The 110,876-nt window shown below is 69.2% G+C and carries 105 protein-coding genes (1 of these 105 running past the window's edge); 42 read left to right on the top strand and 63 right to left on the bottom strand.

Annotated elements, in window-relative coordinates; translation table 11 throughout:
* On the bottom strand, positions 1 to 185 hold the beginning of the coding sequence (locus C2U31_RS29880; RefSeq protein WP_103276107.1) for a CerR family C-terminal domain-containing protein. It extends 463 nt beyond the left edge of the window; the window shows 185 of its 648 coding nt (coding positions 1–185); it begins with the start codon at positions 183 to 185; the stop codon falls past the left edge of the window.
* A 61-nt stretch (positions 186 to 246) separates the two neighbouring features.
* Positions 247 to 1,503 (bottom strand): M24 family metallopeptidase, encoded by a 1,257-nt coding sequence (locus tag C2U31_RS29875; protein ID WP_103276106.1) that lies wholly within the window; start codon positions 1,501 to 1,503, stop codon positions 247 to 249.
* A gap of 435 nt (positions 1,504 to 1,938) precedes the next feature.
* Between C2U31_RS29875 and C2U31_RS30730 the strand changes: the two genes are divergently transcribed.
* Genes C2U31_RS30730 through C2U31_RS29865 form a run of 3 tightly spaced genes read left to right on the top strand, consistent with a single transcriptional unit; the run spans position 1,939 to position 3,461 of the window.
* Entirely contained in the window at positions 1,939 to 2,400 is a 462-nt protein-coding gene (locus tag C2U31_RS30730; protein WP_158658499.1) for a hypothetical protein, read from the top strand.
* The gene (locus C2U31_RS29870) at positions 2,397 to 3,068 is read left to right on the top strand and encodes a response regulator (protein ID WP_103276105.1); all 672 of its coding nucleotides are present in this window, start codon (positions 2,397 to 2,399) and stop codon (positions 3,066 to 3,068) included. The genes C2U31_RS30730 and C2U31_RS29870 overlap by 4 nt, the downstream gene beginning before the upstream one ends.
* Positions 3,069 to 3,104: 36 nt before the next feature.
* Entirely contained in the window at positions 3,105 to 3,461 is a 357-nt protein-coding gene (locus C2U31_RS29865; protein ID WP_103276104.1) for an Hpt domain-containing protein, read from the top strand.
* A 179-nt stretch (positions 3,462 to 3,640) separates the two neighbouring features.
* On the opposite strand, the gene C2U31_RS29860 is transcribed toward C2U31_RS29865, so the two are convergent.
* The 3 genes from C2U31_RS29860 to C2U31_RS29850 all read right to left on the bottom strand — a co-directional run bounded on the left by C2U31_RS29860 (position 3,641) and on the right by C2U31_RS29850 (position 7,083).
* Positions 3,641 to 5,152, bottom strand: a complete 1,512-nt coding sequence (locus tag C2U31_RS29860; RefSeq protein WP_103276653.1) for a tripartite tricarboxylate transporter permease — start codon at positions 5,150 to 5,152, stop codon at positions 3,641 to 3,643.
* Positions 5,152 to 5,574, bottom strand: a complete 423-nt coding sequence (locus C2U31_RS29855) for a tripartite tricarboxylate transporter TctB family protein (RefSeq protein WP_103276652.1) — start codon at positions 5,572 to 5,574, stop codon at positions 5,152 to 5,154. The genes C2U31_RS29860 and C2U31_RS29855 overlap by 1 nt, the downstream gene beginning before the upstream one ends.
* Positions 5,575 to 6,156: 582 nt before the next feature.
* A complete protein-coding gene (locus C2U31_RS29850) occupies positions 6,157 to 7,083 on the bottom strand; it encodes a LysR family transcriptional regulator (protein ID WP_103276103.1) in 927 nt (308 codons plus the stop codon).
* Between the two features lie 126 nt (positions 7,084 to 7,209).
* Between C2U31_RS29850 and C2U31_RS29845 the strand changes: the two genes are divergently transcribed.
* Positions 7,210 to 8,439, top strand: coding sequence for an MFS transporter (locus tag C2U31_RS29845; RefSeq protein WP_103276102.1), 1,230 nt, complete (start codon positions 7,210 to 7,212; stop codon positions 8,437 to 8,439).
* A gap of 70 nt (positions 8,440 to 8,509) precedes the next feature.
* Positions 8,510 to 9,292: an alpha/beta fold hydrolase gene (locus C2U31_RS29840; RefSeq protein ID WP_103276101.1), complete on the top strand. Its 783-nt coding sequence runs from the start codon at positions 8,510 to 8,512 to the stop codon at positions 9,290 to 9,292.
* A 68-nt stretch (positions 9,293 to 9,360) separates the two neighbouring features.
* On the opposite strand, the gene C2U31_RS29835 is transcribed toward C2U31_RS29840, so the two are convergent.
* Entirely contained in the window at positions 9,361 to 10,527 is a 1,167-nt protein-coding gene (locus tag C2U31_RS29835) for an NAD(P)/FAD-dependent oxidoreductase (protein ID WP_158658498.1), read from the bottom strand.
* Between the two features lie 223 nt (positions 10,528 to 10,750).
* Here C2U31_RS29835 and C2U31_RS29830 point away from each other — a divergent pair, with 223 nt between their 5' ends.
* Positions 10,751 to 11,623, top strand: coding sequence for a helix-turn-helix domain-containing protein (locus C2U31_RS29830; RefSeq protein WP_103276099.1), 873 nt, complete (start codon positions 10,751 to 10,753; stop codon positions 11,621 to 11,623).
* On the opposite strand, the gene C2U31_RS29825 is transcribed toward C2U31_RS29830, so the two are convergent.
* The 7 genes from C2U31_RS29825 to C2U31_RS29795 are packed head-to-tail and all read right to left on the bottom strand — an operon-like array spanning position 11,610 to position 19,764.
* The gene (locus tag C2U31_RS29825; protein ID WP_158658497.1) at positions 11,610 to 13,100 is read right to left on the bottom strand and encodes an FAD/NAD(P)-binding protein; all 1,491 of its coding nucleotides are present in this window, start codon (positions 13,098 to 13,100) and stop codon (positions 11,610 to 11,612) included. The genes C2U31_RS29830 and C2U31_RS29825 overlap by 14 nt on opposite strands.
* Before the next feature lie 49 nt (positions 13,101 to 13,149).
* Positions 13,150 to 14,511 (bottom strand): LLM class flavin-dependent oxidoreductase, encoded by a 1,362-nt coding sequence (locus tag C2U31_RS29820; protein ID WP_103276097.1) that lies wholly within the window; start codon positions 14,509 to 14,511, stop codon positions 13,150 to 13,152.
* A 49-nt stretch (positions 14,512 to 14,560) separates the two neighbouring features.
* A complete protein-coding gene (locus C2U31_RS29815) occupies positions 14,561 to 15,421 on the bottom strand; it encodes an ABC transporter ATP-binding protein (RefSeq protein WP_103276096.1) in 861 nt (286 codons plus the stop codon).
* Positions 15,422 to 15,438: 17 nt separating this feature from the next.
* Positions 15,439 to 16,263, bottom strand: coding sequence for an ABC transporter permease (locus C2U31_RS29810; RefSeq protein ID WP_103276095.1), 825 nt, complete (start codon positions 16,261 to 16,263; stop codon positions 15,439 to 15,441).
* Entirely contained in the window at positions 16,260 to 17,090 is an 831-nt protein-coding gene (locus C2U31_RS29805) for an ABC transporter permease (protein WP_103276094.1), read from the bottom strand. Before C2U31_RS29805 ends, C2U31_RS29810 begins: the two co-directional genes overlap by 4 nt.
* A 12-nt stretch (positions 17,091 to 17,102) precedes the next feature.
* Entirely contained in the window at positions 17,103 to 18,200 is a 1,098-nt protein-coding gene (locus C2U31_RS29800; protein ID WP_103276093.1) for an ABC transporter substrate-binding protein, read from the bottom strand.
* A 25-nt stretch (positions 18,201 to 18,225) separates the two neighbouring features.
* Positions 18,226 to 19,764, bottom strand: a complete 1,539-nt coding sequence (locus C2U31_RS29795) for an amidohydrolase family protein (protein ID WP_103276092.1) — start codon at positions 19,762 to 19,764, stop codon at positions 18,226 to 18,228.
* A gap of 284 nt (positions 19,765 to 20,048) precedes the next feature.
* Here C2U31_RS29795 and C2U31_RS29790 point away from each other — a divergent pair, with 284 nt between their 5' ends.
* Complete coding sequence (locus C2U31_RS29790; protein ID WP_103276091.1) at positions 20,049 to 21,248, top strand: serine hydrolase; 1,200 nt, start codon at positions 20,049 to 20,051, stop codon at positions 21,246 to 21,248.
* Positions 21,249 to 21,277: 29 nt separating this feature from the next.
* Here C2U31_RS29790 and C2U31_RS29785 read toward each other — a convergent pair whose 3' ends face one another.
* A complete protein-coding gene (locus C2U31_RS29785; RefSeq protein WP_103276090.1) occupies positions 21,278 to 22,087 on the bottom strand; it encodes a DUF6348 family protein in 810 nt (269 codons plus the stop codon).
* 241 nt (positions 22,088 to 22,328) lie between these two features.
* Between C2U31_RS29785 and C2U31_RS29780 the strand changes: the two genes are divergently transcribed.
* Positions 22,329 to 22,880, top strand: a complete 552-nt coding sequence (locus C2U31_RS29780) for a GNAT family N-acetyltransferase (RefSeq protein ID WP_103276089.1) — start codon at positions 22,329 to 22,331, stop codon at positions 22,878 to 22,880.
* A gap of 15 nt (positions 22,881 to 22,895) precedes the next feature.
* Here the strand turns inward: C2U31_RS29780 and C2U31_RS29775 are convergent, their stop codons facing one another.
* From C2U31_RS29775 to C2U31_RS29760, 4 genes are all read right to left on the bottom strand, one after another.
* Positions 22,896 to 23,717: an alpha/beta fold hydrolase gene (locus tag C2U31_RS29775; RefSeq protein WP_103276088.1), complete on the bottom strand. Its 822-nt coding sequence runs from the start codon at positions 23,715 to 23,717 to the stop codon at positions 22,896 to 22,898.
* A gap of 88 nt (positions 23,718 to 23,805) precedes the next feature.
* A complete protein-coding gene (locus C2U31_RS29770; protein WP_103276087.1) occupies positions 23,806 to 24,735 on the bottom strand; it encodes a hypothetical protein in 930 nt (309 codons plus the stop codon).
* Positions 24,736 to 24,741: 6 nt separating this feature from the next.
* The gene (locus C2U31_RS29765; RefSeq protein WP_103276086.1) at positions 24,742 to 25,548 is read right to left on the bottom strand and encodes a MerR family transcriptional regulator; all 807 of its coding nucleotides are present in this window, start codon (positions 25,546 to 25,548) and stop codon (positions 24,742 to 24,744) included.
* Between the two features lie 78 nt (positions 25,549 to 25,626).
* Positions 25,627 to 26,661, bottom strand: coding sequence for a MerR family transcriptional regulator (locus C2U31_RS29760; protein ID WP_103276085.1), 1,035 nt, complete (start codon positions 26,659 to 26,661; stop codon positions 25,627 to 25,629).
* 152 nt (positions 26,662 to 26,813) lie between these two features.
* Between C2U31_RS29760 and C2U31_RS29755 the strand changes: the two genes are divergently transcribed.
* Positions 26,814 to 27,497, top strand: a complete 684-nt coding sequence (locus C2U31_RS29755) for a MarC family NAAT transporter (protein WP_103276651.1) — start codon at positions 26,814 to 26,816, stop codon at positions 27,495 to 27,497.
* A gap of 54 nt (positions 27,498 to 27,551) precedes the next feature.
* On the opposite strand, the gene C2U31_RS29750 is transcribed toward C2U31_RS29755, so the two are convergent.
* Entirely contained in the window at positions 27,552 to 28,448 is an 897-nt protein-coding gene (locus tag C2U31_RS29750; protein ID WP_103276084.1) for a DMT family transporter, read from the bottom strand.
* A 164-nt stretch (positions 28,449 to 28,612) separates the two neighbouring features.
* Here C2U31_RS29750 and C2U31_RS29745 point away from each other — a divergent pair, with 164 nt between their 5' ends.
* The gene (locus tag C2U31_RS29745; RefSeq protein WP_103276083.1) at positions 28,613 to 29,941 is read left to right on the top strand and encodes a PLP-dependent aminotransferase family protein; all 1,329 of its coding nucleotides are present in this window, start codon (positions 28,613 to 28,615) and stop codon (positions 29,939 to 29,941) included.
* Here C2U31_RS29745 and C2U31_RS29740 read toward each other — a convergent pair.
* From C2U31_RS29740 to C2U31_RS29725, 4 genes are all read right to left on the bottom strand, one after another.
* Positions 29,916 to 30,974: a serine hydrolase gene (locus tag C2U31_RS29740; protein ID WP_233772557.1), complete on the bottom strand. Its 1,059-nt coding sequence runs from the start codon at positions 30,972 to 30,974 to the stop codon at positions 29,916 to 29,918. The two genes, C2U31_RS29745 and C2U31_RS29740, sit on opposite strands and share 26 nt — an antisense overlap.
* A gap of 95 nt (positions 30,975 to 31,069) precedes the next feature.
* Complete coding sequence (locus tag C2U31_RS29735) at positions 31,070 to 31,582, bottom strand: GNAT family N-acetyltransferase (RefSeq protein ID WP_199770919.1); 513 nt, start codon at positions 31,580 to 31,582, stop codon at positions 31,070 to 31,072.
* 110 nt (positions 31,583 to 31,692) lie between these two features.
* Entirely contained in the window at positions 31,693 to 33,156 is a 1,464-nt protein-coding gene (locus tag C2U31_RS29730; protein ID WP_103276082.1) for a transporter substrate-binding domain-containing protein, read from the bottom strand.
* A 263-nt stretch (positions 33,157 to 33,419) separates the two neighbouring features.
* On the bottom strand, positions 33,420 to 34,469 hold the full coding sequence (locus C2U31_RS29725; protein ID WP_233772555.1) for an endonuclease: 1,050 nt from the start codon (positions 34,467 to 34,469) through the stop codon (positions 33,420 to 33,422).
* A gap of 251 nt (positions 34,470 to 34,720) precedes the next feature.
* On the opposite strand from C2U31_RS29725, the gene C2U31_RS29720 reads away from it, so the two are divergent.
* Together C2U31_RS29720 and C2U31_RS29715 are read left to right on the top strand one after the other, a co-directional pair.
* Positions 34,721 to 35,620: an amidohydrolase gene (locus C2U31_RS29720; RefSeq protein ID WP_103276081.1), complete on the top strand. Its 900-nt coding sequence runs from the start codon at positions 34,721 to 34,723 to the stop codon at positions 35,618 to 35,620.
* 107 nt (positions 35,621 to 35,727) lie between these two features.
* Positions 35,728 to 36,957, top strand: coding sequence for an MFS transporter (locus C2U31_RS29715; RefSeq protein ID WP_103276080.1), 1,230 nt, complete (start codon positions 35,728 to 35,730; stop codon positions 36,955 to 36,957).
* Positions 36,958 to 37,002: 45 nt separating this feature from the next.
* Here C2U31_RS29715 and C2U31_RS29710 read toward each other — a convergent pair whose 3' ends face one another.
* Positions 37,003 to 37,308: an NIPSNAP family protein gene (locus C2U31_RS29710; RefSeq protein WP_103276647.1), complete on the bottom strand. Its 306-nt coding sequence runs from the start codon at positions 37,306 to 37,308 to the stop codon at positions 37,003 to 37,005.
* Between the two features lie 97 nt (positions 37,309 to 37,405).
* A complete protein-coding gene (locus tag C2U31_RS29705) occupies positions 37,406 to 38,287 on the bottom strand; it encodes a LysR substrate-binding domain-containing protein (protein WP_103276079.1) in 882 nt (293 codons plus the stop codon).
* 76 nt (positions 38,288 to 38,363) lie between these two features.
* On the opposite strand from C2U31_RS29705, the gene C2U31_RS29700 reads away from it, so the two are divergent.
* From C2U31_RS29700 to C2U31_RS29680, 5 genes are all read left to right on the top strand, one after another.
* Positions 38,364 to 39,512: a four-carbon acid sugar kinase family protein gene (locus tag C2U31_RS29700; RefSeq protein WP_103276078.1), complete on the top strand. Its 1,149-nt coding sequence runs from the start codon at positions 38,364 to 38,366 to the stop codon at positions 39,510 to 39,512.
* Positions 39,513 to 39,538: 26 nt separating this feature from the next.
* The gene (gene pdxA / locus C2U31_RS29695; protein ID WP_103276077.1) at positions 39,539 to 40,555 is read left to right on the top strand and encodes a 4-hydroxythreonine-4-phosphate dehydrogenase PdxA; all 1,017 of its coding nucleotides are present in this window, start codon (positions 39,539 to 39,541) and stop codon (positions 40,553 to 40,555) included.
* On the top strand, positions 40,552 to 41,226 hold the full coding sequence (locus tag C2U31_RS29690) for a 4-hydroxythreonine-4-phosphate dehydrogenase (protein WP_103276076.1): 675 nt from the start codon (positions 40,552 to 40,554) through the stop codon (positions 41,224 to 41,226). The genes pdxA and C2U31_RS29690 overlap by 4 nt, the downstream gene beginning before the upstream one ends.
* Positions 41,227 to 41,382: 156 nt before the next feature.
* Positions 41,383 to 42,381: a tripartite tricarboxylate transporter substrate binding protein gene (locus tag C2U31_RS29685; protein ID WP_103276075.1), complete on the top strand. Its 999-nt coding sequence runs from the start codon at positions 41,383 to 41,385 to the stop codon at positions 42,379 to 42,381.
* A 74-nt stretch (positions 42,382 to 42,455) separates the two neighbouring features.
* A complete protein-coding gene (locus C2U31_RS29680; RefSeq protein ID WP_158658496.1) occupies positions 42,456 to 43,280 on the top strand; it encodes a creatininase family protein in 825 nt (274 codons plus the stop codon).
* On the opposite strand, the gene C2U31_RS29675 is transcribed toward C2U31_RS29680, so the two are convergent.
* From C2U31_RS29675 to acnA, 3 genes are read right to left on the bottom strand one after another with little or no spacing between them, the layout of a single operon-like run.
* Positions 43,255 to 44,007, bottom strand: a complete 753-nt coding sequence (locus tag C2U31_RS29675; RefSeq protein ID WP_103276073.1) for an ABC transporter substrate-binding protein — start codon at positions 44,005 to 44,007, stop codon at positions 43,255 to 43,257. The genes C2U31_RS29680 and C2U31_RS29675 overlap by 26 nt on opposite strands.
* 28 nt (positions 44,008 to 44,035) lie before the next feature.
* Complete coding sequence (locus C2U31_RS29670; protein WP_103276072.1) at positions 44,036 to 44,950, bottom strand: GntR family transcriptional regulator; 915 nt, start codon at positions 44,948 to 44,950, stop codon at positions 44,036 to 44,038.
* A 21-nt stretch (positions 44,951 to 44,971) separates the two neighbouring features.
* Positions 44,972 to 47,608, bottom strand: coding sequence for an aconitate hydratase AcnA (acnA, locus tag C2U31_RS29665; RefSeq protein ID WP_103276071.1), 2,637 nt, complete (start codon positions 47,606 to 47,608; stop codon positions 44,972 to 44,974).
* A gap of 119 nt (positions 47,609 to 47,727) precedes the next feature.
* Here acnA and C2U31_RS29660 point away from each other — a divergent pair, with 119 nt between their 5' ends.
* The 5 genes from C2U31_RS29660 (at position 47,728) to C2U31_RS29640 (ending at position 54,553) form a co-directional block, all read left to right on the top strand.
* Positions 47,728 to 48,720 carry a tripartite tricarboxylate transporter substrate binding protein gene (locus C2U31_RS29660; RefSeq protein WP_103276070.1) on the top strand — a complete coding sequence of 331 codons (993 nt, stop codon included), beginning with the start codon at positions 47,728 to 47,730 and terminating at the stop codon, positions 48,718 to 48,720.
* Positions 48,721 to 48,777: 57 nt separating this feature from the next.
* Positions 48,778 to 49,839, top strand: coding sequence for a lactonase family protein (locus C2U31_RS29655; RefSeq protein WP_103276069.1), 1,062 nt, complete (start codon positions 48,778 to 48,780; stop codon positions 49,837 to 49,839).
* Between the two features lie 188 nt (positions 49,840 to 50,027).
* On the top strand, positions 50,028 to 52,007 hold the full coding sequence (locus C2U31_RS29650; protein WP_103276068.1) for a methyl-accepting chemotaxis protein: 1,980 nt from the start codon (positions 50,028 to 50,030) through the stop codon (positions 52,005 to 52,007).
* A gap of 106 nt (positions 52,008 to 52,113) precedes the next feature.
* On the top strand, positions 52,114 to 53,958 hold the full coding sequence (locus tag C2U31_RS29645) for a methyl-accepting chemotaxis protein (protein WP_103276067.1): 1,845 nt from the start codon (positions 52,114 to 52,116) through the stop codon (positions 53,956 to 53,958).
* Between the two features lie 94 nt (positions 53,959 to 54,052).
* Positions 54,053 to 54,553, top strand: a complete 501-nt coding sequence (locus C2U31_RS29640; protein WP_103276066.1) for a DUF2199 domain-containing protein — start codon at positions 54,053 to 54,055, stop codon at positions 54,551 to 54,553.
* Between the two features lie 24 nt (positions 54,554 to 54,577).
* Here the strand turns inward: C2U31_RS29640 and C2U31_RS29635 are convergent, their stop codons facing one another.
* Both C2U31_RS29635 and C2U31_RS29630 read right to left on the bottom strand, forming a co-directional pair.
* Complete coding sequence (locus C2U31_RS29635; RefSeq protein WP_103276065.1) at positions 54,578 to 54,943, bottom strand: DOPA 4,5-dioxygenase family protein; 366 nt, start codon at positions 54,941 to 54,943, stop codon at positions 54,578 to 54,580.
* A 53-nt stretch (positions 54,944 to 54,996) separates the two neighbouring features.
* Entirely contained in the window at positions 54,997 to 55,356 is a 360-nt protein-coding gene (locus C2U31_RS29630) for a translation initiation factor Sui1 (protein ID WP_103276064.1), read from the bottom strand.
* A gap of 210 nt (positions 55,357 to 55,566) precedes the next feature.
* Between C2U31_RS29630 and C2U31_RS29625 the strand changes: the two genes are divergently transcribed.
* Positions 55,567 to 56,616: an NADP(H)-dependent aldo-keto reductase gene (locus C2U31_RS29625; RefSeq protein WP_103276063.1), complete on the top strand. Its 1,050-nt coding sequence runs from the start codon at positions 55,567 to 55,569 to the stop codon at positions 56,614 to 56,616.
* A 16-nt stretch (positions 56,617 to 56,632) separates the two neighbouring features.
* Here the strand turns inward: C2U31_RS29625 and C2U31_RS29620 are convergent, their stop codons facing one another.
* Both C2U31_RS29620 and C2U31_RS29615 read right to left on the bottom strand, forming a co-directional pair.
* Positions 56,633 to 57,085 (bottom strand): GNAT family N-acetyltransferase, encoded by a 453-nt coding sequence (locus C2U31_RS29620; protein WP_158658495.1) that lies wholly within the window; start codon positions 57,083 to 57,085, stop codon positions 56,633 to 56,635.
* A gap of 31 nt (positions 57,086 to 57,116) precedes the next feature.
* Entirely contained in the window at positions 57,117 to 58,061 is a 945-nt protein-coding gene (locus tag C2U31_RS29615; protein WP_103276062.1) for a LysR family transcriptional regulator, read from the bottom strand.
* A 116-nt stretch (positions 58,062 to 58,177) separates the two neighbouring features.
* Here C2U31_RS29615 and C2U31_RS29610 point away from each other — a divergent pair, with 116 nt between their 5' ends.
* The 3 genes from C2U31_RS29610 to C2U31_RS29600 are packed head-to-tail and all read left to right on the top strand — an operon-like array spanning position 58,178 to position 60,853.
* On the top strand, positions 58,178 to 59,368 hold the full coding sequence (locus C2U31_RS29610; protein WP_103276061.1) for a Xaa-Pro peptidase family protein: 1,191 nt from the start codon (positions 58,178 to 58,180) through the stop codon (positions 59,366 to 59,368).
* Positions 59,352 to 59,888 (top strand): GAF domain-containing protein, encoded by a 537-nt coding sequence (locus C2U31_RS29605; RefSeq protein ID WP_103276060.1) that lies wholly within the window; start codon positions 59,352 to 59,354, stop codon positions 59,886 to 59,888. Before C2U31_RS29610 ends, C2U31_RS29605 begins: the two co-directional genes overlap by 17 nt.
* A complete protein-coding gene (locus C2U31_RS29600; RefSeq protein ID WP_103276059.1) occupies positions 59,885 to 60,853 on the top strand; it encodes a tripartite tricarboxylate transporter substrate binding protein in 969 nt (322 codons plus the stop codon). Before C2U31_RS29605 ends, C2U31_RS29600 begins: the two co-directional genes overlap by 4 nt.
* 32 nt (positions 60,854 to 60,885) lie before the next feature.
* Here the strand turns inward: C2U31_RS29600 and C2U31_RS29595 are convergent, their stop codons facing one another.
* Positions 60,886 to 61,845, bottom strand: a complete 960-nt coding sequence (locus C2U31_RS29595; protein WP_103276058.1) for a hypothetical protein — start codon at positions 61,843 to 61,845, stop codon at positions 60,886 to 60,888.
* A 261-nt stretch (positions 61,846 to 62,106) separates the two neighbouring features.
* Here C2U31_RS29595 and C2U31_RS29590 point away from each other — a divergent pair, with 261 nt between their 5' ends.
* The 3 genes from C2U31_RS29590 to C2U31_RS29580 all read left to right on the top strand — a co-directional run bounded on the left by C2U31_RS29590 (position 62,107) and on the right by C2U31_RS29580 (position 65,132).
* A complete protein-coding gene (locus C2U31_RS29590; RefSeq protein WP_103276057.1) occupies positions 62,107 to 63,681 on the top strand; it encodes a phage tail protein in 1,575 nt (524 codons plus the stop codon).
* Between the two features lie 69 nt (positions 63,682 to 63,750).
* Positions 63,751 to 64,938: a hypothetical protein gene (locus tag C2U31_RS29585; RefSeq protein WP_103276056.1), complete on the top strand. Its 1,188-nt coding sequence runs from the start codon at positions 63,751 to 63,753 to the stop codon at positions 64,936 to 64,938.
* Positions 64,938 to 65,132: a hypothetical protein gene (locus tag C2U31_RS29580; RefSeq protein ID WP_103276055.1), complete on the top strand. Its 195-nt coding sequence runs from the start codon at positions 64,938 to 64,940 to the stop codon at positions 65,130 to 65,132. Before C2U31_RS29585 ends, C2U31_RS29580 begins: the two co-directional genes overlap by 1 nt.
* Before the next feature lie 16 nt (positions 65,133 to 65,148).
* Here the strand turns inward: C2U31_RS29580 and C2U31_RS29575 are convergent, their stop codons facing one another.
* The 3 genes from C2U31_RS29575 to C2U31_RS29565 are packed head-to-tail and all read right to left on the bottom strand — an operon-like array spanning position 65,149 to position 67,895.
* A complete protein-coding gene (locus C2U31_RS29575; RefSeq protein ID WP_103276054.1) occupies positions 65,149 to 65,976 on the bottom strand; it encodes a metallophosphoesterase in 828 nt (275 codons plus the stop codon).
* Between the two features lie 30 nt (positions 65,977 to 66,006).
* Positions 66,007 to 66,945 carry a S9 family peptidase gene (locus tag C2U31_RS29570; protein ID WP_103276053.1) on the bottom strand — a complete coding sequence of 313 codons (939 nt, stop codon included), beginning with the start codon at positions 66,943 to 66,945 and terminating at the stop codon, positions 66,007 to 66,009.
* The gene (locus C2U31_RS29565) at positions 66,942 to 67,895 is read right to left on the bottom strand and encodes a LysR family transcriptional regulator (RefSeq protein ID WP_103276052.1); all 954 of its coding nucleotides are present in this window, start codon (positions 67,893 to 67,895) and stop codon (positions 66,942 to 66,944) included. Before C2U31_RS29565 ends, C2U31_RS29570 begins: the two co-directional genes overlap by 4 nt.
* A gap of 162 nt (positions 67,896 to 68,057) precedes the next feature.
* On the opposite strand from C2U31_RS29565, the gene C2U31_RS29560 reads away from it, so the two are divergent.
* Positions 68,058 to 68,645: a chorismate lyase gene (locus C2U31_RS29560; RefSeq protein ID WP_103276051.1), complete on the top strand. Its 588-nt coding sequence runs from the start codon at positions 68,058 to 68,060 to the stop codon at positions 68,643 to 68,645.
* Here C2U31_RS29560 and C2U31_RS29555 read toward each other — a convergent pair.
* From C2U31_RS29555 to C2U31_RS29540, 4 genes are all read right to left on the bottom strand, one after another.
* Positions 68,639 to 69,241 carry a response regulator gene (locus tag C2U31_RS29555; protein ID WP_233772948.1) on the bottom strand — a complete coding sequence of 201 codons (603 nt, stop codon included), beginning with the start codon at positions 69,239 to 69,241 and terminating at the stop codon, positions 68,639 to 68,641. The two genes, C2U31_RS29560 and C2U31_RS29555, sit on opposite strands and share 7 nt — an antisense overlap.
* A 109-nt stretch (positions 69,242 to 69,350) precedes the next feature.
* Entirely contained in the window at positions 69,351 to 72,680 is a 3,330-nt protein-coding gene (locus tag C2U31_RS29550) for a hybrid sensor histidine kinase/response regulator (RefSeq protein ID WP_103276049.1), read from the bottom strand.
* Positions 72,681 to 72,696: 16 nt separating this feature from the next.
* Positions 72,697 to 73,911, bottom strand: a complete 1,215-nt coding sequence (locus tag C2U31_RS29545) for an EAL domain-containing response regulator (protein ID WP_103276048.1) — start codon at positions 73,909 to 73,911, stop codon at positions 72,697 to 72,699.
* A gap of 1 nt (position 73,912) precedes the next feature.
* The gene (locus tag C2U31_RS29540) at positions 73,913 to 76,654 is read right to left on the bottom strand and encodes an ATP-binding protein (RefSeq protein ID WP_369869719.1); all 2,742 of its coding nucleotides are present in this window, start codon (positions 76,652 to 76,654) and stop codon (positions 73,913 to 73,915) included.
* A 535-nt stretch (positions 76,655 to 77,189) separates the two neighbouring features.
* Here C2U31_RS29540 and C2U31_RS29535 point away from each other — a divergent pair.
* Positions 77,190 to 78,005: a hypothetical protein gene (locus C2U31_RS29535; RefSeq protein ID WP_103276047.1), complete on the top strand. Its 816-nt coding sequence runs from the start codon at positions 77,190 to 77,192 to the stop codon at positions 78,003 to 78,005.
* Positions 78,006 to 78,060: 55 nt separating this feature from the next.
* Here the strand turns inward: C2U31_RS29535 and gvpU are convergent, their stop codons facing one another.
* Positions 78,061 to 78,513, bottom strand: a complete 453-nt coding sequence (gvpU, locus tag C2U31_RS30890) for a gas vesicle accessory protein GvpU (RefSeq protein ID WP_199770918.1) — start codon at positions 78,511 to 78,513, stop codon at positions 78,061 to 78,063.
* 253 nt (positions 78,514 to 78,766) lie between these two features.
* Between gvpU and C2U31_RS29525 the strand changes: the two genes are divergently transcribed.
* A complete protein-coding gene (locus C2U31_RS29525) occupies positions 78,767 to 79,138 on the top strand; it encodes a hypothetical protein (RefSeq protein ID WP_158658494.1) in 372 nt (123 codons plus the stop codon).
* Between the two features lie 5 nt (positions 79,139 to 79,143).
* Here the strand turns inward: C2U31_RS29525 and C2U31_RS29520 are convergent, their stop codons facing one another.
* Positions 79,144 to 80,109 carry a YafY family protein gene (locus C2U31_RS29520; RefSeq protein WP_103276045.1) on the bottom strand — a complete coding sequence of 322 codons (966 nt, stop codon included), beginning with the start codon at positions 80,107 to 80,109 and terminating at the stop codon, positions 79,144 to 79,146.
* Between the two features lie 150 nt (positions 80,110 to 80,259).
* Between C2U31_RS29520 and C2U31_RS29515 the strand changes: the two genes are divergently transcribed.
* The gene (locus tag C2U31_RS29515; RefSeq protein WP_103276044.1) at positions 80,260 to 80,874 is read left to right on the top strand and encodes a glutathione S-transferase family protein; all 615 of its coding nucleotides are present in this window, start codon (positions 80,260 to 80,262) and stop codon (positions 80,872 to 80,874) included.
* An 87-nt stretch (positions 80,875 to 80,961) separates the two neighbouring features.
* Here the strand turns inward: C2U31_RS29515 and C2U31_RS29510 are convergent, their stop codons facing one another.
* The 3 genes from C2U31_RS29510 to C2U31_RS29500 form a co-directional block, all read right to left on the bottom strand.
* A complete protein-coding gene (locus C2U31_RS29510; protein WP_103276643.1) occupies positions 80,962 to 81,975 on the bottom strand; it encodes a cyclase family protein in 1,014 nt (337 codons plus the stop codon).
* An 87-nt stretch (positions 81,976 to 82,062) separates the two neighbouring features.
* Positions 82,063 to 82,716: a DsbA family protein gene (locus C2U31_RS29505; RefSeq protein WP_103276043.1), complete on the bottom strand. Its 654-nt coding sequence runs from the start codon at positions 82,714 to 82,716 to the stop codon at positions 82,063 to 82,065.
* A gap of 92 nt (positions 82,717 to 82,808) precedes the next feature.
* Positions 82,809 to 83,711, bottom strand: a complete 903-nt coding sequence (locus C2U31_RS29500) for a LysR family transcriptional regulator (RefSeq protein WP_103276042.1) — start codon at positions 83,709 to 83,711, stop codon at positions 82,809 to 82,811.
* A gap of 145 nt (positions 83,712 to 83,856) precedes the next feature.
* Between C2U31_RS29500 and C2U31_RS29495 the strand changes: the two genes are divergently transcribed.
* Positions 83,857 to 84,531 (top strand): ankyrin repeat domain-containing protein, encoded by a 675-nt coding sequence (locus C2U31_RS29495; protein ID WP_103276642.1) that lies wholly within the window; start codon positions 83,857 to 83,859, stop codon positions 84,529 to 84,531.
* A gap of 71 nt (positions 84,532 to 84,602) precedes the next feature.
* Here the strand turns inward: C2U31_RS29495 and C2U31_RS29490 are convergent, their stop codons facing one another.
* A complete protein-coding gene (locus C2U31_RS29490) occupies positions 84,603 to 85,778 on the bottom strand; it encodes an MFS transporter (RefSeq protein ID WP_103276041.1) in 1,176 nt (391 codons plus the stop codon).
* An 87-nt stretch (positions 85,779 to 85,865) separates the two neighbouring features.
* On the opposite strand from C2U31_RS29490, the gene C2U31_RS29485 reads away from it, so the two are divergent.
* The gene (locus tag C2U31_RS29485; RefSeq protein WP_103276040.1) at positions 85,866 to 86,711 is read left to right on the top strand and encodes a helix-turn-helix domain-containing protein; all 846 of its coding nucleotides are present in this window, start codon (positions 85,866 to 85,868) and stop codon (positions 86,709 to 86,711) included.
* A gap of 24 nt (positions 86,712 to 86,735) precedes the next feature.
* On the opposite strand, the gene C2U31_RS29480 is transcribed toward C2U31_RS29485, so the two are convergent.
* From C2U31_RS29480 to cyoA, 5 genes are all read right to left on the bottom strand, one after another.
* Positions 86,736 to 87,512 carry an SURF1 family protein gene (locus C2U31_RS29480; protein WP_103276039.1) on the bottom strand — a complete coding sequence of 259 codons (777 nt, stop codon included), beginning with the start codon at positions 87,510 to 87,512 and terminating at the stop codon, positions 86,736 to 86,738.
* A 16-nt stretch (positions 87,513 to 87,528) separates the two neighbouring features.
* Positions 87,529 to 87,924 carry a cytochrome o ubiquinol oxidase subunit IV gene (gene cyoD, locus C2U31_RS29475; RefSeq protein WP_103276038.1) on the bottom strand — a complete coding sequence of 132 codons (396 nt, stop codon included), beginning with the start codon at positions 87,922 to 87,924 and terminating at the stop codon, positions 87,529 to 87,531.
* Positions 87,921 to 88,571: a cytochrome o ubiquinol oxidase subunit III gene (gene cyoC / locus C2U31_RS29470; RefSeq protein ID WP_103276037.1), complete on the bottom strand. Its 651-nt coding sequence runs from the start codon at positions 88,569 to 88,571 to the stop codon at positions 87,921 to 87,923. Before cyoC ends, cyoD begins: the two co-directional genes overlap by 4 nt.
* On the bottom strand, positions 88,564 to 90,567 hold the full coding sequence (gene cyoB, locus C2U31_RS29465; RefSeq protein ID WP_103276036.1) for a cytochrome o ubiquinol oxidase subunit I: 2,004 nt from the start codon (positions 90,565 to 90,567) through the stop codon (positions 88,564 to 88,566). Before cyoB ends, cyoC begins: the two co-directional genes overlap by 8 nt.
* 67 nt (positions 90,568 to 90,634) lie before the next feature.
* Entirely contained in the window at positions 90,635 to 91,645 is a 1,011-nt protein-coding gene (gene cyoA, locus C2U31_RS29460; RefSeq protein ID WP_369869718.1) for a ubiquinol oxidase subunit II, read from the bottom strand.
* Positions 91,646 to 91,898: 253 nt separating this feature from the next.
* Between cyoA and C2U31_RS29455 the strand changes: the two genes are divergently transcribed.
* On the top strand, positions 91,899 to 93,233 hold the full coding sequence (locus C2U31_RS29455; RefSeq protein WP_103276035.1) for an MFS transporter: 1,335 nt from the start codon (positions 91,899 to 91,901) through the stop codon (positions 93,231 to 93,233).
* A 41-nt stretch (positions 93,234 to 93,274) separates the two neighbouring features.
* Here the strand turns inward: C2U31_RS29455 and C2U31_RS29450 are convergent, their stop codons facing one another.
* Genes C2U31_RS29450 through C2U31_RS29440 form a run of 3 tightly spaced genes read right to left on the bottom strand, consistent with a single transcriptional unit; the run spans position 93,275 to position 95,802 of the window.
* Positions 93,275 to 94,318, bottom strand: a complete 1,044-nt coding sequence (locus C2U31_RS29450; RefSeq protein WP_103276034.1) for a histone deacetylase family protein — start codon at positions 94,316 to 94,318, stop codon at positions 93,275 to 93,277.
* A 31-nt stretch (positions 94,319 to 94,349) separates the two neighbouring features.
* On the bottom strand, positions 94,350 to 94,925 hold the full coding sequence (locus C2U31_RS29445; RefSeq protein WP_233772551.1) for a YdcF family protein: 576 nt from the start codon (positions 94,923 to 94,925) through the stop codon (positions 94,350 to 94,352).
* Position 94,926: 1 nt separating this feature from the next.
* Positions 94,927 to 95,802, bottom strand: coding sequence for a hypothetical protein (locus C2U31_RS29440; protein WP_103276032.1), 876 nt, complete (start codon positions 95,800 to 95,802; stop codon positions 94,927 to 94,929).
* Between the two features lie 145 nt (positions 95,803 to 95,947).
* Between C2U31_RS29440 and C2U31_RS29435 the strand changes: the two genes are divergently transcribed.
* Entirely contained in the window at positions 95,948 to 96,349 is a 402-nt protein-coding gene (locus C2U31_RS29435) for a hypothetical protein (RefSeq protein ID WP_103276031.1), read from the top strand.
* Positions 96,350 to 96,359: 10 nt separating this feature from the next.
* Here the strand turns inward: C2U31_RS29435 and C2U31_RS29430 are convergent, their stop codons facing one another.
* The 3 genes from C2U31_RS29430 to C2U31_RS29420 all read right to left on the bottom strand — a co-directional run bounded on the left by C2U31_RS29430 (position 96,360) and on the right by C2U31_RS29420 (position 98,530).
* The gene (locus tag C2U31_RS29430) at positions 96,360 to 96,965 is read right to left on the bottom strand and encodes a hypothetical protein (RefSeq protein WP_369869717.1); all 606 of its coding nucleotides are present in this window, start codon (positions 96,963 to 96,965) and stop codon (positions 96,360 to 96,362) included.
* Positions 96,966 to 97,148: 183 nt separating this feature from the next.
* On the bottom strand, positions 97,149 to 97,553 hold the full coding sequence (locus C2U31_RS29425) for a hypothetical protein (protein ID WP_103276030.1): 405 nt from the start codon (positions 97,551 to 97,553) through the stop codon (positions 97,149 to 97,151).
* A gap of 83 nt (positions 97,554 to 97,636) precedes the next feature.
* Complete coding sequence (locus C2U31_RS29420) at positions 97,637 to 98,530, bottom strand: LysR substrate-binding domain-containing protein (RefSeq protein ID WP_103276029.1); 894 nt, start codon at positions 98,528 to 98,530, stop codon at positions 97,637 to 97,639.
* A gap of 135 nt (positions 98,531 to 98,665) precedes the next feature.
* On the opposite strand from C2U31_RS29420, the gene C2U31_RS29415 reads away from it, so the two are divergent.
* A complete protein-coding gene (locus C2U31_RS29415; RefSeq protein WP_103276028.1) occupies positions 98,666 to 99,652 on the top strand; it encodes a TerC family protein in 987 nt (328 codons plus the stop codon).
* A 22-nt stretch (positions 99,653 to 99,674) separates the two neighbouring features.
* Here C2U31_RS29415 and C2U31_RS29410 read toward each other — a convergent pair whose 3' ends face one another.
* Entirely contained in the window at positions 99,675 to 100,367 is a 693-nt protein-coding gene (locus C2U31_RS29410) for an alpha/beta fold hydrolase (RefSeq protein WP_103276027.1), read from the bottom strand.
* 149 nt (positions 100,368 to 100,516) lie between these two features.
* Between C2U31_RS29410 and tam the strand changes: the two genes are divergently transcribed.
* Positions 100,517 to 101,281 (top strand): trans-aconitate 2-methyltransferase, encoded by a 765-nt coding sequence (gene tam / locus C2U31_RS29405; protein ID WP_103276026.1) that lies wholly within the window; start codon positions 100,517 to 100,519, stop codon positions 101,279 to 101,281.
* Here tam and C2U31_RS29400 read toward each other — a convergent pair.
* A complete protein-coding gene (locus tag C2U31_RS29400; RefSeq protein WP_103276025.1) occupies positions 101,209 to 102,045 on the bottom strand; it encodes a helix-turn-helix domain-containing protein in 837 nt (278 codons plus the stop codon). The two genes, tam and C2U31_RS29400, sit on opposite strands and share 73 nt — an antisense overlap.
* 161 nt (positions 102,046 to 102,206) lie before the next feature.
* Here C2U31_RS29400 and C2U31_RS29395 point away from each other — a divergent pair, with 161 nt between their 5' ends.
* Positions 102,207 to 103,448, top strand: coding sequence for an MFS transporter (locus C2U31_RS29395; protein WP_158658493.1), 1,242 nt, complete (start codon positions 102,207 to 102,209; stop codon positions 103,446 to 103,448).
* A gap of 2 nt (positions 103,449 to 103,450) precedes the next feature.
* On the opposite strand, the gene C2U31_RS29390 is transcribed toward C2U31_RS29395, so the two are convergent.
* Genes C2U31_RS29390 through C2U31_RS29380 form a run of 3 tightly spaced genes read right to left on the bottom strand, consistent with a single transcriptional unit; the run spans position 103,451 to position 107,486 of the window.
* Entirely contained in the window at positions 103,451 to 104,878 is a 1,428-nt protein-coding gene (locus C2U31_RS29390; protein WP_103276024.1) for an efflux transporter outer membrane subunit, read from the bottom strand.
* Positions 104,875 to 105,930: an HlyD family secretion protein gene (locus tag C2U31_RS29385; RefSeq protein WP_103276023.1), complete on the bottom strand. Its 1,056-nt coding sequence runs from the start codon at positions 105,928 to 105,930 to the stop codon at positions 104,875 to 104,877. The genes C2U31_RS29390 and C2U31_RS29385 overlap by 4 nt, the downstream gene beginning before the upstream one ends.
* Positions 105,931 to 105,944: 14 nt before the next feature.
* Complete coding sequence (locus tag C2U31_RS29380) at positions 105,945 to 107,486, bottom strand: MFS transporter (protein WP_103276022.1); 1,542 nt, start codon at positions 107,484 to 107,486, stop codon at positions 105,945 to 105,947.
* Positions 107,487 to 107,750: 264 nt separating this feature from the next.
* Here C2U31_RS29380 and C2U31_RS29375 point away from each other — a divergent pair, with 264 nt between their 5' ends.
* Positions 107,751 to 108,128, top strand: coding sequence for a DUF4148 domain-containing protein (locus C2U31_RS29375; protein ID WP_103276021.1), 378 nt, complete (start codon positions 107,751 to 107,753; stop codon positions 108,126 to 108,128).
* 39 nt (positions 108,129 to 108,167) lie between these two features.
* A complete protein-coding gene (locus C2U31_RS29370) occupies positions 108,168 to 109,298 on the top strand; it encodes a porin (RefSeq protein WP_103276020.1) in 1,131 nt (376 codons plus the stop codon).
* On the opposite strand, the gene C2U31_RS29365 is transcribed toward C2U31_RS29370, so the two are convergent.
* On the bottom strand, positions 109,295 to 110,767 hold the full coding sequence (locus C2U31_RS29365; RefSeq protein ID WP_103276019.1) for a PLP-dependent aminotransferase family protein: 1,473 nt from the start codon (positions 110,765 to 110,767) through the stop codon (positions 109,295 to 109,297). The genes C2U31_RS29370 and C2U31_RS29365 overlap by 4 nt on opposite strands.
* Between the last annotated feature and the right edge of the window lie 109 nt (positions 110,768 to 110,876).

The raw sequence follows: 110,876 nt of genomic DNA, 5'->3' as shown, positions 1-110,876 counted from the left end.
CCTTCCTTGCCGCCGAAATGATAGGGAATGGCGGATTGATTCACGCCCGCCGCCTCCGACAGCTGGCGCGTGCGCACGCCTTCCAGCCCCAGTTGGCTGAACAGCGTCAGTCCGGCCAGCAGCAGCCGCTCGCGCGTGTCGGCGGCGCGGTCGGGGCTGGCGGGTTCTGTCGTCGATGTCTTCATGGTCGGTCTCGTTTCCTGCTACGTCATGGGCCGGGCGCCGTGGGGCGGCCCGGCCGTGTCCTCAGCCGTCGGCGCGCATCAGCCGGGTCGAGTTCTCGTTCAGCGCGATGCCGGCCTGTTCGCCCACGATCACCGTGCCGCCGATATTGGCCAGATGGCGCCCGAAGCCGCAATTGGGTTCGAACGCAAAGCACATGCCGGGCTGCAGGGGCAGTTCCCGTCCGACGGTCGGCAGCGGCCTGAGCTGCGGATAGCGGGCGGCCTCAGGCAGCGATTCTATGCCGGGCGCGGTGCCGAAGCCTACCGGACCGTAGGGGTTGATGCTGTGGACCAGCGGATGCACATGCCAGCCGCCGGATGCCAGCAGGGGCGCTTCCATGGCGTCGACCAGGTCGCCGAAGGTATTGCCGGCGCGCAACGCGGCCACGCCGGCCTCATAGCTCGCGCGGGCGACGTCGGCGGCGCGCAGGATGTCAGGATGTACGTCGCCGACCGCGACGGCCGCCTGGTGCTGGGTTTCCATCAGGCCGTAGAGGGCGAAGATTTCCGACAGCACGATGTCGCCTTCGCGCAGGATCCTGGGCGCTTGCGAGCGGTACTGCCAGGCCGGAGGCCCCCAGCCCACATATTCCGGGCCCGTGCCCAGCAGGACCTCGGCGGTGTAGCCGCCCATGGCGAAGCAGGTGGCGGTGACGGCGGCCACCAGCTCGGCCTCGCTCACGCCCGGCCTGGCCGTGGCTCGCAGGGTTTCGCTCATGGCTTCGCCGATGGCGGCCGCGTAACGGACCAGGCCCAGCTCTTCCTCGCTCTTGACCGAGGCGCGGCGGAAGAAGGCCTTGTACACCGGCACGAATTCCGCCTTGGGCAGGGCCTGCGTCATGCCCTGCAGCGTGCGAGCGGGCACGGCGCCGTCGAAGTAGAAGGGCGGATAGGGTTCCAGCCCGATGATGCCGATGCGGCTGCCATCCAGCCCCCGCTCGGCCAGCCAGGCGCCGACGTCGCGGCCGGTCTTGCCCACGTACAGCTGTTCCGGCGCGATCCATTGCTGGTCGCCGCGCAACGCGGCCTGGATGTGGTCCGCGATCATCAGCGAGGCGAAGGTATAGACCCTGGGCGCTTCGTCGCCGATGAAGACCACGATGGATCCGGGGCGGTCGTTGCTGAAGTAGCAATCGGGGGAAAAACCAGCCGGCGCGGCCGCTTCGCGGTCGCCGTAGACAACCAGGGCCCGCAGGCCCTCGGCCTGCATGATGTCGCGGGCCAGGTCCCAGCGCCGGCTTCTTTCCGCCATCGACAGGGGGGCGGGAGGGGTGGGCATGGGGTGCTCCTTCTTAGTGATTGGAGCATTCAGAATAGTTCATTCAAATGAATGAATCAAATCTCTAGTTCAAATGAATGAAAAAGAATGCGCCTAGGCACTTGCGGTCGGCGCAGGACGGTCGGATCGAGCGCGGGGCGGCGGCGCATGGTGGTCATCCCACGTGGGAGGAGCGAATCCGGGCGGGTGGGAGGAATGCGACAGGATGCAACATTGCAAGCCAGGATTGGATGACTCAAGGCATAGGCCTAAGTCCCAAAAATAGGAAAAATCCTGAGCCAGATGGTGGGAATCTTATGTCCCTAGTTGCCATTTCCACGCAATTTAATAAGACTAGTCTTATTAAACCTAAGCTTGAATCGGTCTTCGTCTGATGTGAGCAAAGTCGGATAGTTCCTACACTTGCTCACAGTTAATCCGACAGAGGCTTGGTGCATGGCGTTGGAAATACATGGCCCCGCATCGGGCCTTTTTTTCGGGCTTGGGCTGTCAATCGATACTCCTGGCGGCGCGGATGAGCCGCGCGCCGGTCATGCCTCTTTGCGATTTCGAAGTTTTCTGGCGCATGGCTTCGAGCCGCATGGCGCGCGTCACGAGCCCGCCGCGATGCAGGTTCTGGCCGGCGACAATGGCGCGCGCGAGAAGGCATCGCGCCACGCCCGTGATCGCGCCGCGCCGGCATTACGCCGCGCGCCGGAATGCCGGATAATCCGGCGAACAGCGCTCGCGGGCGGATGCGGCGCAATGAAGGCGAGGCCCTTCGCGGACGCGCATCTTCCGGACGGCGCCGGCTCGATGCGGAAGGCAAGAGGTTTCGAAGCGCAGTGGATGGTCGCGCATGACGCGCGGACAGGTATCGAGGGAAACGCCTGCTCGTTGGCGTGGGGGGATCAATGAACGAATTCGGAGTAAGCGTCATCATCGCGGACGACCATCCCGTCACCGGGCATGGCATCGCGCAGACCCTTGCGGCGGTGCCGACCATCCAGGTCGGCGCGGTGGTCTCCAATACCACCGAGCTGATCGTGAAGCTGGACGCCGGCAGCTACGACGTGGTGGTGCTGGACTACGTGATGCCGGGACAGCAGTACGGCGACGGCCTGACGCTGCTTGCCTATCTGGCCCGCCGCTACCCGCAACTGCGCATCGTGACCATGACCATGCTGGATTCGCCTCCCGTGTTCCGCGCCATGCAGAAGATCGGCGTGCAGTGCGTGGTCAGCAAGTCGGACGCGATGTCGCATCTGGTGGCCGCGGTGCATGCCGCCGTGACCCAGGGGCAGTACCTGTCTCCGACCGTCGTGGAGCTGCTGCGCAGGCCCGGATCCGGCGCCGCGTCGAACCTGTCCAAACGCGAGTCCGAGATCGTCCGCCTGTTCCGAGAGGGCTATAAGGTCACCGAAATCGCCGAAAAGCTCCACCGCAGCAAGAAGACCATCAGCGCGCAGAAGCTGGCCGCCATGCGCAAGCTGGGCATCACCCGCGATGCCGACCTGATCCGTTACCGCGAGACGGTCGAGGGTCTGGACGTGGAAGGCCTGACCGACGCCCGGGCCGACGGCTGAGGCCGCGACCGGGCGCGCCGACGCATGGAGACAGGCATGGACGCCGACGAGGACAGCAGTGCCGGTTCACGAGACAGGCGCACGCGCGCCAACGTTTTTCCCAAGGCCATCCTGGTGGCGATGCGCCAGGCCACCGACGCGTCCTGCGGGGTGATCAGCCGCGCCCTGATCACGCATGATCCGGAAGCCATATGGCGCGAGCTGCACGCGCTTTGCGGCGGGCTGCTGTCGCTGGGCAGCGTCGAACTGGCCGAGCTGTGCAAGGGCCTGCAGCACGTGCTGCGCGAGGAAGGCATCGAGGTGTTCGCCGGGCTCTGGCCGGCCCTGCGCGCCGAACTCATGGAGACGCTGGATGCCTTGCCGGCCGCTCAGGACGACGATGTGTCGTCCTGAGCGCCGTCGCCCTGTGCGCAGGCGGCGGGTGCTCCATGATCGCCGCTGTCAGGATACGCATGAGCCTGGAAGCGAGCCCGCACGAAGCGACTCGCTCTGAACCTGTCGTATCCGCTTCCGGCCCGCATGCCCGAGCCGCCGGGTCAGGACGCCGGACGCCAAGGCGTCCGGCGAGACCCTTACTCTTCCTGTGTATGCAGGGCCGGCGCGTCCTTCTTGCGGCTGTTGCGCATGAAGGACACCAACTGCCAGACCACAATCAGGCCGATCACGCCGAACAGCGTGCCGCTGATCGGGCGCGTGACGAAGGTGCTGAAGTCGCCACGGCTGAGCAGCATGGCGCGGCGGAAGTTCTCTTCCAGCATCGGTCCCAGGATGAAGCCCAGCATCAGCGGCGCCGGTTCCATGCCCAGGCGCATGAACAGGTAGCCGATGGCGCCGAAGACGGCTGTGATGTAGATGTCGTCCAGGCTGTTGTTGATGCTGAAGGTGCCGATGCAGCAGAAGAACAGGATGGACGGGAACAGCACCGTGTACGGGATCTTGAACACCGACAGCCAGTAGCGCACCAGCGGCACGTTCAGGATCAGCAGGAAGCAGTTGCCGATCCACATGCTGGCGACCAGGCCCCAGAACAGGTCCGGGTGGGTGCCGATCATGTTGGGGCCGGGCTGGATGCCCTTGACGATGAAGGCCGCCAGCATCAGCGCCATCACGGCGTTCTCGGGAATGCCGATGGCCATGAGCGGGATGAAGCTGGTGCGCGCGGCGGCCTCGTCGGCCGCGGCCTGGCCGGCCACGCCCTCGATCGCGCCGCTGCCGATCTCTTCGCGGTGCTTGCTGAAGCGCTTGTCGGCGGCATAGGCGGCGAACTGCGCGATGGTCGGGCCGCCGCCGGGCAGGATGCCCAGCACCGAGCCGATGACGCTGCCGCGCAGCGCGCTGGGAATGATGCGCTTGAATTCCGGCCAGGTGGGCAGCAGCTTGATCTTGCCGTTGAAGGGCGTCAGCGTGTTGCGCGCGTCCAGGTTCTTGACGATCTCGGCGATGCCGAAGCAGCCCAGCGCGATGCTGATCAGGCCCACGCCGTCCTGCAGGAAGGCCATGTCCATGGTGTAGCGGGCCAGGCCGCTGTTGACGTCGGTGCCGATCGAACCCAGCAGGATGCCGATCAGCGCCATGGCCAGGCCGTTGAGCAGGCTGCCCGCGCTGACGAAGCTGACGCAGAAGAAGCCCAGCAGCATCAGCGCGCAGTAGTCGGCCGGACCGAACAGCAGGCCGACTTCGCCCAGCGCCGGCGCCATGGTCGACAGCACCACGATGGCCACGGTGCCGCCGATGAAGCTGGACAGGCCGGCCGTGAACAGCGCCAGCCCGGTCTTGCCCTTCAGATTCATCTGGTAGCCGTCGATACACGCCACGATGCTGCTGGCGTGCGGGATCTTCATGGTGATGGCGCTGACGCTGTCGCCATACTGCGCGCCGTAATAGATACCCGCCAGCATGATGAGCGCGCCGCCGGTGGGAATGGTGTAGGTGATGGGCAGCAGCAGGCTGATGGTGGACAGCGGTCCCAGGCCGGGCAGCAGGCCGATGAGCGTGCCGACCGTGCAGCCGAGCGCGCAGTACATCAGGTTTTCCAGCGTCAGCGCGTGCTCGAAGCCGAACGCGAGGTTGTTCAGAATTTCCATCATAGTATCGGCAGCCCCAGGCCCAGGAGATGTTTGAAGGCGAAGGCGACCGCGATCAGGCCGACCGAAATCTTGACGTTGCGCACCACCGAGTACGAGGTGCCGGCCAGCGTCGAGCAGAACACCAGGAAGACGATGCCCAGCAGCATGTTCAGGAAGTGCGAGATCAGCACGAAACCGCACAGGCTGGCCAGGATGATGGCGATGTTCTTGACGCTGTAGCTCAGCGGCACCGGCTCCACGTAGCGCGAGCGGATGACGGTGATCAGGCCGATCAGGGCGAGGCAGCCGCTGACCAGCAGCGGGAACATGCCGGCGCCGGAGCGGCTGAGCGTGCCCAGGGGATAGGTGGTTGCCACGCCGCCAAAGATCAGCGCGAAGACGATCAGGAACAGGCCCCTGACGAAATTGCGATTGTTCATGTTCATGACGGACGGTCCCCGGTCCGTGCCGCCGGTGACGGGCGGCGTCTTGCGCATAGCTTCATGTCCTCTTTCCTTCCGACTATCCCTGGTTGGTTTTCTTGCCGCCGCAACGCGCATGGGGCCGGTCTTTTGCGGCTTGCTCATGCACGTAACGTCTGTGCTGCGCGGCGGCTCGCGCGTGTCCAGCAAGCATGCGGTCGCGCATGCGCGTTGGATTGCGCTGAGCGCGATACTAGGGGGCGGCGCTTTCAGTCGGCTGTCGAGAACGTGGCGAAATACACGGCTACGCGTATACACCTAGAGCATCAAAGCAACAGACTGCTGAACGCCAGCCGACGCGCGGCTGAACCATCGATGTCCGAGAGTTGAATGCAAGCTTTCTGGATGCTGAATAGTTGCTGTCTGAATACTGAATTGGTGCGTGGAAAATCAGTAATAGCGGGATCCACGTTCGTGATTTGATCCGTTGCGCGAGTCGATGACGCAAATCGCCGGCGCGCACCGTGGCGGTGATGCGAGCGGCGGCGCGCGCGTCGGACAGAACGCGCGCGCCGCGTTTCATTTTGCTGTCCGGCGCGTTCAGGCCGGCCAGGGCAGCGACTGCCGCCAGCGCGCGGCGATGGCGTCGATCAGGTGGCGCACCTTGGGCGGCAGATGGCGCCGGTGCGGATAGATGGCGCAGACCGGCGCGCCGGGCGGCGCGACGGTCTCCAACACCGGCGTCAGCCGGCCGGCGCGCAGGTCTTCGCCGACCAGGAACGCGCCCAGCTGCGCGATGCCCGCGCCGGCCAGCGCGGCGTCGCGCAAGGCCTCGGTATTGCCCAGCCGCAGGCGTCCCGCCACATGCAGCTGGCGTTCTTCGCCACCGGCCGAGTAGCGCCACGGCACGACGGCGCCGGCATGGACGAAAGCCAAGACCTGGTGGCGTGGCAGTTCGTCCAGCGTCGCCGGCATGCCGTGACGCGCCAGGTAGGCCGGCGACGCGCAGGTGATCAGGCGGTGCGGCGCCAGCACGCGCCGCACCAGCCGGCTGTCGCCGTCGCCGCCGATGCGGATGGCCAGGTCGATGCCGTCGCGCACCAGGTCGGAATAGTCGTCGGAAAAGCTCAGCTCGGCCTCGACGTCGGGCCAGCGGTCCAGGTACTCGCGCACCAGGGGCAGGACGTGCAGCCGGCCCAGCGACACCGGCACGTCGATGCGCAGGCGCCCGCGCGGCGTCTGTTTGCGGCGCGCCATCGCGCCGGCCGCGTTGTCCACTTCCGACAGGATGCGCGCGGCATGTTCATAGAACAGCCGGCCCTCGTCGCTCAGGCTGACGCTGCGCGTGCTCCGGTGCAACAGGCGCACCCCCAGTCCCGCCTCCAGCCGGGCGACGCACTTGCCCACGGCCGAGCGCGTCAGGCCCAGGCGTTCGGCGGCCAGCGTGAAGTTGCAGGCGTCGGCCACGCGCACGAAGGCCCGCAGATCGCCGATGTGGTCGATGCCGGCCAGGGTCTTATTGTCCACGGATTGTCCCCAGTGTTTGGCAATTCAGATACTTTATCAGCGCACTGGAATCAGTAGACTGGGACAGCACATCAGGGGCCGACAGGTTCCGCTTTCCCGCGCCGCTGTTTTTTCCATCGATCCGACATGCATTCCGCCACGACCGCCACGACCGCCGCGCCGGCATCCGCCGCCGCCATTCCCGCTGTTCCCGAACGCGCCGACTGGCCCGCCGTGGCCGCCGCCGGCCTGAGCACCTTCTGCGTCGTCACGTCCGAGATGCTGCCGGTGGGCCTGCTGGCGCCCATCGCCGATGAACTGCGCATGTCCACGGGCATGGGCGGCCTGCTGCTGTTCGTGCCTTCGCTGGTGGCCGCGCTGTGCGCGCCGCTGGCGGTGCTATGGGCGGGCGGGGCTGATCGCCGCCGCGTGCTGTGCGCCTTGCTGGCGGCGCTGGCGCTGGCCAATGCGGCCAGCGCGCTGGCGCCGAACCTGCCTGCCTTGCTGGCGGCGCGCGCGCTGGTGGGCTTTTGCATCGGCGGCATCTGGTCCATTGCGGGCGGGCTGGCGGGCCGCCTGGCGCCGCCGGCCGCCGTGGCATTGGCCACGTCCGTGATCTTCGGCGGCGTGGCGGTGGCCTCGGTGCTGGGCGTGCCGTTGGGCGCGGCCATCGGCGCGCTGGCCGGCTGGCGCGCGGCTTTCGGCGCGATGAGCGCTTTGTGCCTGCTGGCCCTGGCGCTGAACGCGCGGCTGCTGCCGGCCCTGCCGACGACCCGCTCGCTGCGCGCCCCGGCCTTGATGGCCGCGTTGCATAGCCCCGGATTGCGCCGTGGCGTCGTCATCACGCTGTCGCTGGTGGCCGCCCACTTCATGGCCTACACCTTCGTGCGGCCGCTGCTGGAAACGCGCGCCGGTTTCGCCGGGGACTGGATCGGACCGCTGCTGTTCGCTTATGGCGTCGCGGGCGTGGCGGGCAACTTCGTCGCCGGCCTGGGCGCGGCGCGGCGGGAGCGGCCGGTGCTGCTGGCCATCGTCGCCGCGCTGGCCCTGGTGCTGACGCTGCACGCCTGGCTGGGCGACAGGCAGCTGGCCGCCGGCGTCCTGCTGCTGGCCTGGGGCCTGGCTTATGGCGGCGTGTCGGTATCGCTGCAATTGTGGATGCTGCGCGCGGCGCCGGATGCGGTCGAGCCGGCGACGGCCTGGTTCGTATCGGCCTTCAACCTGGGCATCGCCGCCGGCTCGCTGCTGGGCGTGCCCACGGTGGACGCGCTGGGCCTGCGAGCCAATCTGCTGCTGGCGGCGAGCTGCCTGGTTCCGGCCATCGCGGCGCTGTTGTGGCCGCGTGGCGGCCGGCATGCCCAGGGGCGCGCCGCCTAGGCGATCCACCGTTTCCTATAATCCGGCCATGGCGCGCGGGAGGTCCGCGCGTAGGCACAGGAATCGCTACATGTCTGTCATCGCCAGCCAGGATGTTCACGTGGATACCGCCAAGGGCCGCCTTTACGCGCGGCGCTGGGATCCGGCCGGCGCGGCCGGCGCGCCCATCGTGCTGTTCCATGACTCGCTCGGTTGCGTGGCGCTGTGGCGCGATTTTCCCGAACAGCTGGCCAGTGAAACCGGCCGCGCGGTCATCGCCTACGACCGGCTGGGCTTCGGCTTGTCGGACCCCAATCCCGCCACGCTGGTCCGGGGGTTCATCGAAGAGGAAGCGGACGGTGATTTCGCCCGCCTGCGCGACGCGTTGGACATCGGTCCCTTTGTCGCGTTCGGCCACAGCGTGGGCGGCGGCATGGCCGTCAATGTCGCCGCGCGCCATGCCTCGGATTGCCGCGCGCTGATCACCGAATCGGCGCAGGCCTTCGCCGAGGACCGCACGGTCGCCGGCGTGGCCGACGCCAAGCGCGGCTTCGCCGAGCCCGGCCAGCTCGACCGGCTGAAGAAATACCACGGCGAAAAAGCCGCCTGGGTGCTGAGCGCCTGGGTCGACAACTGGCTCTCGCCAGCATTCACCGACTGGACCCTGGACGAGGCATTGCGTCAGGTGCGTTGCCCGGTGCTGGCGCTGCATGGTGAAGTGGACGAGTATGGCTCGCTCGCGCACCCCGAGCGCATCGCCGCGCTGACGGGCGGCCGTCATCTGCTGCTGGAGAACTGCGGCCACGTACCGCACCGCGAGCAAAGCCGCGTGGTGCTGGACGTGGTGGGGCAGTGGCTCAGGGCGCGCGATTGAGCGCGGGTGCGCCGGGGTGCGGTGTCGATGTCCGGTTTTGTGATCCGGACATCCCGGGCTTGCGGTGATCAAGGCTGGTGCGTTTCGTCTATGCCGAACTGTTGCCGTGTCCGCCGCGCGTGCACCCAATCGGGCACGCTGCGCAGCGCCAGGTCGCGCAGGCGGCTCGATGTGGGACCGCCGGCCTGGGCGAAACGTCCCAGCCTGACCGAATCGCGTCCCAGCATGGCCGTGCGGCGCGCCCGCGCGGACTGATAGCGGGTCAGCAAGGGCTGATCCTCCAGCCCTTGCGCCAGCATGATGCCCAGCACATGCGCGTCCTCGATGGCCTGGCAGGCGCCTTGCCCCAGGTTGGGCAGGTAGGGATGGATGGCGTCGCCCAGCAGCAGCGCGCGGTCCCGGCCCCAGGGGCCGCGGCGGGCCGGCCGGTGAAAGAATGACAGGTATTGCAGGCTGCGGGCGCGCGTCGACGTGGCCAGCTGGCGCGCATAGTCCGGCCAGTCCGCCAGCCGGGGCAGCAGGCTGCCGGCGGTGCAATGGACCACGCCATCGACCGGCTGCGCGCGGTTCTCGATGAAATACCAGTAGTACAGGCCGTCGCCCGAGTCGATCACGCCCAGGCGTTCGCCGGCGCCATAGATCTCGACGGCGCTTTCGCGCGACAGGCGGGGATGGTCGGTGTCGCTCAGGCCCAGCCAGGCGCCATAGCCCGCGTAGCGCGGCGGGCCGTCGTCGAACAGCAGGCGTCTCACTGTGGAGCGCAGGCCGTCGGCGCCGATCAGCAGATCGGCCCGCGCCTCGGCGCCGTCGCGAAAGCGCAATGCCACGCCGCCTGCGTCCTGGCTCAGCGATTCCAGCCGGCGGCTCAAGGTCACGTGTTCCGCGCCCAGCGCGTCGAGCAGCACGCGCTGTACGTCGGCGCGCGTGACGCAGATGCCCGGCTCGCCGGCTTCGTCGTAGAAGCGTTGCATGGGCACGCAGGCCAGCATGTCGCCACGCAGCGAGCGCGCCTCGGTGGACAGAATCCGCGCGCCCGCGCGCAGCAGGGGTTCGGCCACGCCCAGCGCGCGCAGGCAGCGCATGGCGTTGGGCCAGAGGGTGAGGCTGGCGCCCAGCGGCTCCAGTCGGGAGGCCTGGTCATAGACTGAAACGCTCAGGCCGGCCTGGCGGATGGCGAGCGCGGCGGCCAGGCCGCCGATGCCGGCGCCGACGATGGCGACGTGCTTGATGGGCATGTGAACTCCGTGATGCGTGTCTTGCGGTTGCGGGATTCTGGCGGGAACGCCGGCGCCGCAGTACAGTGCCGTGGCGCAGCCGCGCATGACGCCGATTCTGTTCCTGGCCCGGGTCCGGGTATAGAACGGAAACGACGCGCGCGGCGGCGTCCGGCACGCGCCGTCCGGGCGCTTGCGTCAGGCGTATGCCCAGCCCTTTTCTTCACTCGTTCCGACACGCGCCATGTCCTGCTCATCCTCATCCCGCCTGCTGTTGCCGCGTCGCGCGCCGGCCTCCGGCGTGTTCGCCGCCGTGGAGCGCGACACGCGCGCGCTGGCGCTCTCCGATGCCGAGCGTTTCAACTACTACCCGGCGACGCCGCTGGCGGTGGTGTCCTGGATCTTCGAGGGCGCGCTGCACCCGGTCCAGATGGTTGGGACGGTGACGGGCGAGCCGGCGCTGTCCGCGCCCTTGCCGCGCCTGACCTTGGCGGGACCGCAGCGCCGGCCGCGCGCGAGCTGGTCGCCCGGGCCCGTGCATGCCTTGTCGGTGGCGTTTCGTCCGGAAGACCTGGCGCGGCTGGCCGGCGTGCGCGGCACGGCGCTGATGGACGGCATCGCACCTCTGGCCGAGGTTGCGTCGCGCGCATTCCTGGACGCCTGCCTGTCCGTTTTCGAAGGTTCCGATGCCGGGCCGTTCGCGCGCGTGGAAAACGCGCTGGCGCCGCTATGGCGCGATGCGCGCCCGGCCGCGCCCGCGCCCTTCCTCGGTGAGTGGCTGCGCGGACTGGCGGGCACGGCGGTGCTGTCAGGCGCTGGCCAGGGCCTGCGGCAGGTCCAGCGGCGCATCAAGGCCTGGACCGGCCAGAGTCATCGCGATCTGCAACGGTACTCGCGGGTCGAGGATGCGATGGCGCGCATGTCCGCGCATCGCCGGGACGGCGGAATCGACTGGGCCGGGCTGGCCGGCGGCGCGGGCTTCGCCGACCAGTCGCACCTGGGCCGCGAAGTGCGCCGCGTGACGGGGCTGTCGCCCGCGCGCCTGGAGGCGCGCATCGCGCAGGACGAAGCGTTCTGGTTCTACCGCCTGCTGGGCGAGCACGTCAGGCGGCCCTGACGGCCTGCCGGCCCAGGCCCGTTCCGGCCGACGGGAAGAAGCCGGTTTCCGCCGCGCTCCGCAACTGTTCCGCCAAGGCCGTCACGGTCGCGGTGGCGCCGGCGATCTGCTCGCCGATGGCGTTGGATTCCCAGGACACGCCGCGCAAGGGATGACCCACGGCATACAGTCCCGGACGCTGGCCATGGCGTTGCGCGACCTCGCCGGTGGCGGGGTCCGCGGCGATGCCGAAACCGGTTTCGTGCGGCACGGCCAGGCCCTTGCCCAGCAGATTGCGCAGCAGCGCGTCGTCGATGCGGGTCCAGTCGAACTCGAAACCGCGCGTGTTGAATACGCGGTCCACCAGCAGGGTCTGCGGACGCGATTCGCCGCGCGCGCGCCAGCTGACCGCGACGCGGCCACCGGCGGCGGACGACAGGCGCAGCACGCGGCCTGCGTGATGGCGGAAGCGGCCGGCGCGGCGCGCATCCTGCAGCCAGGCGTTGGACTCGGGGGCGGCGCGGTGCAGTCCCAGTTCCCAGTACGGGCGCAGATGGCGGATGAAGCGCAGCCGTTCGTCGGCGCTGGCCGCCGTCCATAACGCGGGCAGGTGTGGCCGCACCGCGCCGGCCAGCCGCTGCCAGTCCTCGCCGGCGCTGGCGATGTCGCGGCGCGCGGCCTGCACGGCGCGCAGCAGGTCGCGCAGGGTCGCGGGCAGGGCCTGTGGATCCAGGAAGGAGGGCCAGGGCTGCACATCGCGCCGTGGCGCCACCAGCAGCCCGCGCCGCGAGACGCTGTGGAACTCGCCGCGAAAGCCATGGCTGTCGGCATGGATCATGGCGTCCAGCGCCGACAGGTTGCTGCCGATGACGAGCACGTCGCGGTCCCGCGCCAGCGCCTTGGGCGGCGGCTCGGACCACAGGTCGTCGATCACCGCGCCGCGCCGGACCAGTTCGGGGTCCAGCTCCAGGCCCGTTTCATGAAGCGTGCGCGGAAACAGGCCCGTGGCCAGCACCACGTAGTCGGCGCGCAGCTGGCGTCCGTCCTCCAGCCGCACGGCCCAGCGCGCCGCGCCGTCGCCGTCCAGGTCCCGCGCGCGTCCGGCCAGATGCTTGAACGCGATCGGATGCGGCGCCTGCGCCAGCGCGTTCTCCAGTTCCGCCTGCACGTAGTCGCCATACAGATGTCGCGGTGCGAAGCTGTCGGCGTAGGCCACGCCGGCGGGCGGGCGCCAGCCGTCGCGCTCGGCCTGGTTGCGCAGCCAGTAGGCCAGGTGTTCGGGCTGGTCCGGATAGAGCGTGAAGTTCTTTGCCGGCCCGTTCATCAGGTGCGCCGGGTTACGTGTGCTGTAGGCGATGCCGCGCCCCAGCTCGGGGCGGCTTTCGACGATGGTGATGGCCAGGGGCCGGGGCGCGGCGCGGGCCAGCTTGAGCGCGGTGACGGCGCCGGCGAAGCCGCCGCCGATGATGGCGATATGGGGAGTGGAATCGCTGGGCATGGGACGGATGCGTTCTGGTTGAGTGACGGGGGCCGGCATGGGGGCGGCCTCAGGCGGCGATGGCGGGACGCTGCGCGCGGGCGCTGGCCGGCACGTGCGCCGGCCGGGCCAGGCCCAGGTGCTCGCGCAATGTGCTGCCGGCGTACTCGCGCCGGAACAGGCCGCGCCGGCGCAGTTCCGGCAGCACCAGTTCGATGAAATCGTCCAGGCCGCCGGGCAGCCAGGGCGACATGATGTTGAAGCCGTCCGCGCCTTCTTCCTCGAACCATTGCTGCAACTGGTCGGCGATGCGCGCGGGCGTGCCCACCACTTGCTGATGGCCGCGCGCGCCGGCGATCTTCAGATACAGCTGGCGGATGGTCAGACCGTCGCGGCGGGCCAGATCGGCCAGCAGCAGCTGGCGGCTGCGGCCGCCGTTGGTCTCGGGCAGCTCGGGCAGCGGTCCGTCCACCGGATGGCCCGACAGGTCGACGCCGATCATGTTCGACAGCAACTGCACTCCGACCACGGGGTGGATCAGGTCCTGCAGGCGGGCGAACTTCTCGTCGGCCTCCGCCTGGCTGTGGCCGACCACGGGGAAGATGCCGGGCATGACCTTGATGGAGTCGGGGTCGCGGCCGTAGCCGGCGGCGCGGCGCTTGATGTCGCGATAGAAGGACTGGGCCTCGTCGAAGGTCTGATGGGCCACGAAGATGACTTCGGCGCTGCGCGCGGCCAGGTCGCGGCCGGCGGGCGAGGCGCCGGCCTGCACCACCACCGGGCGGCCTTGCGGCGAGCGCGCCACGTTGAGCGGGCCGCGCACCTTGAAGTGCTCGCCGCGATGATGCAGCGGATGCAGCTTGGCGGGGTCGAAGTACTGGCCGCTGTCGGCGTCGCGCAGGAAGGCGTCGTCCTCCCAGCTGTCCCACAGCCCCAGCACCACGTCATGGAATTCAGCCGCGCGCGCATAGCGCTGCGCGTGCTCCACGTGCTCGTCCAGGTTGAAGTTCTGGGCCTCGCCCTGACCGCTGGAGGTGACCAGGTTCCAGCCCGAGCGGCCGCCGCTGATCTGGTCCAGCGAGGCGAACTTGCGCGCCACGTGATAGGGCTCGTTGTAGGTGGTGGAGACGGTGGCGATCAGGCCGATCTTCTCGGTGACGGCGGCCAGCGCGGACAGCAGCGTGAGCGGCTCGAAGTGGTCGCTGCGCGCGGTGCGCGACAGGGAAGGCAGGTCGGTGTTGCGCACGCCGACCGCGTCGGCCAGGAAGATGGCGTCGAACTTGGCGGCCTCGGCGCGCCGGGCCAGATCCACGTAGTGGCGGAAGTTCACGGCCGCGTCGGCCTGCGCGCCGGGGTGGCGCCAGGCGGCGATGTGGTGGCCGGTCTGCATCAGGAAGGCGCCGAGCTTGATCTGGCGCGGAGGGCGGGTCATGGCGTGGAGTTCCTAGTCGGATGAGAGGGGGGGATATCGTTGGGGCGGCCTACCAGGCCATGCGCAGCGAGGCCAGCGACGGCGGCGCCAGCGCGCCGGCGGCGCTGCCCAGCGGCGCGCTGTCGTCGGCGGGGGCGCCGTCCGGCTCCAGGAAATCGGACAGCACGTCGTCGCGCAGGCGGATGAAGCGCGGGTCGCTGCGGTTGCGCGCATGCGGCAGCGGCACGTCGACGATGCGGCGGATGCGGCCCGGACGCGGCTGCATGATGACCACGCGGTCGCCCAGGTAGACGGCTTCCTCGACATCGTGCGTCACCAGGATCATGGTGATGCGTTCCTTCTGCCAGATGCGTTGCAGCTCGGTTTGCAGCCGGGCGCGCGTCAGCGCGTCCAGCGCGCCGAAGGGCTCGTCCAGCAGCAGCACGCGCGGGCGGTTGACCAGGCCGCGCGCGATCGCCACGCGCTGCGCCATGCCGCCGGAGATCTGGTGCGGATAGGACTGCTCGAAGCCTTCCAGACCGACCAGGGCGATGTGCTCGGCCACCAGCTCGCGCTTTTCCGAGGCGCTGCGCGGCGCGTTGCGCAGGCCGACGGCGATGTTCTGCGCCACGTTCAGCCACGGGAACAGGCGATGGTCCTGGAACACGATGCCGCGGTCCGGGCTGGTGCCCAGCACCGGCGCGCCGCCCAGCGTGATGCTGCCGTCATGGGCGTCGTCCAGGCCCAGGATCAGCCGCAGCAGCGTGGACTTGCCGCAGCCGCTGGCGCCGACCACGGCCACGAACTGGCCGGCCGGTATGCGCAGGTCGATGCCGGACAGCACCTGCAGCGCGCCGCCTTCGGCCTGCGCGCTGGCGTAGCGCTTGCCGACGGCCTTGAGTTCCAGGTCCAGGGTGTGGGGTTGTGCCATGCGTGTTGCTCCCGCGTTCATAGTGTCCGGCCGCGCAGCCGCGCGAGCCGGCGCTCGGCCAGGCGGGCCGAGGCGTTGGTGAGCCAGCCGATCGTGCCCACCACGAACATGCCGAAGATCACCAGGTCCATCTGGAAGTGCTCGCTGCCCTCGATCAGCAGGTTGCCGATGCCTACGCCCGCCACCAGCAGGTATTCGGCGCCAATGGTGGCGAGCCAGGAATAGATCAGCGCCAGGTAGATGCCGGTGAAGATGGCCGGCGCGGCGGCCGGCAGCACCACCAGGCGGAAGGTCTGCCAGCGCGTGTAGCCATAGACCCGCGCCACTTCGAGCAGCGCGGGCGGCGTCTGGCTGATGCCGTCGCAGGTGTTGACCACCACCGGCACCAGCGCGGCCAGCGACAGGAACGCCACCTTGGCGGTGTCGCCCAGGCCGAACCAGACCGAGATCAGCGGGATCCAGGCGAACAGCGAGATCTGCTTGAAGGTGTTGAAGCTGGGCCCGGCCAGGCGGTTGAAGATGCGCGACACGCCCAGCGCCGCGCCCAGCAGCAGGCCGGCGAGGGTGCCGATGGCGAAGCCGGTGAATTCCCGCGCCAGGCTGGCGCCGAGCGCGCGCCACAGTTTGCCGCCGGAGATCTGCTCGACGGCGGTGGCCAGCACTTTCTCGGGCGGCACCAGCAGCGCCGAATTGACCAGGCCGGCATGGGACAGCAGCCACCACAGCAGCACGGCGGCCACGGGCAGGACCAGCCCGCGCCAGCGACCGGCGGCCGAGACGGGCAGCGGCTGCGCGGCGGCCGCCTCGGCGGCGTCGCGCGACAGGGCGGGGGCGGCGCTCATCGCGGCGCTCCCGCCGCCTGGGCGGCCGGGCCGCGGATCAGCTTCGTCTCGGTCCAGTCCAGCGCGCGGTCGATGGCGTAGCCGATCGCGCCCACCACGATCACGGCGGCCATGACCAGATCCAGCTGGAACAGCTGGCGGCCGTACACGATCAGGTAGCCCAGGCCCTCGCTGGAGGCCACCAGCTCCACCACCACCAGCGACAGCCAGGCCTTGGTGAAGCCCAGCCGCAGGCCGGTGAACAGCGTGGGCGTGGCCAGCGGCAGCACGATCTCCAGCACTTCCTGACGACGCGTGTAGCCATAGACGCGACCCACCTCGCGCAGCGCCGGGCTGGCCTGGCGAAAGCCCTGCAGCGTGTTGAGGGTCACGGGCACCAGCGCCGCCTTGGCGATGAGGATGATCTTGAGCGCTTCGCCGATGCCCACCAGCAGCAGCACGAAGGGCAGCCAGGCCAGCACCGGGATCTGCACCAGCGCGTTGAACGTGGGCAGCAGATAGGCTTCGAGCCGGCGCGACAGGCCCATGGCCACGCCCAGCAGCAGGCCCAGCAGGCCGCCGGCGGCGAAGCCGGCCAGCACGCGCCGCAGGCTGGCGGCGGTGTTGAGCCACAGGTCGCCATTGACGGCCAGGTCGCGCAGCGTTTCCCAGACATAGGCCGGCGGCGGCAGCACCTGCGGCGAGATCCAGCCCTGGCTGGCGCCCGCGTGCCATAGCGCCAGCAGCAGCACGGGCAGCAGCCAGGGCGCGGCGGTCCAGGCGGCCTGGCGCGCCCAGGGCGGCAGCGGCGCGGCGCGCCAGGCGCCGGAAGAGGACAGGACGGCCATGTGCGTCTCCGATCAGCGCGCCGAGGCCTGGCGCTCGCCCGCGACGGCCTTGCCGGCGGCGTCGTGGCGGGTCCAGTAGTGTTCCAGGCCCTGCGTCCTGAGCGCCTGCTTCAGGTAGCGGTCGTCGAACCAGCCGTCCACCGATACTTCGCGGCGGATCAGCTTGAGCTTGAGCGCGTCGGCCACCACCGCCTTGTAGCGGGCGATGATGAAGTCGTCGATCAGCGGCGAGTTGCGCGCGGCCAGGTCCTGCTTGTCGAACTCGGCGGCCCAGGACGCGTAGGGCACGCCGCTCTTTTCCCAGAGCTTGAACAGCGCGTCGCGATTGGCCTCGTCCGAGGCCCAGCGCGAGGCGCGCACGAAGACATCGACCACCTTCTGCACCTGCGCCGGGTTGTCGCGCTCGAACTCCTCGCGCACCAGCAGCGAGGCCTGGCGCGTATACGCAGGATCCTGGCCCTGGGTGCTGTAGATGACCTTGGCCAGGCCCTGGTCGCGCACCTTGAACCATTCATAGCCGCCAAAGGCCGCGTCCACGCCGTTGGACACCAGCGCGGCCTGGGCGCTGCCCGCGTCCAGGTTGACGCCCTTGATGTCGCGCTCGGACAGGCCGTGGGCGGCCAGCACGTTGATGGCGACCAGATGGCCGTTGGTGCCCCGGAAGATGGATACCTTGTGGTCGCGGATGTCCTTGATGGACGACAGCGGCGAGGCGACCGGCGCCACCAGATAGAGGTTGTTGCGCACGCCGCTGGCCACCAGCAGCTTGGTCTTCAGGCCGTTGGCGCGGCCCACCACCTGCGGCAGGTCGCCCTGGTAGGCGAAGTCGATCTGCTTGTTGGACAACGCCTCGTTGACCGCCGGCCCCGCGCCCTTGAAGAACAGCCATTCGACCTTGACGCCGTCGGCCGCGAAGGCCTGTTCCAGCCAGTTGTTGGCGCGCACCACGCCGCCGGGCGAGCCGCCCCAGGTGATGGGGTCGCCGCCGCCGGCGGTGGCCACGCCGATGCGGATGATGTCGGCCGCCCGCGCCGGGCCGGCCGGCGCGGCGGCGGCCGCCAGGAGGGCCAGCGCGGCCAGGGATCTGCGAAGGAACTGCAAGGGCTTCATGGCGGGACTCATACAGGGCGTGGCGTCAGGCGGCGCGGGTCTTGGTGTCGGTGGCGGCGGGGCGGGCGGCGAGCTTGCGCTCGATCTCCGTGCCCCGGAAGAAATCGGGATTGGCCTCGGTGTAGAGGCGGTAGGGATTGCCGAACACCAGGGCCTTGAAGTCCTGCTCGCTGATGACGCCCTGTTCGACCAGGTCCCAGCTTTCGGCCAGCGGCTCGGTCAGGTCGGGCACGTCCCAGTGGCCGATGTCGGAGGACCAGATCGCGTTGATCTTCGCGCCCAGCGGATGGACGCGGTCGTTGAAGGCGGCCGCCACGGTGCGGTCGTCGGCCTCGGAGCCGAAGTAGAAGCTGTCCACCCAGCGCTTGCGGATGTCCTCGGCCGACTCGATGCCGGCGGCGGCGAAATCGTCCAGCTCGTCCTCGTGCGGCTCGCGGCTGTGCGGCAGGGCGGAGATGCCCAGGCTGTCGCGCAGCAGCTGCGCCGGGTCCAGTTCGCGGCCACGGATGAAATCCGCGCCATAGCGCGAGAACAGATCCTGCAGCAGCGCGAGGTCGGCGTGGGCCGGGTTGTAGTTCTGCACCGCCTTGCGGTTGCGCTTTTCCCAGCGGTCGACCAGATGCGTGTAGACGTGCGAGCCCCAGTCGGCGCCGCCTTCCAGCAAGGCCACGCGCAGGTTCGGGAAGCGGCGCGTCACGCCGCCGAAGAACAGCGCCTTGGCGAAGGCCTGCGAGCCGTCGGCGAAGTGGCCGATGTGATTGAACATGTAGTTGCTGGTGGATTGCCGGCCGGTCCAGCCCTGGCTGCCGTAGTGCGTGGTGACGGGCACGCCCAGCTCGACCACCTTGGCCCAGAACGGGTCGTAGTCGTATTCGCTGTCGATGCCGTAGAAGTCGACATAGCTGGCGTGGCGGGCGATCTCCGGGTACTGATCGGCCGGATACTTGCGGGCGATGGCCTTGATGGGCCGCTTCACGCCGCCGGCGATGTTGATCACCTTCAGGCCCAGCGTCTTGACCGCGAACTCCAGTTCCTCGATGCCTTCCTGCGGCGTGTTCAGGGGGATGCCGGCCACGGGGGTGAGGCGGTCGGCGTACTTGCGGTACTGGTCGGCGTGGAAGTGGTTGATGGCGCGGTGCAGCGGCTGGCGCGCCTCGTCGCCCGCGCCCAGCGGCGCCAGCACGTCGTTCGGGAACAGGATGGAATAGTCGGCGCCCTGTTCGGCCAGGCGCTCGTACAGCAGCTCGGGCAGGGTGTAGGTGGCCAGGTCCAGCGTGTTGCGCGTGACCCGCGCCCACCACGGCGAGCGCAGCGTGCGGTTGTCATGGCGCTCGGCCGGCGTCTGCTGGTACCAGTCCTTGCCGTCGCGCCGCGTGGGGTAGCGCGAGCCCAGCGCCTTGCGCAGCGCGTCCACCAGCTTGGAGCCGCCGTAGTGCTGGATATAGTCTTCCAGCACCGGCGCGTAGTCGTTGACGTGCACGTCGGTGTCGATGACGGGATGGTCCAGCCGCGCTTTCACGGCGGCGGATCGGGACGCTTTGGCGGGGTGCAGGCGGTCGTTCATGGGGGGCTCCGTGGTTCGGGCGGGCGGCGGTGGCGGGTTCGGCCCGCCGGCGGGGCGGTTCATCACCGTGGGTTCATCACCCTGGGTTGACCACATTAAGTGAGGCCCCGGAAGGCGCAAACGACGGATTGGTTGTTTCTTACTGCGTCATGACCAAATGACGCATGAGGTCATGCCGCATGACTAAATGCGTCATGACCTCATAACCGGCCTGCCCGGTTGCGCGTGGATGTGCGAAGATCGCGTCCTGGCTGCCGTGGCCTGTTCCGGATGTCCGCTACCCGATGAATTCCCGCAATCGCTTTCCGGCTGGCGGCGCGTCCGCGCCGGCCCCGCGCCAGCGCCGCCTGGCCTGGCGGCTGCTGGCCGGCGTCGCGGCCCTGGCCGCCTTCGCCTATGCTGGCACGACGGTCATGGACATCCCGCCGCCCTACAGGCTGTACCAGCTGGAAGTGGCGGAACCGTCGCGCCGGGGCGAGCTGTTCCCGGTGCGCGAGGTGGCTGCGCCGGCCGTGCCCTGGGCCTTGCCCGCGCAGCCCGAGCCGCCGCCCGCGACCGTGCCCTGGAAGGGCGGCCAGATCGCCTTCGACCGTTTCCTGGAACTGACGCACACCAATGCCTTCGTGATCCTGCGCGATGGCAAGCTGGCCTATGAGTGGTACCGGCCCGGGGTCGATGCGCGCACGCCGATGTCGTCATGGTCCATGTCCAAGTCGCTGGTCTCGCTGCTGGTTGGGCAGGCCATCGCCCGAGGCAAGCTGCGTGAAAGCGACCGGCTGGTGGATCTGCTGCCGGAGCTGAAGACGGGCGGCGACTACGACAAGGTCACGGTGCGCGACCTGCTGGACATGCGCTCCGGCGTGTTCGTGGCCGAGAACTATCGGCCCTACTGGCCCTTCACCGGCGCGGCGCGCATGTACCTGACGCGTGACCTGCCGGGCTTCATCGCGCGCAATCGCGAGATGGAATTCACGCCGGGCAGCGCAACGGCCTATCGCAGCGTCGACACGCAGCTGCTCGGGATGGCGCTGACGCGGGCCACGGGCAGCAACCTGGCGGACCTGCTGGCCCGCGACATCTGGCAGCCCATCGGCGCCGAGCGGCCGGCCTCCTGGAACCTGGACCGGGCCGGCGGCACGGAAAAGGCGTTCTGCTGCGTCAACGCCACCGCGCGCGATTTCGCGCGCGTCGGCCAGATGCTGGCGGACCAGGGATACGTGGCGGGGCGGCAGGTGGTGCCGGGCGCCTGGGTGGCGCGCATCGCGGCGCCGGTGACGACGCCGCTGGACGGCTGGGGCTATTCCGCGCAGTGGTGGCATCGCGGCCCCGATGACGGCGAGGACTATTCCGCCATGGGCATCTACGGCCAGTACACCTACGTGCATCCCGGCCGGCGCGTGGTCATCGTCAAGCTCAGCGATCATGGCGCCGAGCAGGACGAGCGCGGCACCTACGACGTGTTCAGGGCGATCGCTCGGCGCTAGGCGCGCCGGGCGTCGCGGCTCGGCGACGCTCAGCCGGGTTCGCCATCGTACAGATGGGCGATCACCAACTGCTTGCGGAACTCGAAGCCGCGCTGCGGCCAGGTGCCGACGTATTCGGCCAGGGCCTGCTGCCCGGCCGGATAATCCTCGCCGTTGACGCGGCAGTCCGCGCTGATCTCGCCGTTGGCGTCGCGCGCGGCATACAGGCGGATCGCGGCATAGCCGCCGTCGCGCAGGATGCCGTGGAAGGCGTCGAGCGAATTCGTGAACAGGCAGCAGGGGCAGAATGGATGCTCTTCGTCCTGCGCCGGCGCGGGCGATTCGGCATAGTGCGCGACCGGGCCGAGCACCACGCGGCGGCGCAGGCTGGCGCCGCCGTCATCGGCCGGGAATTCCATGATCATGCAGGGACAGTCGGGCTCGTCGCTGGCGCTGTCGCGCAGCGCCACCGCGTCCGTCGCGGCCCATTGCGAGAAGCCCCGGCGGAACGCGCTGACGGCGTCTTCGTTGCTGATCGAGTGCTGGTATTCGAACACGCCTTCCGGCGCCAACTCGGGGTGCCAGGCCTGGATGGTGGTGGACGTCCGCATGTTGCCGTCCTCGGACAGCTGCGCGCTCACCAGTTGCGGCAGCAGCCAGAAGCCGTCGCCGGTGCGCAGCCAGGCCTCGTCGCGCGTGGCGGGGATGTCGCGTTCCTGCAGGGCGGCGAGCAGCAGCTCGGTCAGGTCGATCTGCTCGTCCCAGCTTTCCTCGCCTTTTTCGAAGTTGATCGCGAAGGTGGAGATGTCGCCCGGATTGCCCGGGCTGACGCGGGGAGTGGGGGTGGCGGAAGAGGCCATGTCGTGGAGGGTTCTGGATGGGGTAAAGGAGACGGAATCCGCGTCCGCGCGTCGCGGCGCGGGCGGGGCTGCGTCAGTTATAGCGGTCTTGCCGTGACAGGTCCAGCCGCGGTTACGCACGGTAAAGCCTTGACGCCCGGCGCCCGCGAATTCGCCTTGTTTGCAGCGTTCAGACGGAGCCTGGCCTTGAGGCATAATGCCAGCCCATTGGCGCGGGCACCGGGCTCGCCCGGAGCATGCCATGAGCAGGATAGAACTGCGTCGCGTCCGTAGCGGCGACGCCGCCGACCTGATCGCCGCGAATCAGGCCAACCAGCACTACCATCGGCCCTGGGTCGCGTCATTGACGGACCAGGCGGGTTTCGACGCCTGGTTCGCGCGCACGCTCACCGGACCGAACGTGGGCCTGCTCGCGCGCGAACGCGCGTCGGGCCGCCTGGTCGGCGTGGTCAACATCAACGAGATCGTCGCCGGCGCTTTTCTCAGCGCCTATCTCGGCTATTACGGCATGTCCGAATTCCGTGGCAGCGGCATGATGGGCGAGGCCCTGCGCGCCACGGTCGAGCTGGCGTTCGGCGAACTCGGGCTGCATCGCCTGGAAGCGAACGTGCAGCCCGCCAATACGGCATCCCTCGCGCTGCTGCGGCGCGCCGGATTCCGCAAGGAAGGGTTTTCGCCGCGCTATCTGCGGATTGACGGGCAGTGGCGCGACCACGAGCGTTGGGCCCTGCTGGCCGACGACGCTGCGCCAGCTGGCGCAGAAGGGCTGGCCGGCGGGGACGGGCAGGCGTAGCGCGTTTGCCCGACGTCAGCCCTCGGCGGCGCGGCGCAGGATGAAGTCGTCGAGCAGCGCGGCAAAGCCGGCCGGGTCTTCCAGGCTGGGCAGATGGCCGGCGCCGACGAATTCGCGCGCTTCGGCGCCGGGGATCGTCCGCGCCGCATGGCGCGAGCGTTCCTGCACATGCGGAAAATCCAGGTCGCCCCAGGCCACCAGCGTCGGCGCGGCGACGTCCGCCAGGCGCGGATAGGCGGGCGCGGGCTCCAGCGCCTGTCCGCCAGGGGACGCGCGCAGCGCGATGCCGTTCATGTCCAGGAACAAGGTCCGTGTTTCGCCCGTCACGCGGCCCTCGGCGGCGAGCACGCCGTCCAGCAGCTGGCGCGCCTTGCAGCGGTTGACGCGTTCCATATCGCCGGCGGCCTCTGCCTGGCGCAGCTCGTCCATCTGCGCTTGCACCGGCGGGTCATAGACGGGCGCGGGCGCGCCCGCGATGTTCGGCGCGACCAGCACCAGGGCGCGCACGCGCGCCGGATGCAGCAGCGCCATGTCCAGCGCGACGCGGCCGCCCGCCGATGCGCCCACCAGGATCGCCGGTTCGCCGTCCGTCAGCGCGTCCAGCACCGCCAGCAGGTCCGCGACCTGGGCATGGTCTTCGGGATCGGCGCGGGTCAGTCCATAGCCGCGCCGGTCGTAGGCGATGGTCCGGCCGCGCGCGGCGTAACGGGGCGCGACGGCATGCCACATGCGGCGGTCGCACACGCCGGCGTGCAGGAACACGATGGGGGTGCCCTGGCCCGAGACGCTGGCCGCCAGCCGGGCGTGCCCGGATGTGATCCATTGAAGGGAATCCATGCCTGATCCTTGGGAGTTGAAGCAGGCGCCCATGCTACAGCGCCGGGCCGTATCGTGTCAGTCCCGCGCCCGTCCCCGGCGGATTGCCTCAGGACTCCGCGCGCAGGGCCGCGAGCAGTCGCGAGTAGGTCGGCGCCAGCCGGCGCAGGCACCGGGCCGCGCTGGCATCGCGCCGCGTCACCAGCGGATGTTGCAGGGCGCCGATGTATCGCGCCTGCTCGGCGGCCACGGCGGCGGCCTGCGGGCAGCCGGCGCGGGCCAGGCAGGCCGCCGCGTCGCTGGCGCGACGCGCGCCGACGCGGACCGCGAAATGGATCAGATGCATCCGGAGCGCGTCGTCGCAGCCGTCGAGCAGCCTGTCCGCCAGCGCTTCGGCGGCGTCGGCGTTGCCCAGCGTGCCGGCGGGAACGGGACGTTGCGGATCCATGGCGAGCCAGCGCGCGGCGGCCGGCAGCGCGGCGCGGATGGCCTCGGTCTCCGAGACCGCCGAGACGCGCGTGAAGCCCGTGCGCAAGGTGTAGGGCGCGCCGTAGTCCACGGTATCCGCCGCCCAGGCGGCCATGAAGTCGGCCAGCGGCAACGTGGCATAGGGGAAGCCTTGCGGGTCGTGCATCAGCACGCAGCCGTCCTCGATCGCCAGCGCGACGACATAGTGATCGGCCTGGATCGGCCCCGTCATGCCAGGCTGATGCCTGAAGTATCCCATCTCGACCGGACCGATCCAGGCAGGACCATGCGCCAGCGCGTCGTGCAGTCGTTCCTGCGCCTCGCCCGCGCTGCCGCCGCAACTGCGGTCCGAACGCCAACCCAGCGCCGCCAGCGCGCCGTCGAAACCAGCGTCCGGATTCCAGCCATGGGGATCGAACAGCGGCAGCGCGCCCCCGAGCATCTGCATGCCGAACGGACTGCCCGTGGCGAATTCGATGACGGCGGTGGACGGGGCGTGTTCGCCGAACATCATGGCGAAGCTGTTGGCATAGCAGTAAGGGCCGGAGCCGATGTAGGGCAGGTGCCGCATGGAGCCTCAGGGTGCGATGGGGTAGGCGACATCGAAGCGGGCGCCGCCGGTGCCCGGGTGGATTTCGTAGGGACTGCCGGCGCAGCACGAGCCGGCCTGGCCTTCCAGCCAGCGCTCGATCGCGTCGTATAGGCGCAGCACCTGTGGATAGGTTTGCAGCGCGGCCGGCGCGGGCAGATAGGCTTCGCGTCCGACGGGTCGCAGCCGCAGGCTCAATTCGCCCGAGGGTTCCAGGTGGCCGGCATAGGCGATGGCGGCTTCGATCCGGCCGGCGCCATCATGGCCCACGGCTTCGTGGAAATGCAGCATCAGCGGGCCTTCGGCGGCCAGGCCGGCTTGGGCCAGGGCGTCGCGCAGCGTCGCGTCGGCGTGTTCGGCGAAGGGTTCCAGGCCGTCGATATCGACATGGGTTTGCAGGTACGCCAGCTTGGCAGCGGGCACGTCGCGCACGCGCACGGCGCCAGCCAGTCCGGCATCGCTGTCGGCGGACCGGCGGACGATGGCGTCCACCAGCTCACTCTGTTCGGCCAGCCGGTCCGCCTGCGCCTCCAGCCAGGCGCGCAGCTCGGCCGCGCGCGTCATCTCGTCCAGCGCCAGCAGGCGCGCGATGCGGGCCATCGGCAGGCCCAACCGGCGTAGCCGGGCGATCAGCCGGGCCGTGGCGGCCTGGCTGATCGCGTAATAGCGATAGCCCGTGGCCGGGTCGATGCGATCGGGCACCAGCAGACCCTGATCCGCGTAGAGCCGCAATGCCTTCGGCGACAGCTGGGTCAGGGCGCCGAAACGGCCCGCGAGCAGATGGGTGTTGGTCATGGGCGAGAGTGTGGGGCTTGCCCCTGGGGCGAGGTCAAGCGGACTGAGCGTCCCGCCGCCCGGGCGGCGGGACGGCATTCAGCGCGCCTGCGCGAGCGTGGTCATCGACTGGCGCATGAAACCGAGCAGCTCATCGCTGGCCCAGGTGCCGGCGGTGAGTTCGGGCTCGCTCATCGTGGCCTGCCGGAACTTGGCGTGGGTGGCGGGGTCCTTGCCGGCGTAGCTGCTGAACAGCGTCATCCAGCGGCGGGCCAGGGCCAGGCCGGCGGGAGAGCCCGGCGCGTGGCCAGCGTCGATGGCGTCGCGCGCGTCGGCCATGAGTTGCGGCCACTCGGCGGCGCGGTCGTCGTAGTGCGCGCGCAGATGGCGGATCTCTTCGGGCGTCAGGTACTTCTCATAGATCAGCAGCTTGCTTTCCGAGAAGGCGCGCAGCACGTAGTCGCGCATGGCCGGCGAGATGCCGACATGTTCCTGCATCGACGGTTCGCGTTCGTACATGGCGTTCAGCTTGACCAGCAGGCGCGGATCGCCGCCGGTGTCGCGGACCAGCAGCGTCATCCAGCGCGTCGCCAGCTCGCGCGGTCGCCGCGCCTCGGGCGCGACGCCGGCGTCCATCTGCGCGCGCACCTCGGCGATCAGCGCCAGCCAGTCGGCGTCCGGCGAGCCGCTCTGGCTGCTGCGGTACATGGGCAGGCGGTCGAGTTCGTCTTGCGAGAAGTACTTGTCGTACATGGTCATCAGTTCCAGAGTGTTGAGCCAATCGGCCAGCTCCGGTTCCGCGCCGCCGAGCAGCTGGCCGTGCAATTGCGCCAGTCTCGCGCGCAGTTGCGCGGCCTGCTCGATCTGCCGGTCAAGGGCGGCGATCTGCCGCGCCACGATGCCGGCCAGCGGGACGCCGGGCTGGTCCAGGAAGGCGCCGATCTCGGCCAGCGACAGTCCGAAGCGGCGCAGCGCCTGGATCTGGTGGAGCCGGGCGATGTCGTCGCGGCCGTACAGCCGGTAGCCGTTCTCGGCGCGCGCCGAGGGACTGAGCAGACCGATCGCGTGATAGTGGTGCAGCGCGCGGACCGTCAGTCCGCTGCGCTTGGCCAGTTCACCTACTTTCAGCTGCATCGTTTCCCTCCGTGAGTGGCGCAGACCGAACTCTGGAGCGTTACGTTACGTGAGGGTCAAGCGGAAAAGCAATGTCGGGTTTGGGCCACAATAGGGACTGGCGCCGCGCATGGCCGCGCGGCTTTTCCGATTCCCGTCTTCCGGTTCCGTCCATGCTCAACGACCTGTTCCTGCTCGGCAAGCTCACCGGCCTGGGCCTGGTGATCCTGCTGCCCCTGGCCAATCCCCTGACTTCCATGACCATGCTGCTGTCGCTGGGGCAGCATATTCCGTACAAGGAGCGCGCGCGGCAGATCCGCCAGGCGGCGTGCTATGTGGTGGGCATCATGCTGGTGACCTACTACGCCGGGGCCTGGATCATGAGCACCTTCGGCATCTCGATACCCGGGCTGCGCATCGCGGGCGGCTTGATCGTCATGGTGCTGGGCTTCAGCATGCTGTTCCCCAAGGCGCAGCCCGAGGACGCGCCCGAGGTCGAGCAGACGGACGCGGCGGCCCGGCGCGGCGCCGCCCCCAACATCGCCTTCGTGCCGCTGGCCATGCCGGGCACGGCGGGGCCGGGCACCATCGCCATGATCATCAGCGCGGCCTCGTCGATGAACTCCGATGAACTGGCGCATGTGCCGGCCTGGGTGCTGGCGGTGGTGCCGATCGTGGTGTTCGCGCTGCTGGGCCTGATCTTCTGGATCTGCCTGACCTCGGCCGACAAGATCGTGGCGCTGATCGGCCACGAGGGCGTGGAAGCGATCTCGCGCGTGATGGGTTTCCTGCTGGTCTGCATGGGCGTGCAGTTCGTGATCAACGGCGTGCTGGAGATCGCGCACGGGCTGCCCTGAACCGGGGCGGGCGGAGCGCATCCGGCTGCCGGGCCGGCGCGTCCGCCCGCGGTCTTACCTGGCGAACTTCTTGGCGCCGGCCACGCACAGGATCACGCCCACCGTGACGCCCAGCATGGCCACGCTGACGTGCTCGTGCAGCAGGCCCGCCGCCAGCGCCAGCCCGAAGAAGGGCTGCAGCAGCTGCAGCTGGCCGACGGCGGCGATGCCGCCCTGGGCCAGGCCCCGGTACCAGAACACGAAGCCGATGAACATGCTGAAGAGCGCCACATAGCCCAGGCTGATCCAGGCCGGCGCGCTGATGTTGGCGAAGGACGCCGGCGCCAGCGCCCAGCTCATCGCCGCCATCACCGGCAAGGACAGCACCAGCGCCCAGGAGATCACCTGCCAGCCGCCCAGCGTGCGGGACAGCCGGCCGCCTTCGGCATAGCCCAGCCCGCAGACGACGATGGACGCCAGCATCAGCAGGTCACCCTCGACCGAGGCGCTGACGCCCTGGGTCAGCGCGAAGCCGACCACGAAGAGGCTGCCCAGGATCGAGAACAGCCAGAACGCCGGGCGCGGCCGCTCGCCGCCTCGGATCACGCCGAAGATGGCGGTGGCCAGCGGCAACAGGCCGACGAAGACGATTGAGTGCGCCGAGGTCACGTGGCGCAGGGCCAGCGCCGTCAGCAACGGAAAGCCGACCACCACGCCGAGCGAGACGATGATGAGCGGGATGATGTCCTGCCTCGCCGGCCGCTTCTGCCGGAACAGGAACAGCACGGCGACGGCCAGCAGGCCGGCGATGGTGGCGCGCGCCACCGTCAGGAAGAGGGCGTCGAACTCCAGGACCGCGACCCGCGTGGAGGGCAGCGAGCCGCTGAAGATCAGCACGCCGAGAAAACCGTTGATCCATCCGCTCGCGGTCCGGTCGTCCGGCTTGTTCCGCAAGATAGCTGTCTGTTGCATGATTGCCTGCGCAAAATGGCGTTGCTGGAAAAAGGCGGCGGCAAGCCGTCAGGACGGCTGCCGCTGCCGGCAGGGGAGCCGTTCGGGGGAACGCGGACCCTGCCGAGGCAATGCTATGCTTCTGGATCAGTACAATCAAACAATTGTCATGGATACATCTGCCCATGCCACAGGCTCGCTACAAGCAGCTGGTTGACGCCTACGCCGCCGATATCCGCGAAGGGCGCCTGGCCCCGGGCACGCGCCTGCCCACCCACCGGCAGCTCGCCGCCAGCCAGGGGCTGGCCCTGGTCACGGCCTCGCGTGTGTACGCGGAACTGGAATCCATGGGCCTGGTCAGCGGCGAGACCGGCCGCGGCACCTTCGTGCGCGAACCGGAATGGCCGGCCTTCCTGGGCACGGACACGCAGACTGCCGCCGCCAGCATGGCCGACTTGAGCTTCAACTACCCGTCGCTGCCGGGCCAGGCCGAGCAACTGCGCGCCGCCTTGCGCCAGCTGGCGCAGTCCGGCGACCTGGACGCGCTGCTGCGCTATCAGCCGCATGGCGGCCGGCCCCATGAACGCGCCGTCGCGGCGCGCCATCTGGCCACGCACGGACTGCGGGCGCCAGCCGAGCGCGTGCTGATCGTCTGTGGCGCCCAGCATGGGCTGGCCGTCGCCGCGACCGCCCTGCTGCGGCCGGGCGACGTGGTGGCGGTGGATGCGCTGACCTACTACGGCTTCAAGGGCGTGGCCGAGGCGCAGCGCCTGGAGCTGGCGCCGGTCCCGGTCAGCGCCGGGGGACCGGACCTGGACGCGCTGGAACGCCTGTGCCGCGCGCGCCGCGTGCGCGCCATCTATTGCATGCCGACGCTGCACAATCCGCTGGGCTGGGTGCTGGATCTGGCGGGCCGGCGGCGGCTGGTGGACATCGCGCGTCGCCACGACCTGATCGTGATCGAGGATCAGGTCTACGGCTATCTGGTGCATCCGCAGCCGGCGCCGCTGGCGGCCCTGGCGCCGGAGCGCACGGTCTATGTGTCCGGCCTGTCCAAGAGCGTGGCGGCCGGCCTGCGGGTCGGTTTCATCGCGGCGCCCGATGCCTGGCTGCCGGCCATGGAGCGGGTGATCCGCAGTTCCACCTGGAACACGCCCGCCGTCATGTCCGCCATCGCCTGCATGTGGATGGAGGACGGCACGGTGGCGGCGCTGGAGCAGGCCAAGCGCGAGGACGCGCGGGTGCGCCAGGCGCTGGCGCGCCGTGTGCTGGCGGACCTGCCGGTGGTCGCGCATCCCTCGTCGTACTTCCTGTGGATCCCGCTGGCGGAAGAGGCGCGCGCCGACCAGATCGCCATGTCGCTGCAGCGCCAGCAGGTGGCGGTCACCACCGCCGAGCCGTTCGCCACCACGTCCCAGGTGCCGCACGCGATCCGGCTGGCGCTGGGCTCGGTGGACATGGCGGTGCTGGAGGACTCGCTGGAGAAGATCAGGCGAGCGGTGCCGGCGTATTGAGGAAGGGATCGGGATCGAGCAGCGCGGTTTCCAGCGCGCTTTCCATCACGGCCAGCATTCCCGTCCGTGTCTCGCGTCTCGCGGTGAAGCCCGCCATCGCCAGCCGCAGCGCCGGGCAGTAGTAGGCCGCCGTGCCCCAGTAGCCCAGGTGGAAATACACCTCGGCGCCGCCGATGCGCTTGGCGAACAGGCCCAGGCGGTAGCCATCGGCGCCCTCGTGGGCGCCGGGCGCCAGCATCTCGGCCAGCGTGGCGGGGCGTTCGTAGACGCGGCCTTCGAACAGATCGGCGGTCCAGCGCGCCAGATCGCGCGCCGACATGACCAGTCCGCCGCCGCCATAGAGATCCATCGTGGCGCTGACGTCGGTCACGTCCCGCTTGCCCAGGAACTGGCGCGCGCGCGGCGCGGCGCCCGCCGGCGCGGGCTCTGCGATTTCCCACCAGGTCGTGGCCAGGCCCAGCCGGTCGAAGCCCAGTTCGCGGCGCGCGACGGCGGCCAGCGAGTCGCCGGCGGCTCGTTCGATGATCTCGCCCAGCAGCACGTAGCCGGTGTCGGAATACTGGAACTTCGCGCCTGGCGGACCGATGGGGCGGGGTTGGGACGTGTAGCGGCGCAGCTGCTCGCCGCGCGTCCACGCGTGCGCCGGGTCGGCCAGCACGTCGCGGACATAGGCATCGTCGGCATGGTCGGACAGCCCGGCGCTGTGCTGCATGAGCTGACGCGGTGTGATCGCGTCGCAGGCGTGGCCGGCCGATCGCAGCAGATCCACGTGCGCGGGCGAGAGCAGACCGGCGATGGGCGCGTCCAGGTTCAGCCGGCCGCGCTCCTTCAGGCGCAGCGCGATGGCGGCGGTCATGGTCTTGGTGTTGCTGGCGGTGCGGAACGGCGTGTCCACGGTCAGCGCGCGGCCGGCGGCGACGTCGGCCAGGCCGGCGGCAATGCCCCAGGGACGCGGCGCGCCGGCGCCGGCGATGCACAGGGCCGTGGGCGCGTCCAGCGCGAGGATCGCGGCGTTCAGGGCGTCGGGGTTCAAGCGTGCTCCTTGGGTCTGTGTGTTGTTCGTCATGTGCGCAAGGCCCGTGGAATTCGATGCGGACTGCGCGCCTTGCGGCCGCCATCAAGCGGGACTCAGCCGGGGGCGGCGTCGGGATGGCAGAAGCGCAGGAAGCCGTCGCCGGCGAGCTTGTGCACATACTCGTCCGGGGATCTCTCGAAACCCAGCCGTTGGTAGAACTTGGCGCCGCCCGCATTGCCGTCGTCCACGGTCAGCCGGAGATGAGTGTAGCCATTGGCTTGCCCGCGCCGGGCGACCTCGCGCAGCAGCCGTTCGCCGATGCCCGCGCCGCGCCGGGCAGCGGCTACATAAAGATCCTGCACGTAGATGCCGGGCTCGCCCACCCAGGTCGAGAAGAAGGGGAAGTACAGGCACATGCCGGCGAAGCCGCCGTCGTCCTCGGCCAGCATCACTTCGAATTCCGGCCGCTCACCGAAACCGTGGCGCTCCAGGCCCGCGCGCGTGCTGCGCAGGCGTTCGGGCACGCCCAGCGACGCCGCCAGTTCCTGGAGCGCGCGCAGGATCACGTCGCAATCGGATTTGGCGGCGATGCGAAAGCGCAGGTCTGGCGGGGGCGTTGCGGGCATGGCGTCCTGGACGGCGTGGCGGCGAAGGACAGACCATAGCAGAGACGGGAAGAAGGCGGCGCGCGCCGCGCGTCCGGGGGGGACGCGGAGCGCGCGCGGTGCGGCCGGCGTCAGCGGGTCGCCACCCCGCCGCTGGCCGCGCCTTCGGCGTCATTGGCTTCGCCTTGCGCGCGGATCAGCGAATAGGCGATGTAGTACTTGTAGATATTGCTGACGTACTGGACCGTCTCACGGCCGATGCGTTGCGACGCCACGCGCTCGACGTTGTTGAACCAGACGTTGGGATCCAGCCCCAGCTTGGCGGCTTCCTTGCGCAGCTTGTTCACGCGGCCGGGACCGGCGTTATAGGCGGCGAAGGCGAACAGGCCCTTGTTCAGCTCGGTCATGGGTTCGTTGGCGTAGTAGCGGTCGATCGTCTGCCGTACATACTTGATGCCGCCGCGGATATTGTTCTGCTCGACGTGGATGCTGCCGACCTGAAGCTCCTTGCCGGTGGCGGGCATGATCTGCATCACGCCGATCGCGCCGACCGCGCTCTTGGCGTTCTGGTTCAGCCGGGATTCCTGGTATCCCTGGGCCACCATGAGCAGCCAGTCGATGTTGTACTCCTGGCCATAGCGCTGGAAATGCGTGGTCAGGCGATGGAAGCGTTCCAGGTCCTCCGGATCGGCCGCGTGCTTCACCCATTTGGTCGACATCAGGTACTTCTTGAACTGCTGCTTGCCGAAGGTGGTGTCGCCGCGATGCGCGTCCATGAAGGGATTGAGCGCGGCGGCGAGCTGCGGCGAGTCCTTGCGGAAGGCGAACGCGATGTCATTGCCGGCGTCCACGGTAAGGTCCTCGCGCACGACGATGCCGGGAAAGATCTGCTTCCAGAAATTGGCCAGATAGCGGTCGGCGACGGTGATCTTCACCAGATCCGCATTGACCATCTCCAGGATGTCATCGGTTTCGAAGACGCCGGGCGCGTCGCGGATCACGATGGGACGCTTGCCGCGCGCCTGCAGCGCGGCGCTGAGCGTCTTGAGGCTGCTGTAATAGCTGCTGGTCGGGTTGACGAGCACTTCCCTGCCGGCCAGGTCGTCCAGCGACGCGAGCGGCGGGGCGCCCGCCGAGGTGACGATGAGCTCGCGCACGCCGGATGCCAGCGGATGGGAAAAGTCCACCTGCGCGCGGCGTTCGTCCGTGATGGTCAGGTTGGCGGCGACGAGGTCGCCCTTGCCGGCCAGCAGGTCCGGGATCAGCCGGTCGCGGGGCGTGGGCAGGAAGACCACATGGATCCGCGCGTAGTGCGCCTTGACGCCGGCGTTCAGGCGCTTCTCGAACTCCGTCATCATGTCGACGATGAGGCCGCGCTGCGTGCCGCCCTTGTCCAGGAAGTAGAGCGTCTTGTTGTACGGCACCAGCACGCGGACCTGCTGCCGCTTCTTCATGCCGTCCAGGTCGCCGGTCCAGGGCTTGATGTTGTAGGCCAGGCTCAGCGGGTTCTTGCCCTGCGCTGCTGGCGCGGCTTGCGCGGAGGTGAAAAGGGCGGCAAAGCACAATGCCGCGGCCACGACGAAACGCGAACGCATGATGTCCCTCTCCCGGTGGCGCCCGCCCTGCTTGTCGCGCAGCGTCGGGCAACAGCTCTTGTTGTGGTCCGGTCCAGGCCATGAAGCTGGGGGCGGTCGCCGGATGGTGCGTCGTTATGCGTTGAAATATATCGTAATTCGAAGTCGGAAAATTGAACTCTTTGCCGCGAATGCAACGATTGTTGTTTTCGCGCCCGGAGCCGGGGAGCGCACAGGCCATGGCCGTGATCCCGGCGGCGCCCCGGGCTCGCTCCGCCGTCGGCTCAGTCCGCTTCGTCGATGCGCACGGATACCGGGAAGTGGTCGCTGTAGCCATCCACATTCACGTTGCGCGCGGCGTCGCCCTTGGGCAGGCCGAAGCGGATCGGCCCTTCGCCGACTCGATGGTCCACCATCTCCGGATAGGCTTCGATGCGCGCGCTTTCCACCCGCGCGCGCAGCGCGCCGGATCCGGCCAGCAGACCTCGCGCGACCAGGATCTGGTCGAACACATTGCCGTCGCCGCTGAAATACAGCGTGCCGTCCAGATCGCGCGCCTTGCCACGATGGTCGACCGCGGCCTGCGTCAGGTAGCGCCAGCTCAGGTTGTAGAACCGGGCGCTCTGCGCGCGCGCCACGTCGCCCTGCTCGCGCGTGGCGCCGGCATGGATCGTGAGCGAGGCGTCGAACGGATCGTCGTTGAAATCGCCCATGGCCAGGACGGCCGCGTCGGGCCCTTTCACCTCGCGGATGCGCTCGTGCCAGTAGCCCAGCGTTTCGCCCGCCGTGGCGCGAAAGCCCGCCGAGTACTGCGGCCCGCGTCCGGCCGGCGCCGAGCGCGACGGCCAGTGGTTGGCCAGCGCGATCAGTTCGTTGCCGGCGGCGGTGACGAAGGTGCATTGCGTGATGTCGCGCGTGCCGGTGCGGCGCATGACCCAGTGCGAGAACAGTTCCTTGCGCCTGGGCTTGAGCCGCTTGCCGTCCGTGATGAAGGCGGTGTCGATGCCGCGTTGCTCGCGTTCGGCGTCCACGTGAATGATGTCGTAGGCGCGCTCCGGCAGCAGCGCGTTGAGCCGCTCGGCCAGGGCCTGCAGGGCATGACGGTTCTCGACCTCGCAGACGCCGAGCAGGTCGGGGCCCTGGCCGTCGCCCATTCGCGCGATGATGGACGCCAGCTGCGCCACCTTGCGCTCGAACAGCTCCGGGGTCCAGCCTCGCAGGTCGTTGCGCAGCCTGTCGGCCAGCCAGGGTTCGCGCTCGGGGTAGCCCTCGGGCGCGAACAGGTTTTCCAGGTTCCAGAACGCCACCAGATAGTCCATCGGATCGTCCTCCATGCCGCGCGTCGGGCGACGCGGCCTCGCCTTGTCACGCGGGGATTGTTCAGGCCGCAGGTTGCAGCTTCATGAGCGGAAATATTGCGCGCGAGGGGAGGGCGTAACTCTTCTAGATGTCTGATTTCGTTCACTTTTTGACGAGGGTTTTCACCGAGTCATTCGTGCGCGATTGGACCTAGTATTGCGCCCGTTGCGCCGGCCCGCAGCCGCGATCCGCCGGCGTCCGTATGTCAGCTTCAGGAAGGAAAAGCATGCGCAGCAGTCCGACGCGTCCCGGTCAGGACGTTCCCTTTTGCCTGCCGCCCCAGGAACGGGTCGAAGCAGCCAGCTTCGAGATTCCGCCGGGCGCCTGCGATACGCACGCGCACGTCGTGGCGGCCGACGCGCCGGCCTATCCGATGGTGGCCGGGCGCAGCTACACGCCGCATCCCGCGACCGAGCAGTCCTATCTGTCCATGCTGGACGCGCAGGGCATGGCGCGCGGCGTGCTGGTGCAGATCAGCGTCTACGGCACCGACAACCGCTACATGCTGGAAGTGCTGCGCCGTCATCCGGACCGGCTGCGCGGTATCGGCGTGGTGGCGCCCGCGGTGACAGACGCCGAACTGGAGGCCATGCACGCCGCCGGCGTGCGCGGTCTGCGCATCAACGTGCTGTTCGGCGGCGGCATCGGTTTCGACGCGATGGAGACTTTGGCGCGGCGCATCGCCGGCCTGGGCTGGCACATGCAGTTCCTGATGGATGCGCGCCAGCTGCCCGAGCTGATGCCGCGCATGCGCAAGCTGCCGGTGCCGGGGGTGATCGATCACATGGGCCACATGCCGGTGGCGCAGCGCACGGACAGCGCGGGCTTTCAGGCCATGCGCCATCTGCTGCGCGAACACGGCTGGTGGGCCAAGCTGTCCGGCGCCTATCGCATCAGCGAGCGCCACGACAGCCATGACGACGTCACGCCCTGGGCGCGGGCGCTGATCGAGGCCGCGCCCGAGCGGCTGGTGTGGGGCAGCGACTGGCCACATGTACACATCACGCGCATGGTCGACACCGGCCGGCTGCGCAACCAGCTGGCGGACTGGGCGCCGGATCCGGAGGTGCGCAAGCGCATCCTGGTGGACAACCCGCAGCGGCTGTACGGCTTCCCGGCAGTCTGAGCGCCCTGGCCGCGCGGGCGCCAGACAAGCCCGCATCGCTTATTCATCCGCGCCGCGGCGGCATCCGCGCGCGCATTTTCCCCTTGCAACATCAAAGAGGCATACGCATGCAATGGTACAAAGAGCTCAGCGTCACCGAGCGTCGCACGTTCGTCGGCGCCTTCGGCGGCTGGGCCGTCGACGCGCTCGACTTCATGGTCTTCACTTTCGTGATCTCCACGCTCATCAATTTGTGGGGCATCGACAAGGGGCAGGCCGGCATGCTGGGCACCGTCACGCTGCTGTTCTCGGCGCTGGGCGGCTGGCTCGCGGGCATCCTGGCCGACCGCTACGGCCGCGTGCGCGTGCTGCAATACACCATCCTGTGGTTCTCGGTCTGCACGGTGGCCATCGGCTTCGCGCAGAACTTCGAACAGCTGTTCGTGCTGCGCGCGCTGCAAGGCCTGGGCTTCGGCGGCGAGTGGGCCGTCGGCTCGGTGCTGATGGGCGAGATCGTCCGCGCCCAGCATCGCGGCAAGGCCGTGGGCACGGTGCAGAGCGGCTGGGCGGTGGGCTGGGGCGCGGCGGCGATCCTGTACACGCTGGCCTTCTCGCTGCTGCCGCCTGAGTGGGCCTGGCGCAGCCTGTTCTGGATCGGCGTGCTGCCGGCCTTCCTGGTGCTGTACATCCGCAAGCACGTGCCCGAGCCCGAGGTGTTCCAGCGCAACCTCGCCAGGCAGAAGGACGCGGCGCAGCGCACGTCCTTCTGGGCGATCTTCTCGCCGGCGCTGCTCAAGACCACGGTGGTGACCTCCTTGCTGTGCACGGCGGTGCAGGGCGGCTACTACGCGATCACGACCTGGCTGCCGACCTTCCTGAAGACCGAGCGCAACCTGTCCGTGCTGAACACGGGCGGCTACCTGCTGGTCATCATCCTGGGCTCGTTCTGCGGCTATATCGTCGGCGCCTATCTGGCCGACCGCCTGGGCCGGCGCGCCAACCTGCTGATCTTCTCGGTGCTGTCGGCCGCCAGCGTCTACCTGTACACGCAGGTGCCGCTGAGCAATGAACAGATGCTGGTGCTGGGCTTTCCGCTGGGCTTCGCCGCCTCGGGCATCTTCAGCGGCATCGGCGCCTACCTGACCGAGCTGTTCCCGTCCTCGGTGCGCGCCACGGGGCAGGGCTTCGCCTACAACTTCGGGCGCGGCATCGGTGCGCTGTTCCCGAGTCTGGTGGGCTTCCTGAGCCAGACGCATGGGTTGGCCTGGGCCATCGGCGCCTTCGCCACCGGGGCCTATGTGATGGTGATCCTGACCGCGCTGCTGCTGCCCGAGACCAAGGGACGCGAGCTGTCCTGAGCGCGACGCGGACGTGGGGCCGGCGCGCGCCGGCCCCGTCCGTGATCAGCCGAACACCGGCCGGAAGAAGCTGCGCTCGTAGCTCAGGATGCAGCGTGTGTCTTCGGCATACTTGAACGCCGCCGCGCATGCCGGATCGTCCTTGGACTGATTCCGGTACGTTTCATAGGCGGCCAGGCTGGGGAAGGTGAACAGCGCCAGCGCGATGTTGTTGGCGCCTTCGGAGGGCAGGAAGTAGCCGTGGTGGCGGCCGCCGAATTTCTCGACCAGCGGGATCCAGAGTTTCCCGTAATGTTCGAATTCGGCCAGCTTGGACGGGTCGATGACGTAGCGGAGATAGCAGGTGACCATGGAATGCGCCATGCCTTGTGCGGGTGGAGGGAATGCGCAGCCTATGCAGGCTGGCGGCGCGCGTCAACCGCGAGCCGCCAGCCTGGCCACGCTGTCTTCAGGCGTCGGCTTCGCGCGCAGCGCCGGTCAGCCAGTCCTTCAGCGCCGTCAGGGCCGGCGCCGCGCCGGGCGGCACGGTCTTGGGCTCGATCAGGCCATACTCCGAGCCGTCGGGCGTGAAGCCCAGCGGCGCGGCCAACCGGCCGCTGCGCAGGTCGTCCAGCGCCAGGATGCGCGGACAGAGCGCCACGCCCAGGCCGGCGGCGGCGGCTTCGACGATCAGGAAATGGTGGTCCAGGTAGCGCGTGGCGCGCGGCGCGGCGCGGCCGGGCTGCCGGCCCAGCCAGTCGTCCCAGGCCGCCGGGCGCGTGCGCGAGGCCAGCGCCACATAGTCGCCGGCCTCGAAGCCGGGCAGCAGGGCAGGCGTCATGACCGGTCCCATGCTTTCGCGCATCAGCGGCGTGACGCGCCAGTCGGGGTTCACGGGGAAGTCCAGCCGGCGCAGCGCCAGCGACACTTGGTCGCGCGAGAAATCCAGCGGCCCGCCGCCGACCGACAGATGCAGCTCGATCTCCGGGTGGCGGTCCTGGAAGGCGGATAGCCGAGGGATCAGCCAGCGCATGGCCACCGAGCGTTCACAGGACAGCACCACCGGACGCTTGGCGTCGCGGTCGCGCAGTGAATCAATGGTGTCGTTGATGAGGGCCAGCGCCCGGCCCATGGCCGAGGCCAGGGCCTGACCTTCGGCCGTCAGGCGCAGGCCCCGGCCGGCGGGTTCGAACAGCTCCAGGCCCAGGTCGTCGCTCAGCTTGGCCACGCGCCGGCTGACCGCGCCGTGGGTGAGCGCCAGCGCATCGGCCGCCGCGCGCATGGACCCCAGCCGGGCGACGGCCTCGAAGGCGCGCATATCGTTCAGGGAAGGGCGTCGGGTCGTTTTCATCGGTGAGGTTCTATCACCATAAAAAGTCAGAAAGTATGGATTTTTCTGCCTGGTGATCTGCATTTTAATCACCAATATGAATACGCAGAAAGACCCCGCGAAACAGGTCGGCATCATCGCCGACGACCTGACCAGCGCCGCCGACGGCGCCGGCCCTTTCATGGAATGGGCCGGCGTGGCGCATATCAGCCGGGGCGGCCTGACGCGTTCCGACGCGCCGGTGCTGTCGGTCGACACCGGCAGCCGCGCGCTCGGCGAGGCCGAGGCCGGCCAGGTCGTGGGGCGCGCCGCGCGGGCGCTGGCCGATTGCGGCACCTTGTACAAGACCATGGACTCGACGCTGCGCGGCCATGTGCGCGAAGAATTGTCGGCCGCGTTCCGCGCCAGCCGCCGCCAGCTGCTGGTGGTGGCGCCGGCCTTTCCCGACGCGGGCAGGCTGACGCTGGGCGGCAACCAGTACGTGCACGGCAAGCTGGTGGCCGCCAGTTCCTATGGCCAGGACCCCGTGCATCCGGCGCGTACCTCGCGCATCCTGGATCTGGTCGATCCGGCCCTGGGACCGGCCATCGTGGTGCCCGAGGATGCGAGCGTGGCCGAACTGCGCGCCGCCGCCAACAAAGCGCGCGTGCTGGTGCTGGACGCCAGCAGCCAGCAGGCGTTGAACGACCGCGTGGCGCAACTGTCCCTGCACGCCTGTCTGTGGGCCGGGTCGCCCGGCATGGCGCAGGCGCTCGCCTTCCAGCTCGGCGCGCGCGCCGCCGCGCCGCAGGCGTCGCGCCGCGCGTCGCGCGTGCTGGTCGTGGTGGGCAGCGCCAATCGCGTCAGTCATGAACAATGCGCCGCGCTGCAGGCCGCCGGCGCGCAGCGCATCCAGGACGCCGACGAGATCCGCGCCGACGCTTGCGTCGTGTTCCTGCAGGCGCCCGCGCAACCCGACGGCGATTCGGCCAGGGTGCTGGCCGGGCTGGTCAGGCAGGCCCGCCGCGCGCTCATGGCGCACAGCTTCGACGCCCTGATCGCCACCGGCGGCGATACCATGGCCGCCCTGCTCGACGCGCAGGGCATACATGCCTTCACGCTGCTGTCCGAACTGGAACCCGGCTTTCCGCTGGGCGTCACCGGCCTGGCCGGCCGCGACCGCTCGCTGCTGCTCGCGATGAAGGCGGGCGGCTTCGGCGGCCCCGACACACTGCGCGCCGCCGCCTGGCGCCTGCTCGGTCAATAACCGTCCCTTTTCTCCTGGAGCCCTCAATGTCCGCTTCCGCACTGCCCATGGCCGTGACCATGGGCGACCCTTCCGGCATTGGCCCGGAGATCGTCGCCAAGACCCTGTTGCAGCCCGACTACGCGCGGCGCTGCGTGGTGGTGGGCGATGCCGCCGTGATGGCGCGCGCGCTCGATTCGCTGGGCGCCGCCGATCGCCTGCGCGTGGTGAGCGACGTGGGCGAGGCCGTGTCCGCCGCGGCCTTCGAGCCGGACGCCATCCGCCTGCTGCCGTCGTCCGAGATGGCGGTGCCGCCGCCGCTGGGGCGGGTCGATCCGGCCAGCGGCAAGGCCGCCTATCAGGCCATCTGCCACGCCATCGACCTGGCCCGCGACGGGCGCGTGGCCGGCATGGTGACCGCGCCCATCCACAAGGAGGCGCTGTCCGCCGCCGGCGTGCCCTATCCCGGGCACACCGAGATCCTGGCGGATCGCGGCGGCGCCGGCCGCGTGGCCATGATGCTGGCCAATGACGTCATCGCCACCGTGCTCGTGACCATCCACTGTTCGCTGCGCCAGGCCATCGAGCGCGCCGATTTCGACGCGCAGATGTCGGCCATCCGGCTGGCGCACCAGGGCGGCCGCGCGCTGGGCGTGGCCGCGCCGCGCGTGGCGGTGGCGGGCCTGAATCCGCACGCCGGCGAAGGCGGGCTGTTCGGCGACGAGGAAGCCCGCATCATCCTGCCGGCCATCGAGGCCGCGCGGCGCGAGGGCATCGACGCCAGCGGCCCCTGGCCCGGCGATACGGTCTTCATGCAGGCGCGCCAGGGCCGCTTCGACGTGGTGGTGGCGCAGTACCACGACCAGGGCCTGATTCCGGTCAAGTACCTGGGCCTGGACCAGGGCGTCAACATCACGCTGGGCCTGCCCTTCGTGCGCACCAGTCCCGACCACGGCACGGCGTTCGACATCGCCGGGCAGGGCAAGGCCGACCCGGCCAGCCTGCAGACCGCCATCGACTACGCCTTCCGCCTCGCCGCCCATTCCAAGGACCAGACGCCATGAGCCATCCCGATTTCATCTTCATGCTGACGCGCAACGACCGCACCGTCGCGGGAGCCGCCGAGTATCTGGAAACCGCGCTGGAGGCCGGCGTGCGCCACATTGGCTTCAAGGACATCGGCCAGCCGGTGGAAGAGCTGGCGCGGCTGAACCAGCGCATCAAGGCGGCGGGCGCGTCCAGCTATCTGGAAGTGGTGTCTCAGGACCTGGACAGCGAATTGACGTCGGTGCGGGTGGCGCTGGATCTGGGCGTGGATTACCTGCTGGGCGGCACGCACGTGGACGAGGTGCTGCCGCTGCTGGCCGGCTCGCGCATCCGCTACTACCCGTTTCCGGGCGAGGTCTACGGCCATCCCAGCATCCTGGGCGGCACGCTGGAGGAGATCGTCGCCAGCGCCCGCCGCATCGGCGCGCTGCCGGGCGTGCACGGGCTGGACCTGCTGGCCTATCGCGCCAGCGTCGACGTGCCGATGCTGATGGCCGAGGTCTGTCGGCAGGCCGACGTGCCCGTGATCATGGCCGGCTCCATCGACACCACGGCCCGCATCCAGATCGTGCGCGACGCGGGCGCGGCGGGTTTCACGGTGGGCACGGCGGCGCTGGACGAGCGTTTCCCGGCTCCCAGGCCCGGGCTGCTCGCGCAGCTGAAGACCATTCTGGCGGCGGCGTCCTGAGCCGCGCCCTGTCCACGCGAGGGGCGTTGCCTCCCGGGCGGGCGCAAGCGCATTCATAAGCTGTTCCGTTGCACAGGTAGTACCCATATCAACAAGTCGTAGCCGGGCGGCAAGCCCGAGAACGATGGGCCGGCGACCATCCGCAAGGAGTTCGCAATGAGGAACCGCATATTCCCCTGTGGCGGCTGGATCGCGACGTTGCGCGCCGCGATCCTGGGAGGGACCGTCCTGGCCGTGGCCGCGCCTGGCGCGGCGGCCGCCGATTTTCCCGAGCGCCCGCTCAAGATCGTCGTGCCCTATGCCCCGGGCGGCTCGACCGACGTGGTGGCCCGCATGCTGGGCGAGAAGCTGGCCGCGCAGTTCGGGCAGCCGGTGCTGGTCGAGAACCGGCCCGGCGCCAGCGAGCAGATCGCGTCTGCCTACGTGGCCAAGTCCACCGCCGACGGCTACACCATCATGCTGGCGACCATGGCCGGCCTGGCCGTCAATCCCTGGCTGTACCAGCTGCCCTATGACGTGCTGCATGATTTCGCGCCCATCGTGACTGCGGTCAAGATGCCGAGCTTCATCGTGGTCAATCCCCAGACGCCGGTCAAGAGCGTGCCGCAGCTGACCGACTATCTCAGGAACAACCGCGTGAGCTACGCGACCGCAGGCACCGGCACGCCCAGCCACCTGGCCATGGAGATGTACAAGAAGTACGCCAAGGTCGACGCGGAAAGCGTGCAGTACAAGGGTGGCGCGCCGGCCCTGCAGGACGTGATGGCCGGTCATGTGCCGGTGATGGTGGCGCTGGCGCCCGAGGCGCTGCCCTACATCAAGGGGGGCAAGCTCAGGGCCCTGGCCGTGACCAGCGCCGCGCGGTCTCCCTTCCTTCCCGACGTGCCCGCGGTCACCGAATACCCCGACCTCAAGGGCTTCGAGATCGATCAATGGCTGGGCTTCGTGGCGCCGGCGGGCACGCCCGGCGCCGTCGTCAACACGCTCAACCAGGCCATCAATGAAGCGCTGGCGGATCCGCAGGTGCGGTCCAGGCTGGCCGAGCTGTCCATCCTGCCGCAGGGCGGTTCGGTCGCGCACTTCACGCAGCTGATGCGCAACGAGAACGTGAAATGGAAGCAGGTCATCAAGGATGCCGGCATCAAGCTCCAGTGAGGCCGGCGGCGTCCGACGGGACGCCGCGCCGCCTTGCCTATCCTCAGTCCATCCCTTATCCCGCGAGAATCATCATGCTCTTGACCTCCAGCCCCTGGCTGCACGAACGTAGCTGGACTTCGGTCCAGGAATATCTCAAGCACGACGACCTGATCCTGGTCCCGATCGGCGCCACCGAGCAGCACGGCCGCCACACGCCGCTCATGGTCGACACCGGCTGGGCGATCGCCGTGGCCGAGGGCGCGGCCCTGGCCACCGGCACGCTGGTCGCGCCGCCGCAGCACGTGGGCTGGTCGCCGCATCACCTGGCCTATTGCGGCGCGCTGACATTCCGGCCCGAGACGCTGATCAGCGTGATGGTGGACATCGGCGAATCGCTGATCCACCACGGCTTCAGGAAGATCGTGTTCGTCAACGGCAACCGCATCGCCAACCTGCCGCCGATGGAGATCGCCGCCGCCAAGCTGCGCTTTTCCACTGGCGCCTATGTGTCCGTGGTCGACGCCGGCCTGATCGCGCGCCGGGAAGTCGGCAAGATCTGCCAGGCCGGGGAAAACGGCCATGGCGGCGACAGCGAGACCTCGTTCATGCTGCACTGGCGGCCGGACCTGGTGGACATGTCGCAGGCCGCTCCGGGCAAGCCGCATCAGACGGGCGGATCTTTCCCGACCAATCCCATGCCCTATCAGCCGCCGTTCGACCAGAACGTGATCTCGGTGCGCATCACCGCCGAGGAAATGCTGCGGGGGCATGAATCGGGCATCAGCGGCGACGCCACCGTGGCCGACGCGGACAAGGGCCGGCGCGTGCTGGAGGCCATCGTGCGCAACACCGCCCGGCACATCGAGGAGGCCAGGCGCCTGAAGCCCGAGGTCAGGCGCCCGCCGATTCCGATCTGACCGCCGCCGGCGCCACCGAGGCGCCCTGGATGCCGTGGCGCGCGAGCGCGTCGGCGACGAAGCCGCCGGCCTTCATGCGCTCGACGAAATCAGCCAGGTGGCGCTGGGCCTCGGCCGGATAGCCCTTGGGGCAGCCCATGGCCTGGCGGATCACCATGAAGCGGCCCGGCAGCAGGCGCAGCCCGGCATGGCGGGCCGCGTCGGCCTCGAGCTGCTGGCGCACGCCGGCGGCCACGTCCAGCTTTTGTTCCAGGAAGGTGTCGACCACGGCGGGCGAGGTCGGCGCGCGCACGATTTCGGCCGCCTTCAGCTCGCGCGTCAGGTACAGGTCATAGGCGCTGCCCTTGCCCACGGCCACGCGCAGGCCGGCGCGGTCCACTTCTTCGTTGGCGCGCAGCGGCGAGTCCTGCCGCACCAGATAGGCGCCCTCGATCAGCACATAGGGCTCGGTGAAGGCGATGCCCGCGCCGCGCACGGGATCGACGGCGAAAAAGCCGATGTCCGCCTGCGCCTGCGTCACGATGTCCACCGACTTGCCGGCGGCATCCACCACCACCAGCTCCAGCTCGACGCCGAGTTCGCCGGCATAGGCCCGCGCCAGATCGACCGAGACGCCGGCGGGCTGGCCGCTGGCCGCGTCCAGGCGGGCGAGGATGGGGTTGCCGAGATTGATCGCGGCACGCAGTTTTCCGGTGGGGCAGAAGGCCAGGGCGATGGATGGGTTCATGGCGGGCGCGCGGGTCGATGCCCGCGGATCAGGGGCGCGCGTTCGGATGCCCGGCGTCGGGCGAACGCAGGAGGGGGGTGATCAGGGCGATGTTGCGCAGCGTGCTCGACAGGTGCTCGCGCATGGCGTCCGAGGCTTCCTGGTTGCGTTCGCGTTCCAGCAGGTCGAGGATGCGCAGGTGCTGCTCGCAGTGTTCGCGGTAGCGCTTGCGGTCGCGCATCGAGCGGTACGAAAGCAGCCGGCGCACGCGGTTCACGCGGCGGATGGCGTCGATGAAGAAGGCGTTGCCCGACGCTTCGACCAGCGATTCGTGAAAGCGCACGCCGCGATCGTGCAGCTGGTCCGCGCTGTCGGTCTCGATGCCGCCGTCCAGCAGGTGCATTTCGGCCTGGCGGCAGCGCGCCAGCACGGCGGGGTCGAGCCGGTAGCCGGGTTCCAGCAGCGCCGCCGGCTCCAGCGCCAGCCGCAGCCGGTAGGATTGCAGCAGCGCATCGGGCGTACGCATCATGGCCGAGAATTCCCAGCCGTAGCCGGGCCGCCGCTCGATCCAGCCTTCGGCGCCGATGCGGTCCAGCACGGCGTTCAGCTGGCTGGCCGTCAGGCCGTAGCGCTGGCGCAGCAGCGATTCGGTGACGGCCTCCGGCAGCGCGCCGCCCAGCAGGTCGTCGGCGATTCGGAAGTAGGCCTCGCGCGCCGGATCCGGCGTGTTGTCCAATGACAGCGACCGCGCGTCCGGCGCATCCCGCGCCACGAAATAGCCGCGGTTCGGCATGCGCGCCACCAGGCCCTTGTCGGCCAGCTGGCGCAGCGCCTCGTTGACCGGCGAGCGCGACACGCGCAGCCGGTCGGCCAGCATCTGCGCGGGCAGGTGCGAACCGGGCGGCATGGCCTCGGCCTGGATCAGGCCCACGATCTGCGCGGCGATGGAGCTCTGCGATTTCATGCGCTCCACTGTAACCCGGTTTCATGCGGCGTCCGGACGCTCCGGGGCCGTGTCCAGCGCCTGCCGCAGGATGCGCGGCATCACGCCGCCTGCGGCCAGCAGCGTGGTCTCCAGCTGCGTTTCCACGGCCGCGATCGCCTCGAAGGCGAGCTGTCCGCCATCGGCGCGCAGCACGCGCACCGGCACCTTGGCGCGCGGCCGCAGCGCGCTGGCCGGCGCGTCGATGTCGATGCGGTCGCCGGGCGCGAGCTGGAGACGGCTTGGGCCCCACTGCGGCGGCAGGCGCAGTGGCAGAATGCCCATGCCGATCAGGTTGCTGCGGTGGATGCGCTCGAAGCTCAGCGCCAGCACGGCGCGGATGCCCAGCAGGCGCTGGCCCTTGGCGGCCCAGTCGCGCGACGATCCGGTGCCGTAGCGCTCGCCCGCGACGAGCACCACCGGCAGCCCGGCGTCGCGGTAGCGCGCGGCGGCCTCCCATAGCGGCAGCGTCTGGCCCGAGGGCGCGTGCAGCGTGTGCGCCACCGGCGCCACGGGCGCGTACAGATTGACCAGGCTGCGGCTGTGGAAGGCGGCGCGCAGCATCACTTCCCAGTTGCCGCGACGCGACGCGAACACATTCAGGTCGCGCCGGTCCTCGCCGCGCGCCGCCAGGAAATCGGCCACCAGGCTGTCGGGCGGAATGGCGCTGGCTGGCGAGATGTGGTCGGTGGTGACGTCGTCGCCCAGCACCAGCAGCGGATGGGCCGTGTAATGGCCGAGCAGGCTGCCGGCGTCCAGCGCCGCGAAGGGCGGACGGCGCAGGATGGTGGAGTCCGGCCGCCAGGGAAAGCGCGTGCCCGAGGGCGCCGCCAGCGCATGCCAGTCGGGGTTGGCCTGCGCCGCCTGGAAGTCGCGCGCGAAATCGGCGGCGTCCAGGCCGGCGTCCAGACAGGCCTGGATTTCCGCGTCCCTGGGCCAGATGTCGCGCAGCAGGACCGGCGCGCCGTCGGCGTCGACGCCCAGCGGCTCGGCGTCCAGGTCGCGCTCGGCGTCGCCGGCCAGCGCATAGGCGATCACCAGTGGCGGCGACACCAGGAACCCCAGCTCCAGATCCGGATGCACGCGGCCGGGGAAGTTCCGGTTGCCCGACAGGATGGCCACGGGTCGGACCTGGCCAGCCTGCGCGGCCCGGGCCACGCGTTCGGGCAGCGGACCGGAATTGCCGATGCAGGTGGTGCAGCCGTAGCCCACGATGTCGAAGCCGATGGCGGACAGATCGTCCATCAGCCCGGCGCGGCGCAGGTAGCTGGCGGCGGCGGGCGAGCCCGGCCCCAGCGAGGTCTTGACCCAGGGCGCGGCGGCCAGTCCGCGTGCGCGCGCCTTGCGCGCCAGCAGGCCGGCCGCGATCAGCAGCGCCGGGTCCGAGGTATTGGTGCAGCTGGTGATCGCGGCAATGGCCACGGGATAGGCGGGCAGGCCGTCCGCCGGGCCGGGGGCGCGCGGGCCGCTCGCGGCCAGCGCGGCGGGCACGCCCGCCAGCGGCAGCAGGTCTTGCGGTCGGCGCGGGCCCGCCGCGTGGCTGGCGATGCCGTCCAGCGCGATGGTGATGGTGCGCGTGTAGCGCGGGCGGGCCTGCGGATCGAACCACAGGCCGTTGCGCTGCAGGTAGGCGCGCGCCAGGTCCAGCGCCCCCGCGCGTCTGCCGGTCTGGCGCAGATAGTCCAGCGTGCGCTCGTCGGGTGGAAAGTAGCCGGTGGTGGCGCCGTATTCCGGCGCCATGTTGGCGACCACGGCCCGGCTGCCGGCGGACAGCGTGGCGACGCCGGGGCCGAAGAATTCCACGAACTCGCCGGACACGCCGATCTGGCGCAGCCGCTGCGTGACCGTCAGCGCCAGGTCGGTGGCCAGTGCGCCGGGAGGCAGGGCGCCGGTCAGTTCCACCCCGATCACGTCGGGAATGCGCAGCATGGTGGGCATGCCGAACATGACCGTCTGCGCTTCCAGTCCGCCCACGCCCCAGCCCAGCACGCCGATGCCGTTGATCATGGGCGTGTGGCTGTCGGTGCCGATCATCATGTCGGGCGCGGCCCAGCGTTCGCCGCCCAGGTCCAGCTCGCGCACCAGCACGGCCAGTTGTTCCAGGTTCAACGTATGCATGATGCCGGTGCCGGGCGGATGGATGCGCACGCCGCGCAGCGCGCCGGCGGCCCAGCGCAGGAAGCGGTAGCGCTCGCCGTTGCGGCGGATCTCGTGGCCGATGTTGACGCGGGCCGCGTCCGGGCGGGCATGGACCTCCACCGCCAGCGAGTGGTCGACCGACACGTCCACCGGCAGCGTGGGGTTGAGCAGGGCCGGGTCGGCGCCGGCCTCGGCCAGCGCGTCGCGCATGGCGGCGATATCCACCAGCGCCGGCGTGCTGGTGGTGTCGTGCATCAGCACGCGGCCGGGCTGGAAGGCGATTTCCGCTTCGCTGGCGCCGTCGCGCAACCAGTCGAACAGCGCCGCCACCGTGGCTGCGCGCTCCGCGCCGCGCTGGTGGCGCACGACGTTTTCCAGCAGCAGCCGCAGCACCACGGGCAGGCGCGGATAGTCCGCGCCGAGCGCGGGCAGGTCGACGATGCGGTAGTCCCGCGCGCCCACGCGCAGCGTGGCGGGCGTGAAATCGGGGAAAGTATCCATGCGGGCATTATTGCATTTTAAGATTTAAAAATGCAATATAGAAAGAGAGGACTGGCCGGACCGCGCAGCGCGGGCGGACCTGTCCCAGCCCGAACCCAATGCCGGCACAGGAGACTGCCATGCGATTTACCCGACGGCTGCTTGCCGCCCTGACCCCGCTCGCGGCGGGGGCCTTCATCCCTGCCGCGTCCGCCGCCGCGCAGGACTATCCCAGCCGTCCGGTCACGCTGATCGTGCCCTTTTCGGCCGGCGGCGGCGTCGACGCCATCGCGCGCCTGCTGGCGGAAAAGCTGCGCGACACGCTCAAGCAGAACATCGTGGTGGAGAACAAGCCCGGCGCCAGCGGCATGCTGGGCGCGCAATACGTGGCCAAGGCCGCGCCCGACGGCTACACGCTGCTGCTGGGCTCGGCCGGCGAGACGGCGATCAATCCCTACGTCTACAAGGGCCGCATGCTGTACTCGCCCGAGAAGGACCTGGCGCCGGTGACGCTGGTGACGCGCGTGCCCAACGTGCTGGTGGCGGGGCCGTCCCTGCAGGCGTCCAGCGTGGCCGAGCTGGTCGAGCGCGCGCGCGCCAAGCCCGGCGCGCTGACCTACGCCACCAGCGGCGTGGGCAATCCGCAGCACCTGAACGGCGAGCTGCTGCAATCGCTGGCCGGCATCACCATGGTCCATGTGCCGTACAAGGGCGCGTCCGGCCAGCTGGCCGACGTGGCCAGCGGCAATGTCGACATGACCTTCGTCAGCTACGCGGGCGCCGCGCCCTTCATCCAGGGCGGACGCGTGAAGGCGCTGGCGGTGACGTCGGCCACGCGAGCCAGCTTCGCCAGGGACATCCCCGCCATCGCCGAGACCCCGGGCCTGTCGGCCTACGCGCTGGAAAACTGGTTCGGCCTGTACGCGCCCGCGCGCACGCCGCCGGCGGTGGTGCAGCGGGTGTACGAGGCGGTGCGCGACGCGCTGGCCGATCCGGCGTTGGCGCAGCGCCTGCGCGAGCAGGGCGGCGAGCCGGCGCCGCTGCCGCCCGCCGAGTTCGCCGCCTTCATCGCCAGCGAAAGCAAGCAGTACGCCGCCATCGTCGAGCGCGCCGACATCACGGCGGACAAGTGAGGAAGCGGCCATGAACACGGATCCGGCGGGCCGCGTCGCCCAGGACTGGGAGAGCACATGTACGCATACCTAGGCTGTCGCACCACCCGCGAGCGCAATGCGCGCGGCGCGGGCATCTCGGTGTTCAAGGTGGATCCGGCCAGCGCCCGGCTGGAACTCGCGCAGGTGCTGGACGGGCTGGTGAACCCCTCCTACCTGGCGCTGAACGCGCGCGGCGACCGGCTGTATGCCGTGCACGGCGACACCACCGGCATCAGCGCCTACGTGGTCGATCAGGGCGACGGGCGGATTCGCCCGCTGAATCGACAGGACACGGGCGGCCTGAATCCCGTGCATCTGGCCATCGATCCGACGGGACGGCACGTGATCGTGTCCAACCATATCGGCGCCAGCGTCGCCGTGCTGCCGATCGGCGCCGATGGCGAGCTGGGGCCGGCCAGCCAGCTGCTGCCGCTGGAAGGGACGCCGGGGCCGCATCGGATCGAGCAGAAGCAGGCCAAGCCGCACGCCAATCCTTTCGCGCCCGATGGCCGCCACGTGATCGTGCCGGACAAGGGGTTGGACCGGATCTTCTCGTTCCGCTGGACGGATGGCTTGTTGACCGCCGCCGCGTCGCCGGTCGCCGTGGCGCGCGAAGGCGCGGGGCCCAGGCATCTGGCCTTCCACCCGGCGGCGTCCCACGCCTATTGCGTCAATGAGCTGGATTCGAGCGTGACGGTCTATCGGTATGACGCGGCCAGCGGCGCGCTCGAACCCATGCAGATCCTGTCCAGCGTGCCGGATACGCACACGGGCAACAACCGCGCCGCCGCCATTCTGGTCGATGCCAGGGGCGAACGCGTGTATGTGTCGAATCGCGGGCACGACAGCATCGCCGCGTTCCGGGTCGACGCGGCCAGCGGCCGCCTGTCCTGGATCGGCGCCGTGGCGTCCGGCGGACGCACGCCGCGCAGCATGGCGCTGATGCCGGGCGGCGATCGGCTGTATGCCTTGAACGAGGACAGCGACAGCATCGTCGCCTTCCGTGTCGACGCCGCGAGCGGCGCGCTGGTGCGCATGCCGGGAGAAACGCGCACGGGCAGCCCGGTCTGCATGGTGTTCGGCGGCGCGCAGGCTTAGCTCAGGCGCGCCCGCGCGCCGGCCGCGCGGCGCGGAAAATTCGGCGCCGGTTTGACTTAAGGCAAACCGACCATGAAGCAGCTCTATAGTTTGCAACCCCTCTGCCGTAAGCGGGTTGAAGGAGTTTTGCCGGTCACGACACGCCAGACATGGTGGAAAGCCCGGCCAGACTATAGGGAAGTACGAATATGAAACGTCTGCTCGGCATGTTGTCGCTACAGCGGAAATTCCTGCTGCTGGGTGGGTTGAGCCTGATCCTGTTCGCCGTCCCGTTGCTGCTGTACGTCAAGGCGTCGTGGGAGACCGCGGCGCAGAAGCGCCTGGAGGCCGCGGGCGCGCGCCCGGTCGCCACGTTGCTGCAGGCCGTGCGCCTGGTGCAGGCGCATCGCGGGCTGTCCAACCTGTATCTGAACGGGGGCCGCGAGGCGGGCGAGGAACGACGCCGGCTGGCGCCCGGCGTCGATGCGCAATGGCGCGAGCTGGACACGCGGCTGCGCGAGGCGGCCGCGCCCGCCCCGGCGCTGGCCACGCTCGATGCGCTGGCCCAGGAATGGCGCGCGCTGCGCAAGCAGGTGGATGACGCGGATATCGCCGCGCCCGCGAGCTTCGAGCGCCATACCGCGCTGGTCGCGCGACTGCTGCTGTTCAAGAACACGCTGCTGGATGACTTCAAGCTCAGCCTCGATGCGGACCTGGGCGCGTCCGCGCTGATCGCGGCGGCCTATCAGGACCTGCCCGTGGCGGCCGAGACGCTGGGCCAGGTGCGCGCCCGCGCGGCGGCGGCGCTGGCGGCCGGCGAGCCGGGCGCGGCGCAGCGCCTGGCGGTGGACACCGGGCTGGCGCGCGCGCGCGACATGGGCGCGAACATCGCGCGCAACCTGGAACGCGCGCGAACCGGCGCGCCGGCGCTGGCGGCGCAGATCGATGCCGCCGCCGGGCGGGTGCGGCAGGCGCTGGACGGCATGGATGAACTGACGCGCGCTTCGCTGGCGCGCGCCGCGAGCCTGGCGGACGAGGAGCGGCGCGGCTATTTCGGCAAGGCCACCGCGCAGCTGGAGGCGCTGTACCGCGAGATCGACGGCGCCACGGCGCTGGCGACCGGGCTGCTGGAGCGCGAGGTGGCTCGGATCGGGCGCGAGCAGATCGCGCTGTGGAGCGTGCTGGTTGTCCTGGCGCTGGCCGCGCTCGCGCTGGGCGTGCTGATCGCGCGCTCGATCGCCGGGCCGCTGGTCGAGGCGGCGGCGCTGGCGCGGCGCGTGGCCGAGTCGGACCTGAGCGCGCGCGCCGCGCCGCAGGGGCGCGACGAGACGGCCCGGCTGCTGGCGTCGCTGAACCGGATGAGCGAAGGACTGAGCGGCACGGTGCGTCAGGTGCAGGCCGGGGCCGCCGCGATCGAAGGCGCGGCGGGCGAGATCGCCGCCGGCAACCATGATCTGTCGCGTCGCACCGAGGAACAGGCAGCCAGCCTGGAGGAAACCGCGGCCTCGATGGAACAGTTCACGGCCACGGCGCGCCAGAACGAGGCCGAGGCGCTGGCCGCCGGCGAGCGCGCCCGGGGCGCGGCCGATCTGGCGGACCAGGGCGGGGCGGCGGCGCGCGAGGCCAATGCCGCGATCGGCGCGGTCCAGGGCAGCGCGGCCCGCATCTCGGAAATCATCGGCGTGATCGAGGGCATCGCCTTCCAGACCAACATCCTGGCGCTGAACGCGGCGGTCGAGGCCGCGCGCGCGGGTGAGCAGGGCAAGGGTTTCGCCGTGGTCGCCAGCGAGGTCCGCAGCCTGGCGCAGAAGTCCGCCACGGCGGCGCGCGAGATCAAGGACCTGATTCAGCTGTCCGTCGAGCAGATCGAGGGCGGCGCGGCCAAGGTTTCGCGCGCGGGCGCCGTGATCCAGGGCCTGGTGACCGAGATCCGCGAGGTCTCGGGCCTCGTCGGCGGCATTGGCGCGGCGGTGGCCCAGCAGACGGCGGGCATCGAGCAGGTGAACCAGGCCATCGCGCAGATGGACGACATCACGCAGCAGAATGCCGCGTTGGTGGAAGAGGCGGCCGCGGCGTCGGAAAACCTGCTGTCGCAGGCGGCGGCGATGAACCGCATGATGGCGGTGTTCACGCTGCGGGACGAGCCTGCCGCCCGGCGTGTCGACAATCTAATCCCGTTGCGCGGCTAAAGTCGCGGCCCCCGCTGCCGTAAGTTCGGTGAGGCGATGTGGCGTTCCGGATGGAACCGGCATCGCCGGCCGGGCCCGGCCCGGGCCGATGCATTGAGATGAGAGCATGAAAATTACTTCGCTGCGCAACCGGATCCTGTTGATCACGGGGCTGACCGTGGTGGGGGCGCTGGCCCTTTCCGGCGTTACGACCTACAAGATCGTGCGCGACAACATGATGTCGGCCATCGCCGGCACGCTGGACGCGGTGGCCAACGGCAACGCCAGCGCCATCGAGCGCTGGTCGGCGGACAAGGCCCAGGCGGTCTCGGCCACCGCCGCCGTGGTGGAAAAGGGCGACCCGCGCGGATTGACGCGCCTGATGGGTCAGACCAACGATTTCCCCATCACCAGCGTCGGCTGGTCGGACAAGACCTTCTTTTCCACGGCCAACACGCCCGCCGACTACGATCCGACCTCGCGCCCCTGGTACAAGAGCGCGGTGGAATCGGGCAAGCTGACCGTGACCAAGCCCTACGGCGATTCCGGCACGGGCAAGCCCTACGTGGCCTTCACCACGCCCATCGTGCGCGAGGGCAAGACCATCGGCGCGCTGAGCGGCGCGGTCGCGCTGGACGGCGTCAAGGCCATCATCCAGGCCATCCATCCCACGCCGTCCAGCCTGGCCTTCGTGCTGGGCAGCGACGGTCAGGTGATCTCCCACGTGGACGACAAGTTCGCGCTCAAGCCCGCCACCGAGGTGGCGCCCGAACTCAAGCCCGAGGCGCTCAAGGGCCTGGCGCGCGACGGCGGCGAGCCGGCGGTGATCACGCTGGCCGGCGCCGAGAAGCTGGTCAAGGCCAAGCGCATTCCCGGCACCGACTGGTATCTGGTGGTGGCGCTGGACAAGGCCGAGGCCACGGTGGGACTGACGCAGGTGTTCAACGCCACGCTGATCGCGCTGGTGGTGCTGACGCTGGCCGCGCTGGCCATCGCCAGCCTGATCACCTCGCGCGCCTTCAAGCGCCTGTCCGCCGTGCGCGACGCGATGGACACGATTGGCTCGGGCGATGGCGACATGACGCACCGGCTGGACGTGGTGGGCCACGATGAAGTGGCGCAGATCTCCAAGTCCTTCAACGCCTTCGTCGACAAGATCAGCACCGTGATGCTGGACGTGCGCGCCGGCGTGGGCTCCATGAGCACCGCGACCAGCGAGATCGACATGGGCAACCGCGACCTGTCGCAGCGCACCGAGACCTCGGCCGGCTCGCTGGAGGAAACCTCGGCGGCCCTGACCCAGCTGACCTCCAGCGTGAAGCAGACCGCCGAGACCGCCGAGCAGGCCACGCGCCTGGCCACCGAGGCCAGCGCCGCCGCCGAGCGCGGCGGCCAGGTGGTGTCCGACGCGGTCCACACCATGGGCGCGATCTCGCAGTCGTCCGAGCGCATTACCGAGATCATCAGCGTGATCGACGGCATCGCTTTCCAGACCAACATCCTGGCGCTGAACGCGGCCGTGGAAGCCGCGCGCGCTGGCGAGCAGGGCCGTGGCTTCGCGGTGGTGGCCGGCGAGGTGCGCACGCTGGCCCAGCGCAGCGCCGCCTCGGCGCAGGAGATCAAGGCCCTGATCGAGGCATCGGTGCAGAACGTCAAGAGCGGCACCGAGCGGGTGCAGGCGGCCGGCGTCACCATGACCGAGATCGTGCAGGGCATCGACCGCGTGCAGCGGCTGGTCACCGAGATCCACGGCGCCATGACCGAGCAGAGCGTGGGCATCAGCCAGATCGACCGCAGCGTGTCCGACATGGATCAGGCCACGCAGCAGAACGCCGCGCTGGTCGAGCAGTCGGCCGCCGCGGCCGCGTTGCTGAACGACCAGGCGCGCGCTCTGGCCGGCACGGTGGCGCGCTTCAAGCTGCGCGGCGATCTGCGGCAGGCGGGGCCGGCGCTGGCCCTGAGCCACGCCTGAGGGATCGGGCGGCGCGGCGAACTTCCCGCCGCGCCGGCTTGCGGCACAATAGGGCGTTTCCACGCCGCGCCGGCGCCCGCCGGCCCAAACCGCCATGTTCCGTTTCGAATGCAAGGCCTGTGGTCAATGGCATGAAGGCATGCCGGCCTTCGACGCCGAAGCGCCGCTGTTCTACTACCTGATTCCCGAGCCTGAACGCGCCGCGCGCTGCGAGCTGTCGTCCGACGTCTGCGTCGTCGATGGCAAGTATTTCTTCGTGCGCGGCTGCATCGAAATCCCCGTGCATGGCGCGGACGAGCCCTTCGTCTGGGGCGTCTGGGTATCGCTGAGCGAAGCCAGCTTCAGCCAGTACCTGGACAGCTACGACGAACCCCGGCGCGCGCACCTGGGGCCGTTCTTCGGCTGGCTGTCCGCCAGCTTCAAGGTCTATCCGGAAACGGAAGGCAGCCTGAAGACCCACGTTCATCTGCGCGACGACGGCGTGCGGCCCTACATCGAGCTGGAACACACCGATCATCCGCTGGCGCTGGAACAGCGTCAGGGCATCGATGCGGCGCGGCTGGCGCAGATCTACGCGGCCTACATGCACGCCTGACGGCGGCGCCGTGCTGGTTGGAGGTCAGCCGCCCAGCGCCCGCAGGTTGAGCGCATGGCTGCGGCCCAGCCAGACCGCGCAGTCGCGGTGGTCGCGCAGCGAGTCGCCGGTGTTGGGATGCGCGAACACGTCCAGCGCGCCGTGGTTCAGCGCCAGCCAGGTCATGATCTCGGCGAACTCCGCCGGCGGGAAAGCGATCTGGTAGCTCCAGCACGGGTGCGGCCCCACCAGCTTCTCGTGGAAACGGCCCATCTCCATCCTGTCGCCGAAGCGCGCGATGACGCGTTCGCGCAACGCGTGGGCCGCGTCCCGGCTGGCCGCGTCGAAATACACGTGGGCGTGCCAGCCGCTCACGGCGGCGGGCTCGAAGTCGATATCAGTCGTGCTCATGTTCTTGCCTGGCTGGGCCAGCCGCTCGCGGCTGGCGGTGTAGGGGGCGCGTCTCAGCCGCCGGCCAGCTTGGCGCGATGGCCCAGCTTTGCCAGCGCCTGCGCGACGCGTTCGCGGTGGTCTCCCTGGATCTCGATCACGCCGTCCTTGACGGTGCCGCCGCTGCCGCAGGCCGTGCGCAGCTGCTTGCCCAGCTGCTCCAGCGCCGGGCCGGCCATCGGCAGGCCGCGCACCAGCGTCACGCTCTTGCCGCCGCGGCCCTTGCTCTCGCGCCAGATGCGGGCCACGCCGTCGCCGGCGGGGGCCGGCGCGGCGGCCTGGCAGGCGCAGTCGGCGACGGGGCGGCGACAGGCGGGGCACATGCGGCCGCCGTCGGTGGAATAGACCAGGCCGCCTATGGATTTGTTTTTCATGAGCTTATGGCGTGAAGCGCGGGACGATGACGCAGTGTATCGCCTTGCCCGGGCGCGGATCGGCCTGGCGCCTGGCCGGCCAGGGATCGCGGGCCGGACAGGGGGGCAGCCCGTCAGCGGATTGCCAAGCGACCTGCGGTATGGTGTCGCCTTTCCGGGACCCGCGCGCCTGTCCCAGGCCCGGCCCCATCCATCCGCAGGGAGCAGAACTTGAAATACCGCAAACTCGGCCGCAGCGGCCTGGACGTCAGCCTGATCGGCCTGGGCACCATGACCTGGGGCGAGCAGAACACCGAGGCAGAGGCGCACGAGCAGCTCGACTACGCGCTGGCGCGCGGCATCAACCTGATCGACACGGCCGAGATGTATCCGGTGCCGCCGCTGGCGCAGACCCAGGGCCTGACCGAGACCTATATCGGCACCTGGCTGGCCAGCCGCAAGCGCCGCCAGGACGTGGTGCTGGCCAGCAAGGTCGCCGGCCCGGTGCGCGACCCCAAGCGTCCCGGCCACATCCGCGACGGCAAGACCTTCCTGGACCGCAAGAACCTCACCGCCGCGCTGGATGCCAGCCTGAAGCGCCTGCGGACGGACTACCTGGACCTGTATCAGCTGCACTGGCCCGACCGGACCACGGCGACCTTCGGCAAGCTGGCCTATCCCTGGACCGAGGGCGAGCAGACCGTGGCCATCGAGGAAACGCTGTCCGTGCTGCAGGACTTCGTGCGCGAGGGCAAGGTACGCCATGTGGGCGTGTCCAACGAAACGCCCTGGGGCGTGGCGCAGTTCCTCAAGCACGCCGAGAACCAGGGGCTTCCGCGCATCGTGTCCATCCAGAATGCCTACAGCCTGCTCAACCGCGTGTTCGAGAGCGGCCTGTCGGAATTCTCGCGCCACGAAGACGTGGGCCTGCTGGCCTATTCGCCGCTGGCCATGGGCATGCTCTGTGGCAAGTACCTGGACGGCGCCCGGCCCGAGGGCGCGCGCCTGACGCGCTACGAGCGCTTCACGCGCTACAGCAATCCGCAGGCCGAGGCCGCCACCGCCGAGTACGTGGCCCTGGCGCGCCGGCTGGGCCTGTCGCCGACGCATCTGGCGCTGGCCTTCATCAACCAGCAGCCCTTCGTGACCAGCAACCTGATCGGCGCGACCACGCTGGCGCAGCTCAAGGAGAACATCGACAGCGTGGAGGTCACGCTGCCGCAGGAAGCGCTGGACGGCATCGCGCAGATCCACGCGCGTCATCCGAACCCGGCGCCCTGAGGCCGGATGCCCAGCGTTACAGCCTCAGGCTGTACACCTGGGCCGTCTCGCCCCACGGGTGATAGCCGACGCCGTCGGGCTGGAAGCCGAACTTCTCGTAATAGCCGCGCAGGTCGCTGCACAGGTGCAGCGACCTGAATCCCAGCGCGCGGGCATGGTCCGCCGCGTGCCGGATCAGGCGCCCGCCCAGGTTGCGGCCGCGCAGATCTTGCTCCACATGCAGCGCGCACAGCCACGGATACAGCTCGCCGCGGCTGATGAAGTCGTTTGTGATGAGGCCGGCGCAGCCGACGAGGCGCGCGCCGTCGCGCAGCACATACCATTGCGGCAAGGGGTTCTCGGCGCCGATGCAGCGGGTGATGGCATCGTCGTACATCATCATGGTGTCCGCGCTGGCCCATTGCTGCTGGAAGTAGCGGATGGCATCCAGGCGGATGGCGGGTTCGTCGCGTACGGAAACGATCTGCACGGGCTCTCTCTTCGTGAATGGGCGCGCCGGTTCAGCCGGCCGCCTGCTGCATGCCGGCGGTGGCGCGCAGGCTGTCCTGCAGCTGCGCCAGCACGCGGCTGGGCGCGTCGGCGCTCCACATCATACCCACCGCGCCAAAGGCCAGCGGCTCGGGCAGCCTGACGATGTCCACCAGTTTCAGGCGCTTGTACAGCTGCGCCACCGAACTGGCCAGCGTCGACACATAGCCGGTTTCGTGCAGCAGCGCCTGCAGCGCCACCAGCGAAGCGGTCTCGATGCGCGGCGAGGGCGTGGCCACGCCGGCCTTGGCGAAGGCCTCTTCCAGCCTGCCGCGCGATACCGTGCCCGCCGGCGGCATGATCCACGGATGCGCGGCGGCCTCCTTCCAGCCGGGCCGCCGCAGCCGGGCCAGCGGATGGCCGGGGCGCGTCACGATGCTGAAGGTGTCGCGCATCAACGGTTCCATGCGCAGTCCGGCCTGATGGCCGCGCACATCCAGCGGCCCGACGATCAGGTCGAGCTCATGGCGCTGCAAGCGCTCGATCAGGGGCGTGACCAATCCCTCAACCACTTCCACGTAGATGCCGGGGAACTCGCGCTGCAAGGCCGCGATGGCGCGCGGCAGCAGCACCGGCGAGGCCGACAGCACGGTGCCCACATGCAGCCTGCCGGCGATGCCGGATTTCACGGACTCGATTTCCTCGCTGGTGCGCCGCAGATCGCCCAGCATGCGGCGCGCATGCCGCGCCAGGACTTCGCCGGCCTCGGTCAAACGCAGTCCCCGGTTGCGCAGGAACAGCGGCGTGCCCACCAGGTCTTCGATGTCGCTCAGCCAGTGCGATACCGCCGGCTGCGTCATGTGCATCAGGCGGGCCGCGGCGGTGACGCTGCCGGCCGACGCCAGCGTCAGGAAAATCTCCAGGTGCCGCAGCTTCAGGCGGCGCGCCCAGGCGATGTGGTCCAGGTTCCAGTCCATGCTGTGGCTCCGCCAAGTATGAGTAAACGCTAATGGAAAGCTCAGGATTATTCATTTGTCGGCCATGGTTGGCGATACCAGAATACCCGTAGCCCCCACCACTTCCGGTATCCGACATGCCCAGACTGACTACTGCCGTCTGGCGGCACCGCCGCCAGCAGATGAATGACCTGATGGACGCGCTGCGCCTGGACGCGCTGGTGTTCACCTCGGCCGACTTCTTCCAGTTCGCCACAAATTTCCATACCGACGTGCTGCCCTGGGAGCGGCCCATATACGCCGTGGTGCCGCGCGACGGCGATGGTTTCCTGGTGATGAACGAGCTCTCGACCAACCACATGCGCTTCTCGCGCGAACAGGGCAAGGTCTGGATCACCGACGTCAGCTTCTACGCCGAGCATCCGCGCGTGGTCGAGCGCCTGCCGCTGCCGTCGGAGCTGCCCGAGCTGCTGGCGCAGCGCCTGGCGCGGGCGGGCCTGGCGCGGGCGCGCGTCGGCGTGGAGGGCGGCAGTCCGGCGCTGACCGCCGCGGCCGCGCAGCTGCCCGACCTGCGCCTGCTGCCCTGCACCCGCGAATGCCGCGCGCTGCGCTGGCGCAAGCACGAGGAAGAACTCGCGGTGATGGCGGCGATCGGCTCGCTGGCCGACTGGTTGCAGGAACGCTACCGCGAGAACATTCGTCCGGGCCGGCTGGTGCAGGAGCTGGATTGCGCGATGGCCGCGCTATGGGTGCAGGAAGCCGCCGAGCGCTTTCCGGGCGAGCAGTTCGAGGTGATCCGGGCCTGGACGCTGAGCGGCCCGGCGTCCGCGTCGCCGCATGGCGACGGCGCCTCCTGCGGCGCGCGCATCCGCGAAGGCGACGTGCTGGTGAACATCCTGATTCCACGCCTGAACGGGCTGGCCATCGAGAACGAGCGCACCTGGTTCTGCGGCCGGCCCAACGTCGAGCAGGCGGCCTTGTGGACGGCGGCGCGCGACGCGAATCTGGCCGGCATCGAGGCCGCGGTCAGCGGCCAGCCCGTCAGCGGCATCGACGCCGCCGCGCAGGCGGTGATCGAGCGCGCGGGCTACGCCGCCCACATCCGGCACCGCACCGGCCATGCCATCGGCATCATCCATCACGAATACCCGGAGAACATGGCGTTCTGCCATCGGCCGCTGGAAGACAACGAGGTGTATTCCGTGGAGCCCGGCCTGTACGTCTACGGCATCGGCGGTTTTCGCATCGACGATACCGTGGTCGTGGGCCGCGAGCCGCGCACCCTGACCGCCACGCCCAAGACGCTCGACTATGCCACGGTCCTTTGAACTGACGTGCGCGCCGGCCCTGGCGCGGGCGCTGGCCGGCGAATCACAGCCGCAGGCCGGCCTGCGGCAGCTGGACGCGGCGCTGGCGCGGGACCTGGGCCATCGCCTGTTCACCGTGCTGGCGCTGGACTGGGGGCGCGGCCTGAGCGTGCGCCACTACAGCAGCGCGCCGCTGGCCTATCCGCCCGGGGGCGCCAAGCCCATCGTGCCCGGTGGCGAGTTCCATGCCCGCGTCATCGAGGCGGGCGAGCCGCGTTTCTGCGCCGACGCCGACGCCATCCGCGCTGCCTTTCCCGACCACGAGCTGATCCTGTCGCTGGGCTGCGAATCGGCCGTCAATGTGCCGGTGCGTTGGAACGGGCGCACGCTGGGCTCGCTGAACCTGCTGCACGAGGCGGGCTGGTATGGCGAGGACATGCTGCCCGTCCTGCGCGTCTACGGCGCGATGGCGGTGCCGCTGCTGCAGCAGATCCATCTGGACCGATCACACGACCACACGACCACAGGGGAAACACCATGAACATCAAGCGAGCGCTGGCCGCGCTTTTGCTGGCCGGGCTGTCGCCCGCCGGCGCGCAGGCCGAGGCGCGGTATCCGTCCAAACCCATCACCATCGTCTATCCCTACGCGCCCGGTTCGGCCTCGGACACGCTCAGCCGCGTGGTCGGGGAGGTATTGCAGAAGGCGCTGGGCCAGCCGGTGATCGTCGAGAACAAGCCCGGCGCGGGCGGCACCATCGCGCTCGAGTACGTGTCCCGCGCCCAGCCCGATGGCCACACGCTGGCCTTCACCGCCAGCGGCGCGATGGCGGTGAGCCCGCATCTTTACAAGCTGCGCTTCACGCCCACGGAAGACCTCGCGCCCATCACCACGCTGGTCGAGATTCCCTTTGTCTTCGTCACCCGCGCCGATGCGCCCGAGCGCGACCTGCAAAGCTTCATCCGCAAGGCCCGCGCCACGCCTGGCGGCGTGACCTCGGCCAACGCGGGCATCGGCACGCAGGCGCACCTGACGCAGATGCTGTTCCTGAACGCCGCCGGCATCGATCTGAACGTGATCGCCTACAAGGGCGGCGCGCCCGCCGTCAACGATCTGATGGGCGGACACCTGGACTCGATGATCGACAACGCCGCCGCGCAGGCCGGCTACATCCAGGCGGGCAAGGTCCGTGGCCTGTTCGTCACCAGCAAGTACCGCGTGGCCGCCTATCCGGACGTGCCCACGGCCGAGGAGGCCGGCCTGCCCGGATTCTCGGCCGTGGGCTGGTTCGGCCTGGCCGCGCCGCGCGGCACGCCCGACGCGGTCATCCAGCGGCTGAACGCCGCGCTGGTGGCGGGGCTGGGCGAACCCGCGGCGCGCAAGCGCCTGACCGATGCGGGCTGGGTGCCGGTGGTGGGCACGCCCGAGGAGGCGCGCGAACGGGCGCGGGCGGACCTGGACGCGCTGGGCAAGGTGGTGCGGCAGATCGGCCTGCAACCGAATTGACCGGTCAGCGCCGCTGTCGCGGGGCGGCGGTCTCAGCGGGCTGCGCAGCCCGGCGCGCGCGGCAGTTCCGCGCCCGGCACCAGCAGCAGGCGCGCATTGCGTCCGGGCACATAGGACAGCGTGCGCGCGCGCCACGCGGGCACGTCGGCATAGGCCACCTGCGCGTCCTTGCCGCTGGACGGCCGGCCGTCCAGGTCCAGCTTCGGCGCCTGGAGGCAGGCATCCTTGATCTCCAGCCTGGCCAGCTCCGCGCCGTCGCGCCAGCGCACGGCGCGGAACGTCAGCGGCGTCTTGCGGGTGATCACCTTGCCCTGTTCCACATAGCTCGCGCCGCCCGGCCCCGTCACCAGCCGGTTCGGTTCCTGGCGCACGACGGTCTCGCCGGGCGGCGTCATCAGGAAGGCGGTGTCGCCGTCGATGTCGAGCAGCATGCCCGCGCCCAGGCGCACGACCTGCAGGGAATCGTGCCGGACCAGCGCGGTCTCGGTCCAGTCGGTCTGCACCCGGCTCCAGCCCGGCATGCGCGCATCCAGCAGCTTGCGGGTCTCGACCGTGTCGCGCGCCTCGTCCTCGGACAGCCGCAGGCGCTCGACGCGCAGGCGGCCTCCACGCGCCGTCAGGCCGGCGAGAAAGGTCTCGTTCGAATCGCGGAAGAACATCAGCACGCTGTCCGGGCCGACGGGCAGGACGGGGCTCAGGCAGTAATAGGGGCGCGTGGCGAGCCTGGCGTTATCCGGATGCAGGTAGCGTCCGAGCGTCCCGCCGGGGCCGCACAGCGCTTCGCCCTGGAACGAGGCGGCGGTGATTCGGAATGTCTGGCTCTGGCCGGTGTTCACGTCGCGCTGGCTCTGCTGCGCGGCGTCGATGCGCAGGCCGCCCGCGTCGAACACGGCGGCGGCCTGGGCCGTGGCGGCGAGCATCAATGGCGCGGCGGCCAGGCTGGCGCTGCGCAGGAAACGGGACAGGCGGGCATGGCGGAGCAGGGTGCGCAATGGAGTTCCTTCCTGTTGGGGCGGGCGTTCAAACATAGCACGCGGGGACTCGGCGCCGCATGGCGGTCGGGCTGGCGGCGCACTTGCTCTGGCGTGTCGCACAAGCCTTGTATGGGCGCGGGAGCGCGCCTATAGTCGATCCGTCGAGGGGAAGTCGCGTCCCGCGCATCCATCCTCACCGAAAGCCCGCCTGCCCATGCAGCGGGCTTTTTTCGTTTCCGAACCCCATCCCAGCGATTCCTTTCCTGAATACGGATCCCTATGCAACGACTCATACCCATCAACGTGGGCCAGCAGGCCAATGACCGCAGCGGTGATCCGCTGCGCGACGGCATGTCCAAGGTCAACGAGAACTTCGCCAAGGTGACGACGGCCATGGACGCCGTGGAGACCGCCGTGGCGCAGACCAGCGCGCTCGCGGGCTCCGCGCGCGATATCGCCGCCGCGGCGCTGCCCGCCGTGCAGAAGAACCGGCCCGGCGGCGTGGCGCCGCTGGACGCGGACGGCAAGGTGCCCGCCGGCAACCTGCCCGATTCCGTGCCGATGTCGCAAAAGGGCGCGGCCGGTGGCGTGGCGCCGCTGGACGCGGCGGGCAAGGTGCCGGCCGGTCATTTGCCCGATTCCATACCCATGTCGCAGAAGGGCGCGGCGGACGGCGTGACCCCCTTGGACGCCGCCGGCAAGGTGCCGGTCGCCCACCTGCCGAAGCTGGACTACCTGCCGGTGATCCAGCGGGGCGCGCCCGACGGCGTGGCCCCGCTGGACGCGCAGGGCAAGGTGCCGGCGGCGCAGCTGCCTCCGATCGAATCGATTCCCACGGGCTTCGTGGCCTGGGCGCCGAAGCGGGGAGGGATCTGGGCGGGCTGGATTCCCGGCGATGGGCAGCTCGTGTCGCGGGCGACGTTTCCGGATCTGGCGGCGGCCGTCGCGGATGGCGTTGTCCCGGTCGTGTCCGAGGCCGAGTGGCTGGCGGATCCGCTCAAGCGTGGCGCCTACACGCTTGGCGATGGGGCAACCAGCATTCGCGTGCCGGACTACAACGGCAAGTCTGCAAACTCATTGGGTCGAGTTTTTCTCTCCGGCGACGGGGGAAATTCGGTGGGTATATCAGGGAGCATTCAACCTGATGCCATGCAAAACGTGGAGGGTAGAGCCTACTTTCATGGCGCGGGCACCGGGACTGTGTACATGGGCGGATCGGGAGTGCTCAAACCCGGTGGCGAGCGACAACTCTTTGGCGCCTCGCAGATGTCGAGCAACGCAAATTCATATGACTATCTAGAATTTCAGCTCTCCAGTGTAGCGAGGACTGCAGCCGAAACGCGCCCGCAGAACATCACAGGCTGCTTCATCATCAAGGTGTTCGGCGCCGTGTCGCGCCCCGGTAGCGTCGATGCCGCACAACTGGCCACCAGGCTCGCCGCTCTTGACGCGGCGTTCCAGACCGATATTGACTTCAAGCTGCTCTATCCCGGCGGTTCGGCGACCACTCCCGGGGTCATCTATCAGAACACGGTACAGACGATAGACAACCCGTTCCCAGGCTCTCCGGTCCAGGTCGTGGTCGAGCATGAGTTGAACGGTCAGTGGTTCGAACCCGGCTGGTTCTGCTCGACGGACCGCACGGGGGCGCCCAATGATCCCTTTTCCGGATGGGGCCTGAAGGCCGCCCATGGCCTTGTGACGGACAAGATCATCGTGCGGGCAGGCAAGAACGGCACCGCCACGGATCCCGCCATTGCGGGTGGCTCCTGGGTCGGCGCCTGGTCGCAGAACCAGGTCAACGCGCGCTTTCGTCTGAAGGTGTGGAAGCTGAAGGGCAGGATCGGAGGGTAGCGAGAGCAGGCTGCCCTTGCGGCAGCCTGCTACCTCATCTCCCATGCAACCTTTTCAAATCAAATCATCATGCAAAGACTCCAACCCATCAATGTGGGCCAGCAGGCCAATGACCGCACAGGCGATCCGCTGCGCGACGGCATGGTCAAGGTGAACGAGAACTTCACCCAGGTCGAGACCGCGGTCGACAAGGTCGAAGCGGCAGCCACAGGCGCGCAACAGCGGGCCGATGCGGCGCACGACAAGGCCGTCGGCGCTGGCGCGGCCGCCGCGACGGCGGACGGAAAGGCGGTGGCAGCGGCGCAGTCGGCAGCCGCTGGCCTGGCCGCTGCGGCGGCGGCCGACGGCAAGGCCGTCGCGGCCCAGGCCGCAGCCGACGAAGCCAACAGGAAGGCGGTCGCCGCCAATGCGGCGGCGGCAACGGCGGCGCAGTCCGCCGCTTCCGGTCTGGCGGCGGCCAGCGAGGCCGACAGGAAGGCGCTGGCCGCCAATGCGGCCGCCGTGGTCGCGGACGGCAAGGCTGTCGCGGCCGCGCAAGCCGCCGCCGTGGCCCAGGCCGCCGCCGATGAGGCCGATAAAAAGGCGCAAACGAAGATTCCGCTTTCCTACGCGGGCATACAGTCGGGCGTGGCCACGCTGGAAGGCCGCCTGGCGACGCTGGCCGACGCGCAGATTCCGCATGTCACGACGGCTACCGTGTGGGACGACGCCAACTGGAACGAACTGCCCAAGCATGCCCGCAATGACGGACTCGTCATGCGCTTGATACGCAGTGGCGGCAGTTCGCAGAACGGGCCTCCGGCCGGGCAGTACTACTACGTCCGGCATCACTGGTTCAGCGATCGGGATACGCTGACGCAGATTGCGATCCCGTATTACAACTCGGAAGAAATCACGCCGGGGTTCCAATATCGAATGAAGTACGAGGGCGTCTGGACACGCTGGTACAGCGCGGATCCGCAGACCAAGGCCAAGGCATTTGGGGTCGATCAGACACTGGTCAATCTGGCCGGGCAGCGACTGCCGGGAATTACTTACGTGAACTCGACGCGCAAGCCGATATCGGTCTATCTGTACGGTGGCTCAACAGCCGCCGGCGGCTACATCAATATCTTGATGGCGAGCATTCCAGTTGCCGTATTTCAGGCCCAGGCTCCGGAGAACGGCATCGCGGTGAATGCCATCATTCCGCCGGGAACAACCTATTTCGCCAGTGCGGTCAATGCAAAGATCGAATACTGGTTGGAGTATCGCTGATGCAAACCTTCAAAGACACCCAGACCAACCAGGTATGGCAATTCGAGGACGAGGTGCTGATCAAGGAGGTCGGCAACCATCGGCTGTTCTACGCGCCACACCAGCTTGAAAAACCGCTGGACGTTCCCGCGACGCTCGAACCGTTCGACATCGACGAATTCCGCCCGGCGCAGGTCGATCCGCTGGCGCGATAGGCGCCCGCCCGGAACATCAGCCGTCCGCCACTTCCCCCGTCCTCACATCCCAGGTCCGCGCCGGCGCGAAGTTCTCGCGCTCGCCCTTCTTTTCGTATCCCAGCGGATTGGCGATAACACGGCAGCCGTCCTTCATATAGTCCAGCGCGCAATGCAGGTGGCCGTGCAGCCAGTAGTCGGCGCGCGGCAGCAGCGCGTCCAGCGTATTGCAGAAGCCGGCGGTGCCGGGCGTGACGCCGTAGCGCGGATCGGCGCTGGCCAGCGTGGGGGCGAAGTGCGTGATGACGACGGTGACGCCGTCGAAGGGCTGGCGCAGCGCTTCGTCCAGCCATTGCTGGCAGGCGATGCCCTGTTCGCGCATCTGTTCCGCCATGAAGGGTTCGCCATGCCGGCGCATGCCGGCCTTGGCCAGGTAGAAGTCGGCGGCGCGGAACGCCTTGGCGCGCTTCTTCAGCACCGAGCCCAGTTCTTCGTCTGGTTGCGCCAGCGCGTCGAAGTCGGTCCACAGCGTGGTGCCGACCAGCCGCACGCCCTGCATCACCCGCGTTTCGCGTTCCAGCCAGTGGATGTCCAGTGCGTGGCACAGCTCGCGCAGGCGATCGTGCGTCTCGTCGAAGTCCAGGTTGTCGTACTCGTGGTTGCCGGGCACGTAGACCACCGGCGCGGGCCAGCCCCGGGCGGGAGAGAAGCGCCCCAGGCCGAAGTCCGTTTCCATCAGGCGCGAGCGGTCCTGGTACGAGCCGATGTCGCCCGCGAGCACCAGCAGGTCCGCGCCGGGGGCGGGGCGGGCCTGGAAATCCGGATCGGACTCGAGATGCAGGTCGGAGAGCAGCTGTATTTTCATGGCTGAAGTATAGGCGCGGGCGAGCGCGGCTCAGGGCGCGAGCGTCCGGCGCAGCCAGGCGGCCATGTCGTCGACCACCTCGGGCATGCGGCTGATGCCGTCGGGACCGGTCATGGCGTGATCCAGGCCGGGATACGCGCGGTAGTCGATGTTTCGGCTGCCCGCCAGCCGCAGGCGCGCCACCATGGACAGCGTTTCCTGCGGCGACACGGAGGCATCGGCGCCGCCCTGCAGGATGAGCACGGGCCCGGCGACCTGTCGCAGCGTCGCGAGTTGGTCCAGTTCCAGCACGCTGCGCCACCAGCTGTGGCCATGGCCGCTCATGTTCATCGCCTGCGGCGGCGAGGCAAGCACATGTCGCGCGAAGCTGCGCAGTCCCTGTTCGGCGGCGCGGCGCTGCGCCGCGGGCACGGGCTCGCTGGCGAGGCTGTGCAGCATGTCGTTCAGGAACCATTGTCCGCCGCCATTGAAGGCGATGGTGGCGTCCACATTGCGCGAGCGCGACGCCAGCAGGTTCGCGACCACCGCGCCTTCGCTGCCGCCCAGCGCCACGACCTGACGGTAGCCCAGGGTGCGCCGCAGCTCCGTCAGCACGGCGTCCAGGTCGCTGGCGCGCTGCTGCAAGTTGTCGCGCTCCAGATAGGCGGCGGGACAATCGGGACGCTCGGGATCCCCGTCGTAGGGCAGGGTATCGTCGATGCCGTACTTTTCCACGGTCAGCAGGTCGGCTTGCGGCCAGGCGCGGACCAGGTCGCTCTGGATGATCCGGACCCGGGTCACGCTGTTGCAGTCAGAGCCCTGGATGACCAGCAGCAGCCGGTCCGACCTGTGCGCGGGATCGCGCGGCTCCAGGTAGTAGCGGATGCGCGAGCCGTCGTCGCGGGCCAGCTCGCGGGCGGCCGGCTGGGCATGGGCGCAGGCGGGGAAGAGGACGCCGGCCAGGCCGAAAAGGAGGTGGATTCGCTTCATGTTTTCGCGGTCCCCGCGCGGCGGCGCGTCTCGCGTGGCGGCTCCAGCAACGCGCCGCAGTCGCGCACGCTGGCCACGACCTGTCCGCGCAGCCAGTCTATGCCTTCGTCGCGCCAGTTGCCGGCCGACCAATGCATGCGGATGGACATGCCGGGCAGCTGGAAGGGCAGTTCCTCGATGCGCAGTCCATCGCGCCGGCTGGCCCACAGCCGCGCCAGATGGCCGGGCACCACGGCGGTCAGCGAGGTGCCAGCCAGCAGCTCGGACAGCATGAAGAAATTGGACGAGGTCACGACGGGCTCCAGCGCCCGCAGCCGGAAGCGCTCGGCGACGATCTGGTGGGCCGAGCGCGGCACGTCTGCCACCGCATAGCGAGCCGGGCCGGCCGCCGGACGGCCGCGCGGCGGCGCTTCGCGCACGCCGACATAGCGGTCCTTGAACAGCAGTGTGCTGGTCTTGCGCGCCTTGAGCTGCGGGATCCAGCCCACCGCCAAGTCCAGCGCACCATCGTCCAGGCGCTCGGCCAGCGCGCCTTCCCAGGCCGTCACCATCCGCAGGCGCACTCCAGGCGCTGCGGCGGCGATGCGGGAGACCAGGCGGTTCAGGATCAGCGTCTGGCCCACGTCGGTCATGTACACGATGAAGCTGCGTCGGGACGCGGCGGGATCGAAGCCCGAGGGCGGATTCAACGCCTGCTCCAGCGCGGCCAGCGCGCCGGCCACGGGCGTGGCCCATTCGCGCGCCAGCGGCGTGGGCTGCATGCCTTGCGCGTTGCGCACGAACAGCGGATCGCCGGCGATGCCGCGCAGCCTGGCCAGCTGCGTGGACACGGCGGGTTGGGACATGCCCAGCGCGTCGGCCGCGCGGCCGACGTGCCGCTCGCGCAGCATGGCGATGAAGACCTTCAGCAGCCGGAAGTCCAGCTGCTCCAGCTTGATGTTCCTACCCACGTTTCCTGTTCCGTCGTAAGGTCGCCAGACCCGCCGGATGCCGGGTCGACGCGGGGATTATAGGAAGTTGCGAATAATGGAAATCGCCTGATCGCGATTGCCGCGCTGTTGCCGCCTCGACTAAGTTTGCAGCCGTGTTCAACAGATGCGGTGTGGTTCAGGATGCAATGGAACCCTTATGGACCTGAAGCGATTCAGGCGGTCTTGTCCCCCGGGCAATGGCAGGGCTTGGGATTGCCCGGTTCGCTGACCGATCGGTTGCGGCGGCTGGGCGAGTTTCGATTGTGCGTGCGGGAGGAACGCACGGATGCCGCCAGCGATGACGAGGCGCGCGCCATGGGCCTGGCGCCGGGCGCGCCCTGCTGGCTGCGTGAAGTGGAAATGTCGGTCGATGGCTTGAAATGCGTGGCGGCGCGCAGCCTGACGCCGCTGGCGGCTTCGTGGGATGCATGGCGCGGCATGCGCGGCCTGAGCGAGCGACCGCTGGGCAGCATGCTGTATGACGATCCCGACGTGTGGAGATCGCCCTTCGAGGTGACGCGGTTGACGGCCGGCTCGGCGCTGTTTCTGATGGCCGACGCGGTGGCGCGGGATGCCGGCGCAACGTCGCCCGGGCTGTGGGCGCGCCGTTCCCTGTTCTGGCGGCGGGATCAGCCGCTGCTGGTGGCGGAATGTTTCCTGCCGGGTTTCTGGGTCCTGTCCGCCCGCGCGTCGCGCAGCGACGGCGCGGGAGACGGACCGGGCTACTGAAACAGTTCGCTCTCGACGCAAAATGCGACCAATTCCTGGTCGGTCTGCACGTCCAGCTTGCGCATGGCCGATATCTTCTGGCCGCTGACGGTCTTGACGCTGCGCTTCAAGGTCTCCGCCACCTGCATCATCGATTCTCCCCGGATGAAGTGGCGCAGCACTTCGAATTCCTTGGGCGACAGGCTGTTGATGCGTTCGCCGATGAATTTGCTGCGCGCGTCCACGGCGCCATCGCGCAGGAAACCGGGCGGGTAGTACCTGCGGCCGCTTTGCAGTGTGCGCAGCGCGGTCACGATCTCGGCGAGGTTGTCGCGCTTGAGCACCACGGCGGCGACGCCGGCGTCATAGAGCGCCGAGATGATCATGGGGTTGGACACCATGGTCAGCACCAGGACCTGGACCTTGGGGTAGTGCCTCACCAGGTACTTGACCAGGCGCATGCCGTCGCCGTAGGTATCGTCGCCCGGCATCGAATAGTCGGTGACGACGACGTGCGGCGGGTCTTGCGTCAGGTGCCGGACCAGGTCGGTCGGGCTGGACAGGGCGCCGACGACGTCGAAACTCAGGTCCTTTTCCAGGAGGTCGCGCATGCCCATCAGAACGAGCGGGTGGTCGTCCGCCAGGACAATTCGAAGTCTATCCATGTGGAAAAAAGGGGTCAGATAGTGCGGGGCTGAGTTATTACCGCGCATTCTGCATCAACCGTCAAACTTGGACCAGGAACTTTCGAAGCTCCTGCATCAGCCTGGCCGCTTCCTGGAGGGCTTTCCGGTTCGCGCTGTCGCGCTTGAGCTGGGCCTCGACGGCCTCGAAGCCCGCCGACAGGCTGTTCATCTTGACCATCACCAGCGCGCCGCGCATCCGGTGCATGGTCTGCAGCACCGCCAGCACGTCCTGCCGCCCGAGCGCGGCGTCGATCTTGGCCAGGTCGGCGTTCATGGTGTCGAGGAACAACTCACGGTACTTGGCGGGAACCTGTGGCGCCTCGGTGGCAGGAGCACTGGCCTGGACCTGTCTGGAAGCGGAAGCGGAAGCGGGAGCGGGGGGCGAGGCAAGCAGGAGCGTCGTCATGGCGGGCTTGGGTTCGGGACTGGCGGCGGGCGTGCGGCCCTTGGCCACGCCGCGCAGGAGTTGGCGCAGCGTGCGCAACTCGATGGGCTTGACCATCCACGAGCTCATGCCGGCCGCCATGCAGCGTTCCTCTTCGTCGCGCATGGCATTGGCGGTCACGCCGATGATCGGTATGACGGCGCCCTGGGCGCGCAGCGCGCTGGCCAGTTCGTAGCCGTTGAGCTTGGGCATGTTCACGTCGGTGAGCAGGGCGTCATACTGCGTCAGGGGCCAGAGCGACAAGGCATCCGCGCCATCGGATGCGACGGTGACGGTGCAGCCCAGCTGTTCCAGCTGGTTGCGCAGGGTGGCCTGGTTGATCGGATTGTCCTCGGCCACCAGCACGCGCAGGCCCAGGGCCTGGAACTCCGGTTCCGCCGGCTCGGCGGATGGCGTGGCCCTATCGCCGCGTAGCAGCGCCTGGATGCCGAAGCCGATGCTGTCCAGGCGATGTCCGTCCAGCGCGTCCGGGCCGTACTCGCCCCGGACGCCGGGCTCGCGCGCGCTCAGGTAGCGGCCGCCCCAATCGGATGGCGGGCCGTCTTCGGCGCGCAGCACATCCAGCAGCACCTCGTCGGACTCGGTCGCCGGCGGCGGCACATGCGGCGCTGGCGTGGCGTGGGCGCCCCACATCGTCAGCCACAGGCAGACCTGTTCACTCAGTTCGCGGTGCGGGCTGCGCACGTGCACGCGCGCGCCGGCCAGGTCGGGCGTGGTCGGAGCGGGACCCGCCGCGGGCTTGAGCGAGAGCGCCATGGAAAAGCTGCTACCCAGGCCCAGCTCGCTGGTGACGCGTATCCAGCTGTTCATCAGCTTGGCCAGCCGGGCGCAGATGGACAGGCCCAGACCCGTGCCGCGCACCGTGTGGCTGGCGCTGTCGATCTGGTAGAACGGCAGGAACAGCTGCGATTGCTCTTGCGCGCCGATGCCGATGCCTGTGTCCACCACCTGCAGGGTCAGCAGTTGGTTGCCGTTGGGCTGGTCCACCGCGCGCAGGCGCACGATGACGTGGCCCGCCTCGGTGAATTTGATGGCGTTGCTGACCAGGTTGGCGAGGATCTGGCGGATGCGACCGGCGTCGCCCGTCACCCAGGGCGCCACGCCGGTATCGACGCAGGAGAACAGCAGCAGGCCCTTTTGGTGCGCCAGGGCGGCATAAGAGCTGGTACAGCTTTCGATCAGTTCGCGCGGATCGAAGACGGTGGATTCCAGCGCCAGCTGGCCGGATTCGATCTTGGTGATGTCCAGGATGTCGCTGATCAGCTGCAGCAGGATGGAGGACGAATTCTGGATGCGTTCGAGATGCTGGCGCTGTTCTGCGTCAAGGTCGGTCATGCCCAGCAGTTCCAGCGTGCCCAGCACGCCGTACAGCGGCGTGCGGATCTCGTGGCTCATGGTCGCCAGGAACGTCGACTTGGCTTCGCTGGCCTTGTCCGCGTCGCGCTTGGCCTGGGCCAGTGTGCGTTCGATTTCCGCGCGCGCGCTGATGTCGGCAAAGGCGCACAGGATGACATCCTGCTTCTTGTAGCGCGTCGGTGCATAGGCGACGAACAGTGGCCTGCCGTCCTGGGCCAGGAAGGTTTCAAAGGTGCCGGGCTCGACCGCGGCCAGCGCCTTGTCCAGCAGCGTGCGCACCGAGGCGGACGGGGCCAGCGGCTGGCCTGACTGCGCGCCCAGCCATTGCTGGGCGAGGGCGTTGCTGAACAGCACCTCGCCCTTGAAGCGGGTCAGCAGGCACAGCGCGATCGGCGCGGTCTCGATCAGGGTGCGGCTGAAGGTTTCGCTTTCGAGGATGTCGCGCTGCGCGCTCTGCGCGGGCAGCAGCACGCGGCGGTTGTACCAGCGGCCATAGCCGAGGCCGCCGACGATGCTCAGCAGCAGCAGCAGCGCGACGCTGACCGGCAGCCACAGATTGTCCTGGAAGAAGCCGCGGTAGCCGACGCGGTAGTAGGCGGTCCATGCGCCCGAGTCGTCGATGACCTTGAACACCAGGCCGTCCGCCGTGTAGTGCAGCCCGGGCTCCTGCGCGTCGGGTAGCGGACCTTCGCCCAGCAAGAGGCCGGCATCGTTGCGGGTCAGCCAGAATTCGTCGTACAGGCCGGAGGGCAGGATGCGGTCGAAGATGTTGATGCGGTCCCGGTGGAGCAAGGTGGCGATGTAGACATCGGGCGGGGAGCCGGCTTCGGCCCGCCAGACGCCGGACGGCAGGCCGGCCGGCAGCAGGCCGATGATGCGGTTCGGGCTGGCCGGCGCGGTGAACCACTGGACCTGCGTGCGTTCGTGCAGGTCGGCGGGCGCATGCAGGTCGATCAGGCGCTGTTCGACGATGTGGTTCAGTTCGATCTGCTCGCGGATGGCGTCGACCGAGGTCAGGTAGGTGCTCTGGCTGAGCGGGCGGAAGCTGGACGGCATGTCGAGCGCCGGCACGCTGATGCTGACGCTGTCGCTGGCATTGACCAGGAAGGCCGCCGCCGCGGGATAGTAGGTGGTCGGCCAATAGGTGGAGTAGTAGGCCGACAGGTAGCTGCCCATGGCTGACAATTGCGCCTGGTCGCGCGTGCAGTCGGCTGACAGGCACGATACGGTGAAGGGCGTTGAAAACAGCGGCCGGCGGCCCTCGTAGAATGCCGTGCCCTGGCGCTCGGACGGCGGGGTCTCGTGCCACGAGACGTCCGGGCTGGATGGGGGACCCTGCAGCAGCGCGTTCTGGGTGCGAAAGCCCTGCAGGAAGCGCTCTTCGGCCTCGATGTAGCCCATGAACACCGTGAAGTCCAGCAGCAGCTTTTCTTCTTCCTGCTTGATCAGCCGCTGCCAGCTCCAGAGGATGGCGCTTATCAGGACCAGCGCTATCGGCAACACGCCGAACAGCGCCAGGTTGAGCCGGCGCGATGTGCGGGTAATTCTGCTGAAGGGCGAGTCCTGCATACCGGGTTGGGCGTTCCTATAGGTCCATGTCTGCGTAGAGGCGGGGTTCGTCCGCCAGCAGCGTCGTGAAGTCCATGACGTTTACGGCGGCCGATATGAGAAATCCCTGCGCGCAATCACAGCCTATCTTGCGCAGGTATTCCAGGTCGCTTGAGGTTTCGACGCCCTCGGCGGTGACTTGCAGGCCCAGTTGCCGTCCCAGCTGCACGGAAGACAGCAGCGCGGCGGCGCGAACGCTGTCGTGGGCCGCGCCGCTGACGAAAGCCCGGTCGATCTTGAGTTCGGTGAACGGCGTGGATATCAGGGTGTACATGGAGCTATAGCCTTTGCCGAAATCGTCCTGAGCCAATCCGAAGCCTTTCAGGCGCAGCCGGCTGGCTCCCATGTAGTACTGCCCCGGCACGGAAGTGGTTTCGTCTTCGAGCAGTTCGAAGGTCACGTCCTCGGCCGGCACGCCGCTAGCGGCGACGGTATTGTAAAGCTCATCCGGCAGCAGGGGATTGTCGAGCAGTCGGGTGGGCAGATTGACCGACACCGGCACCTTGAAACCCAGCTTGCGCCAGCGTCGGTAGGCGGACAGCGCGTCTTCGAGCATGCGGGTCAGCAGGGCCTGGTTCAGGCCGTGCCTGTGCACCGCGCCCAGGAATGACGCCGGCAGCATGAAGCCGAATTCCGCATGGTGCCAGCGCGCGAGCGCTTCGGCGCCAACGATGTTGCCGGTGGTCAGGGCCTTCTTGGGCTGGAACCAGGCCTGGATCTGGCCGGTGCGCAATGCCCGCTCCAGGGTCTTGCGATCGAACAGCGCGTCCTGTTCATGGCCGGAGACGGGCTCGGACGCCGGATGCCGGTCCAGCCGCAGATGTTGCGCCAGTCCTTGAGCATGTTCCCGGGTCAGCGGCTTGGTGTAGGCGCCGATCACCGCCAGGCCTTTTTCCTTGGCCATGAGGCTGACGCTGTTCATGATGCGGCGCGAGCAGGCGGTCGTGATGGCAAGCATGGGGTTCAGGCGCAGTTGCGCCAGTTCGCTGATGAGCTGCACGCCGTCCATGCCCGGCATGCTGAGATCCATGAGGATGAGGTGGTACGCATGATGGCGGGCCAGCGTCAACGCCTGTTCGGCGGTATGGGCCGTATCCACCTGGGTGAAACCGGCTTCTTCCAGCAGGCCGGACATCTGGGCGCATTGGAATTCATGGTCGTCCAGTACCAGGACCTTGTATTCGGATAGCATTTCAACTCCGAGGGACTTTCACCGCTTGCAGTGTCTGGCGCAAGACATTCAGAGGTAGGGGTTTCACCAGCAGGCTGGTCATGCCCGCGTTCATGCCCCGGCGTTGTTCGTCGGGGAAGGCATTCGCCGTGATGCCGAGGATAGGCTGCTGATAGCCGCGCTCGCGCAGGATCCGCGTAAGCTCGTAGCCGTCGACCAGGGGCATGTTCAGGTCGGTCAGCACGGAATCGAACGACAGGGCGTCCGGCAGCGCCAGCGCTTCCTGGCCGTTGCTGGCCGTGACGACGGTGCAGCCCAGGTGCTCCAGCTGCTCGCGCAGGATCAGCTGGCTGATGGGGTTGTCTTCGACCACCAGCACGCGCAGGTCGACAAGTTCGTGCTTGGCCGGCTGACCGTAGCTCGTGACGTGCGCGGAACGGCCCAGGGCCAGCCGCAGGGCATGCGCGATGTTGGACAGGCTGTAGCAGCTGGCGAACCAGGTCCGCCTGCCATCCTCCACGCGCGGCTTCATGCCGGGCGGATGCGTGATTACGGTGGGGCCTGTCCAGTGAGCGGGTTCCGGCGCGTACGGCCATGCCCGCAGCAGAACGGCGGCGTCGACGCGCGGGCTGCCTGCGGGAGGATAGGGCACCGCCGCCGCGCCCCAGCGCCGGAGCCAGCCGCACAGGTTCGAGACGATCTCGGGCACCGAGCTTTGCACGTAGATCATGGCGTTTCCGGACAAGGATACCGGCGCTTCGGCGGGGTCTTCCGCGGTCGGCAGCGTGATTTCGAAGGTGATGCTGGTGCCCAGCCCGAGCTCGCTGACCGCGGTGAGCGAGCCGCCCATCATGTCGGAAAGCCGGCTGCAGATGGACAGCCCCAGGCCGGTGCCGGGCAGGCGCACGTTTTTGTCCGTGTCGACCTGGTAGTAGGGTTCGAACAGGCGGGCCTGGTGCTGCGGCGCGATGCCGGAGCCGGTGTCGGCGACCTGGAAGGCCAGGGTCGACAGGCCGCGTTCGCGCCGTATCAGGCGCAGCCTCAGCACGATCTGGCCGGCTTCCGTGAACTTGATGGCGTTGCTCATCAGGTTGTCCAGGATCTGGCGGATGCGCGTGCTGTCGCCATGCAGCGCGGCGGGCGTCGCCGGGTCGGAGATGGCGTAGGTGCGCAAGCCCTTGCCATGGGCGCGCGCGGCATAGCTTGCCGCGACGTTGTTGAGCAGTTCCACGGCCGAGAACGGCGCTTCCTCGAGCGCGACGTGGCCGGCTTCGATGCGGGAAAGGTCCAGCGTATCGTTGACCGTGCGCAGCAGCGTCGACGAGGACTGCTGGATGGTCTCCAGGTATTGCTCCTGCTGTCCGTTCACCTTGGTCAGTGAAAACAGTTCAAGCGTGCCGAGAATGCCGTACAGCGGCGTGCGGATCTCGTGGCTCATGGTGGTGAGGAAGACGGTCTTGGCGTGATTGGCGGCCTCGGCATCGTACTTGGCCTGGAGCAGCGATCTTTCGAATTTCTTCAGCTCGGAAATGTCGCTGATGCCGCAGAGCACCACGTCCTCGCCCTGATAAGTTGTGGGAGCGAATGTCAGGTACGCGCTGCGGCCATCGTCCAGCGTGTATTCGCGGCCGGCCTTTTCGCCTTGGTGGGCGAGGATTTCCGCGCGCCAGCCCGGGGTGTCCTGGAACCAGTGGCGCGCCATTTCATTGGACATGACCAGCGTGCCGTCGCTGCGTCGCAGCAGGCACAGGCCCACGGGCGCGACCTCGATCAGCTTGCGGTTCAGCGACACGCTGTCGGTCAGCGCTTCGTACTGGCGCAGCGCTGGCTGGACCATGTGCCGGCGGATGTAGCGGATCCGCAGCAGCACCAGGGCCAGGATAAACGTCGTGACGACCGCCGCCGTCTTGAGGGTGGCGGCGTGGTCGCGCAGCACTTGCCGCAGCGATGTGTAGTAGACCAGTCGCCAGCCGTCTTCGCCGACCTGCTTGCTCAGGGCCAGGTGCGTCGGCGGCCAGCCGTCGCCCAGCAGACGGAAGGAGTCTTCGCGCTGGTCCGTGACCTCGCCTTCGAACATGGGGGCGCCGGGGCTGTGCATCACGGGACGGTTGCGCTCGTCGAACAGCGAGTACGTGCTGCCGCCGAGATTCGCGGGGTTGACCGCCGCGTCCACGCCGGCGACTTCCAGGCCGATCCAGCCCGACTGCGGATCGCCGATATCAAGCGGCGTGTACAGGAAGAGGCGCTGCGCGGTATCCATCGGCGGATGCAGCCAGATGATGGGCGGATGCCCGTCCTGTCGCGGCGGGATGTCAGTGTGGCGCAGCAGCGTCTGTGTCAGCCATTCCTGGATGCGGGGAGACATGCCGGGCGCCGCGCGCGTGCCGTGCGAGTCGATGCGCATGGTGGCGTTGCGCCGCAGGGACGTGTGGACCATGGTGGCGTTGGCCAGGCCGACGTTCAGCAGGTCGCGCGGCGTCAGCACCAGCGCCCAGTCGTATTGGCCGGGTTCCTCGGGCAGGGGCAGGACTTCGATCTGGCGGGTGTTGCCGAAGTAGCTGGGGGTATCGGAGATGGGGGCCTTGTCGGTGTTGCGCACCGCCGAGGCGAGGATCGAGCGCAGCAGCGATTCGCGCTGGTCGAAGAACAGTTGCGCGTCATAGGCCGCCGCATTCATCTGGCGGCGGTATCCGGAGACGGCGCTGCTGAAGGTCCAGTGCAGGTACAGGGTGGCGCCCACCACGACGCAAAAGAGCGCGGCCACGGCGAAAAATTGCAGCAGTACGGACGCCGCTCGGGGTGCGTCTTCGGGGGCGGTGGCGGGGGGGCTCAGATCTTTTACCGGCATTTCCTGCATGGTAGGAAGCCGGGCCCAGTCCGGATATGAGAAGAATCTTAAAAACCGGCGAGGCTTTTGAGGGGGATCGTCCTTGGCCGTCGGTGGGCGGGGGCCTTCCGCCGTGGGCGAGGTCTTATGACCATGGTGGCGTGGTCTCTAGGAAAGTTCAGAAAACAACAGTGATTCAGAATTTTCTTGTTCAAGGGGCAGTGCCTGTTGGGCACCATCGGCACGATATCCAGCCACGGCAGAGGCTGGCGGCAGTTCGCCGCGGTTTCCTGGCGCGGCAGCTCAGGCGGGCTGGGGCCACGGCAGGCCCCGCCATTATCGGTATTCGAGGCCAGCATGATCTTCTCACCGGGCTGTCGGCCCGCCCCAATCGAGCGCATCCTTTCCCCATTTCGCACGTGGCGAGTTCCGCTGTCCGGCATGCGCCGCTTTCTCGCAGTCTGGAGTCGCCATGCATGACGAGTCGCGCGCCTGGGCGCTCTATGAAGACTCGGTGCTGTTGAGATTCCAGCCCGTGTTCACCGCGCAGGGCCAGGTCCATGAGTACGCCGTGCAGGGACGCAGCCGCGCTTCGCCCTGGCAGGGCCTGGCGCCGTCGGGCATGGGCGCCAGCCTGTTGGCCGGCGTGGCGTTCTTCAACAAATACGAGCTGCCCATAGACCTGTCCGTCGAGCACGCCATGGACATGGACGCGGAAGGTGATCCGGCCATGCGCCTGTGCGGCGATCTGGGCATCGCCCTGACCGGCGACGCGCTGTGGGTGAACAGGCTGGTCGACCATGATCAAGACGGGCCGCTTTCCGTTCCCGCCCGCCGCGTGACGTTCCTGTTGCCCATGAATATCCGGCTCTGCCGGCAGGCCGAGCTGTTTCTTTGCTATCCCGAATTCAATGCGAAATTGCGCGCGCGCCTTTTGCCCACGGCCATCGGCGGCGTGCCGTCCACGCATGGTGTGTTGCGGGCGCTGGGCGTGCGCGTCGACATTCCCGACGGCTTTTCCGAGAACCAGGCCTTGCAGTGGCGCTTCTTCAGCCTGATGGAGCGCGCCTGGAGCGCCAATCTGCAGCTGGCCGTGCATCGCCTGGACGCGATGCGCGACTTCGCCTGGCTGCGCCGGCATGGCGACCTGCTGTTCCAGGGCTCGGCCCTGTCCTCGGCGCTTAGCCCGGAATGCCTGGACGCCTGGCTGCGCGCCGATGGCAATGCATGGCGCAGCTTCAGTGCCGCCACCACGCGCTGGAGCCAGCCCTGCAGCCTGGCGGCCTGAGACGCCACGCCATCCCTTGGTTGTCACCGTTCGGGCGCGCCGCCTTGCGGCGCGTTCAGGCGTTGACGTCGGATTGCAGGCGTCCCAGGATGAAGCCGTCCACGGCGGCGATCCGGCCGCGCCACAGGGTGGGCTGGCCCGCGATGGGCGTGCCGTCGGCGCTGAAGAACAGGGCGTCGGCCAGATGGATGTAGTTGGGCAGCGGTTCGGCTGGCTGGGGCTGGCGGAAGACGTCGCCCAGTTCCGCCAGCGAGGCGCGCACCGCCTGGCGAGTATCGTTCGCCTGGCCGTCCAGCGCGTCAGCGAAGCCCGAGGCAAAGGTGTCGAAATACTCGGCGCCCGACACGATCGAGCCCGACGCCAGCATGCCGCCCATTTGCAGCGTGACGCCGATGCTCTTGAGCTGTCCGCCGTTGTTCACCAGATTCACGAGGAACTGCAGGAACGCGTCGGCCTGGGGGACTGGGGCGGAAACGGGGGCGTCGTCGGGGAGGATGTCTGAGCTCATCGGGATTCTGGAGACTGGTGTGGGCGCGCGGATCAGCCGCGTGCGGGACTCACAAGATACCCGAAGGCCGGCGCAAAAATCCATGACAGATATCCAAATCAGGGATCAAGGCGACAGAAGCGCCGCAGCTTCGCGCTTTCGCTTGCCGGCCGGTGGATTATCTTGCCAAGCTGCGGGTTCTTTCGCCCGTGGTCTGGGGCCCGCCGCAACGGCATCGGGCCTCGTCTTTTCCGAATTCTGCTCAGGGATCATCATGACTCGCATGGATGGATTGGGAATGTCGGCCGACGCGGGGATCGCGTCCTCGGCCGTGCGTGGCGGCGTTGCGGGCGGAGCGTTCCGCTCGGCGTTCCAGGATGCGCAGCTGCGCGCGGCGCCGGCATTCGCGGGCGGCGTGTCGGGCGCGGTCCGGGCCGCGCCTTCGGACGCCGAACGGGAGTTCATGGAATTCGCCGGCATGTCCCTGCAAGACAAGATGCTCTATTCGGCCCTGGCCTCGCTGGGCATTTCCAAGCAGAAGTTCGACGCCATGTCTCCGGCCGAGAAGCAGGAAGTGCTGAAGAAGGTCGCGCTGCTCATGGAGCAGATGACGCGCGCCGAAACCGAAGGCCGCAAGTCGGTCTAGCCTGTTCAGGCGCTGCGCGCCAGGCCGCGAGCCAGCCGTTCGCCGGCGACCCGTAGTCGCTCGATGAGCGCGGCGGGCTCCAGGACCTGGAATTCCACGTCCAGCGCCATCAACCAGTACGTCAGGCTGTCCAGAGACGCCGCGCTGCAACGCAGCAGGCAGCGGGCGTCGTCGACCTCATCGATCTCGCCGGCGGCGGACGGGATGCGGGCGGCCATGGCCGCCCGTGGCGCATGCAGCACGATGCGCGCCTGCGCCGGATAGGCGCCGAGTCGCAGCGTGCGCGAGACGTACTCGCGCAGGTCTCCGCCGCCAGGCGAGGGGCGCGGCGTGAAATGCGCGCCCACGGTTGCCGGCCCGGCAATGCGGTCCAGGCGGAAGATGCGCCAGTCGTCGCGCGCCGGATCCCAGGCCACCAGGTACCAGCGCTGGCTGGCATGCGCCACGCCTTGTGGTTCCACCGTGCGCGAGCTGGCCTGGCCGCGCCCATCCCGATAATCAAACGCCACCCGCAATTGATCGCGGCAGGCCGCCGCCAGCGTGGCCAGCAACGCCGCGTCCACCGTGGGGCCATGCGGCTCCAGCGGCACGACGGCGGCGCGCAGCGCGTCGGTGCGCCGGCGCAGGCGCGCCGGCATGACCTGTTCCAGCTTGATCAGCGCGCGCAGCGCGGTTTCCTCGATGCCGCCCACCGAGCCGGCTGCCGCCGTGCGCAGCGTGATGGCCACCGCCAGCGCTTCCTCATCGTCCAGCAATAGCGGCGGCAGCGCCTTGCCGGGACGGAAGGCATAACCGCCGGCGATGCCGCTGCTGGCGTGGATGGGGTAGCCCAGCTCGCGCAGCTTGTCGATATCCCGCCGCAGCGTGCGCGGATGCACCTCCAGCGTCGTGGCCAGCTCCGGGCCGCTCCAGTGGCTGCGGGTTTGCAGCAGCGACAGCAGGCGCAGCAGGCGGTGGGTGGCGGTGAGCATGGCGCGCGTGGCGAATGAAGAGGGGAGCGGATTGCGAGATGCAGAATGCCGGATGATATTGAGGACAGAATTTGTCCGCAATGGATTCTACAGTGCTCAGAGTTGGCCCGGGCGTCTCCTGTCCCGGTCCCGTTCAACGGAGCATTGTCCATGTCCATCGTCTTGTATTGGCACCCCATGTCCAGCGCCTCTCCCATCGCCAGCGCCCTGGCCGAGCTGGAAGTGGCGCACGAGCGCGTCCTGATCGACCTCAAGGCCGGCGAGCAGCGCCGCCCGGAGTTCCTGGCTCTCAATCCCAACGGCGCGGTGCCGACGCTGACGGTGGACGGCGCGCCGATGTTCGAGGCGCTGGCGATCCATTTGTGGCTGGGCGAGCGCTACGGCGTGGAGCGCGGGCTGTGGCCGGCGGCCGATACACCCGAACGGCTGCAGGCCATGTCGTGGTGCGCCTGGTCCTACGTTACCTACGGCGCGGCGGTGTGGAGCCTGAGCACGGCCCTTCATCCCCGCGACGGGGAACAACGCGACGAGCAGCAGGCCAAGCGCGCGCTGGCGCAGCTGGACCGGCTGCTGGCCGTGCTGGATGGCCATTTGGCCAAGCAGGCCTGGATCGTGGGCGCCTCGTATTCGCTGGCGGATCTGGTGGTTGGCTCGGTGCTCGGCTACACCGCCTTTCTGGGCGCTCCGATTGCCTCGCATCGGCATGTCCAGGCCTGGCTGGACAAGGTGCAGGCGCGGCCGGCGATGCGGTTGGACCAGGGTTGAGCGCCACCGGCGCGGCGCAAGCCTCGACGCCGGCCCTGTCCGATTTCGGGGAAGCGCGGCGGCTTCCCCCGCGCGGTGGCCGTGTCCTCAGCGCAGCGGCATCGCCACCGGCCGCAGCGGCGCCGCGTCGCCGCCGCGGATCTTCAGCGGGCCGCCGATGAAGGCGAACTCGTAGACCTGGTCGCGCGACAGCTCATCCAGCGCGGCCAGCTCAATGATGGGCACGCCCTGCTGCGCCAGCAGATAGGTGTGCAGCGGCACGTAGTCGTCGGCCACCTCTGACGGGAAGGTCTCGAAGCTGAGGTTGTCGGCGCCCAGGATCATGGCGCCGCCTTCCTCGACCAGGTAGCGGGCGGCGTCCAGGCCCATGCCGGGCGGCTTGGCCATGTAGGCGGCCGGGTCGTTGTACAGCTTCATGCGGCCGGTGCGGATCAGCACGATGTCGCCCTGCCGCAGCTCGGTCTTCTGCCGCGCCAGCGCGGCCTTCAGGTCCTGGCGGGTGATGCGGTACTGGTCCGGCAGCATGTCCACGCCCTTGAGCGCGGCCACGTCGATCAGCACGCCGCGCGCCACCAGCGGCGGGAATTTCTCGATGCCGGTGCGCTTCCAGCCGCGATCGCCCAGATGTTCGTCGGCGCGAAAGCCGTTCCAGATCTTGCCGTGGATGCCGAAGTGGTTGAGCGCGTCGATGTGCGTGCCGGTGTGGCTGTACATGGAAAAGGCCGTGCCGGTGTAGCTGCGCACCGCGTTCATGTCCTTGCCCACGCCCATGGGATCGTCGACCTCGGTGCCGCGCGGCGTGTGGGTCATCCAGAATTGATAGCGGGGATCGCCGGCGTCCTGCCAGCTGGGCATGCCCATGTAGTACTCGGTGGCCAGGTCATAGACCTTGCCGCCGGTCACGCGCGACATGACGGCGGCGCGCGATTCGGGCGTGATCAGGTTCAGCCGGCCAATTTCGTCATCCGGGCCCCAGGGGCTGATGCCGACCTCCTGGCCGGGAGCGGGCGCGCGCGACGGCGCGCCGTGCGCATGGGCGTTCAGGCTGAGGGCGGCGCCGAGCGCCAGGCCGAGCAGATTGCGGGTAAAGCGTGCGTTCATGATGTACCTGTGCAGGTGATGGTCCGCGTGCGCGGACAACGATTAAAAAGGAAGCTGCCCGGTGGTTCCGAGGCGGGAGGATCGGGCTCAGGCCTGGGCCGAGGCCAGCGCTTGCAGGCGCTGGCGCAGCGCGGCCAGCGGCGTGGTCTGCAGCCGGGCCAGGTCGGCGCCGACGATCAGCGTCGGAATGGAACGGATGCCCAGGCGCATGGCGGCGTCGCGGTCGGCCTGCACGCGCTGGCGCACTTCCGGGCCCCGCATGCGTTCGGCGAAGGCGGCGCGGTCATGGCCCAGGGCCACCGCGATGTCCAGCAGCACGTCGAGATCGCCGATGTTGCGGTGCTGGCTCAGGTGCGCATCCTGGATCGCGTCGAACATGTCCCAGTGGCCGGCGTCGCCCGCGACCAGATGGGCGGCCTGGCAGGCCAGCGCGCCGGCCAGGCCGCTGGGGTATTCGAAATTCTCGGCGCGCATGCCTTCGACATCGATGCGGGGCTGGTCCTCATGGCCGAGGCAGGTTTCCCAATGGCCCAGGATCACGCTCTTGGCGCGCACCATCGAGCCGAAGACCTGGACCATCTGTTCGCGGTTGTCCTGCAGCACGAAGCTGCGCTGGCGCACCTGGATGCCCAGTTCGGCGGCCGCCTGGCGCAGCCGGGGAGACATCACATAGCACCAGCTGCAGACCACGTCGTGGAAGAAGTCCACGGTCAGCGGGGCGGAAGCGGGGGAGGGATTCATGTTGGCGTCCTTGCGGTTTCAATGGACGCCAGCTTACGGACCGCCAGGCGCGGCAGTAAGCCCATGACGGTTGCGACTCTATTCGCTGGGCGTCAAGAATCGCCGGACAGGGTGGCGGGCAGATGCTCGGCCAGGAAGTCCACGAAGGCCTTAACCTTGGGTTGCAGGTGGCGGCTGGTGGGATAGACCGCGTAGACGTGCCGGGGCGCGGCTGGCAGGTCCGGCAGCACGCGCGCCAGGCGGCCATCGGCGATGGCCGGGTCGGCCAGGAACGAGGGCAGCGCGCCGATGCCCAGGCCGGCGACCAGCAGGTCGCGCAGCATCAGGCTGTTGTTGACCTGGACGAGGTCCTGGCCGGCCGCCGCGTCCGAGGCCTGTCCGGATTCCTCGACCGAGGCGGCGCCATCCGCCAGGCTGTAGCTCAGGATCGCATGCCCGCGCAGCGCGTCCGCGTCGCGAGGATGGCCGTGCGCTTGCAGATAGGACGGCGCGGCGCACAGCACCTGCGTCAGCGATACCAGCCGGCGCGCGATTAGGGTGGAATCTTCCAGCTGCGCGCGCAGCCGGATCGATACGTCGAAGCCCTGGCCCACCGCGTCCACCAGGCGGTCTTCCATGGACAGGTCCAGGCGCAGCTCCGGGTACTGCCGCAGGAAGCGCGCCAGCAGCGGCGACAGCACGCTCAGCGCGAAGGACAGCGGCGCGTTCACGCGCAGCCTGCCCGAGACGCGCTGGGACTGCTGGCGCACGGATTTTTCCAGCGCGTCCAGCTCGTCCAGCAGCCGGCAGCACTCGGCGTAGTAGGCCGTGCCGGTGTCGGTCAGGCTCATCTTGCGCGTGGTGCGCTGGATCAGCACCGCGCCCAGATGGGACTCCAGGGCCCGCAGCTGCTTGCTCAGGCCAGCGGATGACATGTCCAGGACCTCGGCCGCCTTGGCGAGGCTGCCCAGTTCCACGATGCGCCGGAAGGCGCGCATGTAGTTGAAGGTGTCCATGTCGGGTGCGGAGGAAAACGAATCCCGCGATTCTGCAGCGATCCGCGCCATTCGCCAAACGCGGCGCGGGCGGCCCGGCGCGGCCGTCGTCGTCATGCACGGCATAATCGTGGGACGACGCAACACCAGAAAGGAGGTTTCGCGCATGTCCATCATTCGTTCCTGGCGCACATTCCTGGCCGCCGCGCTGCTCGTGGTCGCCGAAGGCGCCGCCGCCGCGCAGGGCGACGCCGGCACCGAACTGTTGAAGGCCGCCGGCGATGGCGACGTGTTGCGGATCAAGGCCTTGCTGGCCGACGGCGCGCCGCTGGAAGCGCGCGACGAGGATGGCAATACGCCCCTGCTGCGCGCCACGCTGGGCAACCACGAAGTGGCGGCCTCGGTCCTGATGAAGGCGGGCGCCGACGTCAACGCCAAGAACCGCATCGAGGACAGCGCCTACCTGTATGCCGGCGCGCGGGGCTACAACGAGATCCTGACGCTGACGCTGCGCCATGGCGCGGATATCCGAAGCACCAATCGCTACGGCGGCACCGCGCTGATTCCGGCCTGCGAGCGCGGCCTGGCGGAAACCGCGCGCCTGCTGCTGCGCGCCGGGGTCAATCCCAATCACGTCAACAAGCTGGGCTGGACCGCGCTGCTGGAGGCCATCATCCTGGGTGATGGCGGGCCGAAGTACCAGGCGACCGTGCTGGAACTGCTGTCCTTCGGGACCAACCCGGACGTGGCGGACAAGGACGGGCGCAGCCCCCTGTGGCATGCCCGCGAGCGCGGCCAGGACGCCATCGTCGACATGCTGCGCGCCGTTGGCGCGCGCTGACGGCGCTCATCAATGGGGCGGCGGAACGCGCCGCAGAACATAGCGGCGCGCATGCCGGCGTGGCGCGAAACTCAGGTCAGCCTGCCGCGCAGCCGATGCAGGCCCGCGAGGGCCAGCGTCACCCCCGCCCAGGCCAGCGCCAGCGGCACGGGCGAGCCGAAAGGCAGCCACGACGTCGCCGCCAGCAGCAGCCCCAGCAGGCTGTAATAGCCCAGGCTGAACAGCGCGCCGGCCCGGCCCAGGCAGTCGCCGTAGCGTCGCAGCGCCGGCCCCAGCAGGTTGGGGATGGCCATGCCGTAGCCGGCGAAGATGGGCAGCGCGGCCACGGCCCACCAGAGGCCGGGCATGGGCGCGAGCCAGATCGCCAATCCCTGCGCCGCCACGCCGACCGCCACGCAGCACAGGCCCAGCGCCACCCGCCGCGCGGGGCCTTGCGAGGCCGGCAGGCGCCGGTTCCATAGCGCGCCGAGGGTGCCGGCCAGCGCCACGGCCATGCCGATCCAGCCGAACCCCAGCCACGGCAGCGGCCCTGTCATGAAGGGGCCGGCAGCATAGAACGAGAAGGCCAGCAGGTTCAGGCCGGCCACCAGCATGGCCGTGCACAGCAGCTCGGGGTCGCGCAGCATGCGGCGCGCCAGCCGGAGCATGGGCTGGCGCGCTGCCGGGGCCGTCCGCGTTTCGCCGACCTGCGCCCATCCGGCCGCCAGCAGCAGGCCGGCCAGCGCCGCGATGCCGCCCAGCACGCCGCGAAAACCCGCCTGGTCCGCCAGCAGCTGGCCCGCCAGCGGCCCCAGCGCCGGCGACCAGGACAGCACGGCGCCCAGCATGATGAAGCAGCGGGTCAGCGCCTCGCCCTGCAGGCGGTCGCGCAGCATGGTCTGCGTGGTGATGGAGCAGGTGGCCAGCCCCAGCGCCTGGACGAAGCGCTCGGCCAGCAGCGCCTCGAATCCTGGCGCCCAGGCGGCGCACAGGGTGCCCGCCAGTCCCGTGCACAGGCCTGCCAGCAGCGCCGGCCGCCGGCCCCAGGCGTCGCACAGCCAGCCCCACAGCAGCACGCCGGCGGCGAAGCCCAGGAAGTAGATGCCCATGACGGACTGCGTCAGGGCCGCGTCCAGCCGCCAGTGGCGGGCCAGGTCGGGCAGCGCGGGCGCGAGGATGGTTTCCGCCGCTTGCGGCAGGGCCAGCAGGGCGATGAGCAGGGCCGCCGGCGGCAGGCCGTCGCGGCGGGGGGAAAGAGGGGCCTTCATGATGCGCAACTCAAAAAGTCCCTAGCGTAGCCAGCGCGTCGCACGCAAAATCACGATGTTGAGTCAAAAAACATAGGGAATCGGACAATGCCGATTTACGCCTACGATGCCGTGATCGATCCCGACCAGGCCGCCTGCCCGGTGGTCGGGCTGGGCGTGGACGGCCGCGCGCATGCCTCGGGCTGGCACAGCCACCGGCGCGGACAGTTGTTGTTCCAGGCGCAGGGCAGCATGACGTTGTTCCTGGCCGACCGCGTCGGCGAGCTGGCGCCGTTGCAGGCGGCCTGGCTGCCAGGCGGCTGTGAGCACCGCGTGACGATGCCGGGCGGCTACGCGTTTCGCAGCCTGTTCTTCGATCCGAACGTCTATCCGGGCCTGCCGGCGCAGCCCTGCGTGCTGGACGTCAATCCGCTGCTGCGCGAGCTGATCCTGCGCATCGTCGCCTGGCCCGCCGACGCGCCGCTGGACGCCGCCCGGGCGCGTATCGTAGACACCCTGCTTGACGAGTTCGCGGCGGCGCCGTCTCGGCCCATGCCCCTGCCGATGCCGTCCGACCGCAGGCTGCGCCCCATCGCGGCCGAACTGCTGAAGAATCCGGCCTGCGGCCTGTCGATAGAGGAATGGGGCGGCCGGGTCGGCGCCAGCGGACGGACGCTGGCGCGCCTGTTCATCGCCGAAACCGGCCTGTCGTTCACGCGCTGGCGCACGCAATGCCGACTGCTGCTGGCCCGCGCCCGGCTGGCCGAAGGGGAATCGGTGACCACGGTGGCGCATGCGATGGGCTATGCCAGCGACAGCGCCTTCATTGCCATGCACAGGCGGGTCTACGGCGAATCGCCGGCGCGGTTGTGGCGCCAGTCGGCGGAGCAGGCCGAGGCCGTCGCGGCCAGCGCGCTGCGCCGGCCGCAGCCGGCGCAGCCCTATTGCCCCTGAGGAGTGCGCGGGAAAAGGCGGGGATCAGCGCCGCTGGCGCGCCCGCCGCTCTTCGCGCACGACCAGGGCCACGCCCACCAGCAGCATCAGCGCCAGCCCGTACCAGGTGATGGCATAGACCAGGTGATTGTTGGGGAAGCTGAGCACCGTCAGCCCGCCCACCGGCGCGGTCTTGGGATCGCGCGCGGCGCCGTCCGAATCGGCGTCGATGAAGTAGGGCGCGACCGGGTCCAGGCCGCGCGCGGCGGCGATGGCCGGCAGGTCGCGGCCGTACCAGAGGTTGGCGGCCGGGTCGTTGTTGCGCAGGAAGCCCTTTCCGGACTCGCCCATGCGCAGCAGGCCGGTCACGCTCGCCGTGGCCGGAGCGGGCGGCGTCAACGCCGCCTGGGTCTTGCGCCACTCTGGCAGCACGAAGCCCCGGTTGACCAGCACGATGTCGCCGCTGTCGAGCCGCAGCGGGGTCATGACCCAGTAGCCGCTGCCCAGTTCCGTGGCGGCCTGCACCAGCGTCTGCTTGTCGTACAGGTAGCTGCCGGACGCCGACACGCGCCGATACTCGGCGTTGTCCGGGGTCAGGGCCGGCCATTCGGCCGCTCGCGGCGCGGGCACGGGCGCGGCATGGGCGCGCGCGTCGACCTTGGAGATCAGGTCGCGCTTCCAGGCCAGGCGCTCGACCTGCCAGGTGCCCAGGCGCAACAGGCCCAGGAACAGGGCGAGCGCGACCAGGCCCAGGATGACCAGGGTGGTCGCGCTGCGGGGATTTCGGGGGGTATCGCCGGTGGGATCTTTTACTGCCGCCATCAACTTCTAGCCGCCATCAGGGCATATTCCGCATGTCGTGGGTCGACACGGGCATCATGTTGGAATTCAGGTGGTACATGATCCAGATGGATCCGCTGAGGGTGATCACCACCAGGACCAGCGTGAATATTAACGCCAACATGTTCCAGCCGCTTTCCGAGCGGGCGTCCAGGTGCAGGAAGTAAACGATGTGGACCACGATCTGCACCGCCGCGAAGGCCAGTATCACCAGCGCCGTCGTGCGCGAGCTGGGGAACACCTTGCCCATGACCAGCCAGAACGGGATCGCGGTCAGGATGGCCGCCAGCACGAAGCCGGTGACGTAGCCCTTCAAGGTGCCGTGGCCGCCTTCGTCCTCGTCGTGATGGCCGTGGTCGTGATCGTGGCCGGCGTGGCCGCTGTGCGCATTCATGGCAGCACTCCCATCAGGTACACGAAGGTGAACACGCCCACCCAGATCAGGTCCAGGAAGTGCCAGAACATCGACAGGCACATCAGCCGGCGGCGATTCTCGGGGATCAGGCCGTGCCGGCGCACTTGCAGCATCAGCGTCACCAGCCAGACGATGCCGAAGGTGACGTGCAGCCCGTGGGTGCCGACCAGCGTGAAGAAGGACGACAGGAAGGCGCTGCGCTGCGGCCCGGCGCCGATGTGGATCAGGTGGGCGAACTCGTAGATTTCCAGCGACAGGAAGCCCAGGCCCAGCAAGCCCGTGACGGCCAGCCAGCCCTGGGTGGCGCCGACCCGGTCGCGGCGCATCTCCAGCATGGCGAAGCCGTAGGTGATGGACGAGAGCAGCAGCAGCGCGGTGTTCACCGCCACCAGCGGCAGGTCGAACAGGTCGGCGCCGGACGGGCCCGCCGCATAGTTGCGGCCCAGCACCCCGTAGGTGGCGAACAGGCAGGCGAAGATGAGGCAGTCGCTCATCAGGTACACCCAGAAGCCCAGCAGCGTGCCGTTCTTCGGGTGGTGCTCGCCGGGCACGTGGAAGCTCAGCTTCTCCGGCTGCGGGGGCGGCACATGATGGCCGGGCAGGGGCGGGGACAGGGTTTCAGCCATGGTTGCTCAGCAGTCGGGTGCGGGCGTCTTCGCTGCGCACGACCTCATCGGCCGGCACGTAGTAGTCGCGCTTGTAGTTGAAGGTATGGACGATGGCCACGATGATCAGCGCGGCGAAGCTCAGCACCGTCAGCGGCCACATGTGCCAGATCAGCGCGAAGCCCATCACCACGCTCAACCCCGCCAGCACGATGCCGGCCCAGGTGTTTTTAGGCATGTGGATCGGAATGAAGCCGGACGTCGGCCGCTGGTAGCCGTGCTGCTTCATCTGCCACCAGGCGTCCTGGTCGTGCACGCGTGGCGTGAAGGCGAAGTTGTAGACGGGCGGCGGCGAGGACGTGGACCATTCCAGAGTGCGGCCGTCCCAGGGATCGCCGGTGTCGTCGCGCAGCGCGTCGCGGCGGCGGTAGCTGACCACCAGCTGGATCAGGAAGCTGGCGATGCCCAGCGCGATCAGCAGCGCGCCGAAGGCGGCGACCTGGAACCAGATCTGCAGCGAGGCGTCCTCGAAGTGGCTGACGCGCCGCGTCACGCCCATCAGCCCCAGCACGTACAGCGGCATGAAGGCGAAGTAGAAGCCCACCAGCCAGAACCAGAACGAGCACTTGCCCCAGAACGGATCGAGCTTGTAGCCGAAGGCCTTGGGGAACCAGTAGGTGATGCCGGCCATCAGGCCGAACAGCACGCCGCCGATGATGACGTTGTGGAAGTGCGCGATCAGGAACAGGCTGTTGTGCAGCACGAAGTCGGCTGGCGGCACCGCCAGCAGCACGCCGGTCATGCCGCCGATCACGAAGGTGACGATGAAGCCCATGGTCCACAGCATCGGCACCTCGAAGCGGATGCGGCCGCGGTACATGGTGAACAGCCAGTTGAAGATCTTGGCGCCCGTCGGGATCGAGATGATCATGGTGGTGATCCCGAAGAACGAGTTCACGCTCGCCCCGGACCCCATGGTGAAGAAGTGGTGCAGCCAGACCAGGTAGGACAGCACCGTGATCACGACCGTGGCGTACACCATGGACGCGTAGCCGAACAGGCGCTTGCCGCAGTAGGTGGACACGACCTCGGAAAAGATGCCGAAGGCCGGCAGGATCAGGATGTAGACCTCGGGGTGGCCCCAGATCCAGATCAGGTTCACGTACATCATCGGGTTGCCGCCGAAGTCCGCCGTGAAGAAGTTGGTGCCCACGTAGCGGTCCATCGACAGCAGCGCCAGCACCGCGGTCAGCACGGGGAAGGCCGCCACGATCAGCACGTTGGTGCACAGCGACGTCCAGGTGAACACCGGCATGCGCATCATGGACATGCCGGGCGCGCGCATCTTGACGATGGTCACCAGCAGGTTCACGCCGGACAGCAAGGTGCCCACCCCCGCGATCTGCAAGGCCCAGATGTAGTAGTCCACCCCCGCGTCCGGACTGTGCAGGATGCCGGACAGCGGCGGATACGCCAGCCAGCCGGTGCGCGCGAACTCGCCCACGAACAGCGACATCATCACCAGCGCGGCGCCGCCCGTGGTCATCCAGAAACTGAAATTGTTCAGGAACGGAAAGGCCACGTCGCGCGCGCCGATCTGCAGCGGCACGATGTAGTTCATCAGGCCCGTGACCAGCGGCATGGCCACGAAGAAGATCATGATCACGCCATGGGCGGTGAAGATCTGGTCGTAGTGGTGCGGCGGCAGGTAGCCGGTGGAGTCGCCGAAGGCGATGGCCTGCTGCAGCCGCATCATGATGGCGTCGGCGAAGCCGCGCAGCAGCATGACGATGCCCAGGATCATGTACATGATCCCGATCTTCTTGTGGTCGATGCTGGTGAACCATTCGCGCCACAGGTAGCCCCACTTGCCGTAGTAGGTGATCGCGCCCAGCAGCGCGATGCCGCCCAGCGCCACCATGGCGAAGGTGGCGATCAGGATGGGCTCGTGCAAGGGAATGGCATCCGAGGTCAGGCGGCCGAATATCAGCTTGGCGAGGTCTGTTTGATCCGTCATCTTGATTCCTGGATAGAAGACCGGGGTTGCGCCGCGCCGCCGTGCTCGGCGGCCGGGGCGCGGGCGGCTACATGGCCAGTTCCGAGGCCGAGGTGCACATGGCGCCCACGTACTGCCTGGGCGGCCCGTCCAGCCCGATGCGCTCGCGCGTGGCGGCGTCCAGGCTGGCCAGGTTGCGCGCGCCGGGCAGGCCCATGCCGCCGCGGGCGTCGATGGCCATGGCGTCCTTCATGCACATGCGGTTGGTTTCCACGCAGCGGTTGACGATGGCGTCGAACAGGCCGGACGCGACGCTGGCGTATTGCTGGACGGGGTTGCGCTCGCTGGGCTGTTCGAGCTTCAGGTAGGCCGCGCGGTCCAGCGTGGCGCCCGATGCGCGCGCGCCGGCGATCCAGCGGTCGAAGCCGGCCTGGTCCACGCCGTGAAAGCGGAAGCGCATGCCGGAGAAGCCCGCGCCGCTGTAGTTTGCCGACAGGCCTTCGTATTCGCCGGGGTGGTTGATGACCGCGTGCAGCGTGGTCTGCATGCCGGGCATGGCGTAGATCTGGCCGGCCAGCGCCGGCACGAAGAAGGAGTTCATCACCGATGACGAGGTGATCTTGAACTGGATCGGGCGGTCCACCGGCGCGGCCATTTCATTGACGGCCGCGACGCCCTGCTCGGGATAGAGGAACAGCCATTTCCAGTCCAGCGCCACCACTTCCACCACCAGCGGCTTGGTGCCGGGCGGCACCTCGCGGCCTTCGGACAGACGCGCCAGCGGACGGTAGGGATCGAGCTGGTGGGTGCTGACCCAGGTCAGCGCGCCCAGCGCGATGATGATGAGCAGCGGCGCCGCCCAGATCAGCAGCTCCAGCACGGTGGAGTGGTTCCATTCGGGATCGTAGTGGGCGGCCGTGTTGTTGGCGCGGTAGCGCCACGCGAACAGGAAGGTGAGCAGGATCACCGGCACGATGATCAGCAGCATCAGCACGGTGGAGATGATGATCAGGTTGCGCTGCTGCAGGGCCACGTCGCCGGAAGGCGAGAGCAGGACCGCATTGCATCCGGAGAGCAATGGCAGGGCGGCAATCAACATCCATCCGCAAAGCCTTGGGAGAGACAGCATGGCCATACCCCGAAACGTAACCGTGGGAGCTAAACCGAACACTACGCTGGAAGCCGCCAAAAATCTAGGGTAAAAAGAGCAAAAGTATGCGGGATCCAACATGCCGCGCCGCGCCCAGGCCCTTTGCGGGCGCGGCTTGCCGGGCATCGGGGGGTACGCATGCGGATGTGTTGCAAGAGCGTAGGCCAGGCGTATTACAACCCTCCTTTCAGCGAGCAATCACATGGCGACCACCACGCGATATCCCGGTCATGCCCCCGTCGTTCCAGAGCCGAGCGCGGCCGGACACGGCGGCCACGCCAAGGTGGCGCCAGGCGAGATCGCGGTGGGGGTCATCGTCGGGCGGACCTCCGAATACTTCGACTTCTTCGTCTTCGGCATCGCCTGCGTGCTGGTCTTTCCGCGCGTGTTCTTCCCGTTCGAGCCGGCGCTCGAGGGCACGCTCTGGTCCTTCGTCATCTTCAGCTTCGCCTTCATCGCGCGGCCCATCGGCACCGCGCTGTCCATGGCCATCCAGCGCCGCTGGGGGCGCGCCACCAAGCTCACCGCCGCGCTGTTCCTGCTGGGCACGGCCACCGTGGGCATGGCCTTCCTGCCGGGCTATGACGTGATCGGCATGCACGCCATCACGCTGCTGGCGGTGTTCCGATGCCTGCAAGGCCTGGCGCTGGGCGGCTCCTGGGACGGCCTGCCGTCGCTGCTGGCGTTGAACGCGCCGCCGCAGCGTCGTGGCTGGTACGCGATGCTGGGCCAGCTGGGCGCGCCCATCGGCTTCATGGTCGCCAGCGCGCTGTTCCTGTTCCTGCATCTGACGCTTACCCAGGCCGATTTCCTGGAATGGGGCTGGCGTTATCCCTTCTTCGTGGCCTTCGCCATCAACGTGGTGGCGCTGTTCGCGCGGCTGCGGCTGGTGGTGACCGAGGAATACACGCAGCTGCTCGAAGAGGGCGAACTCGAACCCATCGCCATCGTCGAGATCGTGCGCGACCAGGGTTACAACCTGTTCCTGGGCGCCTTCGCGGCCCTGGCCAGCTACGCGCTGTTTCATCTGGTGACGGTGTTCCCGCTGTCGTGGATCGCGGTCAGCGGCACGCAGCAGATATCCGATGTGCTGATCGTGCAGATCGTGGGCGCGGCCGTGGGCATCCTGGGCACGATGGTCTCCGGCTGGATCGCCGACCGCATCGGCCGGCGTACCACGCTGGGCCTGTTCGCCGCGGCCATCGGCGTGTTCGCGCTGGTTTCGCCCTGGCTGCTGGGCGGCGGTCCGAAGTCGCAGGACGCCTTCATCCTGATCGGTTTCGCGCTGCTGGGCCTGTCCTATGGGCAGGCCTCGGGCACGGTCACGGCGAACTTCTCGCGCCGCTTCCGCTACACCGGCGCGGCGCTGACGTCAGACATGGCCTGGCTGTTCGGCGCGGCCTTCGCGCCGCTGGTCGCGCTGGGCCTGTCGGCGCGCTTCGGGCTGGTGGCGGTCAGCGTGTATCTGCTGTCCGGCGTGGCCTGCACCCTGCTGGCGCTGCGCGTCAACAAGGCGCTGGAAGACACGCGCGACTGAGTGGCTGTCACATTCGGCGGCCCGCGGCGCTACGGGGGAAGCTACCCCCCGTAGCCTTCCAGGACGTTGGCGACGTTGGTGCCGACTTCTTCCACCGCATAACCGCCCTCCATCGTGAAGACGGCCGGCAGCCCCAGGGTCGCCAGATCGCGGCCGACTTGCCGGTAGTCGGCGCTGGCCAGCTTGAACTTCGAGATCGGATCGCCTTCGATGGTGTCCACGCCCAGCGCGATCACCAGCGCGTCGGCGCGAAAGTCCTGCACCGCGCGCATGCCGGCGCGCAGCGCCTCGCGCCAGCCGGCGTAGCCGGTGCCGGCGGCCAGCGGCAGGTTCAGGTTGCAGTCCTCGCCGGCGCCCGCGCCGCGCTCGTCGGCGTGGCCCAGGAAGAACGGGTATTCGGTGAGCGGATCGCCGTGCACCGACATCGTCAGCACGTCGCCGCGCTCATAGAAGATGGTCTGGGTGCCGTTGCCGTGGTGGTAATCGATGTCCAGCACGGCGACGCGCGCGGCGCCGGCCTCGCGCAGCGCCTGCGCGGCCAGGGCCGCGTTGTTCAGGAAGCAGTAGCCGCCGAAGAAATCCGGGCCGGCGTGATGGCCGGGCGGACGGGTCAGCGCCATGGCCGCGCGCGGGCCGCCCGCGCCGCCCACTGCGCGCGCCGCGTCGATGGCGCAGGCCGCGCCGGCCAGCGCGGCGTCCCAGGTGCCGGCCGTCAGCGGCGAGCCGCTGTCGAACGAATACAGGCCGACGCGCGCGGCGAAGTTGGCGGGCGTCACGTCATGGCGGAAACCCCGCACCGGCCAGACGGACGGCAGCACGTCGAGTTCGGCGTTGGCCGGATCCAGCGCGATCCACTCCCGCCACGCGCCTTGCAGGAAATCCAGGTAGCGCGGGCTGTGCACGCGACCCAGCAGCGCCATGTCGGCGGGCGATGGCGCGCGCAGTTCGCCGATGCCGCGCTGGCGCAGGGCCTGCAGCACGAATTCCAGCCGCGCGGGCGATTCGTGGCAGGGCACCAGTTTGCCGCGAAACATTTCCTGGCGGCCGGCGTGCAGGTGATGGATGGGGTTGTGGAAGATCAGCACGGTAACGCTCTGTCGTTGAGGGGATGCGTCACTATAGCGGCCGAGCGGCATAGAAGGCGACGGCGACCAGCTCGCGCAGCAGCGAATACAGGTCGCGCGGCTCGGCATAGGCCGGATGCGCGCCGCCCACGTGCATGACGCCGTGGCGCCTGAGCGCCAGCATGGTGCGCGGCACATGGAAATACTGCGTCACGGCCAGCGCGCGGGCATAGCCATGCTCGCGCATGTAGGCGCTGGCGTGGCGGGCCGTGGCCCAGGTATCGACGCCCGCGCTGTCCGCCACGATGCGGTCGGCGGGCACGCCGCGACTGATCAGGTAGTCGCGCATCACGGCGGCTTCGTCGGCGCCGGCCGCGTCCACGCCGCCGCTGACGAACAGGACGCGGCATTGCGCGGCGGCGTAGCAGTCATAGGCGCGGTCCAGGCGCGCGGCCAGGCGTGGCGAGGGCTGGCCGTCGGGCGTGACCGTATTGCCCAGCACCACGGCCACGTCGGCGGGACCGGCGGGCGCCAGCAGGCCGACGGCGGCCAGGATCAGGGCGGCCAGCGCGACGAACGCGGCCAGGGCGGCCAGGCCGCGCGCGAGGCGTCTTCGGAAGGATTTCAATTCAGCGGGCCTGCCGGTCCGACGCCGGAGCGTCTCCCTGCGCGGACGGCGCGAGACCATGCCTGTCGATCACCAGATCGACATAGCGCAGCCACTTGAGCGCCGCGGCGTCTTTCTGCCCGGGCAGGCGCACTTGCAGCCAGCCCGCCGGCCGCAGCGCCACCACGTCATACCGCTCGCCGGCGCGCAGCTGCGTCGATGGGCCGCTCGTGATGTCGGGCGCGTCATAGAGATCGACGCGGTCGAGGGGCGCCACGTTGTCGCCGCCGTCGAACGGCGAGCCTTCGCCGTCCAGCAGGATTCGGGCCACCGTGCCGTCGCCGTGGAACTCGTACCGGGCCTCGACCTTCGCGCTTGCCTGCGGGAACCAGATCTGCGTGATCCAGGACACGGGAACGGCCGTGCCGTCTGGGCGCACGGCGTAGCTTTCCTCTCCCTGGCTGTCGGCGCTGTATCGGCAACCCGTTGAGAAGGCGGGCTTGCCGGCGTCGAAGACCGGGTTGACGAAGCCGTGGCAGGGGCTGGCCTCGGGAGCGGGATGGCGGATCTCCTGGTAGCGTCCCTCGTTCGGGCGATACAGGAACAGGCGCATGCGGGCCTGCGCGCCGCCGCCGGATTGGCCGATGGCCAGGTCGGCATAGCCGTCGTGGTCGATGTCGGGCGTTTCGAACACATCCACTGCTTCGTCGTCCATGACGGCCAGTTGCTGGACGGGGCCCTTGCCCACGCGTGCCGAGACCGCGGGCCGGTCTTGCCCCGACACGGTGACGACCGCCGTCAGGCCGGGCTTGATCTGGTACGCGTGATCGCGCGCGCCGGCGTATGCGGCGGGTGCGAGCAGGACGAGGATGGCGGTGGCCAGAAGGGTGCGCTTCAAGGTCTTGCTCCCGTGTCGGTCGGATGGCCTGCATTATGCAGCAGCGGCGCGCCGGCCTTACGGGTATTACCGGGGCCGCGCCGCCGGGCCGACGCGACGATCGTGAGTAGAATGGTTGATACCGGCCAGACCGACCGCGCTCGTCATGAACCTCCCGTTTCCGATCCGCCAAGAATGCCCGCCGGGCGCCTGCGTGTGCGACCGCGAAAGGCTATTGGCCGATCGCGCCGCCGACATCCGCGTGCTGCGGCTCACCAAGGAAGAGGAAAAGCGCCTGATCGCGCGGCTGGAAAACCTGGCCAGCCTGGACGACCTGCGCGGCATGCAGGAACGCTTGCGGGCGCAGCTGGGCATCGTGGTCCGGATCCTGCCCAGCGACAACGAGGTGCGCACCACGCGCGGCATCTTCATCCAGCTGGACGAGCAACCCGGCCTGTGCCGCAAGACCCGTTCGGCGATTCCGGCGGCGATCCGCCGCAGCTTCGATAACCGCCCAGAAATCGTCTATGCGCTGCTGAACGAGCGCGACCTGCTGGCCGGCGCCTGAGCGGGCCGATTCAACGACGGCGCGGTCCCGGGCAGGAGTTCAGCGGCTCCACGCGGGTCGGCGTGCGCCCCGCCTGCGGGCTGGCTTCCATCTTCTTGCCGCTGCGCGCGGGGTAGGCCAGCAGCACGGCGGCGCCGGTTTTCAGCGCCGGCGGTTGCGCGGTGCCGTAGGCGACCGTCCAGCCGCGCGTCGCCAGCGGCGCCAGCGTGTATTGCAGCGCCGATCCGGGCGACACGTGCGCGACCTTGCCGGCGTACAGCTCTTCTTCGCGGACCAGCTGGTCGTTGATCGATTGGTAGGTGGCGATGCTGACCAGCGCGGCCGATTCGCCGTGGCGGGCCAGGACGGCGGTTTCATATTTCCCGGGAGCGATGTCGGTAAGGCTGACCCCGATCTCGCCGGCCGCATGCCCGCCGGCGTCCAGGCGCACGCCAGTCACGTCGGCGCGCGCCAGCGGCACGGCGCCGGTATTTTGCACGCGCACGCTGTATTGGCCGGAGGTGCCGGCCACGGTGCAGACGATGACGCCATAGGCGGGGGCGATGCTCAGGGCCGACGCGGGACCGGCGGCCAGCGCCGTGGCCAGCAGGCATAGGCGAGCGGTTGTCGTGTTCACGGGTTCCTCCTCAGGCGACTTGGGTGATGGTCAGCACTGCGCCCAGATCGATCCTGCCTTCGACAAAATCCCTGACCGCATCTTCCGCATCCATGATCCGTTCCCCGTGTGGCTGGATTCAGCGCTTGCGGTCCGCTGCCAGCGCGTGCCCGCGCCGGCGGCGGGCGACCGCAAGCCAGGGCATTATCCCACCACCTGGCCGCCGGCCTGTTCGGCCTGCTGGCGCTTGCCGGCCAGCCAGTGCAGGATCAGCGCCAGCACCAGCAGCGCGGCCATGATGAAACCCCAGAAGATCCAGCCCAGCACCGAGATCCAGGTGCCCAGGCCGCCGGCCGCGGGCAGGATCTGGTTCAAGCCCTGCACGGCCCACACCAGCGATTCCTGCAGGCCCTTCAGCCAGGACGGATCGACCCAGGGCGCGGCCCAGGCCGGTGGATTCCATTGCGCGGTGCCCAGCGCGGCGGCGCCCGGCACCTGCGAGCCGGCGATCAGCGACAGCACCCAGTTGGCCAGCTGCAGGGTCAGGGCGACGAATCCGGTCCACAGCGCGGCCAGCGCGGCGAACGCGATCCAGATGATTTTCTTCATGAAAGCGGTACTCCAGAGTGCGGAAAAGCCACCAGGATAGAGCTGATTCTATTTCTGAAAAACCAGCGACAATGTGACAAACATTAAGAAAAAACCGAAGTCTTGGCCTGCTCCAGGATGCGTCGCACCAGGGGATGGTTCTGTCCCCGGCGATTGCGGATGGCGTGGATCTCCTCGTGGACCGCGTCGCAGCGCGCCAGCGGCCGCAGGCCGCGCAGCAGGCCGATATCGTCGCCGCCCAGCCGGCTGAGCGGAAACACGCCCAGGCCGCGCGCGGCGAACACCGACATCAGCGCGCTGTCCTCGAATTCCCCGACCACATTGGGATGGATGCCCTGCTCGCGGAACCAGCGGTCCAGGGTCTGGCGCAGCACCGAGTGGCCGGTGGGCAGCAGCACGGGCAGGCGCTCCAGCGACTGCGGAAAGGCCTGCACGTCGGCGCGCCGCAGCAGGCGCGACGGGCCATACCAGTCCACCGGCGAGGACACCAGCCGGTCGCTGGTCAGGCGCAGGTTGGGATTGGCCGGCGCGCCCTGGCCGGCCAGCACCAGATCCAGGTGATGCTGCGCCAGTTCGCCCAGCAGTTCCTCGAACTCGCCTTCGTGGCAGGTCAGCCGCAGGTCTGGCGTGTCCAGCACCGGGCCGAGCAGCGCGTGCGCGGCCAGCTTGGAAATGCCGTCGGACAGGCCCACGGACAGCCGGATCACCGGCTTGGTGGCGGCGGTGCGCACTTCCTGCGCCAGGCCCTGGCCGATCTGGAAAATTTCCTCGGCGCGGGCGAAGGCCGCCTGGCCGGCATCGGTCAGGGCCACGCCGCGTCCGGCCGGCTTGAGCAGCTGATGCCCCAGGTTGCGCTCCAGTTCGCGCACCTGGGCGCTGATGGTCTGGATGGCCATGTCCAGCCGTTCGGCGGCGCGGGAAAAGCCGCCTTCCTTGGCGACCATCCAGAAATAGTACAGGTGGCGGTAATTCAACATGGGGACGGATCCGGTATGTCCAATACTTCGGTTTTTCCGAACCTTAACTCAATTTACGGCTGATTTCTCAAGCAGGTCCGGATCCGGATCATGAACGTCTTCGGATCTTAGATTTCAGACCCAAGCGGAACACACATGGAAACCCTGCTGACCTTCTTCAATGCCGACTTCCTCGGCACGCCAGCCTGGAGCTGGCTGCTCTTCCTGGGCATCGTCGTGACGCTGCTGGCTTTTGACCTGGGCGTGCTGCATCGTGACGAACGCGAGATCGGCGTGCGCGAAAGCCTGCTGCTCTCGGCCGGCTACATCACCGCCGCGCTGATCTTCGGCGCCTGGGTGTGGTGGCAGATGGGCGCGGCCAGCGGCATGGCCTACTACACCGGCTTCATGATCGAGAAGTCGCTGTCCATGGACAACGTCTTCGTCATCGCGCTGATCTTCAGCTTCTTCGCGATCCCGCGCCAGTACCAGCACCGCGTGCTGTTCTGGGGCATCCTGGGCGTGATCGTGCTGCGCGCCATCATGATCGGCCTGGGCGCGGCCCTGGTCAGCAACTTCGGCTGGCTGCTGTACCTGTTCGGCGCGTTCCTGGTGTTCACCGGCATCAAGATGTGGCTGATCGCCGACCAGGAGCCGGACATCGCCAGCAACCCGATCCTGAAGTTCCTCAAGCGCCGCATGCGCGTGACGGACGGCCTGCGCGGCAACGCGTTCTGGGTCTACGAGAACGATCCGGCCACGTCGCGCAAGGTGCGCTGGGCCACGCCGCTGTTGCTGGCCCTGGTGCTGATCGAGTTCGTGGACCTGCTGTTCGCGGTGGATTCGGTGCCGGCGATCTTCGCCATCACCACCGATCCGTTCATCGTGTACACCAGCAACATCTTCGCGATCCTGGGCCTGCGCGCGCTGTACTTCGCGCTGGCGGCGATGATCCACCGCTTCCACTACCTGAAGTACGCGCTGGCCCTGGTGCTGGTGTTCATCGGCGGCAAGATCTTCCTGGTCGGCTTCATTGGCAAGGTGCCGGCGGCCCTGTCGCTGAGCGTGACCTTCGGCCTGATCCTGGGCGGCGTGCTGTTCTCGCTGTGGAAGACGCGCAAGGCGGCCTTGCAGGCGGGCTGATTCCGCGAGGACCGGCGGCCCCTCATGGGGCCGTCGGTCCGATGAAGTCCATGATGGCCCGCGCCGCTTCTTGCGGCGCGGTTTGCAGCAGGCAGTGCGGCGCGGCGATCTCGACCCGTCGCGCCTGCGGGATCAGGGCCATGACATGGTCCCCCGCCCGGCGCGGCACCACGCGATCGTCGCGCGCGCTCAGGTATAGCACCGGCAGCGTCACGCCGCTCATGCGCGGGCCGGCATCCACGTCGATCACGGCCCGCAGCCGCGCGCGCATCACCCGATCCTCGACCCGCGACACCGCGTCCAGCAGCTGGGTCCGCAGGCCGGGATCGGCGCGCGGTCCCAGCAGCATGCGGACGAGCAGGACGCCGGGCAGCAGCGATACTGGGAGTAGGCCGGTCAGGAATCGGGCGTAGCCCAGTTCCGGCCGCGGATTGCGCAGGAAGGTCGCGCACAGGATCAGCCCGCGCAAGCCGGGCGGCGGAGCGGCGGCGATGGCCGCGGCGATGGGGCCGGAGAACGATTCGCCCAGCAGCACGAAAGGCTGGTCCTTGGGGAGCGCGCGCCGCGCGTGCGCCTCCAGTTCGGCATAGCCTAGCGGCCGGTCGCAGGGGTAGCGAACGACAATGGTCCGCAAGGCGGGAGGCAGCGCGGACAGCAAGGGCGCGAACAGATCGCCCGTGCCGTCCATGCCGGGCAGGAGTACCAGCGCGGTCATGCGGGATTCCGGTGTGGGCGTGGGCGCATTGTGGCATGGCGGGCGCGCCATACGCGGCCGATATGGATGAGGCGCGATCCGGGTATTTGTGGCGCGGGCGTTGCGGGCGTAGAGTGCGCAGGGCACGCAGACACCATTCCGGAGCCGCCATGAACTGGTCAGCCAAGCAGTATTCCGCCTTCGAGAACGAACGCACCCGCCCGGTGCGCGACCTGGTCGCCGCCCTGCCCAATGAGCGCGTGGCGCGGGCGGTGGACCTGGGCTGCGGCCCGGGCAACTCCACCGAGGTGCTGGCCGCGCGCTATCCGGACGCCGCGATCAGCGGCACGGACAATTCGCAGGACATGATCGACGCGGCGCGCAAGCGCCTGCCCGGCCTGTCCTTCGAGCTGTCGGACATCGCCGCCTGGAATCCGCCGGGAGGCTACGACGTGATCCTGGCGAACGCCTCCCTGCAATGGGTGCCGGGGCACGAGGAACTCTATCCGCGCCTGGTGGGCAAGCTGGCGCCGGGCGGCAGCCTGGCGGTCCAGACCCCGGACAACATGGAAGAGCCGGCGCACCGGCTGGCGCGCGAGGTCGCGGCGGACGGTCCCTGGGCCGCCCGGATCGGCGCGGTCAAGCACCCGCCGCGCCACAGCGCCGCCTGGTACTACGAATTGCTCAAGCCGGTCTGCGGCCGGCTGGACGTGTGGCGCACCATCTATCACCATCCCCTGGCCGGCGCGGCGGCGGTGGTGCAATGGTTCACCAGCACGGCGCTCAGGCCCTACCTGGGTCCGCTGGACCCGGCGGAGCAACAGGCCTTCCTGGCCGAGTACCAGTCGCGCATCGAACGCGCCTATCCGGCCCTGTCGGACGGCACCGTGCTGCTGCCGTTCCCGCGCCTGTTCATCGTCGCCGGGGCGAAGTAGCGGGCGGGCGTGGTGCCCAGCGCCTTGCGGAACATGGTGATGAAGGCGCTTACCGATTCATAGCCCAGCTGGTCGGCGCTGCGTTGCACCGACAAGCCCTCCGACAGCCATTGCAGCGCCAGGATGATGTGCAGGCGCTGGCGCCAGCGGCCGAAGCTCATGCCGACTTCCTGGCGCACCAGCCGCGCCAGCGTGCGTTCGCTCATCGCCACGCGCCGGCCCCAGTCGGCCAGGGTGGCGCGGTCGTCGGGCCGCGCCGCCAGCGCGTCGGCTATCTCGCGCAGGCGCGGGTGGGCGGGCAGGGGCAGGTGCAGCGGTTCCGGTTCCAGCCGCGCCAGCTGTTCGACCAGCACATCGGCCAGCCGGCGGTTGCCGGGCGCCGCGCTGTCCTCGGCCGACAGCGCCGCCAGATGGACCACCATTTCGCGCACCAGCGGCGTCACGCCCAGCGTCTGGCAGGTGGCCGGCATGCCGGGCGTCTCGGCGGGCACGAACAGGAAATTGACCTGGCCGTTGCGCGTGACGTGATTGCAATGGGGCACGCCGCCGGGGATCCAGACGGCGCAGCGCGGCGGCACCATCCAGATGCCCTGCGGCACCGTGCAGGTCACGCCGCCTTCCAGGCACAGCACCAGCTGGCTCATGCGGTGCTGGTGCGTGGGCGATTCGTGGGCCCGGGCGGCGGTGTCCACGCGCATGGCGTAGGTCCATTGGCCGGGCCGGTCGGCGTCCAGGCCTGAAGGATCGGAGACGGGCGGGTACATGGCGTGGAGGCGGCTGGCGGAAGAGGGCTGCGGACGGGTTTGGCCGGATTTGCGTATATTTTGTCATTGTCTCGAAATTCAGCAAGCGGCCGCGTGGCTAAGCTGTGGATTCCGGGCCTGCCGGCCAATCGCCGGCGCCCGCCGCAACTTCCAGGTGTCCGATGTCTGTTTCCTCTTCCGACGCCCGCGTCCTCAGCCGTCCCGTGCTGCTGGTCGCCGGCATTCTTTGCATCGCCATGGCGCTGCGCGCGCCCGTGACCGGCGTGGCGCCCTTGATCGGCATGATTCGCGCGCAGCTGGGGCTCAGCTCCACCGCCGCCGGCATGCTGATCACCTTGCCCCTGCTCGCCTTCGCCGGCGGCTCGCTGGCCGCCGCCGGCCTGGCCCGCCGCTATGGGCTGGAGCGCACGCTGTTCGGCGCGCTGCTGCTGATCGCCGCCGGCATCGTCGGCCGTTCGCTCGGATCCGAGGCCGCGCTCTACGCCGGCACCCTCGTCATCGGCGCGGGCATCGCGCTGGGCAACGTGCTGCTGCCCAGTCTGGTCAAGCGCGATTTTCCGCAGCGCGTGGCCGGCCTGACCTCGGCCTATGTGCTGACCATGAGCGTGATCGCGGGCGTGGCTTCGGCCGTGGCGATCCCGCTGGCCATGCTGTCCGACGCGACGTGGCGCTTTTCGGCGCTGTGCCTGCTGGCGGTGCCGGCGCTGGGCGCATTGCTGTGGCTGCCGCAGTTGTCCCGCCGCACAAGGCCCGCGTCCGTCACGGCGCATGCGCCGCACGGCGAGCGGCTGTGGCGCAGCGCGCTGGCCTGGCAGGTCACGCTGTTCCTGGGCATCAATTCCTTCGTGTTCTATGCAATGGTGAGCTGGCTGCCGGCGATCCTGCAGGATGCCGGCTACACGGCGGAGCGGGCCGGCTCGCTGCATGGCCTGCTGCAGCTGATGTCGGCGGGGCCGGCGCTGTTCCTGGCGCCGGCCGTGCGCAGGATGAAGGACCAGCGCGCCGTGGCGGCCGGCGCGGCGGGCGCGTCCTGCGTGGCGATGATCGGCCTGATCGTCGCGCCGGGCTGGGCCAGCCTGTGGATCGTGCTGATGGGCCTGGGCATGGGCGCGGGCATCATCCTGGGACTGGCCTTCGTCGGGTTGCGGGCGCGCCATGCGCAGCAGGCGGCCTCGCTGTCGGGCATGGCGCAGTTCGTGGGCTATCTGCTGGCCGCCTCGGGGCCGCTGCTGATCGGCGCGCTGCATGACGCGCTGGGCGGCTGGAGCGCGGCGCTGGCGCTGTGCGCGGCGGCCTGCGCGGCGATGGCCGCCGCCGGACTGTACGCCGGCCGCGCCATCCAGATCGGATCGTTCCCGGCCGGCGCGCATGCCGCGCCGGCGCGGGCGAGGGCGTCTCGCTGAGCCTATTGCCAGCCGCCGCCCAGCGCCCGATACAGGTCCACCAGCGCCAGCGATACCGCCGCCTCGGTGGCCACGCGTGACTGGTCGTTGGCCAGCACCGCGTTCTGCGCGCTGAGCACATTGACGAAGTCCGACGCACCCTCGGCATAACGGCGCTGGGCATGCAGCAGCGCCTGGCGCGCGCTGGCCGACGCGCGTTCCAGGCTGGTCCGCGCCTGCTGCTGGCTACGATAGGCCGTCATGGCATTGTCGACATCGTGCCAGGCGCCGAGCACGGTTTTCTGGAATGCCAGCGCTGCCTCCTGGGCCTGCGCCTCGCGCAGCCGCAGCCGGCCGCGCAGCTTGCCGCCCTCGAAGAGAGGGATCTGCAGCGCCGGGCCCACGCCGAAGATGCCGGCGCGGTCGGTGTCCAGGTTGCCCAGTTGCAGCGCCTGCAGCCCGATGTTGCCCGACAGGGTGATGCGCGGATAGAAATCGCCCTCGGCCACGCCGATCGCGGCCACCGCGGCATGCAGGCGCGCCTGCGCCTGGCGGATGTCGGGACGCCGCTCGGCCAGCTCGCTGGGCAAGCCCACCGGCACCCGCACCGGACCGCCCGGGATGGGCGCCAGCGTTTCCAGCCGCGCGTGCAGCGCGTGCGGCGGCTGGTCCAGCAACAGCGCCAGGGCGTTCATCAGCTGGTCCACGCGCAGCGCCAGCGGCGGCACGGCCGCCTCGATGGCGGCGGCCTGGGCATCCGCCTGGGACACATCCAGCTCGGTCGCCACGCCTTCGCGTTGCCGCAGCCGCGTGAGCGCAAGATTGCGATTGGCGTTGTCCAGCGTCTGGCGCAGCACCGCCAGCTGGTTCTGGGCGCCGCGCAGCCGGATGTAGTGGCTGGCGGTTTCCGCGCGCACCGACAGCATGACGCCGCGCTGCGCTTCCAGCGCGGCCTGCGACAGCGCGCCGGCCTGTTCGACCTCGCGCTGCACGCGGCCCCACAGGTCCAGTTCCCAGCTGGCATCGACGCCGGTTTGCCACAGGTTGAACGAGGACTTGCCGCCGCGTCCGGACGGATCGGACAGCCCGGCCTCGCTGTTCTGGCCGCGCCGGTAGGAGGCGTTCGCGCCCAGCTTGGGCAAGCCGTCGGCCTCGCTCACGCGCAGCGCCGCGCGGCTTTGCCGCAGCCGCTCGTAGGCGATCAGGATGTCGGGATTGGCGGCGCTGGCTTCGGCCACCAGGGCGCTGAGTTCAGGGTCGCCGAAGCTGTCCCACCAGGCGTCGTTGACAGGCTGGGCCACCGGCGCGCTGGCCGGGCCGCCCGCGCCGGCATCGCGCCATTGCGTCGGCAGTTGCGCCTGAGGCGCCTGGAAGTCCGGTCCCACGGCGCAGCCGCCCAGGCTCAACAGCGCCGAGGTCAGGACCAGGCGCGGTATTTTCAACAGGCTCATTTCGCGGCCTCCGCGAGCAGGGGCATTGTCTCGACCACGGCCTCGACCGACATGCCCGCGCGCAGCGGCGGCGCGCCGGCCGGCGTGGCGTCGAGCACGATCTTGACCGGCAGGCGCTGCGCGATCTTGGTGAAGTTGCCCGTGGCGTTGCTGGGCGCGACCGGCGACAGGCTCAGGCCGGTGGCGGGCGCGATGCTCTGCACGGTGCCGCGCAGCCGCAGGTCGGGATAGGCATCCACGGTGACGGTCGCGGGCTGGCCGGGTCGCATGTGGGTCAGTTGCTTTTCGCGGAAGTTCGCCACCACGTAGGCCTGCTGCAGCGGCACCACGGCCAGGATCGGCGTGCCGGGGGCGACGTAGGCGCCCACGCGCAGCACGCGGCGTCCGACCACGCCGTCGACCGGCGAGAGGATGCGGGTGTGGGACAGGTTGAGTTCGGCGCGGTCGACCAGCGCCTGCGCGCGCAGCACGCCGGCCCGGGCCGCCTCGTGCTGCGCGGCCAACACGTCCTGCTGCTTGCGCGTGGCCTGGAGGATGGCCTGGTGCTCGGCCTGGCGCGCCTGGGTCATGTCCAGGCGGCTGCGGGCCTGCTCATAGGCCTGGCGCGTGCCGGCGCCCTCGCTCGCCAGGTTGCGGTGGCGCTGGACTTCGCTCTCGGCGAAGCGCAGGTCGGCGGCGTCGGCCTGCGTGACCGCCAGCGCCTGGCTGATCACCGCCTGATGGCGTTCCAGCGTGGCGTTGGCGTTGACGAGCTGGGCCGAGGCCACGGCCAGGTCGGCGCGGGCCGCGGCCAGGGCGGCCACGTATTCGCGGTCGTCGATGCGGGCCAGCAGCTGGCCGGCGGCGACGCTCTGGTTGTCTTCCGCCAGCACTTCCTGGATGAAGCCGGATACCTGGGGCGCGACCACGGTGTGGTCGGCGACGACGGCGGCGTCGTCGGTGGATTCGGTCGGCGACGTGCCCGACCAGGCCCAGCCGGTGTAGGCAAGCAGGCCGAGCGCGCCGGCCAGCGCGGCGCGGGGAAGATGAGGACGGATTGTGGAATAAGTCATGATGTTCTCGATGATCAGGCCGCTACGCGCGGAGGATAGATGCGCGTCGCGACGAAGGGGATGAGCAGGATAAGCAGCAGGGCCACGGCGGCCATGCACAGGTACAGGTCGGCGGACGTGAGCGCCGTGGCCTGCTCCTGCACGCGGCGCGCCAGCGTGGCCGCGCTTTCTCCATCCGCGCTCAGCGGAAAGCTGCCGAGCTGGTCGGCCAGCATGTGGCTGTGATGATGGCGGCGCCAGGTCGTCAGCGCGTCCAGCAGGCCGGTGGCCGCCACCGCGGCGAAACCCTTGATGGTGTTGAACCAGGCCGAGGCGAACGGCCCGTCCTGCGGCGCCAGGCCGCCGGTGGCCAGCATCAGCAGCGGAATGACCGCCATGGGCTGGGCGAAGATCTGCACGGCCTCCAGCGCGTAGAACTGCTCGCGCGACCAGGCCGGCGTCAGCTGCGAGCCCAGCGCGCATGACAGCGCCAGCAGGCCCAGGCCGGCGGCCAGCACCCAGCGGCAGTCGACCCGGCGCAGGTTGCTCAGCGCGGCCACCAGTGGCAGCGCGATCAGCTGGGGCAGGCCCATGGCCAGCAGCACCGGCGCGGTTTCCAGCGGCCGGTAGCCGCGCAGCTGCGCCAGGAAGCTCGAAGGGATCAGGATCACGCCCAGCAGCACCACCAGCACGCCGCCCAGCGTGAGCAGCGAGTGGCTGAGGTTGCGGTTGCGCAGCAGCTGGATCTTGAAGAACGGCAGCGGGTGGAACCACTCGTTCAGCAGGAACAGGGCCATCAGCGCGCCGCCGCCGCCCAGCAGCACGCGGATCAGCGGCGAGTTGAGCCAGTCCAGGCGCTCGCCCTGCAGCAGGCCGATGACCAGCATGGCTAGCGCGGGCGCGCCCAGCAGCAGGCCGCGCCAGTCGAACACACGGAAGCGCTCCAGCTTGAGCGGGTCCTGCGGCAGGCCGCGCCAGACCATGACAGCCGCCACGGCGGCGGGCGGAATCACCAGCCAGAAGGTCCAGCGCCAGCCCAGCGTCTCGGTGCAGAACGCGGCCAGCGGAATGCCCAGGCTGGGCGCGAAGGTGGCGGTCAGGGCATAGCCGCCCAGGCCATAGAGCTTGATGTTGGCGGGCAGGAAGCGCAGCGCCACCGTCATCAGCATCGGCGGCAGGGCGCCGCCGGCCAGGCCTTGCAGCGTGCGCAATGCGAGCAGGGTCGGATAGTCGCGCGCGAACGGGCTGAGCGCGCCGAAGACGGCGAAGGCGACCAGCATCGCGGTGGTGAAGCGACGCAGCGAGAACGTCACCGAGCACCACGGAGCGAACGCCATGGCGCAGACCGAGGCGGCCGCGTAGACGGCGACGAACCAGGTGCCCTGGTCATAGCCGATGCCAAGGGCGCCGCGGATGTCGGCCAGCGCCATCTTGGTGACGTTTTCGTTCAGGCCGGCCAGGATCACGGCCAGCAGCACGCCGACCAGACCGGTCAGGATGCGTGCGCCAAATGCGGCGGCCGGGGGAGCGGCGGCCGCAGGCGCTTGGGGCGGGAAGGGAGCGGTCGCGGCGGTCATGCTTGCCTCGCGCCAGGAGTAGGGAATGAAGACATGGGTATCGCGTACTTGCAGAAAACAGCCCCAAGTCTAGGCAGGCTCGCGTTTCGGAAAAACCGGTCGCGGCGCAGCCCTGGCTTGCGCGCCGTGCAAGTGTGGGCGGATTCGCGCCATGCGCCGGGCGGCAGTTGCGTCGCGTGCAATCCTGGCTTGCGCGTGGCGGGATTTATCGGCCGGCGGCCTCGCGCCAATATGGCGGCACGCAAACCAACGCAAAGGATTTCCATGCAAACCCTAAGACTCTCCGCCCTGACCCTATGCCTGGCCTTCGTCGCCGGCGCCGCCCACGCCGAGGGCAAGACCCGCGAGCAAGTGCGCGCCGAGCTGATGGAAGCCAAGGCCGCCGGACTGGTCACCTATGGCGAACAGCAATATCCCGTCGACGTGCCCGACAACGCCGTCAAGACGCGCCAGCAGGTGCTGGAAGAACGCGACGCCGCCCGCGCCGCCGGCCAGATCACGCGCGGCGAACTGGACTATCCGCCCGTCGCCCGGGAGGCCGCCGGCAAGACCCGCGAACAGGTCATCGCCGAAATGCGCCAGGCCCGCGCCCAGGGCCTGATGAAGTCGGGCGAACTCGACTATCCGCCCACCGGCCATTGATGGTTTTCACCGCCAGACTCCCATAGGCATACACACACCATGATGAAGAAAATCGCTTTCGCCGCCATCGGGGCGGGCCTGGCCGGATCCGCGCTGGCCGCCGACACGAGCGTCACGCTGTACGGCTTGCTCGACATGGGCCTGGGCTATGAGCGCGTGCGCGCGCCCGGCTTCAAGCAAAACCGCATAGGCACCGTGCAGGGCGTGAACAGCGGCTCGCGTTTCGGCCTGCGTGGCGCCGAGGACCTGGGCGATGGCCTGCGCGCGATCTTCACCCTGGAAGGCGGCATCACGCCCCTGAACGGCAAGTCCGGCCAGAGCGGCCGCCTGTTCGGGCGCCAGGCCACCGTGGGCCTGGCGGATGACAGCTGGGGACAACTCGAATTCGGCCGCCAGGCCAACCTGGCGTCCAAGTACTTCAGCGGTCCGATCGATCCGTTCAGCGGCTCGTTCAACCTGGCCAACATGGGCACCACGTTCAGCGCGACGAACACCCTGCGCTATGACAACCTGGTGCTGTACCAATCGCCAGATTGGTCGGGCTTCCAGTTCGGCGTGGGCTACTCGTTCAACGCCGACGACACCCGCGCGCCGGCCACGGGCCAGAAGACGGGCTTCGCCACCGGCGACAACAATCGCGCGCTGACCACCGGCCTGCGCTACGCCAACGGCCCGCTCGCGCTGGTCGCCACCTATGATCGCTTCAATCCGACCAATGCCGCGGAAGGCGGGAAATCTCCCACGCGCATCCAGGAAACCATCATCGGCGGCGCCTACGATTTCGAGGTCGTGAAGCTGGGCGCTGCCATCGGACAGACCCGCGGCGGCTGGCTGCAAGGCGCGACGATGGGCGTGTCGCCCGACACCAAGGGCTACCGCAACGCCGATACGTTCAAGCTGGCCCACGGCTTTCGCGCTGATTCGTATACGGTCAACGCGACCGTGCCGCTGGGCAAGAGCAAGCTGATGGTGTCATGGCAGATGGCCCGCCCCAACGGCAGCGCCCTGACGGGCGACGACGCGAACACGCAGGTGTACAGCGCCGCCTATACCTATGATTTCACCAAGCGCACCAACCTGTACGCCTATGTCGCCTACGCGGACAATTTCTCGTTCCGGCGTGACGTGACGGACACCGCCGTGGCCATGGGTATCCGGCATCGCTTCTAGGCGCGACGCGCGGGGGCGGCCTGGTTTCGGGTCGCCGCCAGCCGCGCGGCCAGGCCCAGCCGCTCCAGCCCTGCCGCCATCTCGGTGGACCAGGGCCGCGCGACGTTCAGGCGCAGGCAATGACCGTGCTTGCCCGCGGCCGAGAACAGGGCGCCGGGCGTGTAGGCGATGCCTTGTGACACCGCATCGCGCAGCAGCGCCAGGGTGTCGGCCGGCTCGGGCAGTTCCAGCCACAGCCACCAGCCGCCTTCGGGACCCAGCACCCGCGTGCCCTGGGGAAAATGCCGCTGCGCGCAGGCGCGCGCCGAGGCGGCGGCCTGTGCCAGCTGGGTCCGCAGCCGGCGCAGGTGCGCCGGCAGGCGGCCCGATTTCATGTAGTCGGCCAACACCTGTTGTTCCAGCAGCGGCGCGGCCAGCGAGCTGCCGATCTTCAGGGATTCCAGCTGGCGCTGGTGGCGTCCGCCCAGCACCCAGCCCAGGCGAAAGCCCGGCGCCATGCTCTTGCTGCACGACCCGCAATAGATGACCCGGCCGTCGCGATCCCAGGCCTTCACGGCCGGCGGCCGTTCCGCCGCGCTGCCCAGGTCGCCGAAGACGTCGTCTTCGATCAAGGCGATGTCATGGCGCTGCACGATTTTCAACAGGCGGCGCTTGGCCGCCTCGGACATGCAGGCACCCAGCGGATTCTGGAACGACGGCATGGCCACCACGGCGCGCACGCCGCCGTGATGTTCCAGTGCATATTCCAGCGCTTCCAGGCTCATGCCCTGGCCGGGCACGCAGGGAACCTCCAGCGCGCGCAGGCCCAGGTGTTCGATGGTCTGGAGCAGGCCGAAGTACACGGGCGATTCGACGATGACGGTATCGCCGGGCCGGGCCACGGCCCGCAGCGCGATCTGCATGGCCTCGGTGGCGCCGTTGGTGACGAGCAGGTCTCGCGGATCCGCGTCGATGCCGCAGGCTGCCAGATGGCGCAACACTTCATGCTTGAACGCGGGCAGGCCGGTGCCGGACGGATAGGCGCCCAGCAGACGCGGATTCTCGCGCAGCAGGCGCTGCGCGATGCGCGCCAGGGTTTCGCAGGGATACCACTCGGGCGCGGCGCTGGCCAGGTGCAGGGCCAGCGGCAACGGCTGGGCCGTCAGCGCGTAGAGCTGGGTCATTCGGTGCTGCAGCGAGGCCAGCATGTCGTACTCGACGCCGGCCGGCGCGGGCGGCGGCGCGGTCTCGGGCGCGGCGCGCGCCTGTCGCAGCGCCTTCCAGTCCGCGACGTACATGCCGGACTTGTAGCGCGCCTGCGCATAGCCCTCGTGTTCCAGCAGCCGGTAGCAGCGCGTGGCGGTGGAGACGCTGACGCCTTGCGCGGCGGCCAGTTCGCGCACGGAGGGCAGGCGGTCGCCCACGCGGTACTCGTGGGTGCGGATGGCGGCCTTGATATGGTCCGCCAGGACGGCATAACTGTGCTGCATGACAGATATGGAAATGAAGGATCTGTGCAGCATAGCCCAAGCGTGGTCTGTCGCGCCCGGGCGCATGGCAACGGCGCATCATGCCGTTCACGCAACCCTTTGCAGGAAT

Origin of the sequence: Achromobacter sp. AONIH1 (genome assembly GCF_002902905.1) — a bacterium.
GTDB lineage: Bacteria > Pseudomonadota > Gammaproteobacteria > Burkholderiales > Burkholderiaceae_B > Achromobacter.
This window is presented reverse-complemented; position numbering and strand designations above follow the sequence as displayed.

Coding starts and splice junctions, on each gene's coding strand:
- C2U31_RS29855 (WP_103276652.1), bottom strand. CDS start 5,574: ATGAACAATCGCAATTTCGTCAGGGGCCTGTTCCTGATCGTCTTCGCG.
- C2U31_RS29585 (WP_103276056.1), top strand. CDS start 63,751: ATGCAAAGACTCCAACCCATCAATGTGGGCCAGCAGGCCAATGACCGC.
- C2U31_RS29725 (WP_233772555.1), bottom strand. CDS start 34,469: ATGGAGGACGATCCGATGGACTATCTGGTGGCGTTCTGGAACCTGGAA.
- C2U31_RS29825 (WP_158658497.1), bottom strand. CDS start 13,100: ATGCCCAGCGATTCCACTCCCCATATCGCCATCATCGGCGGCGGCTTC.
- C2U31_RS29705 (WP_103276079.1), bottom strand. CDS start 38,287: ATGAAAACGACCCGACGCCCTTCCCTGAACGATATGCGCGCCTTCGAG.
- C2U31_RS29570 (WP_103276053.1), bottom strand. CDS start 66,945: ATGAAGCGAATCCACCTCCTTTTCGGCCTGGCCGGCGTCCTCTTCCCC.
- C2U31_RS29870 (WP_103276105.1), top strand. CDS start 2,397: ATGAACGAATTCGGAGTAAGCGTCATCATCGCGGACGACCATCCCGTC.
- C2U31_RS29650 (WP_103276068.1), top strand. CDS start 50,028: ATGAAACGTCTGCTCGGCATGTTGTCGCTACAGCGGAAATTCCTGCTG.
- C2U31_RS29380 (WP_103276022.1), bottom strand. CDS start 107,486: ATGACCGCCGCGACCGCTCCCTTCCCGCCCCAAGCGCCTGCGGCCGCC.
- C2U31_RS29575 (WP_103276054.1), bottom strand. CDS start 65,976: ATGAAAATACAGCTGCTCTCCGACCTGCATCTCGAGTCCGATCCGGAT.
- C2U31_RS29420 (WP_103276029.1), bottom strand. CDS start 98,530: ATGTTGAATTACCGCCACCTGTACTATTTCTGGATGGTCGCCAAGGAA.
- C2U31_RS30730 (WP_158658499.1), top strand. CDS start 1,939: ATGGCGTTGGAAATACATGGCCCCGCATCGGGCCTTTTTTTCGGGCTT.
- C2U31_RS29410 (WP_103276027.1), bottom strand. CDS start 100,367: ATGACCGCGCTGGTACTCCTGCCCGGCATGGACGGCACGGGCGATCTG.
- C2U31_RS29535 (WP_103276047.1), top strand. CDS start 77,190: ATGCATGACGAGTCGCGCGCCTGGGCGCTCTATGAAGACTCGGTGCTG.
- C2U31_RS29510 (WP_103276643.1), bottom strand. CDS start 81,975: ATGAACGCACGCTTTACCCGCAATCTGCTCGGCCTGGCGCTCGGCGCC.
- C2U31_RS29580 (WP_103276055.1), top strand. CDS start 64,938: ATGCAAACCTTCAAAGACACCCAGACCAACCAGGTATGGCAATTCGAG.
- C2U31_RS29520 (WP_103276045.1), bottom strand. CDS start 80,109: ATGCTCACCGCCACCCACCGCCTGCTGCGCCTGCTGTCGCTGCTGCAA.
- C2U31_RS29425 (WP_103276030.1), bottom strand. CDS start 97,553: ATGAAGAAAATCATCTGGATCGCGTTCGCCGCGCTGGCCGCGCTGTGG.
- C2U31_RS29780 (WP_103276089.1), top strand. CDS start 22,329: ATGAGCAGGATAGAACTGCGTCGCGTCCGTAGCGGCGACGCCGCCGAC.
- C2U31_RS29875 (WP_103276106.1), bottom strand. CDS start 1,503: ATGCCCACCCCTCCCGCCCCCCTGTCGATGGCGGAAAGAAGCCGGCGC.
- C2U31_RS29730 (WP_103276082.1), bottom strand. CDS start 33,156: ATGCGTTCGCGTTTCGTCGTGGCCGCGGCATTGTGCTTTGCCGCCCTT.
- C2U31_RS29765 (WP_103276086.1), bottom strand. CDS start 25,548: ATGACCAACACCCATCTGCTCGCGGGCCGTTTCGGCGCCCTGACCCAG.
- gvpU (WP_199770918.1), bottom strand. CDS start 78,513: ATGAGCTCAGACATCCTCCCCGACGACGCCCCCGTTTCCGCCCCAGTC.
- C2U31_RS29505 (WP_103276043.1), bottom strand. CDS start 82,716: ATGAATCCCTCCCCCGCTTCCGCCCCGCTGACCGTGGACTTCTTCCAC.
- C2U31_RS29480 (WP_103276039.1), bottom strand. CDS start 87,512: ATGGCGGCAGTAAAAGATCCCACCGGCGATACCCCCCGAAATCCCCGC.
- cyoB (WP_103276036.1), bottom strand. CDS start 90,567: ATGACGGATCAAACAGACCTCGCCAAGCTGATATTCGGCCGCCTGACC.
- C2U31_RS29755 (WP_103276651.1), top strand. CDS start 26,814: ATGCTCAACGACCTGTTCCTGCTCGGCAAGCTCACCGGCCTGGGCCTG.
- C2U31_RS29435 (WP_103276031.1), top strand. CDS start 95,948: ATGAACCTCCCGTTTCCGATCCGCCAAGAATGCCCGCCGGGCGCCTGC.
- C2U31_RS29770 (WP_103276087.1), bottom strand. CDS start 24,735: ATGCGGCACCTGCCCTACATCGGCTCCGGCCCTTACTGCTATGCCAAC.
- C2U31_RS29365 (WP_103276019.1), bottom strand. CDS start 110,767: ATGCAGCACAGTTATGCCGTCCTGGCGGACCATATCAAGGCCGCCATC.
- C2U31_RS29715 (WP_103276080.1), top strand. CDS start 35,728: ATGCAATGGTACAAAGAGCTCAGCGTCACCGAGCGTCGCACGTTCGTC.
- C2U31_RS29590 (WP_103276057.1), top strand. CDS start 62,107: ATGCAACGACTCATACCCATCAACGTGGGCCAGCAGGCCAATGACCGC.
- C2U31_RS29600 (WP_103276059.1), top strand. CDS start 59,885: ATGAACATCAAGCGAGCGCTGGCCGCGCTTTTGCTGGCCGGGCTGTCG.
- C2U31_RS29815 (WP_103276096.1), bottom strand. CDS start 15,421: ATGGCACAACCCCACACCCTGGACCTGGAACTCAAGGCCGTCGGCAAG.
- C2U31_RS29760 (WP_103276085.1), bottom strand. CDS start 26,661: ATGCAGCTGAAAGTAGGTGAACTGGCCAAGCGCAGCGGACTGACGGTC.
- cyoA (WP_369869718.1), bottom strand. CDS start 91,645: ATGTTGATTGCCGCCCTGCCATTGCTCTCCGGATGCAATGCGGTCCTG.
- cyoD (WP_103276038.1), bottom strand. CDS start 87,924: ATGAATGCGCACAGCGGCCACGCCGGCCACGATCACGACCACGGCCAT.
- C2U31_RS29525 (WP_158658494.1), top strand. CDS start 78,767: ATGACTCGCATGGATGGATTGGGAATGTCGGCCGACGCGGGGATCGCG.
- C2U31_RS29655 (WP_103276069.1), top strand. CDS start 48,778: ATGTACGCATACCTAGGCTGTCGCACCACCCGCGAGCGCAATGCGCGC.
- acnA (WP_103276071.1), bottom strand. CDS start 47,608: ATGGATACTTTCCCCGATTTCACGCCCGCCACGCTGCGCGTGGGCGCG.
- C2U31_RS29545 (WP_103276048.1), bottom strand. CDS start 73,911: ATGCTATCCGAATACAAGGTCCTGGTACTGGACGACCATGAATTCCAA.
- tam (WP_103276026.1), top strand. CDS start 100,517: ATGAACTGGTCAGCCAAGCAGTATTCCGCCTTCGAGAACGAACGCACC.
- cyoC (WP_103276037.1), bottom strand. CDS start 88,571: ATGGCTGAAACCCTGTCCCCGCCCCTGCCCGGCCATCATGTGCCGCCC.
- C2U31_RS29820 (WP_103276097.1), bottom strand. CDS start 14,511: ATGACCCGCCCTCCGCGCCAGATCAAGCTCGGCGCCTTCCTGATGCAG.
- C2U31_RS29635 (WP_103276065.1), bottom strand. CDS start 54,943: ATGAGCACGACTGATATCGACTTCGAGCCCGCCGCCGTGAGCGGCTGG.
- C2U31_RS29720 (WP_103276081.1), top strand. CDS start 34,721: ATGCGCAGCAGTCCGACGCGTCCCGGTCAGGACGTTCCCTTTTGCCTG.
- C2U31_RS29790 (WP_103276091.1), top strand. CDS start 20,049: ATGAATTCCCGCAATCGCTTTCCGGCTGGCGGCGCGTCCGCGCCGGCC.
- C2U31_RS29500 (WP_103276042.1), bottom strand. CDS start 83,711: ATGGACACCTTCAACTACATGCGCGCCTTCCGGCGCATCGTGGAACTG.
- C2U31_RS29860 (WP_103276653.1), bottom strand. CDS start 5,152: ATGGAAATTCTGAACAACCTCGCGTTCGGCTTCGAGCACGCGCTGACG.
- C2U31_RS29385 (WP_103276023.1), bottom strand. CDS start 105,930: ATGACTTATTCCACAATCCGTCCTCATCTTCCCCGCGCCGCGCTGGCC.
- C2U31_RS29745 (WP_103276083.1), top strand. CDS start 28,613: ATGCCACAGGCTCGCTACAAGCAGCTGGTTGACGCCTACGCCGCCGAT.
- C2U31_RS29680 (WP_158658496.1), top strand. CDS start 42,456: ATGCTCTTGACCTCCAGCCCCTGGCTGCACGAACGTAGCTGGACTTCG.
- C2U31_RS29390 (WP_103276024.1), bottom strand. CDS start 104,878: ATGAGCCTGTTGAAAATACCGCGCCTGGTCCTGACCTCGGCGCTGTTG.
- C2U31_RS29830 (WP_103276099.1), top strand. CDS start 10,751: ATGTCCTGCTCATCCTCATCCCGCCTGCTGTTGCCGCGTCGCGCGCCG.
- C2U31_RS29700 (WP_103276078.1), top strand. CDS start 38,364: ATGAATACGCAGAAAGACCCCGCGAAACAGGTCGGCATCATCGCCGAC.
- C2U31_RS29400 (WP_103276025.1), bottom strand. CDS start 102,045: ATGTACCCGCCCGTCTCCGATCCTTCAGGCCTGGACGCCGACCGGCCC.
- C2U31_RS29630 (WP_103276064.1), bottom strand. CDS start 55,356: ATGAAAAACAAATCCATAGGCGGCCTGGTCTATTCCACCGACGGCGGC.
- C2U31_RS29455 (WP_103276035.1), top strand. CDS start 91,899: ATGGCGACCACCACGCGATATCCCGGTCATGCCCCCGTCGTTCCAGAG.
- C2U31_RS29675 (WP_103276073.1), bottom strand. CDS start 44,007: ATGAACCCATCCATCGCCCTGGCCTTCTGCCCCACCGGAAAACTGCGT.
- C2U31_RS29810 (WP_103276095.1), bottom strand. CDS start 16,263: ATGAGCGCCGCCCCCGCCCTGTCGCGCGACGCCGCCGAGGCGGCCGCC.
- C2U31_RS29865 (WP_103276104.1), top strand. CDS start 3,105: ATGGACGCCGACGAGGACAGCAGTGCCGGTTCACGAGACAGGCGCACG.
- C2U31_RS29485 (WP_103276040.1), top strand. CDS start 85,866: ATGCCGATTTACGCCTACGATGCCGTGATCGATCCCGACCAGGCCGCC.
- C2U31_RS29805 (WP_103276094.1), bottom strand. CDS start 17,090: ATGGCCGTCCTGTCCTCTTCCGGCGCCTGGCGCGCCGCGCCGCTGCCG.
- C2U31_RS29415 (WP_103276028.1), top strand. CDS start 98,666: ATGGAAACCCTGCTGACCTTCTTCAATGCCGACTTCCTCGGCACGCCA.
- C2U31_RS29640 (WP_103276066.1), top strand. CDS start 54,053: ATGTTCCGTTTCGAATGCAAGGCCTGTGGTCAATGGCATGAAGGCATG.
- C2U31_RS29800 (WP_103276093.1), bottom strand. CDS start 18,200: ATGAAGCCCTTGCAGTTCCTTCGCAGATCCCTGGCCGCGCTGGCCCTC.
- C2U31_RS29550 (WP_103276049.1), bottom strand. CDS start 72,680: ATGCAGGACTCGCCCTTCAGCAGAATTACCCGCACATCGCGCCGGCTC.
- C2U31_RS29840 (WP_103276101.1), top strand. CDS start 8,510: ATGTCTGTCATCGCCAGCCAGGATGTTCACGTGGATACCGCCAAGGGC.
- C2U31_RS29750 (WP_103276084.1), bottom strand. CDS start 28,448: ATGCAACAGACAGCTATCTTGCGGAACAAGCCGGACGACCGGACCGCG.
- C2U31_RS29490 (WP_103276041.1), bottom strand. CDS start 85,778: ATGAAGGCCCCTCTTTCCCCCCGCCGCGACGGCCTGCCGCCGGCGGCC.
- C2U31_RS29670 (WP_103276072.1), bottom strand. CDS start 44,950: ATGAAATCGCAGAGCTCCATCGCCGCGCAGATCGTGGGCCTGATCCAG.
- C2U31_RS29395 (WP_158658493.1), top strand. CDS start 102,207: ATGTCTGTTTCCTCTTCCGACGCCCGCGTCCTCAGCCGTCCCGTGCTG.
- C2U31_RS29710 (WP_103276647.1), bottom strand. CDS start 37,308: ATGGTCACCTGCTATCTCCGCTACGTCATCGACCCGTCCAAGCTGGCC.
- C2U31_RS29735 (WP_199770919.1), bottom strand. CDS start 31,582: ATGCCCGCAACGCCCCCGCCAGACCTGCGCTTTCGCATCGCCGCCAAA.
- C2U31_RS29835 (WP_158658498.1), bottom strand. CDS start 10,527: ATGCCCATCAAGCACGTCGCCATCGTCGGCGCCGGCATCGGCGGCCTG.
- C2U31_RS29795 (WP_103276092.1), bottom strand. CDS start 19,764: ATGAACGACCGCCTGCACCCCGCCAAAGCGTCCCGATCCGCCGCCGTG.
- C2U31_RS29660 (WP_103276070.1), top strand. CDS start 47,728: ATGCGATTTACCCGACGGCTGCTTGCCGCCCTGACCCCGCTCGCGGCG.
- C2U31_RS29615 (WP_103276062.1), bottom strand. CDS start 58,061: ATGGACTGGAACCTGGACCACATCGCCTGGGCGCGCCGCCTGAAGCTG.
- pdxA (WP_103276077.1), top strand. CDS start 39,539: ATGTCCGCTTCCGCACTGCCCATGGCCGTGACCATGGGCGACCCTTCC.
- C2U31_RS29645 (WP_103276067.1), top strand. CDS start 52,114: ATGAAAATTACTTCGCTGCGCAACCGGATCCTGTTGATCACGGGGCTG.
- C2U31_RS29785 (WP_103276090.1), bottom strand. CDS start 22,087: ATGGCCTCTTCCGCCACCCCCACTCCCCGCGTCAGCCCGGGCAATCCG.
- C2U31_RS29610 (WP_103276061.1), top strand. CDS start 58,178: ATGCCCAGACTGACTACTGCCGTCTGGCGGCACCGCCGCCAGCAGATG.
- C2U31_RS29775 (WP_103276088.1), bottom strand. CDS start 23,717: ATGGATTCCCTTCAATGGATCACATCCGGGCACGCCCGGCTGGCGGCC.
- C2U31_RS29370 (WP_103276020.1), top strand. CDS start 108,168: ATGATGAAGAAAATCGCTTTCGCCGCCATCGGGGCGGGCCTGGCCGGA.
- C2U31_RS29605 (WP_103276060.1), top strand. CDS start 59,352: ATGCCACGGTCCTTTGAACTGACGTGCGCGCCGGCCCTGGCGCGGGCG.
- C2U31_RS29560 (WP_103276051.1), top strand. CDS start 68,058: ATGCAATGGAACCCTTATGGACCTGAAGCGATTCAGGCGGTCTTGTCC.
- C2U31_RS29690 (WP_103276076.1), top strand. CDS start 40,552: ATGAGCCATCCCGATTTCATCTTCATGCTGACGCGCAACGACCGCACC.
- C2U31_RS29555 (WP_233772948.1), bottom strand. CDS start 69,241: ATGGGCATGCGCGACCTCCTGGAAAAGGACCTGAGTTTCGACGTCGTC.
- C2U31_RS29845 (WP_103276102.1), top strand. CDS start 7,210: ATGCATTCCGCCACGACCGCCACGACCGCCGCGCCGGCATCCGCCGCC.
- C2U31_RS29495 (WP_103276642.1), top strand. CDS start 83,857: ATGTCCATCATTCGTTCCTGGCGCACATTCCTGGCCGCCGCGCTGCTC.
- C2U31_RS29375 (WP_103276021.1), top strand. CDS start 107,751: ATGCAAACCCTAAGACTCTCCGCCCTGACCCTATGCCTGGCCTTCGTC.
- C2U31_RS29515 (WP_103276044.1), top strand. CDS start 80,260: ATGTCCATCGTCTTGTATTGGCACCCCATGTCCAGCGCCTCTCCCATC.
- C2U31_RS29685 (WP_103276075.1), top strand. CDS start 41,383: ATGAGGAACCGCATATTCCCCTGTGGCGGCTGGATCGCGACGTTGCGC.